At 59.8% G+C, this 103617-nt stretch carries 94 protein-coding genes, 1 tRNA gene and 1 other RNA gene (1 of these 96 only partly in view); 64 read left to right on the top strand and 32 right to left on the bottom strand.

The genetic code is table 11. The features are described 5' to 3' along the window. Positions 1–94 precede the first annotated feature (94 nt). Both HGT1_RS03690 and HGT1_RS03685 read left to right on the top strand, forming a co-directional pair. Positions 95–571 carry a CreA family protein gene (locus HGT1_RS03690; protein WP_176248648.1) on the top strand — a complete coding sequence of 159 codons (477 nt, stop codon included), beginning with the start codon at positions 95–97 and terminating at the stop codon, positions 569–571. A 112-nt stretch (positions 572–683) separates the two neighbouring features. Then, entirely contained in the window at positions 684–1841 is a 1158-nt protein-coding gene (locus HGT1_RS03685; protein ID WP_176248621.1) for a lytic murein transglycosylase, read from the top strand. On the opposite strand, the gene HGT1_RS03680 is transcribed toward HGT1_RS03685, so the two are convergent. From HGT1_RS03680 to HGT1_RS03665, 4 genes are all read right to left on the bottom strand, one after another. Next, entirely contained in the window at positions 1836–3188 is a 1353-nt protein-coding gene (locus tag HGT1_RS03680; protein WP_176248620.1) for a HAMP domain-containing sensor histidine kinase, read from the bottom strand. The two genes, HGT1_RS03685 and HGT1_RS03680, sit on opposite strands and share 6 nt — an antisense overlap. Next, positions 3185–3844: a response regulator transcription factor gene (locus HGT1_RS03675; RefSeq protein WP_176248619.1), complete on the bottom strand. Its 660-nt coding sequence runs from the start codon at positions 3842–3844 to the stop codon at positions 3185–3187. Before HGT1_RS03675 ends, HGT1_RS03680 begins: the two co-directional genes overlap by 4 nt. 87 nt (positions 3845–3931) lie before the next feature. Continuing rightward, positions 3932–5977 (bottom strand): NADH:flavin oxidoreductase, encoded by a 2046-nt coding sequence (locus HGT1_RS03670; RefSeq protein ID WP_176248618.1) that lies wholly within the window; start codon positions 5975–5977, stop codon positions 3932–3934. Between the two features lie 89 nt (positions 5978–6066). Continuing rightward, on the bottom strand, positions 6067–7083 hold the full coding sequence (locus tag HGT1_RS03665; protein WP_176248617.1) for a glycosyltransferase family 2 protein: 1017 nt from the start codon (positions 7081–7083) through the stop codon (positions 6067–6069). A gap of 196 nt (positions 7084–7279) precedes the next feature. Here HGT1_RS03665 and HGT1_RS03660 point away from each other — a divergent pair, with 196 nt between their 5' ends. Continuing rightward, entirely contained in the window at positions 7280–8086 is an 807-nt protein-coding gene (locus HGT1_RS03660) for a hypothetical protein (RefSeq protein ID WP_176248616.1), read from the top strand. 75 nt (positions 8087–8161) lie between these two features. After that, positions 8162–9916, top strand: a complete 1755-nt coding sequence (locus HGT1_RS03655) for a glycosyltransferase family 2 protein (protein WP_176248615.1) — start codon at positions 8162–8164, stop codon at positions 9914–9916. Here HGT1_RS03655 and HGT1_RS03650 read toward each other — a convergent pair. Beyond that, the gene (locus HGT1_RS03650) at positions 9907–10914 is read right to left on the bottom strand and encodes a glycosyltransferase family 2 protein (RefSeq protein WP_176248614.1); all 1008 of its coding nucleotides are present in this window, start codon (positions 10912–10914) and stop codon (positions 9907–9909) included. The two genes, HGT1_RS03655 and HGT1_RS03650, sit on opposite strands and share 10 nt — an antisense overlap. A 154-nt stretch (positions 10915–11068) precedes the next feature. On the opposite strand from HGT1_RS03650, the gene HGT1_RS03645 reads away from it, so the two are divergent. The 8 genes from HGT1_RS03645 (at position 11069) to HGT1_RS03610 (ending at position 21171) form a co-directional block, all read left to right on the top strand. Further along, complete coding sequence (locus HGT1_RS03645; protein WP_176248613.1) at positions 11069–12325, top strand: glycosyl transferase family 90; 1257 nt, start codon at positions 11069–11071, stop codon at positions 12323–12325. 78 nt (positions 12326–12403) lie between these two features. Continuing rightward, positions 12404–13291, top strand: a complete 888-nt coding sequence (locus HGT1_RS03640) for a hypothetical protein (RefSeq protein ID WP_176248612.1) — start codon at positions 12404–12406, stop codon at positions 13289–13291. Further along, entirely contained in the window at positions 13284–14147 is an 864-nt protein-coding gene (locus HGT1_RS03635) for a hypothetical protein (RefSeq protein WP_176248611.1), read from the top strand. Before HGT1_RS03640 ends, HGT1_RS03635 begins: the two co-directional genes overlap by 8 nt. 77 nt (positions 14148–14224) lie before the next feature. Beyond that, complete coding sequence (locus tag HGT1_RS03630) at positions 14225–15667, top strand: hypothetical protein (protein WP_176248610.1); 1443 nt, start codon at positions 14225–14227, stop codon at positions 15665–15667. Further along, positions 15667–16473, top strand: coding sequence for a hypothetical protein (locus HGT1_RS03625; RefSeq protein ID WP_176248609.1), 807 nt, complete (start codon positions 15667–15669; stop codon positions 16471–16473). The genes HGT1_RS03630 and HGT1_RS03625 overlap by 1 nt, the downstream gene beginning before the upstream one ends. After that, positions 16470–18767, top strand: coding sequence for a sulfatase-like hydrolase/transferase (locus HGT1_RS03620; protein ID WP_176248608.1), 2298 nt, complete (start codon positions 16470–16472; stop codon positions 18765–18767). The genes HGT1_RS03625 and HGT1_RS03620 overlap by 4 nt, the downstream gene beginning before the upstream one ends. 31 nt (positions 18768–18798) lie before the next feature. Next, positions 18799–19911, top strand: coding sequence for a DUF563 domain-containing protein (locus HGT1_RS03615; RefSeq protein WP_176248607.1), 1113 nt, complete (start codon positions 18799–18801; stop codon positions 19909–19911). 84 nt (positions 19912–19995) lie between these two features. Next, the gene (locus tag HGT1_RS03610) at positions 19996–21171 is read left to right on the top strand and encodes a cytochrome P450 (protein WP_176248606.1); all 1176 of its coding nucleotides are present in this window, start codon (positions 19996–19998) and stop codon (positions 21169–21171) included. Positions 21172–21192: 21 nt separating this feature from the next. Here the strand turns inward: HGT1_RS03610 and HGT1_RS03605 are convergent, their stop codons facing one another. From HGT1_RS03605 to pcaC, 4 genes are read right to left on the bottom strand one after another with little or no spacing between them, the layout of a single operon-like run. Further along, entirely contained in the window at positions 21193–22029 is an 837-nt protein-coding gene (locus HGT1_RS03605) for a 3-keto-5-aminohexanoate cleavage protein (protein ID WP_176248605.1), read from the bottom strand. Next, a complete protein-coding gene (pcaG, locus tag HGT1_RS03600) occupies positions 22022–22627 on the bottom strand; it encodes a protocatechuate 3,4-dioxygenase subunit alpha (RefSeq protein WP_176248604.1) in 606 nt (201 codons plus the stop codon). The genes HGT1_RS03605 and pcaG overlap by 8 nt, the downstream gene beginning before the upstream one ends. Further along, the gene (pcaH, locus tag HGT1_RS03595; RefSeq protein WP_176248603.1) at positions 22627–23358 is read right to left on the bottom strand and encodes a protocatechuate 3,4-dioxygenase subunit beta; all 732 of its coding nucleotides are present in this window, start codon (positions 23356–23358) and stop codon (positions 22627–22629) included. The genes pcaG and pcaH overlap by 1 nt, the downstream gene beginning before the upstream one ends. Next, positions 23355–23735 (bottom strand): 4-carboxymuconolactone decarboxylase, encoded by a 381-nt coding sequence (gene pcaC / locus HGT1_RS03590; RefSeq protein WP_176248602.1) that lies wholly within the window; start codon positions 23733–23735, stop codon positions 23355–23357. The genes pcaH and pcaC overlap by 4 nt, the downstream gene beginning before the upstream one ends. A gap of 90 nt (positions 23736–23825) precedes the next feature. Between pcaC and HGT1_RS03585 the strand changes: the two genes are divergently transcribed. From HGT1_RS03585 to HGT1_RS03520, 14 genes are all read left to right on the top strand, one after another. Then, entirely contained in the window at positions 23826–24725 is a 900-nt protein-coding gene (locus tag HGT1_RS03585) for a LysR substrate-binding domain-containing protein (RefSeq protein WP_176248601.1), read from the top strand. 78 nt (positions 24726–24803) lie between these two features. Then, positions 24804–26477, top strand: a complete 1674-nt coding sequence (locus tag HGT1_RS03580) for an amidohydrolase (RefSeq protein WP_176248600.1) — start codon at positions 24804–24806, stop codon at positions 26475–26477. Between the two features lie 147 nt (positions 26478–26624). Beyond that, positions 26625–27737, top strand: a complete 1113-nt coding sequence (locus HGT1_RS03575; RefSeq protein ID WP_176248647.1) for an S-(hydroxymethyl)glutathione dehydrogenase/class III alcohol dehydrogenase — start codon at positions 26625–26627, stop codon at positions 27735–27737. Between the two features lie 174 nt (positions 27738–27911). After that, positions 27912–28370 carry a (2Fe-2S)-binding protein gene (locus HGT1_RS03570; RefSeq protein ID WP_217902970.1) on the top strand — a complete coding sequence of 153 codons (459 nt, stop codon included), beginning with the start codon at positions 27912–27914 and terminating at the stop codon, positions 28368–28370. Between the two features lies 1 nt (position 28371). Further along, on the top strand, positions 28372–30612 hold the full coding sequence (locus HGT1_RS03565; RefSeq protein ID WP_176248599.1) for a xanthine dehydrogenase family protein molybdopterin-binding subunit: 2241 nt from the start codon (positions 28372–28374) through the stop codon (positions 30610–30612). Beyond that, on the top strand, positions 30609–31181 hold the full coding sequence (locus HGT1_RS03560; protein ID WP_176248598.1) for a hypothetical protein: 573 nt from the start codon (positions 30609–30611) through the stop codon (positions 31179–31181). The genes HGT1_RS03565 and HGT1_RS03560 overlap by 4 nt, the downstream gene beginning before the upstream one ends. Positions 31182–31239: 58 nt before the next feature. Beyond that, entirely contained in the window at positions 31240–32280 is a 1041-nt protein-coding gene (locus HGT1_RS03555; protein ID WP_176248597.1) for a pyridoxal-phosphate dependent enzyme, read from the top strand. Beyond that, the gene (locus HGT1_RS03550) at positions 32280–33425 is read left to right on the top strand and encodes a Xaa-Pro peptidase family protein (protein ID WP_176248596.1); all 1146 of its coding nucleotides are present in this window, start codon (positions 32280–32282) and stop codon (positions 33423–33425) included. The genes HGT1_RS03555 and HGT1_RS03550 overlap by 1 nt, the downstream gene beginning before the upstream one ends. Beyond that, positions 33422–34168: an aspartate/glutamate racemase family protein gene (locus tag HGT1_RS03545; RefSeq protein WP_176248595.1), complete on the top strand. Its 747-nt coding sequence runs from the start codon at positions 33422–33424 to the stop codon at positions 34166–34168. Before HGT1_RS03550 ends, HGT1_RS03545 begins: the two co-directional genes overlap by 4 nt. A 113-nt stretch (positions 34169–34281) precedes the next feature. Continuing rightward, positions 34282–34356, top strand: a tRNA-Gly gene (locus tag HGT1_RS03540). A gap of 116 nt (positions 34357–34472) precedes the next feature. Continuing rightward, a complete protein-coding gene (locus tag HGT1_RS03535; protein ID WP_176248594.1) occupies positions 34473–36269 on the top strand; it encodes an ABC transporter transmembrane domain-containing protein in 1797 nt (598 codons plus the stop codon). A 65-nt stretch (positions 36270–36334) separates the two neighbouring features. Beyond that, a complete protein-coding gene (gene lysM / locus HGT1_RS03530) occupies positions 36335–36766 on the top strand; it encodes a peptidoglycan-binding protein LysM (RefSeq protein WP_176248593.1) in 432 nt (143 codons plus the stop codon). 213 nt (positions 36767–36979) lie between these two features. After that, the gene (locus HGT1_RS03525; protein WP_176248592.1) at positions 36980–38857 is read left to right on the top strand and encodes an acyl-CoA synthetase; all 1878 of its coding nucleotides are present in this window, start codon (positions 36980–36982) and stop codon (positions 38855–38857) included. Then, positions 38854–39795 (top strand): alpha/beta hydrolase, encoded by a 942-nt coding sequence (locus tag HGT1_RS03520; protein WP_176248591.1) that lies wholly within the window; start codon positions 38854–38856, stop codon positions 39793–39795. The genes HGT1_RS03525 and HGT1_RS03520 overlap by 4 nt, the downstream gene beginning before the upstream one ends. Here HGT1_RS03520 and HGT1_RS03515 read toward each other — a convergent pair. From HGT1_RS03515 to HGT1_RS03490, 6 genes are all read right to left on the bottom strand, one after another. Then, a complete protein-coding gene (locus tag HGT1_RS03515) occupies positions 39792–40628 on the bottom strand; it encodes an alkaline phosphatase family protein (protein WP_176248590.1) in 837 nt (278 codons plus the stop codon). The genes HGT1_RS03520 and HGT1_RS03515 overlap by 4 nt on opposite strands. A gap of 77 nt (positions 40629–40705) precedes the next feature. Next, positions 40706–42343, bottom strand: coding sequence for an ABC transporter ATP-binding protein (locus tag HGT1_RS03510; protein WP_176248589.1), 1638 nt, complete (start codon positions 42341–42343; stop codon positions 40706–40708). Further along, a complete protein-coding gene (locus tag HGT1_RS03505; RefSeq protein WP_176248588.1) occupies positions 42340–43155 on the bottom strand; it encodes an ABC transporter permease in 816 nt (271 codons plus the stop codon). Before HGT1_RS03505 ends, HGT1_RS03510 begins: the two co-directional genes overlap by 4 nt. Positions 43156–43288: 133 nt before the next feature. Beyond that, positions 43289–44245 (bottom strand): ABC transporter permease, encoded by a 957-nt coding sequence (locus HGT1_RS03500; protein WP_176248587.1) that lies wholly within the window; start codon positions 44243–44245, stop codon positions 43289–43291. A gap of 12 nt (positions 44246–44257) precedes the next feature. Continuing rightward, positions 44258–45862 carry an ABC transporter substrate-binding protein gene (locus HGT1_RS03495; protein WP_176248586.1) on the bottom strand — a complete coding sequence of 535 codons (1605 nt, stop codon included), beginning with the start codon at positions 45860–45862 and terminating at the stop codon, positions 44258–44260. A gap of 131 nt (positions 45863–45993) precedes the next feature. Beyond that, positions 45994–47988: a CocE/NonD family hydrolase gene (locus HGT1_RS03490; protein ID WP_176248585.1), complete on the bottom strand. Its 1995-nt coding sequence runs from the start codon at positions 47986–47988 to the stop codon at positions 45994–45996. Positions 47989–48356: 368 nt separating this feature from the next. Here HGT1_RS03490 and HGT1_RS03485 point away from each other — a divergent pair, with 368 nt between their 5' ends. The 4 genes from HGT1_RS03485 to HGT1_RS03470 all read left to right on the top strand — a co-directional run bounded on the left by HGT1_RS03485 (position 48357) and on the right by HGT1_RS03470 (position 56636). Beyond that, positions 48357–51824 (top strand): Ig-like domain-containing protein, encoded by a 3468-nt coding sequence (locus tag HGT1_RS03485; RefSeq protein WP_176248584.1) that lies wholly within the window; start codon positions 48357–48359, stop codon positions 51822–51824. A 113-nt stretch (positions 51825–51937) separates the two neighbouring features. Further along, positions 51938–53230: a TolC family protein gene (locus tag HGT1_RS03480; RefSeq protein WP_176248645.1), complete on the top strand. Its 1293-nt coding sequence runs from the start codon at positions 51938–51940 to the stop codon at positions 53228–53230. Beyond that, complete coding sequence (locus HGT1_RS03475) at positions 53227–55449, top strand: ATP-binding cassette domain-containing protein (protein ID WP_176248583.1); 2223 nt, start codon at positions 53227–53229, stop codon at positions 55447–55449. Before HGT1_RS03480 ends, HGT1_RS03475 begins: the two co-directional genes overlap by 4 nt. Continuing rightward, positions 55446–56636, top strand: a complete 1191-nt coding sequence (locus HGT1_RS03470) for an HlyD family efflux transporter periplasmic adaptor subunit (RefSeq protein WP_176248582.1) — start codon at positions 55446–55448, stop codon at positions 56634–56636. The genes HGT1_RS03475 and HGT1_RS03470 overlap by 4 nt, the downstream gene beginning before the upstream one ends. A 108-nt stretch (positions 56637–56744) precedes the next feature. On the opposite strand, the gene dtd is transcribed toward HGT1_RS03470, so the two are convergent. From dtd to HGT1_RS03425, 9 genes are all read right to left on the bottom strand, one after another. Then, positions 56745–57191: a D-aminoacyl-tRNA deacylase gene (gene dtd / locus HGT1_RS03465; RefSeq protein ID WP_176248581.1), complete on the bottom strand. Its 447-nt coding sequence runs from the start codon at positions 57189–57191 to the stop codon at positions 56745–56747. A 1-nt stretch (position 57192) separates the two neighbouring features. Next, a complete protein-coding gene (locus HGT1_RS03460) occupies positions 57193–57867 on the bottom strand; it encodes a nitroreductase (RefSeq protein ID WP_176248580.1) in 675 nt (224 codons plus the stop codon). Then, on the bottom strand, positions 57864–58991 hold the full coding sequence (locus tag HGT1_RS03455; protein WP_176248579.1) for a TFIIB-type zinc finger domain-containing protein: 1128 nt from the start codon (positions 58989–58991) through the stop codon (positions 57864–57866). Before HGT1_RS03455 ends, HGT1_RS03460 begins: the two co-directional genes overlap by 4 nt. Positions 58992–59214: 223 nt before the next feature. Then, positions 59215–60324, bottom strand: coding sequence for an SPFH domain-containing protein (locus HGT1_RS03450; RefSeq protein ID WP_176248578.1), 1110 nt, complete (start codon positions 60322–60324; stop codon positions 59215–59217). 32 nt (positions 60325–60356) lie between these two features. Continuing rightward, a complete protein-coding gene (locus tag HGT1_RS03445) occupies positions 60357–61238 on the bottom strand; it encodes a DUF2927 domain-containing protein (protein WP_176248644.1) in 882 nt (293 codons plus the stop codon). Between the two features lie 97 nt (positions 61239–61335). Beyond that, positions 61336–62502 carry a toxic anion resistance protein gene (locus HGT1_RS03440; RefSeq protein WP_176248577.1) on the bottom strand — a complete coding sequence of 389 codons (1167 nt, stop codon included), beginning with the start codon at positions 62500–62502 and terminating at the stop codon, positions 61336–61338. A 34-nt stretch (positions 62503–62536) separates the two neighbouring features. Then, positions 62537–63409 carry a 5-bromo-4-chloroindolyl phosphate hydrolysis family protein gene (locus HGT1_RS03435; protein ID WP_176248576.1) on the bottom strand — a complete coding sequence of 291 codons (873 nt, stop codon included), beginning with the start codon at positions 63407–63409 and terminating at the stop codon, positions 62537–62539. Further along, positions 63409–63639 carry a hypothetical protein gene (locus HGT1_RS03430; protein ID WP_176248575.1) on the bottom strand — a complete coding sequence of 77 codons (231 nt, stop codon included), beginning with the start codon at positions 63637–63639 and terminating at the stop codon, positions 63409–63411. Before HGT1_RS03430 ends, HGT1_RS03435 begins: the two co-directional genes overlap by 1 nt. A 96-nt stretch (positions 63640–63735) precedes the next feature. Continuing rightward, the gene (locus tag HGT1_RS03425; protein ID WP_176248574.1) at positions 63736–64746 is read right to left on the bottom strand and encodes a pseudouridine synthase; all 1011 of its coding nucleotides are present in this window, start codon (positions 64744–64746) and stop codon (positions 63736–63738) included. Between the two features lie 63 nt (positions 64747–64809). Between HGT1_RS03425 and HGT1_RS03420 the strand changes: the two genes are divergently transcribed. Genes HGT1_RS03420 through HGT1_RS03410 form a run of 3 tightly spaced genes read left to right on the top strand, consistent with a single transcriptional unit; the run spans position 64810 to position 66302 of the window. Continuing rightward, complete coding sequence (locus tag HGT1_RS03420) at positions 64810–65265, top strand: nucleoside deaminase (RefSeq protein ID WP_176248573.1); 456 nt, start codon at positions 64810–64812, stop codon at positions 65263–65265. A gap of 3 nt (positions 65266–65268) precedes the next feature. Beyond that, positions 65269–65889: a DUF5671 domain-containing protein gene (locus HGT1_RS03415; RefSeq protein ID WP_176248572.1), complete on the top strand. Its 621-nt coding sequence runs from the start codon at positions 65269–65271 to the stop codon at positions 65887–65889. Next, complete coding sequence (locus tag HGT1_RS03410) at positions 65886–66302, top strand: hypothetical protein (protein WP_176248571.1); 417 nt, start codon at positions 65886–65888, stop codon at positions 66300–66302. Before HGT1_RS03415 ends, HGT1_RS03410 begins: the two co-directional genes overlap by 4 nt. Positions 66303–66321: 19 nt before the next feature. Here HGT1_RS03410 and HGT1_RS03405 read toward each other — a convergent pair whose 3' ends face one another. Continuing rightward, complete coding sequence (locus HGT1_RS03405) at positions 66322–67014, bottom strand: metal-dependent hydrolase (protein ID WP_176248570.1); 693 nt, start codon at positions 67012–67014, stop codon at positions 66322–66324. A 183-nt stretch (positions 67015–67197) separates the two neighbouring features. Here HGT1_RS03405 and gatC point away from each other — a divergent pair, with 183 nt between their 5' ends. From gatC to HGT1_RS03370, 7 genes are all read left to right on the top strand, one after another. Continuing rightward, the gene (gene gatC, locus HGT1_RS03400; protein WP_176248569.1) at positions 67198–67485 is read left to right on the top strand and encodes an Asp-tRNA(Asn)/Glu-tRNA(Gln) amidotransferase subunit GatC; all 288 of its coding nucleotides are present in this window, start codon (positions 67198–67200) and stop codon (positions 67483–67485) included. Further along, the gene (gene gatA, locus HGT1_RS03395) at positions 67485–68972 is read left to right on the top strand and encodes an Asp-tRNA(Asn)/Glu-tRNA(Gln) amidotransferase subunit GatA (protein WP_176248568.1); all 1488 of its coding nucleotides are present in this window, start codon (positions 67485–67487) and stop codon (positions 68970–68972) included. The genes gatC and gatA overlap by 1 nt, the downstream gene beginning before the upstream one ends. Positions 68973–69010: 38 nt before the next feature. After that, positions 69011–69754 (top strand): hypothetical protein, encoded by a 744-nt coding sequence (locus HGT1_RS03390; protein WP_176248567.1) that lies wholly within the window; start codon positions 69011–69013, stop codon positions 69752–69754. A gap of 9 nt (positions 69755–69763) precedes the next feature. Continuing rightward, positions 69764–70495: an N-acetylmuramoyl-L-alanine amidase gene (locus HGT1_RS03385; RefSeq protein WP_255200083.1), complete on the top strand. Its 732-nt coding sequence runs from the start codon at positions 69764–69766 to the stop codon at positions 70493–70495. Between the two features lie 11 nt (positions 70496–70506). Beyond that, positions 70507–70919: RNase P RNA component class A (rnpB, locus tag HGT1_RS03380), an RNA gene on the top strand. A gap of 185 nt (positions 70920–71104) precedes the next feature. Then, positions 71105–71272 (top strand): 50S ribosomal protein L33, encoded by a 168-nt coding sequence (rpmG, locus tag HGT1_RS03375; RefSeq protein ID WP_005852281.1) that lies wholly within the window; start codon positions 71105–71107, stop codon positions 71270–71272. Between the two features lie 116 nt (positions 71273–71388). Next, complete coding sequence (locus tag HGT1_RS03370; RefSeq protein ID WP_176248566.1) at positions 71389–72078, top strand: VIT family protein; 690 nt, start codon at positions 71389–71391, stop codon at positions 72076–72078. A gap of 60 nt (positions 72079–72138) precedes the next feature. On the opposite strand, the gene HGT1_RS03365 is transcribed toward HGT1_RS03370, so the two are convergent. Continuing rightward, positions 72139–72447 (bottom strand): DUF1272 domain-containing protein, encoded by a 309-nt coding sequence (locus HGT1_RS03365; protein WP_176248565.1) that lies wholly within the window; start codon positions 72445–72447, stop codon positions 72139–72141. A 159-nt stretch (positions 72448–72606) separates the two neighbouring features. After that, entirely contained in the window at positions 72607–73383 is a 777-nt protein-coding gene (locus HGT1_RS03360) for a Bax inhibitor-1/YccA family protein (RefSeq protein WP_176248564.1), read from the bottom strand. 380 nt (positions 73384–73763) lie between these two features. Here HGT1_RS03360 and HGT1_RS03355 point away from each other — a divergent pair, with 380 nt between their 5' ends. The 5 genes from HGT1_RS03355 (at position 73764) to HGT1_RS03335 (ending at position 78079) form a co-directional block, all read left to right on the top strand. Beyond that, positions 73764–74609, top strand: coding sequence for a LysR family transcriptional regulator (locus HGT1_RS03355; RefSeq protein ID WP_176248563.1), 846 nt, complete (start codon positions 73764–73766; stop codon positions 74607–74609). Between the two features lie 473 nt (positions 74610–75082). Further along, on the top strand, positions 75083–75457 hold the full coding sequence (locus HGT1_RS03350) for a helix-turn-helix domain-containing protein (protein WP_176248562.1): 375 nt from the start codon (positions 75083–75085) through the stop codon (positions 75455–75457). Positions 75458–75513: 56 nt separating this feature from the next. Next, positions 75514–76320: an inositol monophosphatase family protein gene (locus tag HGT1_RS03345; protein WP_176248561.1), complete on the top strand. Its 807-nt coding sequence runs from the start codon at positions 75514–75516 to the stop codon at positions 76318–76320. Then, positions 76317–77657, top strand: coding sequence for an 8-oxoguanine deaminase (locus tag HGT1_RS03340; protein ID WP_176248560.1), 1341 nt, complete (start codon positions 76317–76319; stop codon positions 77655–77657). The genes HGT1_RS03345 and HGT1_RS03340 overlap by 4 nt, the downstream gene beginning before the upstream one ends. Next, on the top strand, positions 77654–78079 hold the full coding sequence (locus HGT1_RS03335; protein WP_255200082.1) for a CAP domain-containing protein: 426 nt from the start codon (positions 77654–77656) through the stop codon (positions 78077–78079). The genes HGT1_RS03340 and HGT1_RS03335 overlap by 4 nt, the downstream gene beginning before the upstream one ends. 135 nt (positions 78080–78214) lie before the next feature. Here HGT1_RS03335 and guaD read toward each other — a convergent pair whose 3' ends face one another. Then, on the bottom strand, positions 78215–79507 hold the full coding sequence (gene guaD, locus HGT1_RS03330; RefSeq protein ID WP_176248559.1) for a guanine deaminase: 1293 nt from the start codon (positions 79505–79507) through the stop codon (positions 78215–78217). A 117-nt stretch (positions 79508–79624) separates the two neighbouring features. On the opposite strand from guaD, the gene mgtE reads away from it, so the two are divergent. The 6 genes from mgtE (at position 79625) to HGT1_RS03300 (ending at position 86413) form a co-directional block, all read left to right on the top strand. Continuing rightward, positions 79625–81028 (top strand): magnesium transporter, encoded by a 1404-nt coding sequence (gene mgtE / locus HGT1_RS03325; protein WP_176248558.1) that lies wholly within the window; start codon positions 79625–79627, stop codon positions 81026–81028. Beyond that, positions 81025–81588 carry a 5-formyltetrahydrofolate cyclo-ligase gene (locus HGT1_RS03320; protein WP_176248557.1) on the top strand — a complete coding sequence of 188 codons (564 nt, stop codon included), beginning with the start codon at positions 81025–81027 and terminating at the stop codon, positions 81586–81588. The genes mgtE and HGT1_RS03320 overlap by 4 nt, the downstream gene beginning before the upstream one ends. Further along, complete coding sequence (locus HGT1_RS03315; RefSeq protein WP_176248556.1) at positions 81585–82772, top strand: hypothetical protein; 1188 nt, start codon at positions 81585–81587, stop codon at positions 82770–82772. The genes HGT1_RS03320 and HGT1_RS03315 overlap by 4 nt, the downstream gene beginning before the upstream one ends. Positions 82773–82867: 95 nt before the next feature. Continuing rightward, positions 82868–83680 carry a TIGR00282 family metallophosphoesterase gene (locus HGT1_RS03310; RefSeq protein ID WP_176248555.1) on the top strand — a complete coding sequence of 271 codons (813 nt, stop codon included), beginning with the start codon at positions 82868–82870 and terminating at the stop codon, positions 83678–83680. After that, positions 83677–84606 carry a DMT family transporter gene (locus tag HGT1_RS03305; protein ID WP_176248554.1) on the top strand — a complete coding sequence of 310 codons (930 nt, stop codon included), beginning with the start codon at positions 83677–83679 and terminating at the stop codon, positions 84604–84606. Before HGT1_RS03310 ends, HGT1_RS03305 begins: the two co-directional genes overlap by 4 nt. A 34-nt stretch (positions 84607–84640) precedes the next feature. Continuing rightward, the gene (locus tag HGT1_RS03300) at positions 84641–86413 is read left to right on the top strand and encodes an SLC13 family permease (protein ID WP_176248553.1); all 1773 of its coding nucleotides are present in this window, start codon (positions 84641–84643) and stop codon (positions 86411–86413) included. A gap of 116 nt (positions 86414–86529) precedes the next feature. On the opposite strand, the gene HGT1_RS03295 is transcribed toward HGT1_RS03300, so the two are convergent. Next, positions 86530–88302 (bottom strand): SLC13 family permease, encoded by a 1773-nt coding sequence (locus tag HGT1_RS03295; protein WP_176248552.1) that lies wholly within the window; start codon positions 88300–88302, stop codon positions 86530–86532. 188 nt (positions 88303–88490) lie between these two features. Here HGT1_RS03295 and HGT1_RS03290 point away from each other — a divergent pair, with 188 nt between their 5' ends. Then, positions 88491–89231: a YebC/PmpR family DNA-binding transcriptional regulator gene (locus HGT1_RS03290; RefSeq protein ID WP_176248551.1), complete on the top strand. Its 741-nt coding sequence runs from the start codon at positions 88491–88493 to the stop codon at positions 89229–89231. 93 nt (positions 89232–89324) lie between these two features. Here the strand turns inward: HGT1_RS03290 and HGT1_RS03285 are convergent, their stop codons facing one another. Beyond that, positions 89325–89567 carry a hypothetical protein gene (locus HGT1_RS03285; RefSeq protein ID WP_176248550.1) on the bottom strand — a complete coding sequence of 81 codons (243 nt, stop codon included), beginning with the start codon at positions 89565–89567 and terminating at the stop codon, positions 89325–89327. Positions 89568–89768: 201 nt separating this feature from the next. Here HGT1_RS03285 and HGT1_RS03280 point away from each other — a divergent pair, with 201 nt between their 5' ends. The 7 genes from HGT1_RS03280 (at position 89769) to HGT1_RS03250 (ending at position 97717) form a co-directional block, all read left to right on the top strand. Continuing rightward, positions 89769–90365, top strand: a complete 597-nt coding sequence (locus HGT1_RS03280) for a LysE/ArgO family amino acid transporter (protein ID WP_176248549.1) — start codon at positions 89769–89771, stop codon at positions 90363–90365. A 37-nt stretch (positions 90366–90402) separates the two neighbouring features. Then, positions 90403–91305 (top strand): DMT family transporter, encoded by a 903-nt coding sequence (locus HGT1_RS03275; RefSeq protein WP_176248548.1) that lies wholly within the window; start codon positions 90403–90405, stop codon positions 91303–91305. Positions 91306–91438: 133 nt separating this feature from the next. Then, entirely contained in the window at positions 91439–92014 is a 576-nt protein-coding gene (betI, locus tag HGT1_RS03270; protein WP_176248547.1) for a choline-responsive transcriptional repressor BetI, read from the top strand. Beyond that, positions 92011–93519: a choline-sulfatase gene (gene betC, locus HGT1_RS03265; protein WP_176248546.1), complete on the top strand. Its 1509-nt coding sequence runs from the start codon at positions 92011–92013 to the stop codon at positions 93517–93519. Before betI ends, betC begins: the two co-directional genes overlap by 4 nt. A 48-nt stretch (positions 93520–93567) precedes the next feature. Beyond that, a complete protein-coding gene (betB, locus tag HGT1_RS03260; RefSeq protein WP_176248545.1) occupies positions 93568–95019 on the top strand; it encodes a betaine-aldehyde dehydrogenase in 1452 nt (483 codons plus the stop codon). A 259-nt stretch (positions 95020–95278) separates the two neighbouring features. After that, the gene (gene betA / locus HGT1_RS03255; RefSeq protein WP_176248544.1) at positions 95279–96937 is read left to right on the top strand and encodes a choline dehydrogenase; all 1659 of its coding nucleotides are present in this window, start codon (positions 95279–95281) and stop codon (positions 96935–96937) included. An 81-nt stretch (positions 96938–97018) separates the two neighbouring features. Further along, entirely contained in the window at positions 97019–97717 is a 699-nt protein-coding gene (locus HGT1_RS03250; protein WP_176248543.1) for a thermonuclease family protein, read from the top strand. On the opposite strand, the gene HGT1_RS03245 is transcribed toward HGT1_RS03250, so the two are convergent. Both HGT1_RS03245 and HGT1_RS03240 read right to left on the bottom strand, forming a co-directional pair. Further along, positions 97718–99118 carry a short-chain fatty acyl-CoA regulator family protein gene (locus HGT1_RS03245; protein ID WP_176248542.1) on the bottom strand — a complete coding sequence of 467 codons (1401 nt, stop codon included), beginning with the start codon at positions 99116–99118 and terminating at the stop codon, positions 97718–97720. Positions 99119–99193: 75 nt separating this feature from the next. After that, positions 99194–100411, bottom strand: a complete 1218-nt coding sequence (locus HGT1_RS03240) for a multidrug effflux MFS transporter (protein WP_176248541.1) — start codon at positions 100409–100411, stop codon at positions 99194–99196. A 168-nt stretch (positions 100412–100579) separates the two neighbouring features. Here HGT1_RS03240 and HGT1_RS03235 point away from each other — a divergent pair, with 168 nt between their 5' ends. The 5 genes from HGT1_RS03235 to HGT1_RS03215 form a co-directional block, all read left to right on the top strand. Next, complete coding sequence (locus HGT1_RS03235) at positions 100580–102112, top strand: acyl-CoA carboxylase subunit beta (RefSeq protein ID WP_176248540.1); 1533 nt, start codon at positions 100580–100582, stop codon at positions 102110–102112. A gap of 125 nt (positions 102113–102237) precedes the next feature. Beyond that, positions 102238–102615 (top strand): DUF6497 family protein, encoded by a 378-nt coding sequence (locus HGT1_RS03230; RefSeq protein ID WP_176248539.1) that lies wholly within the window; start codon positions 102238–102240, stop codon positions 102613–102615. 214 nt (positions 102616–102829) lie between these two features. Then, the gene (locus tag HGT1_RS03225; RefSeq protein WP_008226068.1) at positions 102830–102973 is read left to right on the top strand and encodes a hypothetical protein; all 144 of its coding nucleotides are present in this window, start codon (positions 102830–102832) and stop codon (positions 102971–102973) included. An 87-nt stretch (positions 102974–103060) separates the two neighbouring features. After that, positions 103061–103408 carry a hypothetical protein gene (locus HGT1_RS03220; protein WP_176248538.1) on the top strand — a complete coding sequence of 116 codons (348 nt, stop codon included), beginning with the start codon at positions 103061–103063 and terminating at the stop codon, positions 103406–103408. Between the two features lie 175 nt (positions 103409–103583). Further along, a protein-coding gene (locus HGT1_RS03215; protein ID WP_176248537.1) for a hypothetical protein crosses the window boundary here: on the top strand, positions 103584–103617 show its beginning. It continues 173 nt past the right edge of the window; the window shows 34 of its 207 coding nt (coding positions 1–34); it begins with the start codon at positions 103584–103586; the stop codon falls past the right edge of the window.

The following is a 103617-nucleotide window of genomic DNA, read 5'->3' as shown; positions in this document are numbered from 1 at the left end:
ACGGGCGTTTTGCGTTGGAAGCATGAAAATGATCATTGAGCATTGGTGGAAGATTTTTCTTGGGAACCTTCTGCGGATCTGCGCGTATATCAACATGAACACATATAAATCCCCCTCCCGCTTGGTCTGCGCATCGCTTGCATTCGCATTATTTCCGCTTTCGGCCAGTGCTGAAACCGTCGGCAATGTCGATGTGGACTGGCTTGGAAATGATATCGTGATCGAGGCGGTGTCAGACCCAAAGGTGAAGGGTGTCACCTGCCATCTTGCCTATTTCGAACGCGGGATCATCGACCGTTTGCAAAAGGGAAACTGGTTCGAAGACCCGTCCAATTCGGCAATTTCCTGTCGCCAGACCGGCCCTATCGAGATCGGCGACATCGATCGGGGGGACGAAGGCGAGACGGTTTTTTCCGAGCGCCGTTCAGTGATCTTTAAGACGTTGAAAGTGAAACGTATCTATGACGATGCAAACAATACCCTGATTTACATCAGCCACGCGCGGGATGTGCAAAACGGGTCGGCAAAGATGTCGATGTCGACTGTGCCGCTCTATATCCCCGGCAACTAGGGTGTCCCTGGTGACTAGGCAAAGGATTGCCAAAACATAACTGCCCCTTTGCGGCTATCCCGCCTTGGGTTAACCTGTGCGCAAAGCCACAACAAAATAGGGCGCGGGCAGTATGAGTATTTCACGTAGGAAATTTACAATCGGGCTGGCGGCCTTGTCGCTCGCCGCATGTGAGAGAAGCGGAAATGCCGCTTCCTTTGTGCCGCGTTCAGACGGGGCGTTGCCCGATGATCTGATGCCGCAAGCCAATGCCGGCTATGATGCATGGGTCGCGGGGTTCAAACTGCGCGCGGCGGGGCAGGGCATTTCGCCGGCGACATTGCGCAGTGGGTTCTCCGGTGCCGGCTATCTGCCCGGTGTCGTCAGGCGGGACCGGAACCAAACAGAATTCAGCCGCTCGCTTGAGGATTACCTTGCGATTGCTGTCTCTGACGAGCGTGTGACCAAGGGGCGCGCGGCCTTTGCCCGTCACCGCAATGTCTTGCAACAGATCGAGGCCAGATACGGCGTGCCAGCCGAGGTTGTGACCGCTGTTTGGGGGCTTGAAAGCTTTTATGGTGAACGTCGCGGCAATGTTCCTGTCGTATCGGCCACATCGACACTGGCCTATGATGGCCGCCGCGGCGCGTTTTTTGAAAAGCAGTTGATTGCCGCGCTCAAGATCCTTGAACGCGGGGATGTCGGCGCGCGCGGGCTGACCGGAAGCTGGGCGGGTGCCATGGGGCACACACAGTTTATCCCAACGTCCTATCAAGCCTTTGCCGTCGATTTCAACGGGGATGGCCGCCGTGACATCTGGTCTGATGACCCGACTGATTCACTGGCGTCCACGGCGGCATATCTTGCGAAATCCGGTTGGAAATCCGGCGAGAAGTGGGGCGCTGAAATGGGCACAGCTGCGGCTGGCTCGGCCACGCCGGTCTCTATCCTCCAGCCCGATGCGGGCGGGCCCCGCTTTGCGGTGTTCAGGAACTTCCGTGCGATCAAGCGCTATAACAACTCTGACAATTATGCGATCGGGGTTGGCCATCTGTCAGATCGGATTGCCGGTGGTGGGCCGATCATCGCCAGCTTTGGCCCCGATAAATACGGGATGACCATCGACGACCGTAAGGCGCTGCAAACCAGGCTGACCGCCAGAGGGTTTGATACCGACGGCACGGATGGTGTGATCGGGCCGAACAGCCGCAAAGCCATCGCGGCCTATCAGCAAAGTGTGGGCTTGCCAGCGACGGGGGATCCGTCCCTTGATCTGCTGAACCGTCTATGAGCGATTGGCGGGCGGCACGGCAAAGCCCGCCATAAAACCGCCCGCCTGCCCATCGGCGGGGGAGCGTAGCTCGAGCGCGCTGCCTGCCTGCCGGACAATGCGGTCCGCGATATACAGGCCCAGCCCGAACCCGCCCTGCGCCGCGCTGCCCTGGTGCAGGCGTTCGATCAATCTGTCTAGATTTTCGGGGGAAATGACGGCGCTGTCATTGCTGACAGACAGGTAACCGTCCTGCGACAGGCGCACATGTACCTCACCGTTCGGGGTGCCGTGTTGAAAGGCGTTGTCCACCAGATTGCCGACCACGATTGCAAAGGCATCGGCATCCATCACCGAAAATACCGGCTGATCGGGCATAGCAATCTTCAGGCAGTCTTTTCTGGCAGGGTCTCTCTTCACTTCATCGACCGAAAATTGCAGAAGCTTTGCAACGTCAACCCGCGCACCCGACACGCCGATCCCGGCCTCTGCCCGCGCCATTTGCAGCAGACGGGCAACCAGCCGGACCATCCGTTTCAAAGCATCCTCGACTTTGACAATCGCCACCCGGCCTGCCGGATCCGGGGTGTCGGCCCGCAGGCGCTGGACCTGTGCCAATGCCACCGCCAAAGGGGTGCGCAATTCATGGGCGGCAGAACTGGCAAAGGCGCGTTCACCTTCCAAGGATTGGGACAAGCGCGTCATTAACCCGTTCAAAGACGCCGTGATCGCGGCCAGTTCTGTGGGCTGGCCTGCGGCATCAATCGGGGCAAGCTGGCCATCCCCGCGCGCGCTGATGTCATCGCGCAATTGATCCAGCGGTTTCAGGGCGGTGCGGGCGACCCATCTGACAAGGAAATAGGCGAGCGGCAGCAAGGCAAACATCGGGATAAGGAAGGCGACAAAGCTGTCAAGGAACGCTTCGCGGCGTTCGATTAACGGGTCACCGACCCGCACGGCCAGCCCGCTTGCGTTGAATTCCGACGTGTAAAACATATGGGTCGCAGTCCGGTTGAATCCGGAAATGATCGCACCGCTTGGCGGTTCGGCTTGGCCAAAATCGCGCGAGTTGATCAACACCGTGCCATCGCTCTTGAGCACTTGGTAAATCAGCACCTCGTCCGTATCGCCCGGACCGCGCGCCTTTAGGGCCGCATCAAGCGCGTCAATATCCAGCACGCCATTGGTCAAGGCCTGGGTCACGATAGGGCGAAACAGCCCCGCAATCTCGACCAGCTCATTGTCGAACAGTTCTGCTTGTTCGCCGCGCAGCGCAAAGCCCGTCACCGCCATCGACAAGCCCCAGATCATGGCAAAGCCCAGACTGATCAGCAGCGCCAGACGGCGTGACAAGCTCATCGGGGTCATGGTCGGCGCATCCGGTAGCCAAACCCGCGCAGGGTTTCGATTGCATCGCGGCCCAGCTTGCTGCGCAATCTGCTGATATGCGCTTCGATTGTGTTGCTCTCGACCTCTTCGCCAAAGCTGTAGATGGCGTCTTCAAGATCGGCTTTGGCAACGATGATATCCGGTCTGCGGCTTAGCCTTTCGAGGATGGCCCATTGCTTGCGGGTCAGCGGCACGGCGGTGCCATCGCGCAAAACGGTCTGGCTGGCGGGAAGGATCAGCAAGGGGCCGAATTTGCGTTCAGGATCACGGTCTTGGTCCGCGCGCCGCAAGATCGCCTGAATACGCGCCAGCATTTCATCCAGATCATAGGGTTTCACCAGATAGTCATCGGCACCCGCATCCAGTCCGGCAATCCGTTCGGTGATCCTGTCACGGGCTGTGACGATCAGAACCGGAACGTTCTTGTGGTTTCCGCGCAGCCATCGAAGAACATCCAGACCGTCGCCATCGGGCAGGCCAAGATCCAGAAGAACCAGATCATATTCCGTCGTGGCGATTGCGGCCAGCGCGTGGTCCACACCCGTGGCAAGGTCCACGGCATGGCCTGCCGCGCGCAGATGGTCGCAGACGGCTTGTGCCAAATCGGCTTCATCTTCGACGACCAACAATCGCATATATTTCCCCCGGCTGACGCGATCTAACATCAACTGCAAGGTGTCAGCAATCCGCAAGGCGGGGCGGCAGGGCGGCGGCGGGCCAGGCTACAGGTCTTTGACCAAGCGCAAGGCATCGTAAATCGCCGCATGGGTGTTGCGGGAAGACACGGCATCGCCAATCCGGTACAGCCAGAATGGCGCGTCGTTATTCCAATCCAGGGTTTGCTTTTCACCCATAATCAGGGCGTCGTAATCAACCGCGCCTTCGTTCTTGCTAAGCGGTTTGAGCGCGAAATAAAGATCATCCAGCGGCAAGGTGCCATAGTTCACAACGACCTGATCATATTCCTGCTGCTTGGTGAAATCACTGTAATCGGTGCCGATCGTTGCGATCAGTTTGTTGCCCGCCCGTGCGACGCCCAGCAAGCGACGCGTCACGGTAAAGGTCACATCCTTATCCTGCAAAGACCGCATATAGGGCACAAGGTTCATCGCCATGATCTCGGGGGCAAAGCTGCGGTCGGGGGTCATCACCTCGACTTTGGCCCCCGCATTTGCCGCGACCTCGGCGGCTTGCAGCCCCGGATGGTCACCGCTTTCGTCATAGATCAACACATTCTCGGCAGGTTTCACATCGCCCGAGATGATATCCCACGAGGTCACCACATTGTCAGCCTCGATACCGGTTTCGAACAATTCGGTATTGGGCAGCCCGCCCGTGGCGATGATCACCACATCGGGGTCCAGCTGTAAAACGGTGTCCTGATCTGCCCAAGTGTTGAAATGAAACACCACATCGCGGGCGGCACATTGGGCCATGCGCCAGTCGATGATCGACATCATCTCGCGGCGGCGCGCGCTTTGTGCGGTCAGCCTGATCTGCCCTCCCGGATCGGGCTGGGCCTCGAACACCGTGACGTGGTGACCGCGTTCGGCGGCAACGCGCGCGGCTTCCAGCCCCGCCGGACCTGCGCCGACAATGACAATCTTGCGTTTGACGACAGCCGGTTCAATGCTGTGCGGCATGGTCAGTTCGCGCCCGGTGGCGGGGTTGTGGATACACAACGCCTCGCCGCCCTGATAGATGCGGTCGAGACAATAGGTGGCACCCACACAAGGGCGGATGTCGTCCTCCCGGCCCTCGATGATTTTCTGCACGATATGCGGGTCGGCCATATGGGCGCGGGTCATGCCCACCATATCCAACAGCCCCGCTGCCACGGCGTGGCGGGCGGTTGCCACATCCTGAATGCGGGCCGCGTGGAATGTGGGCATCCCCGTCGCCTTTTTGACAGAGCCCGCGAAATCCAGATGCGGCGCGCTTTGCATGCCTTGCACGGGGATCACGTCGGTCATGGCCGGGTCGGTATGGATGCGCCCCTTGATCACGTTCAGAAAATCCAGCTGGCCTGATGCGGCCAGTTTCTTGGATATCTCAAGCCCTTCCTCGGGGGTGATGCCGCCCTTTTGCGCCTCGTCGGCGGTGTATCTGAAGCCGACGATGAATTCGTCGCCGACCCGTTTGCGTACGGCGGCCAGCACATCCATCGGAAACCGCATCCGGTTTTCCAAGGTATCGGCACCGTAGGGGCCCACCAGATCATTGGTCAGGGGCGACCAGAATTGATCCAGCAGGTGGCCGTAAACCTGCAATTCGATCCCGTCCATGCCGCCGTCTTTCATGCGTTCGGCGGCATCGGCGAAATCGCTGATGATCCGGTCGATGTCCCAATCCTCGATCAGTTTGGGAAAGGCGCGGTGCGCGGGTTCGCGGTGTTTCGACGATGACACCGACGGCAGCCAGTCGCCCTTGTTCCATGTCGTGCGCCGGCCCAGATGGGTCAGCTGGATCATCACCGCGCAGCCATGTTCGTGGCAGGCGTCGGTCAGGTTGGTGATCCACGGCACGACCTCGTCCTTATAAGCCAGCACGTTGTTGAACACCGGCGGGCTGTCCTTGGATACGGCCGCCGATCCGGCTGTCATCGCCAATGCCACACCGGCCTTTGCGCGTTCGGCGTGATAGGCCCGGTAGCGGGTTTTGGGCATGCCGTCTTCGGGATAGGCGGGTTCATGACTGGTGGTCATGATCCGGTTTCGCAAGGTCAGATGCTTGAGCTGGAAGGGTTGCAACAGCGGATCGGCAGACATGGCGCACCTCTTTGGCAAAGACAGGGTTACCTGACGGTGCATCCGAAATGGCGGGCAATCAACTCTATTCGCGGCGCTTTGGCCGTTCTCTACGTCTGGCTATGCCGGCGTAAATGCGCCTGCGTTTGCTCAGGCTTGGGGGGTGTGCTGCCGCCCAAAAGGATCAGATGCCAGTAAAACTGGACTTCGGCGGGGTCTTTCATCAGCGCGGCAAAAGCATCGCGGTGCCATTGAACAGCCCCCTGATGCACGGCCCGGATTTCGGGAGTGCCAAGCAGCGTTGCCATCTGCGCCTGCGTGGCGGCCAGCATCGGGTCGATCCGGTGGTCCTCGACGGTGTTGAAATTCCGTTCTGCCCAATAATGCAGATCAAGGGTTTTGGTCGCCCTATTGGGCAGGCCGCGCCCGCGTTTTACCATAAATTCAGCGGCAGATCGCAAGGAGTAATGGTTCAGCCGCGCCCGCGCCGGGGCTTGCATCAGACCGAACAGATTGATCCGGCTGTCATTTCCGGCAAAGTCGGCCGTGGCGGTTTGCCCGCCGCCAAGCGACCAGACCCCCGGCACCTTGCCCTTGTTCTTGGGGCGGTGCACGCCAAGTTTCTGGAATTTCTTTGGCCGCAACAGGGTTTTGAAAAAGCTGCCCGCCGGCAGGAAAAACGGATCGGGCGCGCACTTGGTAAAACGCGCCGGCGTCAGGTGATCGGTGAAATCTTCCTGACCCGCGGCACCAAACAACCGCCAGGGCAGGGCGATGGCATCAGTATCATCGGGCAGGGATGCAATCAGATCACCGAAGGTCTCCATCGGTGCCTCAAGGCACAGGAATTCATCGCAATCGAAAAAGATCACCCAATCGGCGGATTTCATCAGCGGATGCGCATCGGCCAACCGCATGGCCTGCCATTGCACCGATTTTTCGGCGTCAGGCTGGAACGGCACATGGGTAACACCGGGCAACAGGTCCAGCAGGGCAGGGGTGCCATCGTCGCAATCATGGGTGAAAATCAGAAAATCGGTCACGCCCGCCGCGCGGTGGTGGGCGATCCATTCAAGGCAATAGGGCCCTTCGTTTCGCATACAGGTTACGGCAAGAATGCGTGTCACGGGGGGCGTCGCCTTGGATTGGGTCAATTGCGTTGCTCAAATGACTCTCACGGGTGCCGCCTCAAGTCAATCTTGGGCGGATATTCGGGCGAAACCCCAAGGATTCTTTACAAGTATAGCGGCACTAAGCTAATCTGGACCCTGAGCAGATACATCCGACACAGCAAAAAACCGTGTCATCAGAGAGGCCTGAATTATGAATACCCGTCGCCCCGTCGCGTCGCTTTGGATCGGTGAAAAACTTCACTATCTGAACCAGCTTTGCCTGAAATCCCATGTTGTCGCGGGTCACAAGACGATCCTGTATTGCGCCGACAAGGTTGATAACGCCCCCGAAGGCGTCGAAGTGCGTCCGGCCTCAGAGATCATGGAAATCGACCGCGCCCTGGTCGAAGCCACCAGCGCGTCGTTTCTGTCGAATGTGTTCCGCTACAAGATGATCCAGAAAACCGGCGCGATCTGGATTGATTGCGATGCCTTTTGCCACCAGCCCTTCCCCGAGGACGAAGAATATATCTTTGGCCGCCACGGCATGTCGGGCGCGTTGAACTGTGGCGTTGTGGGCCTGCCGCAAGAATGCGAGCTGATGGACCAGCTGCTGGATTACTATGACAACCTGCCGGATTATCCCGCATGGTGGAACAAGAACCAGCGCAAGAAATACGACCGCCAGGACCCGAAACTGACCCACGCGCACCGCATCTATAACGCAGAGCGCACGGCGTTCGGTCCGCAGGCCTTCACCTATTTTGCCAAGCAGACCGGACAGTATGACAAAGCCAGCGAACGCGAGGTTCTGTACCCCGTGCCGTTCCAGCTGAACGACATTTTTTATGACCCCTATGGCCGCGTCGAAGGGCATTTCACCGACAAGACCCTGTCGGTGCATCTGTACACAAACGGCACAAAGCCATGGTGGGAAAAGAACGAACCGCTGCCCGGATCATACGCCGCGCGGATGTGCGAAAAGATCGGCATCGACCCGTCCAAGGCGCTGCGCTAAGCGACCTGACAAGGGGCCGAAGCCATCAATCTGAAACCGCATATAAGCCCCCACGGCAAGCTTCTGGCCATCTCGATGATGAAGGATGAGGCACCATTCCTGCTGGAATGGTACGCCCATCATCTGGCCGTGGGGTTCACCAAGATCCTTGTCTATACCAACGATTGCAGCGACGGCACCGACGACATGCTGATCCGCCTCGAAGAATTGGGCCTGGGCTATCACCGCCGCAACGACATTCCCGAAGGCGTCAAACCGCAGCCATCGGCGATGAAATATGCGCAATCCGAACCCAAGGTGGCCGAGGCCGATTGGATATTGATGTTCGATGCGGATGAATTTCTGTGCATCAATTATGGCGATGGCACGCTTGATCCGATGCTTGATGCGGCGGGGGACGCGAACGGGATTATCATCACCTGGCGGATTTTCGGGTCGGGCAATGTGGTCGACTGGTCGCGCGATCCGGTGTCCGAACAATACCTCTATGCCGCACCGCCGACATGGAACAAGGGCTGGGGCGTCAAGACGCTGTTCAAGTTCGACCCCGACAAATGGAAGATCGGCATCCACCGTCCGTCGATCAAGAACAAGCATCTGGAAACCGGCTTTCCCGACACGGTCAAATGGCTGAACGGCTCCGGTCTCCCGATGGAGGATTATTTCAAGTTTCGCGGCTGGCGGTCGATCCGGCGCACGGTGGGCTATCAATGGGCGCAGATGAACCACTATGCGGTGAAATCCATCGACAGCTACGCGATCCGCAAATTCCGCGGCAACGTGAACAACAAAAAAGACAAATATAACGCCGATTACTGGTCGCTTCAGGACCGTAACGAAGTCTATGACGACAAGATTTTGCGCTATACCGAACGGCGCCGCGCGATCATGGACGAATTGCTGACCGATCCGGTGTTGTCCCGCCTGCATTGGGCCGCCATTGACCGGGTGGAGGCGCGGCTGGACGAATACCGCCAGACCGAGGCTTATGAAGAACTGAAGGAGTCGCTGATCGAGGCCTCCAAAGTGCCGATCACCCAGATCGTCGCCAAGCCGCCCAAGGCCCGCGATCCGGCTGAAATCGCCGCGCTGATGTCGCAGGTCGAGAAGAACAACGCCGACCGCCCCGCCGAGGAACGCCGCAAGAAACCGGAACCCGACTTTGCCGATGTGGGCGAGGGCGGGGATGGTTTCGTGCCCGGCGAGATTGACGTGACCGCCGAGACGGCCGTTGAATGGGTGCCCAACCACGACATTGCCTTGCCCGCTGACGTGCGCATTTTCGCGCAAAATACCCTCGATTTCGTGATGCGCGGCAAATACCAGCGTCGCATGGCCCGCAAGATCGGCCGCATGGTCGAGGATGGCCAAAAGGTGCTGGATTTGGGGGCAGGGGTTGGTTTCCTGTCGATTTTCACCGCCAAGGAAGTACCGCAAGCCACAGTGATCGCGCAGGAAGACAACGCATCCCGGATGCAGATCATGCGCAACATTCTGGCGCATAATGAACTGTCCTTTGGGGATCAGTTGCAAATGACGACGGAGCAGGTCGTCTTCCCCGATGATGACGCCAAGACGGCAGCGCGGATCAACCGGATGATCGCGGATGAAAAGCCCGATGTGCTGCGCGCCAGCTATGAACAGATCGGGGCGAAAATGCTGAACCGGATCAATCTGGGCAGCGTCAAACGGATCGTTCTGATCGGCCCCGCGATTGCGAGCTTTATGAAAGAACAGAAAAAGGTGGATGATCCCGCCTTGGCCCCGTCAGAAGACCTGAGCGTGCCGGAGTTCGTGATCATTACCCCGAACGTATCGGATCAGTCGTAATAGCCGATGCGCCGCGCCAGATCCTGCCCGCCTTCGGTTTTCAAAATCTCGGTCAGGCGGTTTTGGCGCAGTTCAAGAGATTGCGCATGCAAATCGGCAAGAACCGGATCAGCCCGCAGAAAATCATAGATTTCCTGTGCTGCTGGCGACAATCCGACATTGCTGGTGTCCGTGCCCCCGGTGCGGTTGGCGTGGTTCCAATAGTGTTCGGACGCGCCAAGACGGTCGGCCTGCACCGCATCACCACGATCGACCTTGAGCAGGAATTCAGCCGCCGATTTGATGGAATAATGGTTCACCTGACCGAAGGCGCGGGTTGGGACCGCATTGATGCCCTTGTAATCGCTATCCGTAAACGACGCGGGCATTTGCGCGCCTGATCCGTCGATCCACTTGAAACCTGTGGTCGAAAATGTCTTGGTTACGGGGCGGTGGGGCCGGCGCGGCCCCTTGATTGCGTTGCGGTACAGGGTTTTGACGGCCGTGATGATTTCGTCGCCGCTTTGATCCGCGCCGTCCAGATCGGCAGTGGTTTGGGTATAGCGGGTGGTGACCAGATCGTCGGTCTCGTGTTTGTGGCCATTGCTGTTAAAGGCAACCGAGGTGAAGGACACCGCATCGGCAGGCCCTGCATCCTCGAAAAATCCGTCCAGCGTTCCGGCGTCATTGCGCAGGTTCAAAAATTCGTCGGCATCAGTGACATAAAGCCAGTCCGCCGCCTGATACCGCCCGAAATGCCCCGCATAGCGCAGCGCCATAATGTGCCACATGCCTTGCTTTGGGAACATCACCTTGGGGTTCGGCTGGTGCTTGACCCGGTGCGGCCAAAGCACCTCGATCCGGTCCAAAATCTTGTCGGTGTTATCCGTGCAAAAATTGGTGAAAATCAGCAGGTCATCAATGCCAAGCGCAAAGTGATGGGCGATCCACTCCAGGATATACGGCCCCTCGTTGCGCATCACCGTCAGCATCAATGTTTTTTCGTTGCCGATGGCCATGGAAATCTCGCTTGATCGTTGCTGTTGCGCGCAGGGGGATGGCCGCCCCGTCATAAGGGTTGCCTCAATCGCCTGACGCAGGGTATAGTTTGATCAATAATAGACAAGCAACAAAACATATAATCGCCTGTCTTCCTGAGCATTGAGCGACCTTATGATTACGTCAAAAGATTTTGTCGAAAGATCAATCGCGCATCAATTGGGCGCGCATTCAGATTTTGACCTGTCATCAGATCCGGACGTGGTCGCATTCGTCGCGCGGGCCTCCAGCGGGATGACCTTGTCGTGGGATCATGGCAATCAAGCCCCAAAGGACCTGAACGATTGGAAGCCGTCCACGGATGCGGATCGCCCCTGGCACGTTGATCACAAACGCCATTCCAACACCAACAAGACCACAGGTGCCTTGCAAAGCGTGCTGAACGCGGGCGCTGACTTTGATTTCCTGCTGGATATGCAGGACCATCGCAACCGCACCGTGGTTGACGATCAGGGCCGCGCCGCCGCTTTGATCAATTTCAACCGTTTGCGCGACCGCCCCGAGGGGCATGTGTTGTGGCCGTTGCCCGATTATCATGACATCGACAGCCCTGAATTTCTGGGCAATCTTGACCCCGCCCGCGTGGATTGGGCCGATAAATTCGACCGCGTTGTCTGGCGCGGCGGGCCGGGAAACCGGGGCCGCTTGGGGGAAAGAAACCGCGGTGAAATGATCCGCATGCACCCGCTTTTGCGCAAATACAAAAGCGGTGAATTCAGCCGCGAGGAAACGCTCCATGTGCTGAAATCCATGCAGCGGTTCAATTTTCTGCACCGCTATATCGACAATCCGCGCTTTGATCTGGGGTACACAAACTCTGACGGGTTCGTGCTTGAGCAAGAACCGTTTCTGGCCGATTTCGAGCGCCCCCGCATCCCGCGCGAGGATTTCCAGACCTATAAATATATCGCCGTGTTGCCGGGCAATGATGTGGGCTCAAGCCTGTATTGGTCGCTGAATTCCGGCAGCGTCGCCTTGGTCGTCGATTGCCCGTTCGAAACCTTTGCGACCCATCATTTCAAGCCTTGGGAACATTACATTCCCATTCGCAAAAACCACGGCGATGTCGAAAAACGTCTGGCATGGTGTGATGCACATCAAGACGACTGTCAGGACATGACCCGGCGCGCCGCCGACGTTTGCAAGTTTCTGGCGGACTCCGAGTTGCGCCAGAAAATTGCGGTCGGCGTCATCGACGGGATGCGCAGCCGCTTGGGCCTTGAAAATCCAGCAAAAAAGACCGCCAAGCCGAAATCCTCCAAGACGGCCAGCGGCGCAAAGGCCAAGCGCCCTGCGCGCAAAGCAGCCCCTTCCAAAACCGCGTCGAAACCGCGCAAGACATCCGCAAAATCCAAGATCGCGCATGGCTGATCTACGGGGCCGATCTGCTGCCCGTGCCGCGCACCCATGTACAGTGATGCCAAACCCATCCCCGAAAAGGCACCCAGAATGAGCACCCCGAACCTTTCGATCTTCTTTGTCGTTGATCCGCCGAAATATCAGGATATGGGCTGCTATCTGGCGGCCTCCATCCGGACCCATTTCGAAGAAGATGTTGACCTGATCGGCTATTGCCCCGCCGAAACCATCGGTGACATGGACCCTTACGCTTTGGCGATCTACAAAAAGCTGAACGTGGATGTGCGCCCTATTGAAACCGCGGGGGTGTTTGACCCGCCTTATCCGCATGGCAATAAAATGGTCGCCGCGATGCAGCCGCGCCGCACGCCTTATTCGGCCTTCATGGACAGCGACATGCTGTTCATCGCGCCCAACACATCCGACAAGATGATCAAACAGGGCCATGTGTCGGTGGCCCCTGCGACGTCGATGATGTGGTCCGGTCAGGACATCTGGCAGCAGATCTATGACGCCTGCGACATGCCACTGCCCGAAGAACGCATCTGGCTGTCACGCCAGCGCCGTAAAAAGCTGATGCCCTATTTCAACGCGGGTCTGATCGTTTTCCCCGAAGGTCCGGTGACGGACAAGGGCGAAACGTTCGTAGATGTCTGGATGCGGCTGGCGCAGATCATTGATCAGGTCGATCTGATCAAGAAACGCCCCTATCTGGATCAGATGAGCCTGCCCTTGGCGATCCGTGCGGCCGGTCTGGATTGGAACATCCTGCCCGAAGAACAACATTACATTCTGGGCGGCCAGTTGCGCGGCAAACCCTTGCCCGAGGATATGGACATCAAGATGATCCACTACCGCAATATGAAGGTGCTCAAGGAAGTCGACATGCTGCGCAAAGCCAAAAACATGCTGGAACAACATGTCGGCGAACGTCGCTTCGACAAGATCGATCCGGAGAAGCTTTTGGCGGATGACTGAGACCGGGGCACAAGCACCGGCAGTGCCGGACGGTTGGAACAGCCGCGTGGTCATCTATGACGGTGCGCGTTTGCGGTTGGAATATACCGGCCCTGCCGATCCTGCGCGCATATTGGTCGCCTTTCCGCCCTTTGATTATCCGTTCCTCTCCGGCGAAGGGGGCTGGGGCACCAAGTCCTTTACCAAACGCGGCATGGCCCATGTCTGTGTCTTTCACCGCGACGAAGACTGGCACCAGCACGACGAATTCTTTGACGCTATGCGGGCATGTCGGGCCTATTTCGGTGCGACGCCACAGCTGACCGCCTACGGCTTCAGCATGGGGGGATATGGCGCATTGCTGGGGGCGCAGGCCCTGAATGCAAGCCGCGCTATCGCCGTCTCCCCGCAAAGCTCGATCGATCCCGATGTGGTCAGGTTCGAGCGGCGCTATGGTGAACAATGGGCCAAGATGGACGGCTGGCGGCATGATCTGGCTGCGCATATGGATGACAAGCGGGCCTATACCGTGATGGTCGACCCGATGCACGGGCAAGACAAAAAACACGAAGGGCGGTTGCCGAAACCGGCGCAATATTCCCGCGTGTTGCTGCATGGCGCTGGGCATGCGGGCATTCAGTCTATCGTCGGGATGGGCCAGTCGGCGGCCCTGTTCAATTTCCTGCGCGGCGACAGTACCCCCCGCGATATGCGCAACGCCTACCGCGCCGGTCGCCGTGACGGGTTCAGATATATCCGCAAGATGGGCGTTGCGTTGCATGACAAAAAGCGCCCTGCAGCGCGTATGTTTTATGACATCGCCCGCGAGAAAGGCTTTCACCGCCTGCTCAAGAAATGGGACCCGCTGTATGAATAGCGCATCAACACTTTAGAACGCCAAGGGTTCATGCCATACCTGAAACCAATGATGATCCGTCGAGGAACGTAAACGAGATGCAAGACCACGGGGCCAAGAAACGCGGCGTCCTTTTGAAGGCGAAAAACGGCGATGTCATCGGCTTTGACGAAACCGGCCTGCGCATGAACCTGTCCGATAGCGTGATCCGGGATATCGCGAAACGACTGCCCGCAGGCGGGGCCGAGGCCGCAGTTGACCCCGCGGTTCTGGGGGATGTCGATGCGTGGAACCTGCGCCAGCGCGGCGGCTGGTATATCTTCAGCGCCAATTTGCCCGGTGCCCAAGGCCCGCGCCAGTTCCGCCGCCGTGTTCAGGTGTCTGACGATGCCAGCGCGCCGGATATCATCGCGGACACGGCAGGGGCGGTTTACGGGCTGCTGTCCTTTGGCGGCACGCGGCGGGCGGTCACCGCGAACGCGCCGCTGTCTTTTCCCTATCATGTGGTCACCACGGGTGATGATCTGGGGCCGGCGGGGGCATCTGGCACCCAGGAAAACGACGCCACGGATGTCATCCAAAAGCTGACCGAACAGACACGCGACACCTTGATCGCCGACGAGATCCTGCGTCGGCGTCAAGCCGGTCACCGCGCCTTGCCGTTGATCTATGCGCGCTCGGAAACCGACAGCTCTGCCAGCATCGCCGCCTTGTCGCAGGGCGCGGCGTTCAACAACTTGCGCCAGACGGTGCAGAACCTGTGTGCGGCGGCGCTGTCACTGGGCAAACCCGCCAAGGTTCTGTCGGTCGGGCTTGATTACACCCTCGAAGACGTGCTGAGCAGCGGGCCGGACTGGACGCGCGGCATGCATGCGATCATGCACCAGATCACCGATCTGTTTGCAGATCACGGCCTGCGCAAACCCCTGTTCACCGCGATCTTTGATGCGGGTACGGCGGATATGTCAGACAGCCCCGTCTTGCGCGCGCAATGGGATCTGGCGTGGAACAAGGGCGATCACGACCATGTCTTTGCCGCCCCCGGCTATATGTTTGCCCTCGATCCCTTTGGCCGCGCAACGCCCGACGCCCGCGTTCAGATGGCCGAGATGGAAAGCTGCGCCATCGAGGCCCGCAACAGCGATGCGCCTTGGGCCTGTCCGGTGCTGCTGCTGGCGGAACGCGAAAACGACAACAAGGTGATCCGTTGCCGGGGCGAGGCGGACGGCCCGTTTATCCTTGATAAAGACGATCCGCTGAACGCAGGTGATGCTTGCGGGTTCCGCTTTGAGGGGGATGAAAAAGGGGCCAGGATCGTGGATGTGCGCGTAGACCCAAAAGACCGAAACGACCTGCTGATCACCTGCGACAGACCGCCAAAGGGCAAGGATCTGACCCTGTGCTATGCGTTGGGGCATCCGGCCTCTGATGATGGTATGCCTGCCAATCGCGGGGCCTTGCGCGACAGTTTCAAACTGCAAAGTGCGACCGGCCAGACCCTGTATCGTTGGGCGTTGCCCGCAGCCTTGCCGGTGCATTGATGGATAAATTTGCCCCCCTGTTCGTGGATATCGATCTGCCCGATGCGGTGATCTTGTGCGACGCCCCCGCGCCCGATGTGCCAAAAGCCGCCGCGATGCTGCACCCCAATGACGCCGACGCGATCTGGTATCGCGGCCATGCCAGCGCCATGACCTTGGGTTCCGGTGGCGCAATTGCGCATTGGGCCCCTGAAAACGGCCTTGGCATTGCCGCGCGCACGGCCGAACCGAATGACGGCCACGCCCGTCTGGCCCCGTCCGGTGGTGTCGCCTATATCCGCGAGGTGAATGGCGGCTTTGTGGTGGATGCGGCCTTGGTCGAGGCGGAGCAGTTCTGCTGCGCCATCCGCCTGAAATCCCCCGAAGGTCAGGCCCGCACGATCATTACGCTGAACCCGTCGGGCGGTGGCAATTACCTGTTCCTGTCGGAAAAAGACGGGATGCTGGAATGGCGCGATGATGCCGGATCGGTCGAGGTGACAATGCCCGCGCCCGGACCTGATATATGGGTTCTGGCGGGCTATGATCACGGCAAGCTGAGTTTGACGGCGGCGAAAACCGGCACGAAATTTCCTGCGCCGCAGTCCAGCCCCGATGCCAGCGCGGTCCTTGCCACTGCGCTTGCGGGCCCCAGTGATCTGTTCATCGGGTGCAGATCGCACCGCAAGGGCATCTTGAAAACGCTCGGCAGTTCGGTGATCCATGACGTGCTGTTCTGGCTTGATACGGCTGGCACCACGCCCGATGCGCTGGATAAGATCACCCAAGCCTGCCGCTTTGCCGAAGCCCAAGGGGACGCGTCATGAGCTTTACCAAACAGACTGCCGGGGGCGACAACATCTGCGTCATCTGGATCGATGACATGATCGACATTTTCACATGGCGCAACGCGTTTGGGCTGACGATCAGCACCCCCAATATCGACCGTTTCATGGCCGAGGGCACGCGCTTTGCCAATGCCTATGCCACCGTGCCGCTTTGTGCGCCGTGCCGTGCCGAACTGGCCACCGGCCTGTCGCCATTCCGCACCGGTCTGGTCGATCTCAACCGGTTCTGGCGCGATATCCTGCCGCCCACGACGGGCTGGCAATTCGATCTGCGCCGCGCAGGGTTTCGCACCTTCACGACCGGCAAGGTCGACAGCAACTACAAACCCATGCCCGAGGAATACGCCCGCATCCTGTTTCATGAACAGCCCGAGGCAAAGGACGCTGGCAAGCGCAGCAACGTCAAAAAATACCTTGATAAGGGGCCGGGGATCGCGGGGATCAACCACCCCAACGACGACGGCAGTCAGGACGGCAAGTTCTATGACAATATGGTCGCGCAAAATGCCATCGACTATCTGGGCCGCGCCGACCCCAAGCGGCGTCACCTGATCCAGCTTGGCTTCAAACATCCGCATTACAACCTGCAATGCCCCGACCGTTTTTATCAGCAATATGACGTCGATAAGATCAGCTGGCCCACCACCGCCGCGCCCGAGGATTATTTCGGCCCCCAAGAGGGCATGGCCGTCTACGAGGCCGCCTATATCGCCAACGGTCCTTGGACGCCGGAAAAGGCGGGCGATCAGGCGTGGCGTCAGGTGGTCCGCGCCTATTTCGCGGCGATCAGCCATGTGGATGCCGAAATCGGCCGGTTCATGGAGGCATTGCGCGCGTCCGAACTGGGCCAGAACACCACTGTGGTTTTGCTGTCGGACAATGGTTTCAACCTTGGCACCCATGACAGTTTCCACAAGATGAGCCAGTGGGACAGTGCGGCCCACGTCCCGCTTGGCATCTGGAACGCGCGGATGGAACAGGGGCGCGTGGTCGACCTGCCCGTGTCGTTGCACAACGTGCCCAAAACGATCATGGATCTGGCGGGGTTGCCCTATCGGCCCAACTGGACCTCGGGGCAAAGCCTGCTGCCCCTGGTCGATGACAGCTTTGGCCAGTACAACGCCGGCAAATCGCCTGTCACATCGGTTTTTGGCACATTGTCGGTCCGGTCTTCCGAACCCGAGCTTAGCCGCTACCGCTATTTCCGCTACCCTAATGGCGAAGAACATATCTATGACCTGATCGCCGATCCCGGCGAGACGACGAATATCGTGGCCGAGGCACCCTTGGATGAATTGCGCGTCACGATGGTGGACAATGCGCTGGAACTGGGGCTTGACCTGCGCGGGTTTGAAAACCCTCAGCGCGGGGTCAATGCGATGATGGCGCTGGACGGGTCCGTGGTGCTGGCAGGCGGCAATGCCGATAATGATTACTGGGCCTACGGGGCCAATGCCGAAAAAATCACCGAAGACGAAGACGGCGGCAATGACACGCTGTGGTACATGGCGGGGCCGGATGATTACGTGCTGCACATGCCCGCCTATATCGAGAATATCCGCATCGCCACGGTCGTATCCCGCAAGGAGCAAAACGCCAGCGAAGGCAAGGAAATCGCCATTGTGGCCCACCCCGACACGCCGATGAATTTCGAGACCTCGGAACGGGTTGCCGTCAACGTGCAGGGCAGCCGCGGGGCCGATGTGATGATCGGCGCGAAATACGCAGGGGCCACGTTTTACGGCGGCGCGGGCAACGACATGCTGATCGCCAAATCGGGGCGCGGCAAGGACGTGCATATCTTTTATGGTGGGGCTGGCAATGACACGCTCTATGGCGGCAACGGTCGCGATATCCTCGACGGCGGCGCGGGCGACGATGTCATTCGCGGCGGCGAGGGGAGCAGCAAGATTTACGGCGGTCCGGGCAATGACGACATCAGCGACGGGATTGGCGGGTCGGAAATCCACACCGGACCGGGGCGCAATATCGTGCGTTCGGCGGGGGGCGATGATCACATCTATGTCGGCAGCGGTCAGAACACGATTGAACCGGGCGAAGGCGCTGCGGTCTTTCATGTGGCCTATGGCGGCGTGACCATGATCAGCGGCTGGAACGACGACTACAAACTGGACCTCTCCGCCTGGCCATCAGAGCCGGAGGTAACGGTCACGGGCAACGACCGCGCTGATATCCGGCTCGGTGTGTCCTTTATCCGCATTGACGGGCCGGTGTCCGTCAAGAAACTGAAATCCCAGATCAGCCAAGGCTGAACAGGCCCCCACGACCCAGTTGGAGACAGACATGGCGCTTAAGTTCGACCCAGAGACCCCCTTGGCGGGCGAAATCCGAGTGGTCGAGAATGCGCTGATCGTACCGTGGGGCGAGGGCAAGCGCCGCAAGATGGCCCGCCCTGCCGGGGTCTTCGACGCGGATGGAAAGTTTTGTGTCGATGCAATGACCTGGCGGTCAAGCCGCAGACCCACGACCGTAGAACCCGATTTGCCACCCGAGACCGAGGTCGACCGCGAGGTGGCGGGCACCATGCTTTATGCGGGGCTGTCTTACGGCCATTTTGGCCACGCCTTGTGTGAATCTCTGGCGCGGCTCTGGGCGGTGGATGAATTCAAAGACCCCATCGATGCGGTGGCATTCATCCCCAAGAATGCGATCACATGGCCCGAACGCAGCCTTGGCATGGTCCAGTTGATCAGCGATCAGTTGGGCGACATGCCCCGCCTGACCGCCTTCAACAAACCCACCCGCGTTGAGCGTCTGGTCATCGCACCGCAGGCGTTTGGCGTGAATGATCTGATGTCGGGCAGCCCAGAATTTCGCGCCTTTACCGACCGCCGCTTGCGCCAAAGGATCAAACCGGCGGGACCGGATAAAATCTATATCTCGCGCAGCGAACTGTTTCGCAAACGCGGGCGGTTCCTGTTTGAGGACTATATCGAGGCCAAGATGGAGGCCGAGGGCTATACGATCTTTCACCCCCAGCAGCATGATCTGGCAACCCAACTGTCCTATTACAAAGGCGCGTCGATGATCGTTTCCACCGATAATTCGGCGCTGCATCTGGCGGCTTTTGTTGTGGGGCCGACCTGCAAGATCGGCATTCTGTTGCGCCGCCCCGGCACGATCTTTGAAGACTTCCAGCTTCAGCTGAAATGGTTCGCTGGCGTGACCCCTGATGTGGTGGATGCATGCACCCGCTTTTGGTTCCGCAAAAACGAGAAGATCCAGTATAACGAAGTCTATTCCCTGATCGACTTTGAGAAAACGGCACAGGCGTTGAAAGACGGGGGCCTGATTTCAAAAGCGGATTGGGTGAACCCCACAGCCGCCGAAGTGGACGCGGCGGTGCAGGCGCTCGAGACGGATTTCGAAATGGAATTCGACGAGATTTTTCTGTAGGAAACTGCGTTGCTTTAAATTTTTCTGCCTCTTATTGTTCGGGTATAGAACACTTATCTGTTCATGACCTTGGGAGGGGGACAAATGCCATTAGCACCGCTGGACGAGGCAATCACGATTGCCGAGCTGACACGTGACCCGTATCCGATATATGCGCGCTTGCGGTCGCAAAGCCCTGTTTTGCGGGTGAAATCCTTGGGGCGGACGTTGCTGACCAAGGCCGCAGATACCCGCGCTGTCAAAGGCAACCCCGCGCTGTTCAGCACCAATGATCCCAACACCCCGATGGAAAAGGCGTTCGAGGCGCATACCTTAATGCGCAAGGATGGCGAGGCGCATTTGCGTGAACGCATGGCGATGGTGCCGACGTTTTCGGCCCGCAACATCAAGTCGATCTGGGTGCCTTCGTACGAACGCCACGCCAGCGATTATCTGGACCGTCTGCCGCGCGACGAGGTGATTGATCTGTTCCCGATGCTGGCCGGCCCCTTGGCCGCCCGTATTCTGGCCGAAATTCTGGGGATGCCCGACGCATCCGACGCAGACATGCAGCATTGGTCGCAGGCGTTGATTGACGGGGCGGGCAACTTTGGCTGGGCGGACGAGCCGTTTGAACGGGTCGCCGCCGCCAATATCGAGATGAACGCCGAAATCGCGCGCATGGTGGATCGCCTCAGGGCCGACCCTGACCAATCGGCGCTGTCGGTGATGGTGAATGCAGACGATCCCATCGAGATGAGCCAGATCATATCGAACATCAAAATCGCGATCGGCGGCGGGATCAACGAGCCCCGCGATGCGCTGCTCACTATCCTTTACGGGTTGCTGACCAACCCCGACCAGTTGGAAGAGGTGAAAGCCAAAGAGCTTTGGAGCGATGCATTCGAAGAGGGTGTTCGCTGGGTGGCCCCCATTCAGGTCAGCTCTCGGGTCGCACTTGAAGATACGGAAATCAGGGGTTTCACCATTCCCAAAGGTGATGTGGTGATGACATCGCAGGCCTCGGCCAACCACGACGAAGAGGTCTTCGAGGACGGGCACCTGTATAACGCGTTCAGGAATGCATCGGCGCATCAGTCCTTTGGCAACGGGCCGCATCACTGCATGGGCATACACATCTCGCGGCACACGGTGGGCAAGGTGCTGCTGCCAATGCTGTTTGAACGTTTCCCGAATATGGAACTGGTGGACCCGGCAAGCGTGGTCTGGTCCGGTTTCGGCTTTCGGGGGCCGTTGAACCTGCCCGTGCGTCTGAACTGACGCAGCGGGCAGGCCGGTTTATTAGACGGTGACGCTGCGCAGGCCCAAGATTTCGCGGGCCTGTTGCCATGTGGCGACGGGGCGTTCGTATTTCTCGCACAGGTCGGCGGCACGTTTGATCAGAGCGGCATTCGACGGGGCCAAGGTGTCGCGGTCAAGGCGCACGTTATCTTCCAACCCTGCGCGGGTATGGCCGCCCGCCGCAATCGCCCATTCGTTCACAACGATCTGGTTGGGGCCGATCCCTGCCGCACACCATGCCGCATCAGGCGCACGCGCCTTGAGCTGTTCAACATAGAAATCGAACACGACCTTGTCGGCTGGCATCGCGTTTTTTACGCCCATGACGAATTGCACATAAAGCCGCCCGTAAAGCTTGCCGGCTTTGTGAAGCTGGATGGCTTGCAGGATGTGGCTGAGGTCAAAGGCTTCGACTTCGGGCACGACTTCGTAGGTGCGCATTTCGGAGGCAAGCCAGTCAACCAGATCCGGCGGGTTCTCGTAGACGCGGGTCGGAAAGTTGTTCGACCCCACCGACAGCGACGCCATATCAGGGCGCAGCGACAGCATACCGCCACGGGTCTTGCCCGCACCGGAACGGCCACCGGTCGAGAACTGGATGATCATGCCGGGGCAATGCTTTTCCAGACCTTCCTTGAGGCGGGCAAATTTTTCAGGGTCCGACGAGGGCGTTTCATCATCGTTGCGCACATGGGCATGGCAAATGCTGGCCCCGGCCTCGAACGCCTCGTGGGTGCTTTCGACCTGTTCAGCGATCGAAATCGGCACGTTCGGGTTGGCGGCTTTGGTGGGAACGCTGCCGGTGATGGCAACGCAAAGGATACAAGGATCAGACATCTAGGAACACCGTTTCTTTCTCGCCCTGAAGATGGATATCAAACCGATAGACGCCATTGGCCTCTTTCTCCGCGATCAGGGTCGGGACGCGGTTTTGATGTTCGATGCGCAACAGCAGCGGGTCGGCGCTGTTGTCGGCATCGGGGAAATACATGCGGGTTTGCAGGCCAATATTGATGCCACGTGCCACGATCCAGAAGGTGATATGCGGGGCCATCATGCGCCCGTCCGGAAACGGTGCCGCACCGGGGCGGATCGTGTCGAAGGCCCATTCGCCGGTGTCGTAATCGCCCGCCTTGCGGCCCCAGCCGGTAAAGTTCGGGTCAGCCGGCCCGCGGGGGTCGTTGTTGGGGTAAATGCCGTCCGCATCGGCCTGCCAGATCTCGACCAATGCATCCTTGAGCGGGGTACCGGTGCCGTCAAACACGGTGCCCTTGACGGTGATCCGCTCACCACGTGTATCGGCGTTGACCATCGTGTCGCCCAGATCATTGGGATAGACGCCCTTGATGTCGCAGAAATTCGGCACGCAGCCGATGTGCACATAGGGACCTGCCGTTTGCGACGGGCTTTCCTTGAGGTGTTTCAGCTCTTGCATCAATTGCCCTCCTTGCGGTTTTCGAACAGGGTCGACCGGCGACCACGCAGGACCATATCAAATTTATAGGCCCGTGCATCCATGGGAACAGTGTTTTCCATATCCAGCGGCGCAATCAACTGCTCGATTGCTTCGCGCGACGGGATCGTCTCGATGATCGGGCATTTCCAGATCAGGGGGTCGCCCTCGAAATACATCTGGGTGATCAGACGTTGGGCAAAGCCGCTGCCGAACAGGGAAAAGTGGATATGCGCCGGACGCCAGTCATTCGTGCGGTTGGGCCAGGGATAGGCACCGGGCTTGATCGTGCGGAAACTGTAACCGCCGTTTTCATCAGTCACCGTGCGCCCGCAACCGCCAAAGTTGGGGTCCAGCGGGGCCAGATAGCCCTCTTTCTTGTGGCGATAGCGCCCGCCTGCATTGGCCTGCCAGAATTCCAGCAACACACCGGGGATGCCGCGACCGTTCTGGTCCAGCACGCGGCCATGCACGATGATCCGCTCACCAATCGCCATCTCGCCTTCGGCGGCGTAATTCAGGATCAGGTCATTATCCAACGCGCCCAGCATATTGTGACCGAACACAGGCCCGGTCTGTTCGCTGAGCGTCGTGTTCATCGAAATCAGCGCCTTTTGCGGCGACCGCACGACGGATGTCTTGTAGGTCGGCGTAAAGGCCGGCGGCTGCCAGTTGCGGTCGCGGTGAAAGAACGCACCATTCTGATCGGTCATAGGTCCACTCCCATTTCCTTGTAGGTTTCTTTGGCCAGCTTAAGCGCATGGTTTGCCTTTGGCACCCCCGCATAGATGGCCACATGTTGAAAGGCTTCCATCACATCGGTTTTGCTGGCACCGGTGTTGGCGGTGGCGCGGATATGCATGGGGATTTCCTCGAAATTGCCGGTTGCTGCCAGCAGGGCCAGCGTCAGCATCGACCGTTCGCGATGGGTGATATTGTCGCTGGACCACACCGTACCCCAAGCGCCTTCTGTGATAAGCGTTTGGAAAGGTTGGTCGAATCCGGTCTTCGCGGCTTCGGCCCTGTCGACATGCGCGTCGCCCAACACCTTGCGGCGGGTCTTCATTCCGGTCTCGTATCTATCTGACATCCTGCGCTCCCTTTGGAATAATTGCAGTTTTGACATAACGTTTCGTCGAAAGATATTGAGAAACATGCCAAAATATATAACCCTAAGGTTATGAATTTGGACCCCCGCCTGCGCTTGCGCCACATCTCCACGTTTCTCGACATCGCCCAGGCGGGGTCCATTGTGGCGGCGGCGGATCAGTTGGGCGTCAGCCAGCCTGCCGTTTCCAAAACCCTGCGCGAGCTTGAGGATATCATCGGCCAGCAGCTGTTTGACCGCGTCGCGCGGCAACTGAGGCTGAACAAGGCAGGGCAGGAGTTTCAGAAACTTGCCGGATCGGCCATGACGACGCTGCTGCGCGCTACACGGCAGGGGATCGGGCAGGGGCAGACACGGCTGGCGATTGGCGCATTGCCCACGGCGGCCACCCAACTTGTGCCCCGCGCCGCGATCCGGTTTCGCGCCACGCAGCCGCAATGTCTGGTGCGGGTGTCCACCGGCCCGAACTGGCTGCTGCTGTCGCAACTGCGCGAGGGGCGTCTGGATCTGGTCGTGGGCCGCATGGCCGAGGCGGCCAAGATGGAGGGTCTGAGTTTTCGCCAGCTTTACACCGAAGACGTGGTGGCCGTTGTCCGCGCCAGCCACCCTTGTGCGGATCACTTCGATGCAGGTGCCCTAGGCCGTTTTCCCCTGATCCTGCCGCCCCCCGGTGCCGTGATCGGCCCGCTGGTCAGGGCCTATTTGCGCAGCATCGGTCAGGATGAACTGGCCCCCGCGTTCGAAACCGTCTCCCTTGCCTTTGGCCGCGAGGTCTTGCTCCGGACGGATGCGATCTGGTTCATCTCGCGGGGGGTGGTCGCCCATGAGCTGGCGAACGGCAGCCTGCGCGCTGTCCCCTTGAATGCGCCGATGATGGCGGGACCGGTGGGCATCAGCCTGCGCGATAACCTGCCCGAAAGCGCTGAAATTGCGGCGATGATCGACGCTTTGCAACATGCGACAGCCCCTTAGCCACGCCGTATCTTGCGGTTTGTGCCGGCTTGCGACTAGCTTGGCTGAACGTCCCGCCTTGATGAAAGACCGCGCCCCATGGATTTGCCCGCCGACATTATTATCGTAAACGGTTCCCTGATCACGTTTGACCCCGCGACCGAAGGGGCGAGCGCCCTTGCGATCCGCGGCGAAAAAATCGCAGCCATCGGATCGGACGCGCAAATGCGTGTGCTGGCGGGGCCTGACACGCGCATCATCGACGCAGGCCTGGCCACCGTCATGCCGGGCTTTATCGACAGCCATGTGCATCTGTTCTGCGGATCGGTCGAACTGGGCTATCTGGATTTGCACGGGGTCACGGGGCTTGCCGCGCTCAAGGCGGCTGTCGCGCCTTATTCTGACGAAACCCCAGAGGATGCGATCCTGTTTGCGGTGCAGGCGGATTATGCGATCTTACATGCCGACAAAACCCCGACCCGCCAGGAATTGGACAGCGTCTGCCCCGACCGGCCCTTTGCCATGTTCGCACCTGATCACCACACGGTCTGGGCGAATACGGCAGCGCTGGAACGGGCGGGCATCCTGCACGGGGGCGAAACGGCAGCGGGCTGCGACATCGTCATGGGCGACGATGGTCTGGCGACGGGCGAATTGCGCGAACCCGGTGCCTACGCGGCGGTGCTTGCCCTGACGCGCCATGGCGGGCGCGATCTGGCGGGGCTCATCTCGGGCAAGGACCCGGTGCCAACGCCGAACGCCACCGACCGTGCCAGGGACAAAGCTGCACTTGCCCGCGGCATGCACCATTGCGCGGCCCAGGGCATCACAGGCCTGCAATGCATGGACGGGAACTTCTACCAACTCGAACTGCTCTCCGAGATGGAGACCGAAGGCACATTGCTCTGCCGTATCTCTGTGCCGTTCCATCTTCGGCCCGAAGACCCGCTGGACCGCCTTTCCGAGGCCGCGACCATGGCCAGAACCTACACCGGCGACATGGTCTATTCCGGCACGGTCAAGATGTTCGTCGATGGCGTCATCGAAGGGCGCACCGCGCTGATGTTGCAGCCCTATCCCGATACCACAGACACCTACGGCGATCCGGTCTTTAGCGCCGACCATTTTAACGCGGCCTGTACCGCCATTGATGCCATGGGGCTGCAAATCGCCGTGCATGCCATTGGCGACGCCGGCGTGCGGCGGACCCTTGATGCCTATCAGACGGCGCGGGAAACCAATGGCGCGCGCGACAGTCGCCACCGGATCGAACATCTGGAAACGATGCACCCCGATGATATCCCCCGCCTTGCCAGCCTTGGTGCCGTGGCCTCGATCCAGCCGGGCCATGCGCCTTTCGGCGGGATTTTCCCCGCCGGTGGTGTGGGCAAATATCTTCACCCCCATCAGATCCCCCATGCCTACCCCTGGACCCAACTGCGCGACAGCGGCGCAGCGGTAATCTTCAGCACCGACTGGCCGGTCATCGGGGTCGATGTCATGACCAACATCAAAGCGGCCATTGCCCCGCTGGATCTGGGCCCCGACTGGGTGGACCAAACCCAAAGCCTGATGCAAACCCTTGCCAGCTACACCCGCGACAACGCATGGGTCGAATTCCGCGACCATCAAAAAGGGCGGCTCGCCCCCGGCATGCTGGCAGATGTCGTCCTGTTGTCCCACGATCTGACGCGTCTGGCTCCGGCCCAAATCACCGAGGCATCTGCACAACTGACCATCTGCAACGGCCGCATTACATATCAGGCACAATAGGTTTGTCTTTATTCCAAATGGTCCTAAATCCCGGGGGAGGGGCCGCATCGCGGCCACGGGGGCTGGCCCCCGACCCCCCGCTCGTTACTTGACAAGAACGCCCAAATTCGGCCTCTTGCGACAAATAGAAAAAGGATGGACCCGATGATGAGAACCCGCGCCGCCGTCGCCGTTGCCGCAGGCAAACCGCTTGAAATCATGGAGGTCAACCTCGAAGGCCCCCGCAAGGGCGAAGTCCTGATCGAGATCAAGGCCACCGGCCTGTGCCACACCGATGAATTCACCCGCTCGGGCGACGATCCCGAAGGAATCTTTCCCGCCATCCTCGGCCACGAGGGCGCGGGCGTTGTGCTCGAAATCGGCGAAGGTGTGACCACGCTCGAAGTCGGCGACCACGTGATCCCGCTCTACACACCCGAATGCCGTGAATGCGAATATTGCCTGTCGGGCAAAACCAACCTGTGTCAGGCAATCCGCGTCACCCAGGGCCAGGGCCTGCTGCCCGATGGCACAACGCGGTTTTCGATGCTGGATGGCACGCCGATCCACCACTACATGGGCTGCTCGACCTTCGCCAACCACACGGTCATTCCTGAAATCGCGCTGGCCAAGGTCCGCAAGGACGCGCCGTTTGATAAAATCTGCTACATCGGGTGCGGCGTCACCACCGGCATTGGCGCGGTGATCAACACGGCCAAGGTCGAAATCGGGGCGCGCTGCGTTGTCTTCGGTCTGGGCGGCATCGGGTTGAACGTGATTCAGGGCCTGCGCCTTGCCGGTGCAGACCAGATCGTTGGCGTCGATCTGAATGACGACAAGGAAGAAACCGGTCGTTATTTCGGCATGACCGATTTTGTGAACCCGTCCAAGGTCGAAGGCGACCTGGTGGCCCATCTGGTCGAACTGACCAAAGGCGGTGCCGATTACACATTCGACGCCACCGGCAACACCAAGGTCATGCGTCAGGCGCTCGAGGCCGCGCATAAAGGCTGGGGCGAAAGCATCATCATCGGTGTGGCCCCTGCGGGTGCCGAAATCTCGACCCGCCCGTTTCAACTGGTCACAGGCCGCGTCTGGCGCGGCACTGCATTTGGCGGGGCCAAGGGGCGCACCGACGTGCCAAAGATCGTTGACTGGTACATGAACGGCAAAATCGAGATCGACCCGATGATCACGCACAAACTGACCCTGGACGAGATCAACTATGGTTTCGAACTGATGCATCAGGGCAAATCGATCCGCGCGGTCGTCGAGTTCTGAACAGGCTTGCCTTCGACGTTCCAAAAGCACCGCTTCCGGTTGGGGGCGGTGCTTTTTATTATTTGCACGGGGTGGCAAAGTTGACGCGAGGATATCTTTTGCTTCTACTGGCCTTAACTCTACCTGTCGGGATCAGGTGAAAGTTTGCGCCTCTAAGCTCGCGGGAGACCCCTGATGAAACTGACCGTAAATGGCGAAACCCACGATGTTGATGTCGAAGACGACATGCCGCTTTTGTGGGTCTTGCGGGACGAACTGGGGATCACCGGCCCGAAATACGGGTGCGGCATTGCCCAATGCGGGGCCTGTACGGTGCATGTGGACGGGGTCGCGGTGCGGTCGTGCCAGTTGGCGGCGGGGGACGTGATCGGCGATGTCACCACCATCGAAGGGCTGGGCACACCCTCGGCCCTGCATGCTGTCCAAGAGGCATGGATCGACTTGCAGGTCGCGCAATGTGGCTATTGTCAGGCGGGCCAGATCATGCAGGCCGCATCCTTTCTGGACATGAATTCGGAACCCACCGACGCTCAGATCGACGCGGCGATGAGTGGTAATCTATGTCGCTGCGGCAGCTATCCGCGGATTCGCGACGCGGTGAAACTTGCGGCAATCAAGCTCAGAAGGGTCTGACATGGGACGCGTAAAAACCATTGCCCGCCGCAGTTTCCTGATCGGGTCGGCCGCCATCGCGGGTGGCGTTGCCTTTGGCACGTATCTTTATAAACGCGAGGGCGAAAACCCCTTGCTGGCCGATCTCAAGCCAGGTGAAACCGCGATCACCCCCTACGTCAGGATTGACGCCCAAGGGATCACCCTGATCACGCCGCGTGCGGATGTGGGGCAGGGCGCATGGTCGATGCAGGCGCATCTGATTACCGAAGAACTGGACATCGACCCCGCAACAGCGACCGTGTCGCCGGGGCCTGCCAGTGCGATTTACTACAATGGTGTGGTCGGGGCCGAGGCGATGCCGATTGCCGCCACATCCGATACTTTGCTGGCGCGCACGGGGCGCGGCGCTGCGGATGTGATGGGCAAACTGATGGGGCTGCACATTACCGGCGGGTCCTCGACGGTGCCCGATATGTACGACCGTCTGCGCATGGCGGGGGCTGTTGCACGCGAAACGCTGATCCGCGCCGCGATGAAACAAACCGGCCTGCCGCGCGACCAGCTGAGCACGGAAAACGGCCATGTTGTGCTGCCGGACGGATCAAAGATCGACTATCTTGATCTGGCAGTAGCTGCCGCAGACATCGACCCCGTGCAGGATGTTGCCTTGCGCGATCCGTCGCAGTGGCGCTATTTGACCAAGCCGCAAAAGCGCACGGATATGGTCGCCAAATCAACCGGCACCCTGACCTATGGTATCGATATGGTGATGGACGGCATGGTCTATGCCACCACCCGCACCAACCCCGCCATGGGCGGCGGCATCATCGGCTTTGACGCAGCAGCGGCCCAGGCGATGCGCGGCGTGCGCAGCGTCTTGCCGATCACCGGCGGAATTGCCGTTGTGGCCGATAACACGTGGCGGGCGTTTCAGGCGGCCCAGGCTGTCGACTGCGACTGGGGGCCTTCACCCTATATCGGGAACACCGCCGACCAGTTTGACGCCGTCGCGGCATCCATGACCGACGATCATCAAGACAGCCGCTTCAAGGACGAAGGCGATGTAACCGCCGCGCTTGACGGTGCCGATGTGATCGAGGCGGAATACCGTATTCCCTATCTGGCCCACGCCCCGTTGGAACCCATGAGCGTCGTGGTCAAAATGACCCGGACCCGTCTGGATATCTGGACGGGCACGCAGATTCCGCGTTTCGTGCAGGCCAACATGGCCAAGCTGACGGGGTTGGATGCGGATAACATCCATGTGCATGTCTTGATGTCGGGCGGCAGCTTCGGTCGCCGGCTCGAGGATGATTACGTTGCCCAGGCCGTCGAAATCGCCCTGCAACTGCGTGATACCCCGATCAAGATGATCTGGCAGCGCGAAGAAGACTTTACCCATGATTTTTCCCGCCCGCTGGCCATTGCACGTGGCAGGGGGGCCGTGAAATCCGGCGCGCTGGATGCGTTTGATCTGTCGATTGCAGCGCCATCCGTCGCTGAATCGTCGCTTGCCCGGTTGGGCCAGCCTGCCATCGGCCCCGATGTGGCGATTGTGGCGGGTGCGTGGGACCAGCCCTTCGCGATCCCCAACTATCGGGTGACGGGATACCGCACACCGGCGATGGTGCCGATCAGTTCGTGGCGGTCCGTGGGGGCATCGGGCAACGGGTTCCTGCACGAAAGTTTCATGGACGAGATGTGCCATGCCGCTGGCGTCGACCCGCTGGAAGAACGGCTCCGGCTGTGCTGGCACGCGCCCTCGCGCAAGGTGCTCGAGGCCGTGGGCGAAATGTCGGATTGGGGCAGCGACCTTGGGCCCAACCGCGGGCGGGGGCTGGCCTTCACGCTGGCCTTTGGCGTGCCTGTGGCCCAGGTGGTCGAGGTCACGAACACGGATCGTGGCATTCGCATCGACAAGGTATTCGTCGCCGCTGATGTGGGCCGTGTGCTGGACCCTGTGAACTTTGAGGCGCAGGTGCAAGGCGGGGTGATCTTTGGTCTGGGCCATGCGATGAACTGCGAGATGACCTATGTCGATGGCGCAGCCCAACAGGACAATTACCACGCTTACGAGGGGATGCGCCTGTACCAGACGCCTGAAATCATGGTGCGCGGCCTTGAGAATGGCGACAAGATCAGGGGCATCGGCGAACCGGGTGTTCCGCCCGCTGCACCTGCACTGGCGAATGCGATTTTTGCCGCCACCGGCCAACGCATCCGTGAATTGCCCCTGTCCAAATCGGTGGATTTTGTATGAGAACCTTTGCAGTAGCTCTGTTGTTGGCGACACCTGTTGCCGCCCAAGATGCCCCGACCAAGGCACAAGGTCTGGCCGCGTGGGATGATATCTATGCGGTCACCTCGCATCCGCGCTGCACCAATTGCCATGTGGGCGCAGATGGTATCCCGATGTGGGACGGCCTGACCTATGGCGCGGACGCGGTTCACGGTATGCATGTTCTGGCCGGCGAAAGCCGTGTGGGGGCCGAAACGATGCCCTGCCGGACCTGCCATATCGGCGCGCAGTCCGGCAATGCGACACCGCACGCCCCGCCGATGATCGACGACGCCTGGCGCTTGCCCCCGGCTGAGCTGGCGTGGCTGGGAAAATCTAGCGACGCGCTTTGTGCGCAATTGCGTGACCCTGAAACCAATGACGGTTTCGCAATGGATGGTCTTGCGACCCATCTGGAAACCTCGGCGTTTGTGGCCTGGGGGTTTGACCCCGGTGCCGGGCGCAGCGTGCCGCCGGGAACCCTGGACGAGATGGTCGTCGCGTTGAACCTGTGGGCCGCCGCCGGTACGCCCTGTGCAAGTGATCCGTAAAAGCCAGCCTTAGGACAATTCTCCTTGACCTATTTCCGCGCGGCTTGTTCGGTAGGCCATGGATATTTTGCACATCACCCGCCCCGCCGCCGTTACCGGCCTTGATGATATTCCCATGCCGTCGGTGGATGCGCAGGCTGCGCAATCGCTGGTCGCACGCTGCCCTGTTGCGGGGGAAACCCCGCTTGTTCAGGCCGAAGCTTTGGCCGTCGAGGCAGGGGTGGCCGAATTGTGGGTCAAGGACGAACGCGGCCGCATGGGGCTGGGCAGCTTCAAGGCGCTGGGTGCGGCCTATGTCATTGCCTGCGACAAGGAACGCGGCGACCATCGCGGGCGCACCTATGTCACGGCCAGCGCTGGCAATCACGGCATGTCCGTGGCTGCGGGTGCCCATGCCTTTGGCGCGGCCTCTGTCGTCTTTATCTCGGAAACTGTCCCCGAAAGCTTTGCCGCGCGGCTGGCCGAACAGGGTGCGCAAGTGGTGCGCCAAGGGGCGACCTATGAGGATAGCATGGCCGCCGCACAGGCTGCGGCAGATGCGAACGGCTGGGCGCTTTTGTCGGACAGTTCGTGGCCCGGATACACCGAACGCCCGCATCGCCTGATGGAGGGCTATCTGGTCTTGATGGCCGAGGCGATTGCCCAGATGCCCGCCGCGCCCACGCATATTTTCTTGCAAGCGGGTGTTGGCGGTCTGGCCGGATCATGCGCTGCCTTGGCGCGGCAGGCATGGGGCGATGGCCCGTGCATCATCGTGGTCGAACCCGATGCCGCCGCGGCATTGCACGGGTCGATCAAGGCAGGTGCCCCCACAGAAAGCGCCGGACCGGTCAGCGACATGGGCCGGCTGGATTGCAAAATGCCATCGCTGATCGCGCTGAAGGGGCTGGCGCGCGATGCCGATGCCTTTGCCCTGATCTCGGAGGCCGAAGGGCAGGCAGGGGCCGGCACCGCGATGGTTGCAGGCTTGGCGTCCAGCCCGTCGGGGGCCGCAGGGATCGCGGGGGTGTTGGCGCTGTCGGATGCGCAAAAGGCCGACCTTGGGATCACCGCAGCATCCATCATCCTCACAGTACTAAGCGAAGGGCCTGCAAGCTGATGCGTGGATTTGCGCAAGCCGAATATGAGGCGCGCCTTGCGCAGGCGCAAAAGCTGATGGCCGCCCATGACTTGTCTGCGATGCTGCTGACGACCGAGGCTGAAATCCGTTATTTCACCGGGTTTCTGACGCGGTTTTGGGAAAGCCCGTCGCGGGCGTGGTATCTGGTGATCCCGGCCTCGGGCAAACCGATTGCGGTGATACCGTCCATTGGTGCGGCGCTGATGGCGCAGACCTGGGTGGATGACATCCGCACATGGCGCGCCCCCGATCCTGCCGATGACGGGATCAGCCTGTTGTCGGACACGTTGAACGAAATCGCAGGGATAGGGCGCATCGGCATTCCGTCTGGCCCTGAAACCCATCTGCGGACCCCTCAATCCGACTGGGGCTGGATCAAGTCGGGGACATTCGGGCAGTTCGTGCCCGACAACGGCATTACGGCCCGTTTGCGTGCGGTCAAATCCGGTGCGGAAATCGCCAAGATTGAAACCGCCTGCACCATCGCGGGGCGTGCCTTTGGACGCGTGCCCGAAATCGCTGGCCAAGGCCGCGCGCTGTCTGCTGTCTTTCGCGACTTTCAACGGTTGTTGCTGGAAGAGGGGGCCGATTGGGTGCCCTATCTGGCTGGCGGCGCGGATCGCGACGGCTATGGCGATGTGATTTCCCCCGCCGCAGACAGGCCCTTGGAGCAGGGCGATGTGTTGATGCTGGATACGGGCGCGGTGTTTGACGGGTATTTCTGCGATTACGACCGGAATTTCGCCATCGGGCCTGCGTCGCCAATCGCGCGCGATGCCCATGCGCGGTTGATTGATGCGGTGAATGCGGCGGCGGATATTGCCCGCCCGGGCACAACGGCCGCAGACCTGTTTCATGCGATGGACAAAGTCGTGACCGGCGGGGCAGGCGGATCGGATGCCGGGCGATTGGGGCACGGGCTGGGGATGCAACTGACCGAAGGCATGTCGCTGATCGCGGCCGACCAGACTGTGCTGGCCGAAGGAATGGTCCTGACGCTTGAGCCGGGGATTGATACTGTTGACGGCCGGATCATGGTGCACGAGGAAAACATCGTGATCACCCAAGACGGCTGCCGTTTCATCAGCCCGCGTGCGGGGCCGGAAATGACGGTGATCGGATGAGCTATCCCTACAGGTCCGTGGCGACGCTTGATCCGGCTCTGGGGCTGATCGTCTTGCAGGCCGATGAAACCCTTGAAGGGGACATGCGGGCGATGATGCCGCTGGAAACCGCGTTTTATGTCAGCCGCGTGCCCAGCGACGATGCCGTCACCTCCGAGACGCTGGCCGAAATGGCTGGGCATCTGACCCGCTCGGCGGGGTTGCTGCCCCATGCCGCGCGCTTTTCCAGCATCGGATACGGGTGCACCTCCGGGGCCGCTGAAATCGGCTCTGACCGGGTGGCCGGGCTGATCCGTGCCGGCAAAAGCAGCCCCCATGTGACCAACCCGCTAAGCGCGCTGATCGCCGCATGCGAGCATCTGGGCGTGACGCGGTTGGCGCTGCTGTCGCCCTATGTCGCACAGGTATCGGCCAAACTGCGCGATGCGCTGGCGCGCCAAGGCATTGAAACGCCTGTTTTTGGCAGCTTTGACGAGGCGGAGGAGGCCAAGGTCGTGCGCATCGATGGCCCGTCCATTGTTTCGGCGGCCGTCGATCTGGCATCGCGCGGCGGGGCCGAGGCGGTTTTCCTGAGCTGCACCAACCTGCGCACCCTTGGTGTCATCGACCAGATCGAGCGGGAAACGGGGCAGCCGTGCCTGTCGAGCAATCAGGTTCTGGCGTGGCACATGGCGCAGGCCGCAGGGATCACCGCGCGGATACCGGGGCGGCTGGGGCAGGGGATGGTAACGTCGTTAAAGTGAACCCGTAACGCCCGCACTGCCGCAGATTGACGGGTTTGAGCAAATTCCGGGCCATTCGGGGTATTGATCCACTTGACGATCGGTTCGTGTTGGCATACCTCAGGCTTCGCTGAGCGGGCGTTGTGTAATGGTTAAGACCTCAGTTTTCCAAACTGAAGATGAGGGTTCGATTCCCTCCGCCCGCTCCAGTATCCCGTTGTGAAAATACGTCGTGCTGTGGTTTGCCGCAGATATGATGCCTTTGTCGGGCCTTGACCCCATGCGCCGTGCAGGCGATGACACGGGAGCATGAAAAGGAATTCCCATGGCTCGCAAACCCACGCCCGCACCCGCCCAAGAAGAACGCGAAAAATCCCGCGAACTGGGTGCCTTGCGTGCGCTTGCCCCGTTTCTGGCCCCCTATCGCGGCCTGATGATCGCAGCGATTCTGGCCCTGATCAGCACGGCGATGATTTCGCTGATGCTGCCATTGGCCGTGCGTCGGGTGATTGATAACTTTAGCAGCGGCGAGCAGTTGCTGGACCATTATTTTGTCGCGGCCCTCGCGATTGCGGCGCTTTTGGCGGTGGGAACCGGGCTGCGCTATGCCTTGGTCACGCGCTTTGGCGAACGGGTTGTTGCCGACATTCGCAAGGCCGTGTTCGACCGTGTGATCGGGATGAGCCCGTCGTTTTATGAACGCATCATGACCGGAGAAGTTCTGAGCCGGATCACCACCGACACAACCCTGATCCTGTCCGTGATCGGGTCGTCGGTATCCATTGCGCTGCGTAATGTACTGATCTTTAGCGGCGGGTTGATCCTGATGCTGATCACCTCGGCCAAGCTGACGGGGATGGTGTTGTTGCTGGTTCCGGCTGTGGTTGTGCCTATCCTGGTGCTGGGGCGCAAGCTGCGGGTGATGAGCCGCGAAAACCAGGATTGGATCGCAGCAAGTTCGGGCAACGCCTCCGAAAGCCTGAGTGCGGTGCAGACCGTTCAGGCCTTTACCCACGAGGCCGCCAGCCGCGCGCAATTCGCACAGATGACCGAAGCGTCCTTTGACGCCGCACGCCGCAGGATCAAGACGCGGGCTCTGATGACCGTCATCGTTATTTTCCTGGTCTTTGCCGGCGTTGTCGGGGTGTTGTGGATGGGCGCACGCGATGTGCGCGCGGGCGATATGACCCCCGGTGCCTTGGTGCAATTCGTGATCTATACCGTGATGGTGGCAGGCGGCGTTGCCGCATTGTCGGAAATCTGGGGCGAATTGCAGCGCGCGGCGGGGGCCACCGAACGTCTGGTCGAATTGCTGCAAACCAATGACGACGTGCGCGACCCTGCCACATCGACGGCATTGCCCGCCCCTGTCGCGGGCCGTATCGCGTTTGAAGACGTGCATTTTGCCTATCCCGCCCGCCCCGGCGTGCAGGCACTGGATGGCGTGAACCTGACGATCAATCCGGGCGAAACCGTTGCCTTTGTCGGCCCGTCGGGGGCAGGCAAGACAACGATCATCCAGATGATCCTGCGGTTCTATGATCCCCAGTCGGGCCGGATCACCCTTGATGGCGTCGATCTGCGCGATGTGACGCGGGATACTTTCCGCCGCTCGGTCGCGCTTGTCCCCCAAGATCCGGTGATCTTTGCGGCCTCCGCGCGGGAAAATATCCGCTTTGGCCGCCCCGACGCGACCGATGCCGAAATCATCGCAGCCGCCGAAGCTGCGGCCGCACACCAGTTTATCAGCGCCTTGCCCGAAGGCTATGACAGCTACCTTGGCGAACGCGGCGTGATGCTGTCGGGGGGGCAAAAACAACGCATCGCGATTGCCCGCGCCATTTTGCGCGACGCGCCCGTGTTGCTGTTGGACGAGGCCACCAGCGCGCTGGATGCCGAAAGCGAACGCGCGGTGCAGGCGGCCGTCGACAAGCTGAGCGAGGACCGCACGACCCTGATCGTCGCGCACCGCCTGGCGACTGTGAAAAAGGCCGACCGCATTGTCGTGCTGGAAGCAGGCAAGATTGTCGACACAGGCACTCATGATGAACTGGTCGGCAAGGGCGGGCTTTATGCGCGTCTGGCCCGATTGCAGTTCACCGACGGTATCGCTGCTGAATAAAACACTTGTTAATCTTCCGTTAAAGTGGAAACAATCACGCGAATTGAAGCCAAAAGGAGATCAACATGGGTTTGTGGAGTTTCGTAAAAGATGCCGGCAAAAAAGTATTTGGCGGCGGCGATAGCAAAGAAGTAACAGGCGCTGCCTTGCAGGATGAGCTGAAGGAACTGGGCCTCGATGCCGAAGGTCTGGATATTCAGGTTGATGGGGACAAAGTTACCGTCAAGGGCAATGCTGTCAGCCAAGAGATGAAAGAAAAAGTCATTCTGGCAGTTGGCAATGTCGAAGGTGTTGCAGCCGTCGAAGAAGACATGACCGGTGGTGACGGTGACGGCACATTCCACACCGTTGAAAAGGGTGACACGCTTTGGGCGATCGCGGCCAAGACCCTTGGCAATGGCGCACGCTACGAAGAGATTTTCGAGGCCAACAAGCCGATGCTGAAGCACCCAGACAAGATCTATCCGGGTCAAATGCTGCGTATTCCAGCAAAGTAATCCGGCAGCCTTCCCGACCGGGAATGCCAAATCGGACACATCAAAAGAGCGGCAGATATTTTCTGCCGCTCTTTTTTGCATTTTGCGCGCCAGAAACGCCGCTGACGCAACGTTCCAACACCGTCTGGCGCTTGCGAAATCCAAATTTAGCCATCATCCTTGGCGGCAGGGAATAACTGGATGCGGGCAAACCGCACCAAAGGGAGGATTACTATGTCATTTGCCGGGGTCGAAGACCGTAATGCAATCGAGGCAGAAATGCCGTGGGCTGACCGCGACGTCGCCAAAACCATGTGGAGTTTGCTCAGCAATACGGCTGGCAAATTTCCAAATCATAACGCCATCAGCTATCAGTTGTTTTCCGGTCCCAAGGACCACGCGGAAACGCTGACATGGTCGCAACTGCGCGGTCAGGTCGGGCGGGCGGCAAACCTGTTCCGTTCGCTGGGCGTTGGTCCGACGGATGTCGTGGCCTATGTGCTGCCGAACTGTAACGAAACGGTCATTACGTTGCTGGGTGGGTCTGTTGCTGGGATCGCGAACCCCATCAACCCGCTGCTTGAGGCCGAGCAGATCGGATCGATCCTGCGCGAAACCAATGCCAAGGTCGTGGTGACCTTGCGGCCCTTCCCGAAAACAGATGTGGCGCAGAAAACCGCTGCGGCTGTCGCCCTGGCCCCGAACGTAAAGCACGTGCTTGAGGTTGATCTGTGCCGCTATCTGACCGCGCCAAAGTCATGGATCGTCCCGATGATCCGCCCCAAGCAGACGGTCAGCAACCATGCGAAGTATCACAACTTCAACACCGCGCTTTCCAAGCAACCTGTCGAGCTGACCTTTGATGATCCGCAAGAAGACCGCGTGGCATTCTATTTCCACACCGGTGGCACCACGGGCATGCCCAAGGTCGCACAGCATAAATATTCCGGCATGGTCTATAACGGCTGGCTGGGTCACACGTTGCTGTACACCGAAAACGACAACATCATGTGTCCGCTGCCGCTGTTCCACGTTTTCGCCTGCCACGTGATCTTGATGGCGGCGGTAACATCCGGTGCACATGTCGTGTTCCCGACGCCGCAGGGCTATCGTGGCGAAGGCGTGTTTGACAACTTCTGGAAGCTGGTTGAACGCTGGAAGATCACCTTTATCATCACCGTGCCCACAGCCATTTCGGCCAAGATGCAGCGCCCGATTGATGCGGATATCTCCACCGTGAAAACCGCGTTTTCGGGGTCCGCGCCGCTGCCGCTGGAACTGTTCCGCCGCTTTGAAAAGGCAACCGGCATCACCCTGATCGAAGGCTACGGTCTGACCGAGGCAACCTGTCTGGTGTCGTCGAACCCGACCGATGGCGTGCGCAAGGTCGGCAGCATCGGGATCACCTTCCCCTACACGGATGTAAAGATCATCAAAGGCACCAATGATGGCCCGGTCGAAGCAGGCGTGGACGAGATCGGCGAGATTTGCATCTCGAACCCCGGTGTCTATGCGGGCAACACCTATACCGAAGCCGACAAGAACAAAGACCTGTATTATTTCGACAAATACCTGCGCACAGGCGATCTGGGCCGTATCGATGCAGATAAATACCTGTGGATCACGGGCCGCGCCAAAGACCTGATCATTCGCGGTGGTCACAACATCGACCCCGCCGAGATCGAAGAAGCATTGCTGGGCCACGAGGCCGTAGCCTTTGCCGGTGCGATCGGCCAACCCGATGCCCATGCAGGCGAAGTGCCTTGCGCCTTTGTCGAACTGGTCGGCGGTGCCTCCGTGACCGAGCAGGAGCTGCTCGATTTCTGCAAGGAAAGGGTTCAGGAACGCGCGGCACAGCCCAAGCACATGACGATCATGCCCGAACTGCCCAAGACGGCTGTGGGCAAGATCTTCAAGCCTGACCTGCGTAAAATGGCGATCACCCGCATCTTTAACGAGACGCTGGAAAGCGCCGGTTCTGCCGCACGTGTGGCTTCGGTGACCGATGACAAAAAACGCGGTCTGGTGGCACAAATCACCATGAATGGCGCATCCGAGGCCGATGTCGGCAAAATTCTGGATGTGTTCACCTTCGGCTGGGAAGCCGCATGAGCCAACCCGACTATCGCGTTCTGCTGGACGATGAAATCTGGGCCTATATGAACCGGTCCGATGAATTCTATCCACCAGACGCGGTCGGGCTGACAATCGAAGACCAGCGCGCGGTCTATAACAGGATGTGCGCTGCTTTTCACCAAACCCACCCTGACGGGGTAAAAACATGGGACGCAGCTTGTGCTGGCGTCCCATGTCGCTTTTACGAGGTCGGGGCATCCGACATCACGGTCGTTTATTACCACGGCGGCGGGTTCGTTGTGGGCGGACTGGACAGCCATGATGATGTCTGCGCCGAAATCTGTGCACGGTCCGGATACCGCGTGATCTCGGTCGATTACGGTTTGGCCCCCGAAGTGATTTTCCCCGGCTGTTTCAACGATGCCTATGGCGCGTTCGAGGCCATCGCCGCCGCTTACCCCGGTGACATTGTGCTGGCCGGTGACAGCGCGGGTGGTAATCTAGCTGCCGCTGTCGCCCATCATGCCCGTGGCCGCGTTGACGGGCGCATCAGGGGGCAGGTACTGATCTATCCGGGGCTTGGCGGGGACCGGACGCAAGGCAGCTATATCCGCCACGCCAATGCGCCCCAGCTGACGGTCGCGGATATGGAATTCTATCAAAAGGTCCGCTCCGGTGGGGAGCCGCCAAAGGATGATCCACGCTACGCACCGCTGCACGATACGGATTTCACCGGATTGCCGCCCAGCGTCATGATCACGGCCGAATGCGATCCGCTGTCCAGCGACGGCGAAGCCTACCGCGATGCCATTCTGGCCGCTGGCGGCCAGGCGATCTGGATCGAGGAGGCAGGGCTGGTCCATGGCTGCCTGCGCGCCCGCGTGATGTCACGCAAGGCGGCTGCATTCTTTGATCGGATCGTGGACGCGATCAGCCGACTGGGGGCAGGGGAATGGCCTGCAACGCGCCCCTAGCTTAGAAACGATTTCGCTTTCATGGTGTCGGCGACAGGGGCCCCGAGCCGGCCCAGAATGGTCGGTGCAAGCTGCAACTGGTCGATCACCGTATCCGCTGACGGGCCTGTCGCATCGCCAAAGTAATACAGCGCGGTTTCCTGCTGCAAGGCGCTGCGCCCGCCATGGTGGCCGCGTTCATCCTGCCCGTGATCGGCCGTCACGATGACCTCGTAGCCCATCGCACGCCACCGGGGGATAAAGGGGGCCAGCATCTCGTCCATCACCGCGCAGGCGTGATCCATTTCCTGACAATCGTGGAAAAACCGGTGGCCCATGCTGTCGAGCGTGCAGGTATGCAACATGCCGTAGTTCAGGTCGAACCGCTGTGCCAGATTGGTCAGCGTGCCGAACAGATCGACGTCAGACGGCGTCATCTGGTTGATCAGCCCATAGCCGGTCATGGTGTGGAAACGCCCGTGGTTGATCGTGTCGCTGTCGGGTTCATCATATTCGATGTCGCGGACAAAATCGAAAGGATGGCGGTTGAAGAACTCGGACCAGAAGGAATGCGCGACAGCCCCCGTGACACCACCAGCGGTACGGGTTTGCGAAAACACATCCTTGTGCTTCAGGCGGAATACATTGCCATTGCCGGTGCAGCCATGCTCGGCCGGGGCCACGCCCGTGTGGATCGACGCATAGCACGAGGCCGAGATCGACGGCAGCACGGCGCGCTGTTTCCAGACACGGGCATCGCCACTATCGACCCAACCTTCGAGGTTGCCGAACAGACGGCGGAAGTTGCGGTAAGGGACGCCGTCAAGGATGATCAGCAGCAGTTTCTTGTCCATGGTCTGGTCCTACATTTGCGAGGTTGGTCGGAAAATTCGAATTTTCCGGTCCGGATTTTTTAAAAAATCCGGCGTCCCTAATTCCCGGCGCTTTCCATACGGCGGCTTTCGATGGTTTCTTCCAGCCAGCCGATTTTCATCTCCGGAACCGAGCTGAGCAGCAGGTCGGTGTAATCATCAAAGGGCGGTGCGAGCACCTGACTTTTCGGCCCGTAGCGCACAACCTTGCCCTGATACATCACCGCGATGCTGTCAGCGATGGCACGCACCGTCGCCAGATCGTGGGTGATGAACAGATAGGCGACGTCTTCGATCTTTTGCAGGTTCAGCAACAGCTTGAGAATGCCATCCGCGACCAGCGGATCAAGGGCCGATGTGACCTCGTCGCAGATGATCAGCTTGGGTTTGGCCGCAAGCGCGCGCGCAATGCACACCCGTTGCTTTTGACCGCCCGACAGTTCCGCAGGATAGCGGTCCTGAAAACCGTCGCCCAATTCGATCTCGTCCAGCAATTCCTGAATGCGCTTTTGCTTGGCTTTGCCTTTCAGGCCGAAATAGAATTCCAGCGGCCGACCGATGATGGTGCCCACGGTCTGGCGCGGGTTCATGGCGGTGTCGGCCATCTGATAGATCATCTGCATTTCACGCAGGTCTTCGATGGGGCGGGTCGCCAGTTCGGGGTTCAATACCCGTCCGTCAAAGGTGATCTGCCCGTCGCTGGGCGGCAGCAAGCCGGTGATCACGCGGGCCAGTGTCGATTTGCCGGAGCCTGATTCACCGACAACGGCCAAGGTCTGGCCGGGGTGGATATCGACGTTGATATTCTTGAGAACGTCGAAATTGGTGCCCTGATAACGCGCCGTCACATTCTCCACCCGCAGCACAGGCGTGTCAGTCGGGGTCTTTTCCTGATGGTCGATCGACCGGACAGAAACCAGCGCCTTGGTGTAGTCTTCTTGCGGGTGGTTGATGATTTGATCGACCGTGCCGTATTCGACCATATCCCCCTGTTGCAGCACCATGATGTGATCGCTGACCTGTGCCACAACGGCCAGATCGTGGGTGATATAAAGGGCGGCCACTCCGGTTGCGACAATCGCTTCCTTGATCGCGGCCAGCACGTCGATTTGCGTGGTGACATCCAGCGCTGTCGTCGGTTCGTCGAACACCACCAGATCGGGTTCGGGGCATAGCGCCAGCGCCGTCATGCAGCGTTGCAACTGCCCGCCGGACACCTGATGCGGATAACGGTTGCCGATGGTTTCAGGGTCGGGCAGGCCCAGCTTGGCAAACAGCTCGATCGCGCGGGCCTCGGCCTCGGACTTGGTGAATTTATTCTGGAAGATGGCCGCTTCGGTCACCTGTTCCATGATCTTTTTGGCGGGGTTGAACGAGGCCGCTGCCGATTGCGAGACATAGGTCACTTCGGCCCCGCGCAGACGCCGCAGGTTGCGCAGGTTTTCCTTGAGGATATTACGCCCGTTGACCCAGACTTCGCCGCCGGTGATTTCAACACCGCCACGGCCATAGGCCATTGCCGCCAGACCGATGGTGGATTTTCCGGCACCGGATTCACCGATCAGGCCCAGCACCTTGCCGGCCTCAAGGTCGAAATCCACACCATGCACGATTTTGATCGCAACGGGTTTTTCCCCGGGAGGATAGGCCGTCGCGCCGATTTTCAGGCCGCGGACTTTCAGCAGCGGTTCGGTCATCCCCGGCCCCCTTTCAGCGATGTGGTTCGGTTCAAAATCCAATCCGCAACAAGGTTGATCGAGATGCACAGCGTCGCAATCGCATAGGCGGGATACAGCGCCGCTTGGATGCCATAGTTGATGCCTTCCTTGTTCTCTTTCACGATGCCGCCCCAATCAGCCTGCGGCGGTTGAACGCCCAGACCAAGGAACGACAAGGTCGAGACGAACAGAACCGCAAAGATAAAGCGCAGGCCCATTTCAGCGACCAGCGGGGACAAAGCATTGGGCAGGGTCTCGCGGAAGATGATCCAGCCGATTTTCTCGCCACGCAGGCGGGCGGCTTCGACATAATCCATCACGGTGATGTCCACGGCCACGGCGCGCGCCAGACGGAACACGCGGGTGCTGTCGAGCAGGCCCATCAGCAAGATCAGGATCGGCACTGTGGTGGGCATGACCGACAAGACGACCAGCGCAAAGATCAGCGACGGGATCGACATGATCAGATCAACAAAGCGCGACAGCGTCTGATCCACCCAGCCGCCTGAAACCGCAGCAAAGAAACCCATGACAGATCCCAGTGTGAAGCTGAGGATGGTGGCCGCGGTGGCGATAAAGATCGTGGTTTGCCCGCCATAGATCATCCGGCTCAGCAGGTCGCGGCCGATGCTGTCGGTGCCCAGGAGGAACTCACTTGAGGAAGGCTCCCACACATCGCCGACGACTTCGGCCATGCCATAGGGGGCGATCCACGGGGCAAAGACTGCCATCAGGAAATAGATGCCGGTAAAGAACAGGCCGATCATTGCGGATATGGGGATGTTCTTCATGGGCGAAACCCTTTCGATGACAGGGTTCTAAAGTTCAGTGACGTTGCGGAGACTGGGTGTTTCGCTGCGCTTTTGCCTCGCAAGAACGATTGGTCGCGCACAGCGTATTTTTTCGGGGAAAAATGCACTGAACTCATTTTGGATGCCTCAACCTTGGATTGGCAAGGATCGACACGATGTCGGCAATCAGGTTCAGACCGATATAGACGGCAGCAAAGATCAGGCCGCAAGCCTGCACAACCGGCACGTCACGTTTGCTGACGTGGTCCACAAGGTACTGACCCATGCCGGGATAGGCGAACACAACTTCGACCACGACAACGCCGACCACCAGATAGGCCAGGTTCAGCATGACCACGTTGACGATGGGGGCGATGGCATTCGGGAAAGCGTGCTTGCGGATGATCTTGAGCATCCCCAGACCTTTGAGTTCAGCCGTCTCGATATAGGCCGATTGCATCACGTTCAGGATCGCGGCGCGGGTCATGCGCATCATATGCGCCAACACCACCAGCGTCAGCACCATCACAGGGATCGCAATCGCGTTCAGCTTGGCCCCAAGGGTCATGCTGTCGTTGATGATCGCCACTGACGGAAACATCCGCCATTTGATCGCCACCCAATAGATCAGCACATAGCCAATCATGAATTCGGGGATCGAAATGGTCGTCAGCGTCACCGCCGAGATCAGCTTGTCGGGCCAGCGGTCTTTGTAGCGCACCGCCAGTAGCCCAAGGAAGATTGCCAGCGGGACCGAAATAGCGGCCGCCCAGAAGGCAAGGAAAAGGGTGTTTTTCAAACGTCCGCCAAGGCTTTCCGCGATGTCGCGGCCATTGGTCAGGGCCGTGCCCAGATCGCCCTGCAACACACCGCCCAGCCATGAGAAATAGCGGGTGACGGCGGGGTCGTTCAGCCCAAGTTCGCGGCGCAGGTTCGCCAATGCTTCGGGGGTGGCAGATTGGCCTAATATGGATTGTGCCACGTCACCGGGCAAAATCGAGGTGCCTGCGAAAATCAGGACCGACGCGGCAAGGAGGAGCAGAAGGCCCAACGCTAAGCGTTGGGCGATCAGTTTCAATATCGGGTGCATCTAATGGTACCCTTAAGCGTCTTTGACCCAGCATTTGATCGGCGCTTTGTTGTTCATCAGCTCCGCGTTCGGGTCTTCGATCCAGCCGCCAACATTATTGGCAACACCGTCAACAAAGTCGTTGAACATTGGCAGGATCAGGCCGCCTTCGTCACGCAACATGCTGCCCATTTGGGAATAGATCGCCTTGCGCTTGGCTTCGTCCAGTTCGGCACGTGCCTCAAGCAGCATCGCGTCGAATTCAGGGCGCTTCCAACGGGTGTCGTTCCAGTCTGCGGTCGACAGGTACGCTGTCGAATACATCTGGTCCTGAACCGGACGGCCACCCCAGTAGGATGCACAGAACGGCTGCTTGTTCCACACTTCGGACCAGTAACCATCGTTAGGCTCGCGCTTGATTTCCAGCGGGATACCGGCTGCTTTGGCGGATTCGAGGAACAGCGACGCGGCATCCACGGCACCGGGGAAGGCACCATCGGCAACGCGCAGGATGATCGGGCTGCCATCGTGACCGGACTTGGCGTAGAATTCTTTCGCCTTTTCGATGGAATGTTCGCGCTGTGGAATGGATGCGTCAAACAACGGATAGGATGCGTTGATCGGCATGTCGTTCCCGATGGAACCATAGCCGCGCAGGATCTTGTCGACCATTTCTTCACGGTTGATCGCGTATTTCAGCGCCATACGCAGGTCGTTGTTGTCAAACGGTGCCGTGTCGATATGGGCGATGAACACGTAGTGACCGCGACCGGACACGGATTTAACGCTCAGGTTCGGCGCACGGTCCAGCAGGGCCGCAACCTTTGGGTCAACGCGGTTGATCATGTTGACCTGACCGGATTGCAACGCCGCAGTACGCGCAGTCGCGTCGTTCAGCACCAGCACTTCGTTATAGTCGGTAAAGCCGCGGTTGTCGGCATCCCAGTAGTTTTCGTTGCGTCTAAAGCCGTGGCGCACACCGGGTTCGTCAACTTCGAGCGTGTAAGGGCCTGTACCGATACCGGCACCGGGGTTGTCCATGCCGCCATCGGGCTGGATCATCAGGTGATAGTCGGCCATCAGATAGGGAAGGTCAGCGTTGCCTACTTCGAGTTCGACGATAAAGTTGTCGCCATCGACCTTCATGCCGGAAATGCCGCGCATGATGCCCAAAGCACCCGACTGGCTGTCTTCGTTCGAATGGCGCTGCATGGTTTTCAGCACGTCCTCGGGGGTCATGTCCTTGCCGTTGTGGAACTGGATGCCCTTACGGATCTTGAACGCCCATGTTTTCGCATCGGCGGAGGCTTCATAGCTTTCGGCCATGCGGGGTTCTACAGAGCCGCTCGGGTCGACTTCGACGAGGGTTTCGTACAGGTGGCGCAGGTTGTCCAAAGGTACTTCGGATGCGGTCAGTGCCGGGTCAAGCGTGTTGGTGGATTCACCACCCGACGAGCCGATCTTGAGCGAGCCACCCCGGACCGGAGCCTCGTGCGCGGCGGCTTGGGCATTGCCCGCCAGCATCGAGTTCGCGACAGCAGCCGTCACACCCAAAGCAGCAGCGCGGCCCACGAATTCGCGGCGGGTCATCGTGCCTTTGGCCACTTGGCCGGTCATGTATTTCAGTTGATCATTCATGATCATATCTCCCTGTTTTGGTGATTTTATTATCTGCACCTACGTTGAGGCATCTTTGTTTTTCTGCCTTACGTTTGCGCATTTTCTTTTTTGTCGCAAGGGTTAATACCTTGTAGTTTATGACGACTTTATTACATGAAGTGTCGCTTAACGCCATCCTCCAAGTCACGTTCATAGATCAGCTCGTCGTCTTGATACGCTTCGAGCCGCGCGGTCAGAAAAAAGGTCGTGGCGTCAGACCACATTCTCGAATGGGTTTCGGTGCGCAATCTGATGCCGTCCCGCTCAAGCTCTTCGGTCCAGTGACATGTGCCGGCCGCACTCAGCGGATCTGCGGGGTTGATGGTCCAGCGTTCGCGCGCGACAGACCCTGCGATCAAGCCGTGATCGGCGTCCTTTACCTTGCCGAAATCGTCCTCGATCACGAGCGATACATCGCCCGTGACCATATCGGTTTCCTGCCGCCGGATGTGGTTTTCGGGGCGCAAGGTTTCGGTTTCCCACGGGGCCGCAGCGGTGGGGGGCGGGAATGTATATTCGTCACCTCCGGTCGTGGGGCGTTGGGGCAGGGCAATGTCACCTGCCGTCAGCGTCAGCGTCGCGGCATCGGGGCTGGGCCAGATCAGCGGCCAGTAAGCGGTTGAAATAGACACGCGTAAACTGTGCCCTGCCGGTACGCGGTAGGCGATGTGATCCAGAGCAAAGCTGATGTCTTCGGCCTTGCCCGGCTGCATTGCGGCGGGGTTTTCGGCGCTGTTTCGGTGGCTGAGATTCAGCACCCCATAGGTGATGCGCGCGCTGGCCCCGTCGGGGTGGATGTGGTTCAGCCGGACCGCGATCTGCCCTTGGGGTTTGTCGCAAGACAACCGCAAGGTGATGCGCGGCGCGCCGACGATGTCCATGTCTTTGGCCAGCGGTCCGGTGTCAAAGGTGGTGGAAAGCGCATCGTCTTGTCGCTGGTCGCCGGGCATTTCGGGGCCCAGCCAGATCGCGCAGTATTCACCGGCGCTGGCACCGCAATGGGCGGGTGACGCGACCGTCGCGTTCAGCGAGGCCGGTTCGGCGGCAAGCCCTGCGTCTGTCAGGTGCAGCGACTGGACCGGCAAATGCGATGTGGCACCGGTGTCTTCGGCAATCCAGCGGCCGGGGCGTTCCAGCACCCATGTCGCGGGGCGCATTCCGTCCATCAGATAGGCGCGATAATCGGGGTCGTCCTCGACGCCGGTGTCGATGTCTTTCAGCCAGCGGTCCCACCAGCGCAGCGCTTCTTGCAAGAAACCGATGCGCGGTTCGGGGATCGCGAAATGGGGGTATTTATGCACCCAAGGGCCCACGATACCCTTGGCACCGGGCAGGGCTTCTACCAATTGGGGAACCGCGTTTTTATAGGCATCGCCCCAACCGCCCACGGCCAGAACCTTGGCCTTGATCGCGGCATAATCCTTGATCACCGACCCCTGTTTCCAATAGGCATCGCGCGACTGGTGGCGCAGCCACAAGGATGGAAGAAACGGTTCGGCCTTTAGCCTTTCCAGCCACATTTCGCGCCAGTCGGCACGCAAGGCAGGGTCGGGCGCGCGGCTGGAATAGGCCCACATCGTCGCCCCCCAGCCCAGGTTTTCATTCAAAAGGCAGCCGCCCTTGTAATGAATGTCATCGGCGAAACGGTCCACGGTCGAACACAGGGTGATAACCGCCTTGAGAGCTTCGGGATTATGGGCCGCCACTTGCAGGCCGTTAAACCCGCCCCAGCTGATCCCCATCATGCCGACATTGCCGTTGCACCAGCCTTGGGCGGCGAGCCAGTTGATCACCTCGATGCAGTCGGATTGTTCAAGCGGGGTGTATTCGTCTTCCATGACCCCTTGGCTGTCCCCATTGCCGCGCATATCGACGCGCACGCAGGCATAGCCGCGTTCGGCAAACCACGGATGGGTCAGCGCGTCTCGTGCCGTGGTGCCGTCGCGTTTGCGATAGGGCAGATATTCCAGAATGACGGGTACAGGCGCGCTGTCTGAATTTTCGGGTCTCCAGATGCGGGCGGAAAGGCGGCAGCCATCAGAGAGCGTGATGCCCAGATCCGGGTCTTCGATCAGGGCGAGCGGGGCGTTTGAGCTGGTTTTCATGCCGTCAGCGTTGCGGCGACTTGTTACGCTTGTCAACAAATTGCTGAAGGGAAACCCCAAGGCTTTCGACAATGATGAACGACCCGCCAATCCGGTCGGCAACAGGGCGCGGCTTGGGCTGTTCGGCGACTTTCCCGCATGGGTGGAAACTGTGGCCCCTGTGCACATAAAAATAAGTCGGTAATAAGGCAAAATGAATTTAAAGTTGGCATTTGGGAGCTAATAAATATAGAATGAAAAACAATAACATATTCGCGCTTAACGCGAGTACGATCAGGCGTCTGCACGGTTGGATTAAACGAACCGGCAGTCAATAAAATAACCAGGTGATCCGCAAAGAACGGGCATCGAGGTAGAGCGGTGATATTATGAAGACGATAGATTTCGTCGTTCGCGATCAAGCGGGCGCATTGCAACGTGGCACGGTAGCCGATGGCTCCAAGTTCCATGTGATCCAGGCGCAAGCCGGACAGGAAATTTCCCTTAACCTGCGTCAAACCGATTTCTTGTCCCAGCAGCGGGCAGGAAATGATCTGGTCATGACCATGGCCGACGGGTCAGTCATTACAATTGAAAACTATTTTAACGAGACGGGCGCGGCAAACCGTCTGTTTGTCTCGTCCGATGGCTATTTGAACGAAGTCGCCTTTATCGAGGGCGAGGGCGGCAGCCTGCACGCGCAATACGGTCCGACCGAACAATGGGGCAAGTGGAGCCCTTCGGATGATCTGATCTATCTTGGCCGTACGGATATGGTGACGGCCCCCGGTGGCATGGTCGGCGGCGGCGACGACGAAGTGTCGATGCTTGCAGCGCCTCTGCTGGGCGCTGGTTTGATTGGCGGCGGCGGTGCTGCGGCTGCGACTGCGGCGGCGGTTGTCGGTGGTGCGGCTGTGATTGGCGGCGGCGGCGGTGGTGGTGGCGGCGGGTCTGTCGCGGCCCCATTCGTGAACGAACCTGAATCGGCTTCTACAGTCGGTGGTGACGGCGCTGACAAAACGGTGACAGTCACAGGCGGTGGTGAACCGGGCGCTGACGTCGTTGTGACCATTGGCGACAAGCAAGTCGAAACCACGATCGGTACCGATGGCACATTCGAAGCCGTCTTTACCGGCGACAACTTCCCGGCGGATGGCAATTACGAAGCCGTTGTCGAAGTAACCACAGGCGGGGCGACCACCACGCTGGATGGCCCGACATTCGTGATCGACACAACGGCCCCGACGATAACCGTATCTGAAGGCACGCAAAGCGTGTCCGACTACTTTAACGGTGAAAGCTTTGCCCAGGGTGTGACGATCAATGGCACCGGCGAAGCGGGGTCCACCATCGACGTTACCGTTGGTGGTGTGACGCGTTCCACCACTGTCGGCGAAAACGGCGCATGGTCTGTGACCTATGAAAACGGCGCGTTGCAGGGCGGCGAATACCAATCCGAAGTCACGATCAAATCGACCGACCAATTCGGAAACTCTGCCATCACAACCGAAACGCTGGTTGTTGACACGGTGGCCCCGACGGTCGTTGTGACATCTGGCACGCAAGGGGCCGGCGACAGCTTTAACGCGGCTTCTTTTAGCAATGGCGTGACCATCAGCGGCACGGGCGAGCCGGGTTCCACGGTTGAACTGACAGTCGGCGGTGTGACCCGCACGGCAACAGTCGGCGGCAATGGCGCGTGGTCGGCAACATGGCAGTCGGGCACTTTGCAGGGCGGCGAATACGTCAGCGATGTCACGATCGTCACAACCGATACATTCGGCAACGCAACCACCACCACCGAAAAGCTGGTTGTTGATACAGTGTCCGAAGTTTCCGTTGCGGATGACAGCGCGGCGGGCGACGGCACCATCAACGCGGCAGAGCGCGGCGATGGCGTGACCCTGACAGGCACGGCACAACCCGGATCGACGGTACAGGTCACCTTTGGCTTTGCCACCCATCCTGCAACGGTTGCGGCTGATGGCAGCTGGACTGCGCAATTTGCGACCAACGAAATCCCTGCGGGCGAGACAACGGCAACAGTCACCGCCGTTGCGACCGATGCGGCGGGCAACAGCTCGATCGCGACGGGGCAGATCGAAATCGACACCTTTGTTAACAGCCTTTCCTTTACCAATCAGGCAGGCGGGTCCGACGCGACCATCAACGCTGCCGAGGCGGGTCAAGGTCTGGTCATGACCGGCCGCGTCGAGGCGGGTTCGACCGTTTCGGTCCAGATGGGCAATGCAACGCATATGGCCACCGTCGACCAAAGCGGCAACTGGTCGGTGACCTTTGCGCCGGGCGACATTCCATCCGGCACCTATGCCAGTTCCATCGTGGCAACCGCGACGGACAAGGCAGGCAACAGCCGCAGCATCACGCAATCGGTTTCTGTCGATACCGAAGCAGGCCTGCTGACGATCAGCCCGACCCCGGTCGAGGGCGACGATGTGGTCAACGCGGCAGAAGCCAGCGATGGCGTGGCGATCTCCGGCACCGCGGATGCGGGCGCATTCGTGACCGTGACATTGGCGGGTGTTTCCCACACCGTCCGTGCTGACGCAAACGGCCAGTGGACATCCTATTATGCCGCAGGCGAGGTGGCCCAAGGGGTTTATACCGCCAACATCACGGCAGTCACGACCGATGCAGCCGGCAACAGCCGCTCTGCCACCGACAGCGTTCAGGTTGACACTCGCGTCGATAACCTGTCGCTGAACACGGTCGAGGGCGACAATATCGTCAGTGGCGCAGAGCGTCTGGCCAATGGTGGCGTTCTGGTGACCGGGACATCCGAAATCGGGTCGTCCGTGGTCATCACGCTTGGCAACGCATCTGCCAACGGCACGGTTGACGCCAATGGCAACTGGGCGGTGACCTTTGCACCCGGTCAGGTACCGCAGGGCACGATCAACACCACCGTTTCGGTCAAGGCAATTGACCGGGCCGGCAACTCTGCCACAGCGAGCCATGCCGTGTTGATCGACACGGTTGTTGATCCGCTTGATATGAACCAGGCGGGCGGCACCGACGGTGTTGTCAGCGCCCGCGAAGCCGCGATCGGCATTGATCTGAACGGTCAGGTCGAAGTGGGGTCGACCGTTGTGGTCAATTTTGACGGCACCAACTATACCGCCAATGTCGATGCTTCGGGCAACTGGAGCGTGACAATCCCGCCTGCGAACATCCGTCCCGGTACCTATGATGCAGATATCTCGGTCACGGCGACCGACCATGTGGGCAACATTGATTCAATCAGCGATACGCTGGCGATTGATACCTATGCGCCAGACGGTCCGGTAATTGAATCCTACACCCGCGATGGCGACGGTATCCGCGCCATTTCGACCGAGCAAAGCGATGACAGCCTCGCGGTGCACCAGATCCACGCGGATAAATCCATCACCGAGGTTCAGGCCGATACGCTGGACAACGACTTCCTGAACGAGACGAATTTCTACTTCAACTCGGATGTTCCGGACGGGTCCGACCTGATCGTCACGGCGACAGATGCAGCTGGAAACTTCTCTGGTACCTATCTTGCGCTGGATGATGAAAGCGCAAATACGCAGCTTGGTTTGACCAACCCGAACCTTGCCAATTTCAACATCGAAACGGTGGACCTTCAGTTTGCAGAAGAAGCGCAGCTGACCATTACCGAGGCGGCGTTGGTCAATCTTTCCAGCAATACCAACACTCTGGTTGTGAACGGTCACAACGATGACACGGTCACAATCACCGGGGCAACACGCACCGGATCCGAGGTCAAGGACGGCCAGACCTACGATATCTATTCGCTGGGCACCGAAGGCACGTTGATGATCGACGACGACATCAATGTCGTAATCTAAGGCCGGCACAAGGCTAGGGCGCGGGGGGCAATGACCCTCCCGCGCCGACAAAACAAAAAAACCGGCACGTTAAGGGCAGGCGAATGGGGCAGAAACTGAATAGGGCAGGGGGCATGTGCGCAATGGCGCTGGCCCTGTCTGGCTGCATGTCAGACATCGGGGGCGGATTTGCCCCGGCCGATATGGTTGCGCGGTTCAAGACCCCCAATGCGTCGCAAAACATCAAACCGACCTATGCAGAAAAAGTGACCGCAGACAGCCAGATCATCCAAGGGCTGGCCCTGCGGTTTTCGGTTTTGCCAAAGGGCAGCGTATCGGACACGGTCGCCGCATCCGTATTGGCTGCCAACAGCCGCACGGCCGAAGCGGAATTGCGCGCAGCGACCTTGCGGTCCGAGGCGGCAAGCAAGAACTGGCTGCCCAAGATCGGTCCCCAGATCAGCCTGACATCGCTGGGCTCGCTCGCGGCCAATCTGGTTGTTGATCAGGTGTTGTTCGACAATGGCCGCCGCAAGGGCGAACGCGAATTTGCGGTCGCCGATGTCGAAGTGGCCGCTGTCTCACTGGCCCAAGATACCAACAAACGCGTGGCAACGGCGCTCAAGCTTTATACCGCCGCTGCCGAAGCACGCGAAAACGCGACGCTTGGCAAGGCGACGCTCAAGGATATGACCCATTTCGAATGGGTCATGCAGGAACGGGTCAAGGGCGGCGTGTCCGATATGTCCGACCTCACCATCCTGCGCCAGAAACTCTCGGAAATACGCGCCAGCTATGAGGCCGCGGTCGAGCGGGAAGCCACTTCGCTGTCGGAGCTGAACGCCATGTCGATCCAGCCGCTGACAGACCTGCGCGGCGTGCCTGAAATTCCCGTCGATGCCTTTGCGGGCGCGCCTTTGATCGTGGTGCGCGCCGAGGCCGAAAAAACCCGCTCCATTGCGGCCGCCAAGGTGGAACGCGCCGGAAAGCTGCCCGGTTTGTCCGCAGGCGGCACCATTGGCGAAGGCAGCAATCTGGGGCTGACCGTCAGTTCCGACCAATTGCTGGGCTTTGGCACCAAAGCATCGCTCGAGGCGACTGCATTGGCCGAGGAAACCTCGACCCGGAAGGTGCGTCAGGCGGTCGAGGATTCAAACCGCAACCTGCGCCGTCTGGAAAAGCAGATCAGCGCCAAAACCCGTCAGGCCGACGAAGCGGCGACCCTTGCAGCGCAGGCCAAGCGGAACCTGGATATCTTTCAAGAACAATATGATGCGGGCCAGCGTCAGGTGATGGATGTTGTCGGGGTCTATGAAACCTATGCCCGCCAGCAACAATCGCAGGTCGTGCTGAAATATGACGTGGTGCGCCTGCGCATCGAGATGGCCCAGATTCAGGGCGTGCTGGCCGACGGGAGCGCGATTTGACCCAGAAGCCGACCTTTACGCTGACAATCACCAACGGCAATCAGGGTCGCCTTAGGGCGGCAAACGCCCCGCTACCCAAGGCGGAAAACGTCAACCGTCTGGAAGACCGGCTGATGGCGCGCGCATCACTGGCCGCGACCTATGCGGGGCTGTTGGGGGTCGAAACCACCGCCCGCGATGTGTTCGAGACGATTGCCGCCAATACGGTCGAGGGCGCGCAGGCGGATCAGGAAGCCGACGCAATTGCCAAAGGCATGCAAAACGTTGGGTTGCTGACGCAGGTCAGCCGCGTTGGCGGGGTGTCAAAGGATCTTTGGCCCGCTTTGGCCTATATGACATCGGGGCAGGTGCTGCTGGTCATGGGGCAGTCGCGGGGCGATCTGATCTTGTATGACACGACCTGCACGGACAACCGCGCGATGGTGCCGATCACTGATTTCAAGCCCTTCTTTGCCGGTCTGGTTGTCCGCGCCGAAGCGTCTCTCAAGACTGTCGCCAAAACCCACAAAACCGACAGCATCAAGGAACATTGGTTCTGGGGGCAGTTTCCGCGTTTCCGCCGCCAGTTGATCGAAGTCGCAATGGGATCGTTTGTGGCCAACCTGCTGGCGGTGGCCGTGGCGCTGTTTTCCCTTCAGGTCTATGACCGCGTCATCCCCCACCAGTCCGAGGCGACGCTTTGGGTGTTGGCTGCGGGTGCCGGTCTGGCGCTGCTGATGGAATCTTTCCTCAAGATGGCGCGGGCGCGGTTGATGGACGGGGCAGGTCGCCAGATTGAGCTGTCGGTCCAGGATATCCTGATGCGCCGCCTGCTGGGGATGCGGTCGGACCACGGCGGTCAGGCCCCGAACCAGTTGTTTTCCGCAATGCGCGAATTCGGGTCGGTGCGTGAATTCTTTACCGCCTCGACCATCGGCACAATCGCCGACATTCCGTTTATCTTTGTGTTTCTGTTCCTTGTGGCCAGCATTGCGGGCAACGTGGTCTGGGTGCTGGTTCTGGGTGGTATCCTGATGCTGATCCCCGGTTTCTTTTTGCAAAAGAAGGCGATCCAGCTGACGCAGGAAACCCAAGGCGCATCGGCCAAATCCTCGCGGTTGCTGCACGAGGCGATCTTTGAGCTCGACACGGTCAAAACCCAACGCGCCGAAGACCGCATCATGCGCCTGTGGACCGAGCTGAACACATTGGCATCGGTCAAATCCTCCGAGCAACGCAAGCTGTCGTCTTTCCTGACGTTCTGGAGCCAGGGCATCCAGCAGGCCACCTATGTGGCGGCTGTGATCGTGGGCACCTATCTGGTGTTTGCCGGGCAGTTCACTGTCGGGTCCATCATCGCCGTCGGCATCCTGACGGGCCGCACCTTGGGGCCGCTGACCCAGCTTTCGGGCACGATGGCCCGCTGGGGCAATGTCAAAGGGGCGCTGGACGGGCTGGACGCCATTGTCGCTGCCCCCCAGGACGCCGCCGAAGACCGCACATACCTGCGCCGCGAAAAGCTCAAAGGCCAATATGAACTGCGCGACGTGATCTTTCGCTACGAAGATGACGGCGCGCCCACGCTCGAGATCAAAGCGATGATGATCCAGCCGGGCCAGCATGTGGCCGTGCTGGGGGCCAACGGGTCGGGCAAGTCGTCGCTGCTGAAATTGCTCAGCGGGCTTTATGCCCCGACCGAGGGCCGTGTTCTGATCGACGGCACCGAAATGACCCAGATCGAACCGCGCGACCTGCGCCGTCTGATCGGGTATCTGGGCCAGGACGTGCGGCTGTTTTCGGGCAGTCTGCGGGACAACCTGAACCTGACCATGCTGGAACGCGACGACGACCGCCTGTTGGCGGCGCTTGATTTTGCGGGGCTTGGTCCCTTCGTCAAGAACCATCACAAGGGGCTCGACCTTGAGATCAAGGATGCGGGCGCGGGCCTGTCCATCGGCCAGCGTCAGTCGATCGGCTGGGCGCGGTTGTGGTTGCAAGACCCTGCCATCTGCCTGCTGGATGAACCGACCGCAGCACTGGATCAAAAGCTTGAAGCGACACTGGTATCGCGCCTGCACACATGGATGGAAGGGCGGACGGCCATCATCGCCACGCACCGCGCCCCCATTCTGGCGCTGACCACCCGCACGCTGGTTTTGCAAGACGGTCGCATGACAGTGGATGGCCCGAAAGACAAAGTACTGGCGCATCTGGCCGGCAAAACAGGAACTCTCGCATGAGCAATGCCAGCACCACCACTCTGGGCGCGCAGATGAACGACACTATGCGGGGGCCATCCATGGTGATCTGGCTGTGTGGGGCCACGGTGTTGCTGTTCATTCTATGGGCCGCATTCGCTTGGGTGGACGAGATCGTGCGCGCCGAAGGGTCGATGATCTCAAGCTCGCGCCCGCAGATCATCCAGAACCTCGAAGGCGGCATTCTGGCTGAACTTGCCGTGGGCGAGGGCGATATCGTTGAAAAAGGCGATGTTCTGGCGCGGCTGCATGGCACCCAGTTCCAATCCTCGGTGGATGATCTGCAAGACCAGATCAGCGCTTTTGAGATCCGCCGTATGCGTCTTGAGGCGGAACTGGCCGGGCAGTTCGACTTTGACGTGCCGGACGAGTTTGCGCAGCGCACCCCCAGCATTGTTGCCTCAGAGCGGGCGTTGCTGAAAGCGCGGCAATCCGATTTCGTGTCCCGCTCTGACGGGGCCAAGCGCGTGTTGACCGAAGCCGCCAAAGAACGCGAGCTGTTGGAAAATATGCTGAAGAAAAAGATCGTGTCGCTGATCGAGGTCACCCGCGCGCGCAAGGTCCATGCCGATGCGCGGATCAAGCTGGACGAGATCACCACCGGCACCGAACTGGACCGCGCGCAGGAATATTCGGACGTGTTGAAAGAACTTGCCACGCTCAAGCAGAACCTGAAATCCAGCACCGACCAGTTGAACCGCACCATTCTGACCAGCCCCTTGCGCGGGATTGTCAATAACCTGAGCGTCACAACCATCGGCGGCGTCGTGCGCCCCGGCGAGGAAATCTTGCAGATCATCCCGCTGGACGAAGAACTGTTCGTAGAGGCCCGCGTGAAGCCCGAAAACATCGCCGGTGTACGTCCGGGCCAAGAGGCGACGGTCAAGCTGTCGGCCTATGATTACACGATCTATGGCACGCTCAAGGGCACGGTAAAGCTGATTTCGGCAGATACGTTCAAGGACGAGCGGTCGCGCAATCCTGATGGCGATCCGCATTACAAGGTCACCTTGCAGGTCGATACGCAGCACCTGACACCGCGTCAGGCGTCGCTGCAAATCCGGCCGGGCATGCAGGCAAGTGTTGAACTGCACACCGGATCGAAGACGGTTTTGCAGTATCTGTTGAAGCCGCTGTATAAATCCAAAGAGGCGTTTCGCGAGCCTTGAGGCCGCGCATGGGGGCTGGCTGCACCGTCATCCATCGGACTTGGCCAATGGTGCAACAATCAACTGTCCCACAAGGATATTTTTGAGCCAGAGAAGAGGGGACCGCAGTTACGGATTCTCTGTGTCGAGCCAGATCGTGACGGGGCCATCGTTGGTGAGCGCGACCGACATGTCTGCGCCGAATTCACCGGTTCGGGTGGGAATGCCGAGGGCGGTCATGCTGGTGATAAAGTCAAGATAGAGCGCTTTTGCGGCGTCCGGTTTCGCGGCATAGGAAAAGCCGGGGCGCGTGCCGCGCGATGTATCGGCGGCAAGGGTGAACTGGCTGACGATCAGGGCGCTGCCGCCGGTTTGCGCAAGGCTCAGGTTCATTTTGCCATCGTCGTCTTTGAACAGGCGCAATTTGGCGATTTTCGCGGCAAGGGCGGCACCCGTGGTTTGCGTGTCGCCCGGCATGGCGCAGACAAAGATCAGCAGGCCTGCGTCGATCTGGCCAATGATTTTGCCGTCTACGGTAACGGAGGCTTGGTCGGCCCGTTGGAGCAAAGCACGCATATCAGGATTTCCAGTCGATGATGTCGGCGGGGTCTGCCCGCTCGGTACGGAACTGGTTGATCGGCGCATCCGTATCGGCATAGCCGAAGGAGATGGCGCAAAGCACCAGCCGGTCATCCGCGATATCAAGCTGTTCGCGGACCAGCGGTGCATAGGCTGCAATGGCGGCTTGGGCGATGGTCGCCACGCCAAGCGCTGTCGCGGCCAGGGTAAAGGCGGTCACAAACCCGCCGCTGTCCATCGCACCGTAGGGGCCAAGCTCGGCCGGGGCGGTGATGATGGCCACGTGAGGCGCGTCAAACAGGGCGTAGTTGCGCAGCATTTGTGCGCTACGGCCTGCGCGGTCCGATTTGTCGATCCCCACCGCATCATAAAGCTGAAAGCCACAGCTGCGCCGACGGCTGCCGTAGACCCCTGAATATCCCTTGGGCCAGTCCAGATCGGGGGTGGGCGGCACCCCTTTGCTGGCGGCCTGCATCAGGGCCGTGCGAAACCGGTCTGTCGCATCGCCTTTGGTGATCGTGACCTGCCAGGGCTGCGCGTTGCACCAGCTTGGAACATGGCGGGCTGTGCCGATGATCCGGGTGATCACGTCATCGGGGACCGGATCGGCCAGAAAAGCGCGGCAGGAATAGCGCGCCTGCAAGATGTCGGTAAGCGTGTCGATCTGGGTCATTGTTGCTGCGCCATGAAATAGCCGATCACACCTGCGGCCAGAAGGCCAAGGATCACGGCAAAGGTTATCTTGATTGCGGAATAGGGGCGTTCGCCCTGCACATTACCGGTGCGGCCATTGACCACAAAGCGATACGTCTTGCCGCGGTATTTATACGCCGCAAGCCAGACCGGCAGCAGGATATGTTTGAAGGTGATATCGCTGATCTGGGTCTGGACGTTATGGATGCGCTGGCGGTCGCCGCCGATGTCGAACCGGACATCCCGTTCGATCATCGCATCCATGATTTGCCGCGCTTCGACAAAGCCGTCATCAAGGGTGATCGAATAGGCCTCGGCGCGGAAACCCGCCAGATATTCGGGTGCATAGGGTTCAAGGGCGGCCAGATCCCACGGTTCAAGCGCATCGGTAAATGTCTTGGGCAGGGATTTTGAGGCCAGCACCAGCACATCGTCAAAGAACCGTGCCACCCGACCGGAGGCGGGTCGCCAGCGGACCTTTGGCACCTGTCGCTGTTCGGGTTTGCCATCGCGCATCACGGTGACGGTTACGTAATATACCGTGCCGCGTTCGCCGGTATAGCTGGATTTCGTATCGGCGTCATAGGTCCAGTAGGGGACATAGATCCCCTCCATCCGGCGGCCCTTGCGGGCATATTCCTGCAACCCGTTCGGGGCGAACCAAAGGCGGCCCAGCCAGTTGGTCATGGCGTCTTTGGCCACGGTTTCGGTCAGCGCAAAGGGCAGAACGCCACGCGGCTTGATGTGACGGTTCAGCCCGGTATCAATCACCACAGGGGTGGCGCAGAACGGGCATTCGGTGGCGTGTTTGTCTTCGTCGAATTCGACTTGGGCCGCGCAGTTGGGGCAGGTCGTGACGCGGGTTTCTTCCATCTCGGTCTGGGGCAACTGGCTGGCGATGGCGGCGCGGAAATCAAGTTCGGCGATCGGTTGATGGGTCCGCCGCCCCGAGATGGCTTCGGTGTTGCCGCAGTGATCACAGACCAGCAGATATTTGGCAGGATCGAACCGCAGATCGGACCCGCAGGTGTCACATGGAAAGCGGTGTTCCTCCACCGGGGCTGGCGGAGGGGGAGGTGGGGCAAAGGAGGGATTGTCAGGCATCACGGCGTCCTTTGGGCGTGCTGGGCCTAGACATAGCCTGACACGGGCTGCCTCACCAGACCCGAGTTATAAAAACCGGCGCGGCGGGCTTGCGGGGGATCGGCAGCGGTCGGCGCATCGGTTGGAAAAAAGAAAATCCCCCGGCGCGGAGGGCGGGGGATCATCCTGTTGCTTTGCAGCGCGTGGCCAATTCGGGCGGTTTGGCCACGCGCCGCAACATGGGTTAACCGGCGGGGGGCGGTGGCGGCGGCATGACGGTAAAGAGTTGCGCCAGTTCATCCACATCATTGGCTTTTTTCCAGCCGTCCTGACCAGGGGTCCAGACCAGTGTTTCGCGGGTCAATGCACCGTCATGGGTCATCCGGCCAAGGGTCGCCTTGGAGAACGGGCCTGTGGTCTGGCCGTTTTCGGCCAGATGCCAGACCTTTTCGGCAGCAGGCGGTGGCGGTGGTGTTTGCACGGCGGCAGGGCGTGGGCCCCACGGGCCTGCCTGAGCCGCAGCGGCCTGACCGATCTGCATGCCCAATCCGGCACCCAGACCCGCCTGCATCGCGGCACCCGCGCCACCATCACGGCCCAGGGCCTCGGCGGCCTGAAACCGGGTGTACTGGTTCAGATCACCGATCAACCCCATCGAAGACCGCTTGTCCAACACCTGTTCCACGGCTGGGGGCAACGAGATGTTTTCGACGTAAAGTTCAGGGATCGTCAAACCGTATTCCCCAATCGTTGCCGAGATTTCAGCGCTGACCAGCTTGCCCAGCTCGCGGGTATTGGCGGCCATATCAAGGATCGGGATATTCGACATGGCGATGCTGCGCGAAAATTCCTGAACGATGATGTTGCGGATCTGATAGCTGATTTCATCCATGGTGAATTCGCCGTCGGTGCCGACGATTTCGGTCAGGAAATGCGCAGGGTCGGACACTTTGACAGAATAGGTGCCAAAGGCGCGCAAACGCACGGGGCCAAATTCGGGGTCACGCACGATGATCGGGTTCTTGGTGCCCCATTTCAGATCGTTGAACCGCGTGGTGTTGACGAAATAAATCTCGGATTTGAAGGGGCTTTTGAAACCGTGATCCCAATGCTGCAACGATGTCATGATCGGCATGTTGTTGGTCTCGAGCATATACAGACCGGGGGTGAACACATCGGCCAGCTGGCCTTCGTGGACAAGCACCGCCGCCTGACCTTCGCGCACGGTCAGCTTGGCCCCGTATTTGATTTCGTGGCCTTCACGCTCGAACCGCCAGACCATTGTGTCGCGGGTGTCGTCGGTCCAGTGAATGACGTCGATAAATTGGCCAGAGAGGAAATCGAGAATGCCCATAGGTGTGGTCCTTTCGGGAAGGTGGTAGCAATCTAAAGGGGGCCGCCCGTGAGTTCTCGGGCGATTGTGCGGACGATCGGGGTTGCCTCTTCGGCGCTTATGCCCGCTTCGAGACGTGGGTCGTACAGAATTCGTAGCAGATTTTCATCATGACGTGTCAGCAATGCAAACTCATCGTCATCGTTAAAGATCGACGGGCGCGCGGTGGGGCTGTCATTGGCCAGCCCCAACCCCTGGGCCAGTTCTTCGTGGATGCACGACAGCCGCATCAGCGACGGGTTTTCCGCACGGATCACCGCCACAGCGGCGGTATAGGTGCTGGGGTCGGTGCCCCCCGCATAGGCGGCAACGATGCAATAGGTATCGCGGCGCAGGTTCTGCAACGCGGTCAGACTGGCGGGGGTCACACCGGGGATGCGCCGTGCCGCTTCGGCCAGGGCGGCTTCACGGTCATCTTCGCCCGCGATAATCACCATGAAATTGGGGGCACCCCCCACGGATATCGGATGACCCGTGATGCCCGCCAACCGCCCGGCATAGGCGTTGACCGCCCCCATGTCGGTCTCGCGGGTTGAGGGGGGGACGCCATCGCCAAAAACCACGGCCATGCGCACCGGTTTTTCCCAGCGGCGCATCAACGTCTTTTCACCCCGCCCCGAAAATGTGGCGTTATATTCGTTGTAAAACGCGATCTGTTCAAAGTTCCGCACCAGCATGTCGGCGGTATAGGGCGTATCGGGGCCACCCCCATCGCGGCGCAACAACCCCTGGCTAAGCTGCGCTTGCTGGACCTGATTGAAATAGCTGCGCAGCTTGGCGCTTTCCTGCGAGGTCGGCTGCGCCACGACGGGCGCGGGCAGGGCCGCCTGAACGGTGGGGCGCGCAATGGGTTTGCGGACCGGTTCAACAGGCATTTGCCAGGCACAGGCCGTCAGCAGCAAACCTGCCGCCCCTGTCCCTAACCAACGTTTGAATTGACCGATCCGCACCACCGTTAACCGCGCCTCACCCTTATGCGGCGGGTTTCGAAGCCGATGCTGCTGCGAGCGTATCGCGCAGTTTGGCTTCCATTTCCTCAAGATCATGTTCGGCGGCAGCGCGTCTGGCTTTGCCTTCATCCGCGATCTGGAGCGATTCCTCGATCGTGCCGATCAGATCCGCATTGGCCTGTTTGACCGCTTCGATGTCAAAGACGCCCCGCTCCATCTCGGTGCGGATGATCTTGTTGCTTTCGCGCAGGTTTTTCGCGTTCGAGGTCAGCAGCTCGTTGGTCAGGTCATTGGCTTCGCGCACGGCGACGGCCGCCTCGCGGGACCGCTGGATTGTCACGGCCTGCGCCAGCTGCGTTTCCCAAAGCGGCACAGTGTTGACGAGGGTCGAATTGATCTTGGTGACCAGGGATTTGTCGTTTTCCTGAACCAGACGGATGGAGGGCAAGGATTGCATCGTCACCTGACGGGTCAGTTTCAGGTCATGCACGCGGCGTTCCAGATCATCGCGCGCGGCACGCATGTCGCGCAGTTCCTGGGCCTGGATGACCTGATCGTTTTCAGGCGCGGCTTTAACGGCGGCTTGCTTGGCAGGGATGTCGGTGGCATCAAGCTCGGCCAGCTTGGCCTCTCCTGCTGCGATATAAAGCGCCAGTTCATCATAGAACTGCAACGTCTTTTCATAGAGCATATCCAGCGATTTGATGTCTTTGAGCAAGGTGTGTTCATGGCTGAGCAATTCGTCGGTGACGCGGTCGATCTGGCCTTGGACCTTTTCAAACCTTGCGGTGAATTTGGCAAAGGGGGCGGCACGGCCCAGCAGGCGTTCCCACCAGCTGCGGTCGCGGCGGACGTCCAGTTCGGATACCGAAAAGCCACGGATGGTGGTGACGATGTTGCGCAGGCTGTCACCGGCGGGGCCGACATCCTTGTTGCGCACGTCTTGCAACATGGCCTGACTGATTTCTTGCAATTCGGCCTGTGCGGCGGACCCGAACGAAATGATCGACTGGGTTGCAGCCATATCGATTTCGGCCATGCGGCTCTTGATCTCCTGGCTCAGCGGGCCGTCGGCTTTTTCAAGCGGCACGATGGCATTGGCCGGTGCGGGATCGGCCAGCACAATAGCGTTAACTTCTTCGACCAGTGCAACAGTCTGGGTGGCTTTTTCGCGAACGATGTCGGACATTGTGGTTCTCTTTCTAATCGTTGGTGGACGCGCTTTATTTCAGGCGCACGCCTTCTCGGGACAGCCGCTCGCGCAGCACTTCAATCTCAATGTTCAGGTCGGTCTTGTCTTCCAATAGCGATTTTTGCGTTCTTGCGGCAAAGTTTTTGTCCAGATCATCCAGCAACGCAAGATAGTCGGCACGGGCCTGCGCGTCGCGTGTGTTGGCATAGATATCCGCGAATTTGATTGTCGCGTCGCGGGCCCCCAACAGATAAACCGACAGATACTTGCGCGCACCGGTCAGGTCGCGGGGGTCTTCCTCGACGGTGCGGATCAGGGTGCGGGCGGTGGTCTGGAAATCGGCCAGCCGCTCTGACGCCTGACGGTCTCCGGCGCGAGCAATTGCAGCGGTCATGGCGCTCAGGTGTTTTTCCGCCTCTTCGACCACACGGGCCACGCGGTCCTTTTGAAAGCTGTCGACCCCTTCCATGCCCTTGGAGGAAAGCGGATCAATGCCAAATGCAGATACATGCAGGCCAAGGGCGGCCAGCCCATAGATCACGGCGGCGGCAAGGCTTGGGTCATTCTTGTAGGCGGCCAGTGCAACGCCAATTCCGGTCAGCGCACTTGCAATCATCTTGCGGGGCAGGGCGGGGCGTTCGGCGACCTTGCGGGCCACATAGGCGGCTTGCGCCTTGAGCCCCTCGCGCAGCATCAGCGCCGCAGCGGTCAGAAAACCGGCCGCGACCAAGCCCAATGCCAGCCCCTGCGCACCGTCATTCAAGGACGTAAAGACCAACACGACAGCAGGGATAAACAGCACATTCGCGCGGCCCCCCACGGGGTCGACTTCGACACGTTTTGCAAGGGGTTTGGGGGCGGTGTCACCATTCTGGCTGTATTTGCCACCGTAACGCTGGACCATCAGAGCCCCCCCAGCCAGCCGGTCGCGACGCCGAACAACAGCACAATCAACGCAGCATAAGTGATCTTTTGAAACGGTGTTGGTACCATCAGGCCCTCTTTGGTTTGTCCGTGTTGGGGTCTCAACATGTTTTGTCCCGCGTCCAACGTCCGGGTCACAATTGTCAACAATACGTAAACAATCGCAAGAACCAGCGCCAATAAAATGGCAAATAGAAGCAATCGAGCCATCTAAATTCCCCTCTGAGCCGTATATAGGCGTTCTTTGGGCGGCTCGCTAGGGATTCCGGGGCAATGGCAGGGGCAGGCTGCCCTACGTCAACGCGGTTACGAGTTTCGCGTGCTTTTGACCCGCGTGCCGAATTTGCGCGGGGCAGGGCCATCTGACGCGGGGCGCGCAGGCTTGGACTTGCCGTAACCGGGCTTGGGCTTGCCGGGGATGGTTTTGCCGGTCGCGGTCTTTTCGCCCGGTTCTTTGGGCAGACCGGGGCGGCCGGGGCCGGGCATGCCGGGCTTGCGCGGCTTGCGCTTGACGATGTGGCTCGGCTTTTTCTTGATCGCGGTGCCGGTGTTGTCCTCGATCTCAAGGCCCAACTGGTCGCGCACGACCTTGCGCTTCAGCTCTTCGACTTCGCCGGGTTTCAACTCACCCAGCTGGAACGGGCCATAGCTGGTGCGGATCAGACGGTTGACCGACAGATGCACAGCCTCCATCGCGCGGCGGATTTCGCGGTTCTTGCCTTCGCGCAGGCCCACCGTCAGCCAGGCGTTCGCGCCTTGCTGACGGTCCAGCGTCACGGTCATGGGCTGGAACTGTTCGCCATCCACGGTGATGCCCTGGCGCAGGGGCTCAAGCGCTTCGTCGGACGGGCGACCGTTCACGCGAACACGGTAGCGGCGCAACCAGCCGTTCGAGGGCAGTTCAAGCTTGCGCTTTACCTCGCCGTCATTGGTCAGCAGCAGCAACCCTTCGGAGTTCAAATCAAGCCGTCCCACGCTCATCACGCGCGGCATGTCTTCGGGCAGATCGTCAAAAATCGTGCCGCGCCCTTTTTCATCGCGGTTGGTCGTCACAAGGCCGGTCGGCTTGTGATACAGCCACATGCGCGGCGGTTCTGGGTCGCCCACAGGTTTGCCATCGACGCTGATCTGGTCGGACGCCGTCACGTTCAACGCGGGCGAATCGATCTGGACGCCGTTGACGCGGACGCGCCCGGCTTCGATCATGCGTTCGGCTTCCCGGCGGCTGGCAAGGCCAGCGCGGGCCAGAACTTTGGCGATACGGTCACCGGCGGGTGTGCCGGCTTGAGGGGGCTGTGTGGGTTTATCTTGGCTCATAATTCAGCGCTTACCTTGTTTCGCGCCCTTGCGAAAGACCTGCATTTGCGGCCAAGTGAGCGGATGGCCTTTACTTCATATATGTCAGCCGCATTGGACGAAGCCCGCGCCGCCGCCTTGCGTGGCGAAGTGCCTGTGGGCGCTGTGGTCGTTGGACCGCAAGGCCAGATCGTGGCGGCAGCGGGCAACAGAACCCGCGAATTGAATGACCCCACCGCCCATGCCGAAATGCTGGCGATCCGGGCGGCCTGCGAGGCCACCGGATCGGAACGGTTGGGCGATCACACGCTTTATGTCACGCTGGAACCCTGCGCGATGTGTGCCGGTGCGATATCGGCAGCACGGATTGCGCGGCTGTATTACGGGGCCAGTGATCCCAAATCAGGGGGCGTGGCACAGGGCGCACGGGTGTTCAGCCACGCGCAATGCCACCATGTGCCCGAAGTATACGACGGGATCGCCGCCCAAGAGGCCGAAACCGTGCTAAAGGTATTTTTCACTGCAAAAAGAAAAGGATAGACGATGGCAAATCGAGACGAGTTAAGCCTTTTCGTGCGCGATGCGCTGGTCGCGGGCAAAAGCCGGCCCGATATTACCGGCGCGTTGATCGAGGCCGGCTGGAGCGAGAGCGAAATCAGGGAGGCCTTGGGGGCCTGGGCTGAAACGCCATTCACCCCGCCCGTGCCACGGCCTGTGCAAACGGTGTCTGCGCGCGACTTCTTTATCTATGCGCTGACATTCGGGGTGCTGTTGATCGGTGCCATCAATCTGGTGATCGTGCTGCAAGTGCTTGTCGATATGCTGTTCGAGGATGACAGCTATGTCGCCATTGAACGGATCAGGTTTGGCGTCTCCGTGCTGATCGTCACGGCCCCGCTGTATTTGTGGCTGACCTTGCGCGAGCGGCGGAAACTGGCCCATGATCCGGCTCTTTACCGGTCTGCCATTCGAAAATGGCTGACCTATATTGCGCTGCTGCTGGCCGCGGCCACGTTGCTGGGGGATCTGATCGCGACGATCTATGCCCTGCTGACGGGGGATTTTACCCTGCAATTCATGGCCAAGGCCGTGATTGTCAGCCTTGTCGCGGGCGGGATATTCCTGTTTTACGCTAATGCGATGCGGCAGGGGGAGCCTGAATGAACCGACTGTTGTTCATCGGGTTTTGTCTGGTGGTCGCCTTTGCGATCGGGGTCGGGCTTTGGGTGGTTGGCGGGCCGGAATATGCCCGCATGGTCGACCAGGATCGCCAGCGCGTGTTCGATCTGGATGTGCTGGCAGATCAAATCGCCTGCGTGGGCCAGCCCAAACGCGTCTTGCCGGACAATCTGGAAGAACTGGAACCCTGCTTTGGACGGCCGGACGCGAACCGGAATGATCCGGTCACGAACATGCCTTTTCGCTATACCGTTCTGGGGCCTGACGCATTCGAGCTTTGCGCCGAGCTTGCCATTGATCCCAAAGCCGCGCGCAGGACGTTGCCGTATAAAAACGACCTGATCCTGCGCAGCGGCAATACGGTTTGTCTGGTGCGCCGCAAAGCTGTTGCGGATTAGTCTTGGTGCGGATTGACGGTCAGAGTGTGATGGGCTGCATCACTTGCGGTTCGATCACATCCACGCCGGTAAGGCCTGCGATCAGGGTCTCGGCCGATTGTTCCAGCGCGCCGAAGGTCCGGTAATGGCAGGGGATTACGGTCTTGAAATCAAAGTATTTCTTGGCCGCATAGGCTGCCTGCGCCATGTCCATCGTGTAAAAACCGCCCGCGCTTAGGATGCCGATATCGGGTTTGTGATAGTCGCCCATCCATTCCATGTCGGCCATGATCCCCGTGTCGCCCGAGACATAGATCGTGTGGCCTTCGCCCGAGATCATGAACCCGGTTTCGGCACCCGTGTAGACCGGGCCGTTGTCACCCTGAACCGAAGATGAATGGGACGCAGGCACCATCGTCACGGACACTTTGCCACATTTGATCGTGCCGCCCTTGTTGAAACCGGTCGTGTTCTCGACGCCATGCGCGCCGAAATAGCCCATCAACTCGACCATCCCCGCAACCGGCGCACCGGTTTTTTCGGCAACCATCTTGAGGTCTTGAGTGTGGTCGAAATGGCCATGCGTCACCAGAATTTGCGTCACACCCGCCAGCGCGCCCGCGTGGTGCTCATCGCCCAGCATCGGGTTTCCGGTCAGCCAGGGATCAATCAAAATCACCTGATCTTCGAGTTCGATGCGAAAGCTGCCGTGGCCTAGCCAAATGATATTCATGTGTCATTCCTTTGTTTCATTACCGAGAGTTTAGCGTGTGTTGCCGCTTTGGGGAGCCTCCGGCGGGAGTTTATTTGGCAAAATGAAGCTGAGAGGGCCGGATTGGGCCAATGACGGCCTGCCCCGGACTTGCAGGGGGCAGCGGGGGGCGGTAAACGGCAGATAAAGAGATTAGGAGCGCCCATGTCCATTGACGAGACCACCGCCGCACGGGTGGCCAAGCTGGCCCGTATCAAGGTTGAACCAGACGCATTGCCTGCGCTGGCACAGGAATTCAACAACATCCTTGGCTTTATCGAGCAGCTGAACGAGGTGAATGTTGATGGCGTCGAGCCGATGACCTCGGTCACGCCTCAGGTTTTGAAGCGGCGCGATGATGTGGTGCGTGACGGCGATCAGCAGGCCAAGATTCTGGCCAATGCGCCCGACGCGCGCGAAGGATTTTTTGCGGTTCCGAAGGTGGTTGAATAATGGCTGATTTGAACAAACTGGGTCTTGCCGAAGCTCGCGATGCGTTGCGCAAGGGGGATGTATCGTCGGTCGAGCTGACCAACGCCTGTTTGACGGCAATTGAGGGGGCAGGCGCGTTGAACGCCTTTGTCCACCACACGGCCGAACTGGCTGGCGATCAGGCAAAGGCTGCCGATGCGCGGATCAAGGCGGGCGATGCGCCTGCCATGTGCGGCCTGCCGATCGGCATCAAGGATCTGTTCTGCACCAAGGGTGTGCCGTCGCAAGCCGGTTCGCGGATTTTGCAAGGGTTCCTGCCAGAGTATGAAAGCACCGTTTCGCAGAACCTGTTTGACGCGGGCGCTGTGATGCTGGGCAAGCTGAACATGGACGAATTCGCCATGGGGTCGTCGAACGAGACATCCGTCTATGGCAATGCGGTCAACCCCTGGCGGCGTGCGGGCGATGATGCGCAGCTGACACCGGGCGGATCGTCGGGCGGGTCTGCCGCGGCGGTTGCAGCGGATCTATGTCTGGCGGCAACGGGCACAGATACGGGCGGGTCCATCCGCCAGCCTGCGGCCTTTACCGGTACAGTCGGGATCAAGCCGACCTACGGCCGGTGTTCACGCTGGGGCGTCGTGGCCTTTGCGTCCTCGCTGGATCAGGCGGGCCCGATGACCAAAACCGTGCGCGATGCGGCGATCATGCTGGGTGCGATGGCAGGGTATGACGCCAAGGACAGCACATCAGCCGACCTGGCCGTGCCTGATTTCGAAGCGGCGCTGACCGGCGACATTCGTGGTAAAAAGATCGGCATCCCACGCGAATACCGCATGGATGGCATGCCCGAAGAGATTGAAAAGCTCTGGCAGGACGGCATTGCGATGATGCGCGATGCCGGGGCCGAGATTGTCGATATTTCGCTGCCGCACACCAAATACGCGCTTCCCGCCTATTACGTGATTGCTCCGGCCGAGGCATCCTCCAACCTCGCGCGCTATGATGGTGTACGCTATGGTCACCGCGCCAAGCTGGACCACGGCGACGGCATCACCGAGATGTACGAAAAAACCCGAGCCGAAGGGTTCGGCCCCGAAGTGCAGCGCCGCGTGATGATCGGCACCTATGTGCTAAGTGCCGGGTTCTACGACGCTTATTACAACCGTGCCCGCAAGGTACGCACGCTGATCAAGAAAGATTTTGAGGATGCCTTTGCGGCAGGTATCGACAGTATCCTGACGCCAGCGACCCCGTCGGCCGCCTTTGGTCTGGGTGAAATGACGGATGCGGATCCGGTGGCGATGTATCTGAACGACGTCTTTACCGTCACGGTCAACCTTGCCGGTCTGCCAGGTATTGCGCTGCCGACAGGCACCAGTTCGCAAGGTCTGCCCTTGGGGCTGCAACTGATCGGACGCCCCTGGGAAGAGGCCGATCTGCTATCAACCGCCTATGCGCTTGAGAAAGCGGCCGGCTTTGTAGCCAAGCCTGCGAAATGGTGGTAAAACAGCGCCAATTAAGCAGTCAATAAAAAGCAGAGCCAATGATTAAACCTATTTCGCTTGTCGCAGCCTTGGGCATGGCCTTATCGGCGTGCCAACCCGCAATACCCGATAGCGGTCGCGGGGCTGGGTTTGATTCATTCCAAGCGCAGCAATTCAAACGTGACGCGGCCTTGGCCACAGGCGTTCAGACGGCATTGCCTGCACCGTCGGCGGTCAACGCGACACCGTTGAATGCTGTCGATGACGGCTCTGCCGCCTCCACGGCTGCCGAAACGGCGCGCGTGCTTGATGCGACGCGCCCGGGCGGCTTGGGCAACGATGCTGCGACCAACTCTGGCGTTGAACCCATTAATGCCAGCCCCGCGAATGCAGCACCGCCGGTTCTGAATGCCGAAGGGATTTCGCAGGAAAACAACTTTGACGCTGTCTCGGGCGAGCGCAGCATCGAAGGCGATGCGGCAATGATCGCGGCCAACCGGGCGCAATACCGCGTTGTCCAGCCCGAAGCATTGCCAGACCGTACCGAAGCAGGCCCCAATATCGTGGCCTACGCATTGCAGAACAAACATAGCGTGGGAACGTCGGTCTACACCCGCCGCGGATTTAACAAAGAACGTAAATTCGCCCGCGCCTGTGCAGAATACAGCCACCCGGATCAGGCGCAGATTGCGTTCCTGAGCGCAGGTGGCCCGGAACGTGACCGCGCCGGAATGGACCCGGATGGCGACGGCTATGCCTGCAACTGGGATCCGTCGCCTTATCGGCGCGCCATTCAAGGGTAAACCCTTGGCGTGACGGAAATCATCAAACATCTCTCGCCAAATCAAGGGCCGCGCCGGGACGGGCTGCGGCCCTCGCTCGTTGTGATCCACTATACCGCCATGCAATCCACCGCAGATGCGCTGGAACGGCTCTGTGACCCCGCAGCCGAGGTGTCAGCGCACTATCTGATCTCGGGGCAGGGCGACATCATCCAGATGGTCGAAGAAGACCAACGCGCTTGGCACGCAGGGCAGGGCGAATGGGCAGGGCAGGACGACATCAACTCCCGCTCGATCGGGATAGAGCTGGACAACAAGGGCACCCATCCGTTCTCCGAGCCGCAGATACGCGCCCTTGAATGCCTGCTGCGCGGCATAATGGACCGCTGGGGCATACCACCAGAAGGGATCATCGGCCATTCTGACATGGCACCGGGGCGCAAGTCGGATCCCGGCCGCCATTTCGATTGGGCGCGCCTTGCACGGCAAGGTCTGGCAGAGCGGGCAAACGCTTCGGCATTGACCGCAACCCCAACCGAAGAGGCCTTTAAAGCGCAGGCGAAAAACGCAGGCTTCACAGCCGACGTGCCGATCGCAACGCTCCTGTCTGCAACGCGTCTGCGTTTCTCACCCTGGCTTTCCGGCCCGCTTTGCGCAGAAGACATGTGTTTTCCCGCGCCTCTGCTTCCAAATGGAAATAAATCCCCGCCGGAGGCATCCCCGGATCAAAACAGATTGACCCCGCAGGGCTCAAGGCGCTAGGCGTGCAGCGCGCGGAGGGCTGGATGGCCGCGGTCCTGGCAACAGGGTCGAGGAAAGTCCGGACTCCAAGAAAAAACGGTGCCGGGTAACGCCCGGGCGGGGCAACCCGACGGATAGCGCCACAGAAAACAAACCGCCAACCCCGGCGGGTCGGGCAACCGATACCACCGGGGCGGTAAGGGTGAAACGGTGCGGTAAGAGCGCACCGCGGGGATGGTAACATCGCTGGCACGGCAAGCCCCACCGGGAGCAATGCCAAATAGGGACCGCGTGCTGCGTCTGGCAACAGGCACAGCGGGGCTTTTTCTGCCCCAGCAGGTCCGGGTTGGCAGCTATAGCCCTGCAGGTAACTGCAGGGTCAGAGGAATGGTCATCCCCTGTCTTCGGGCAGGGACAAAATCCGGCTTATAGGCCCTCCGCGCATCTTTTCAGACCCCGATCGGAATTTTTTGAAAATTCCGCTACGGAAAATTCGAATTTTCCGGCTCCTTTCCGCATTGGTGGGGAAATAGCGGTTGACTCGGGGGCTGGCGTGACTAGAACCCAAATCTCAGGATTTCACGAGGCTTGGCCGAAAAGCGGCCTTCTCGTACTTGCAGGAGAACGACTATGGCGAAGCCAACCACGATCAAGATCCGTCTGAACTCGTCCGCGGGCACAGGCCATTTCTACGTAACAAAGAAAAACGCGCGTACCATGACCGAAAAGATGGTCATCAAAAAGTACGACCCCGTTATTCGGAAGCACGTCGAATACAAAGAAGGCAAGATCAAGTAAGATCTGCCCTTCTAACGGATTGCAGGACCGCACCCTTGTGTGCGGTCTTTTGCGTTTATTACCAGTGAACCTGCAGCACCTGCATCCAAAGGTGATCGGCATCCAAAGGTGATCCCATGCCCAAAGACGGCCATTTTATCAACCGAAGCAATTGGCTGCGTGCGGCAGTGCTTGGGGCCAATGACGGCATCGTGTCGATATCGAGCCTGCTTGTCGGGGTGACCTCGGCGGGGATGGTGTCTGAAAACATCGCACTGACGGGGATTGCGGGTCTCTCGGCGGGCGCATTGTCGATGGCTGCGGGGGAATATGTATCCGTCTCGGCGCAGGCCGACGTGGAATCAGCCGATCTTGAGCGCGAACGCATCGCCCTTGAGGACGACCCCGACTACGAGTTGGAAGAGCTGGCCGAAGGGCTGGCGACCCGCGGCGTGGAGCCGAAACTGGCGCTGAAAGTGGCGGCGCAATTGACCGACCACGACGCCCTTGGGGCCCATGCCCGCGAGGAGTTGGGCATGTTCGGCCTTGCAGGTCAGGCGAACCCGCTACAGGCGGCAGGTGCTTCGGCTGGGGCGTTTTTCGTGGGGGGTGCCTTTCCCTTGGCGGCGGCCCTGCTTGTCTCAACGATCTATAATATTCCGGCCATTGCGGCTGTCGCGGTATTGGCGCTGGCCCTTTTGGGGGCGGGTGGCGCGCGGCTGGGCGGCGCACCGATGCGACCCGCCCTGATCCGCGCCGTGGTCTGGGGTGTCGTGGCGATGGTGTTCACCGCAGGCGTTGGCCAGTTCTTCGACGTCGCCGTCTGACGCGCCCCTTTTGCACTTAGGCATAATGATCAGTCGCGTTTACACAGGCCCTGAAGGGCCCTAGCGGTCTTGCGGCGGGATGGCTTTGGTTGCCGCTGTGTTTGCCGCGATATCCTCAATGCTGTATTTCAGGCTGCGGCGTTTGTCAGACGCCGGTTGGTGCAGCAGACTGACGCCCCTGCGCCGGGCGGTTTTCGGGCGGATCGGACGCGGCACAAAGCCGCCCGCGCAGTTGGGGCAAACGTCGTGCAATACGTCCTCAACACAGGTGGCACAAAAGGTGCATTCGTAACTGCATATCCGCGCCTCAGCGGCGTCTGGCGGAAGGTCTTTGTCACACATTTCGCAATTGGGGCGGAGTTCCAGCATGGGGCGGTCCTTTCTGTGCGCGGGCTTATGCCTAACACACGCGATGACCTGGGGGCATGCAAGGGGCAATGGGGACCAGAGGGGGAACTGGCAGGCCATGAAAAAGGCCCGCCGGATTGCTCTGACGGGCCTCAATAGTCTCAAGCGTAGAAGAAACGCTTATTCGCGGTTGCCGAACAGTTGCAGCAACATCATGAACATGTTGATAAAGTTCAGGTACAGGCTGAGTGCGCCCATGATACCGGACTTTGCCAGCCACTCTTGGTCGCCGTGATGGGCGTGGGCAAGATAGGTGGCTTTGATGTTCTGTGTGTCATACGCGGTCAGACCGGCAAAGATCAGCACGCCGATGGCAGAGATTGCGAAAACCAGCGCAGGCGACCCCAGGAAGATGTTGACGACAGATGCAACGATCAGGCCGATCACACCCATGATCAGGAAGCTTCCCCAGCCAGAGATGTCTTTCTTGGTGGTGTAACCCCAGAGCGACAGACCGGCAAAGGCGATCGAGGTGATCAGGAAGATCTGAACGATCGAATATCCGGTAAACACCAGGAAGATCGAGCTGATGGACACACCCATGACAGCGGCAAACGCATAAAACAGTGTTTGCGCAGTCGCAGCCGAGATTCTGTTCATGGCGGCACCAAGGCCGAAGACAAAGGCAAGCGGCGCGAACATGACGACCCATTTAAGCGGCGACATGTACAGGGCCGAGCCCAAGGACGTCAGGTATTTGTCAGTACCGATCTGCGCAACGGCAGCTGCGGGGTCGGTTGTCACCGCAAGACCGGAAATTGCCCAAGCAGCAGCAAAGGTGATCAACATGCCAATCGACATGGTGCCGTACACCTTGTTCATGTGGGTGCGCAGCCCCTCGTCGATAGCGGCGGCGCGGGATCCGGCTGCGGACCGGATTGTATTCACGTCGGCCATGAAAGTCCTCCAAATAGGTCAAAAATTTACGGGATTGGTTTTCCTATCCCGGTATTGGTTTGAATATCGGGTGACTTGCATTGGTTTTCAAGGCTTTTCGCACGATTATCCTTGGGTGGTTAAAATACTGCTACCGCATTCCGGCATCGACTGTTTCCGCGGGTTTTGGCACCCAATTCCCGCCGGTTGGCCGCCCGATTGAAAATTTGTCCGCCCGACCGGAATTTATCCCTTTGATTGAAATTTACGCAGCAATCTGACCCGGAAAACCTAATTTTCAGTGAATCTCAGTCCTGAGCGGCGGATTGCACGCGCAGAGCCTTGCCATAACCATCACATTTGTGAATGGTTCGCATGAATTCAATCGCATGGACAGATGAATGAGAAACCTTGATATCACCACGCTTCGATCCTTTGTCGCGGTCGCCGATTCAGGGGGCGTGACCCGTGCAGCAGGGTTCCTGCATCTTACACAATCGGCTGTTTCCATGCAGCTTAAACGGCTCGAAGACCTGCTGGGCCTTGAGCTTCTGGACCGCTCAGGCCGTACGATTGCCTTGACGGCCAGCGGCGAACAGGTGCTGACTTACGCCCGCCGGATGATCGCCTTGAATGACGAAATGATCGGCAGGCTGACCGATCAGGCGCATGAGGGGGTGATCACCCTTGGAGTGCCGCATGACATTGTCTATCCGACCATTCCCCAGGTGCTAAAGCAGTTCAAGTCGGCTTTTCCCCGTGTGCGGGTGCAATTGGAATCCTCCTATACCCGAACCCTGAAGGACGCGTTTGCCAAAGGCACATGCGATTTGATCATGACCACCGAAACCGCGCTGGATACCGGGGGCGAAACGCTGTGCACCAAGCCGTTGGTCTGGATTGGCGCGCAGGGTGGGGCCGCGTGGCGCCAGCGGCCGCTTAAACTGGCCTTTGGCAGATTTTGCACCTTTCGGCCCAATGTCGTCGAAGCATTGGACCGCCACGGCGTAAAATGGGACGTCATCGTTGAAACAGAAAGCGACCGCACCATCGAGGCGACGGTCAGTGCCGACCTTGCCGTGCATGCGATGATCGAAGGCACCGAACCACCCCACCTAGAGCGCGTGAGCCATCACGGCGCGCTGCCGAATCTGCCGGGCCAGAATATTAACCTTTACGGTGCCTTATCGACGCGCAACACGGTCCATGATTCGCTTGCGACAATGATCCGTGACATGTTCGCGTAAACGGGCTTCCAGCGGGGTTTATCTCTGTTCAACGGCGGTCTCTGACAAATAACCAAGAGCGTTCGCCAAACCTTGCGCTGGTTTGTCCCTGTTTAACGATTTCGGATGGTGGTTCTAAACGGCTGAAAGTAAGCTGTTTTCCAAATGGCAAAAATTGAATTCCCCCGACGAGGGTGATTTTTGCCGAAAATTAAGCCAGATTACACAAAGTCATTTTGCACACATAGGTTTTAGTGTTAGAATGTTTACACGTCATGGATGTATTTCCTTTTTCTTGGAACTGCCGCCAATAACGCCACTGGAAAATTGTTGGCGTACAAGCTATTTATAATCAGCCGCACAGGAGGTTTATTGTGGCTGGTTAATGATTTGAAATGTTCACAAGTAGGCGGGGACGGTCATGTTGACCCGCTTCCGTTAAATGTAAAAGTACAGCACCCCAGCGGGTGCTTACAACTGGAAAGAGTATTTTTATGCCACACAAAGTAGATGTTCACGTAGGGCAACGTATTCGACAGCGCCGCTGGTTGGCCGGAATGACGCAACAAAAACTTGCTGAACTGGTGGGGATTAAATTCCAACAAATTCAAAAATACGAAACCGGGGCGAACCGCGTAAGCGCATCGCGTCTGTGGGATATTGCGGATGCATTGGGAATTGAAGTCGCACATTTCTTTGAGGGGCTTGAAGTCGAAAAGCATAAATCCGCTTCCGTACCGGACAACATCCCCGCCGATCTGGTTGGCGATAAGGAAGCGATGGATCTGGTGCGTTCTTACTATGCAATTCCTGAAAACCAACGCCGCCGCCTGTTCGAACTGGCGCGCGTGTTGAGTGATGTGGCCTGACGCGGCATCCCCGCAGGGTTCTTGCAACGATTGCAATATAGTGGCAGTTCAATGCCATGAGCACACCAGACACCCTTGACCCCGATATCATGCGCGTTGGCCATTTGCTGGCCGATGCAGCGCGGCACGAGACCCTTGCCCATTTCAGAACGGCGGCGCTGTCTGCCGATAACAAACTGGCGCAAGGCTTTGATCCTGTCACCATAGCTGACCGCGCAGCAGAGCGGGCGATGCTGGACATTCTGGCCCGCGAACGCCCCGATGACGCGGTGTTGGGCGAAGAATATGGTGCCGTTGCCGGTACCTCTGGTCTGACATGGGTGTTGGACCCGATTGATGGCACACGCGGGTTCATGTCTGGCACGCCCACATGGGGGGTGTTGATCGCGCTGAGCGACAGTACGGGGCCGTTTTTCGGGATCATTGACCAACCTTACATCCGCGAACGGTTCATTGGCGGGCCGGGGCTTGCAACGGTGACGGGGCCAAGCGGCACCCATACCCTGAAAACCCGCGCCCCGCGTGATCTTTCCGAAGCGATCGTTTTTACCACATTTCCCGAAGTCGGCACCGGCATCGAAGGCGCGGCCTTTGCCCAAGTGGCACAGCGCGCGCAGCTGACCCGCTATGGCATGGATTGCTATGCCTATGCATTGGTCGCGGCCGGGCAGGTCGATCTGGTGATCGAAGCAGGCTTGCAAGCCTATGACGTTCAGGCCCCCATCGCGGTGATCCAGGCCGCCGGTGGCATCGTGACCGACTGGCAAGGTGGTCCCGCCCATCAGGGGGGCCGGATTATCGCCGCTGCAAACGCCGAAATCCACGCGCAGGCCTTGGCCATTCTGGGGGCTTGTCCGGAATGACATCTGTTCTGATCCGCAACGCCGACAGCATCCTGACGATGGATGATACCCGCCGCGAATTGTCCGGTGCAGATATCGTGATCCGCGACGGTGCCATTGCCGAAATAGGGCAGGGGCTGACGTGCGAGGGCGAGGTCATTGACGCGGCAGGATGTGTCGTCACACCGGGCCTTGTGAACACGCATCACCATTTGTACCAGACGTTGACCCGTGCGGTTCCGGGCGGACAGGACGCGCTGTTGTTCGGGTGGCTGCGCACGCTCTATCCGATTTGGGCGCGGTTCACTCCGGACCATATGTTCACCTCGGCCCAGATCGGCCTTGCGGAGCTGGCGCTGTCGGGCTGTACGCTAAGTGCGGACCATCTGTACCTCTATCCCAACGGCACGCGGCTGGAAGACACCATTCATGCCGCCGCTGAAATCGGCATCCGGTTTCAACCGACCCGTGGCGCGATGAGCATTGGCGAAAGCGATGGCGGCCTGCCGCCCGATGCCTTGGTCGAAGACGAAGCTGCGATCCTGAAAGACTGCATTCGCGTGATTGACGCCTTTCACGACTCCAGCCCCGCGTCGATGTGCCGTGTCGCGGTTGCCCCCTGTTCGCCTTTCTCTGTCAGCCGCGATCTGATGCGCGATGCCGCAGCGCTGGCACGCGACAAAGGGGTGATGATGCACACCCATCTGGCTGAAAACGATCAGGATATCGCCTATTCGCTTGAAAAATTCGGCTGTCGTCCGGGGCAATATGCACAGGATCTGGGCTGGGTTGGCCCGGATGTCTGGCATGCCCATTGTGTCAAACTGGACCAAAGCGAGATTGACCTGTTTGCGCAGACCAGAACCGGTGTTGCCCATTGCCCCTGTTCCAACTGCCGTCTTGGGTCGGGCATCGCGCCTGTGCGTGCCATGCGTGACGCAGGTGTGCCTGTGGGGTTGGGCGTGGACGGATCGGCCAGCAATGATGCAGGCAATCTGATCGCCGAGGCGCGTCAGGCGATGTTGCTGCAACGTGTGGCCCTTGGCGCTGACGCAATGAGCGCCCGCGAGGCGCTGGAAATCGCAACCCGTGGCGGTGCCGATATTCTGGGGCGGCCTGAATGCGGGCGGATTGCCGTCGGCGCGCGTGCCGATATTGCCATTTGGGACGTCAGCGGCATTGAAAGCGCTGGCAGCTGGGATCCGGCGGCCTTGCTGATGGCGGGCCCGCGTGTGGTGCGTGATCTGTTGGTCGAGGGCCGCAGGATCGTTCAGGATGGGCAGGTCCAAACCATAGATTTGCAGGCCCAAGTAGCGCGGCAAAAGACTTTGGTGCGGGGGTTGCAGGTCCAGCTATGAGACGGTTTGCGATGATATGTGCTGTGTGGGCGTCGCTATCGGCACCCGTGCTTGCCAATCCGGCGGCGACCCAAGCCTTGAACGACCTGCGTGCGTCAAGGGGGGTGGCACCGGTCACCTATTCAGCCCAGCTAGAGGCGGCGGCAAAGGCCCATGCGCTGGATATGGCCAAGCACCGCTATTTTGCCCACGAGGGTCGCAACGGGTCATCGGTCGGCGACCGCGTGAAAAAGCAGCGTTACAAGTGGTGTTTCGTTGCGGAAAACCTGGCCAAGGGCCAGCGCGACCTTGGTCAGGTCATGCAAGGCTGGGCGACGTCTCCGGGGCATTATGCAAATATGGTCAACCGCAAGGTAGTATCGTTTGGCCTGTTTGAGGGGCCGGACCGCATTTGGGCCATGGTCCTCGCGGCACCTTGTTGAGCCAAGCCAGCGGCGTGGCTGCGCCACATTGTTTTTATGGGTGCCAGGGGGCGGGGTGAGCCCATAGTTTCAGACCGCCTGCGCGCAGCTATGTCGGATGCTCCGCAGGGAGTTTATTTGGCAAAATGAAAGGGGCTAGGCCCGTTTTTTGCCGCCGACCCAGACGTCGCGGATGGCGCGGTCATCGCCCATCATGATGGTGGCAAAGAGTTTGTCCCAGATGGTTTCCGCGTTTTTTGCCCGCTGTGCGATGGCGGGGGTGGAGGACAGGCCGAGCACGGTGATGTCTGCCTCGTGTCCTGGGGTAAGGCTGCCGATTTTGTCGTGCAGGTGCAGGCTGCGTGCCGATCCGGCTGTGGCGAGCCACATCAGCTGTGCGGCGTGCAACGGGGTGCCGCGCAATTGACCGATCTCGTAGGCTGCGGCCATGGTGCGCAGCATTGAAAAGGACGAGCCACCGCCGGTGTCGGTCGCAAGGCCAATTGGGATGTTGCGGGCAGCAAGCCCGGCCATGTCAAACAGTCCCGATCCGATAAAGGTGTTCGAGGTCGGGCAATGGATGATTGCCGCCCCGCTTTCGGCAATCTGGGCGATCTCGCGGGGGTCTAGGTGGATCGCATGGCCGAAGACGGCGCGGTCGCCCAGCAACCCGTGTTCCTGATAGGTGTCAAGATAGTCGCGCGCATGGGGGACAAGTTCGCGCACCCATGCGATTTCGTCGACCTGTTCGCTGAGATGGGTTTGCATCAGGCAGTCGGGCCGTTCCGCCCAAAGCGCCCCCAAGGCGGCCAGTTGTTCCGGCGTTGAGGTCGGTGTGAAGCGGGGCGTGATCGCATAGCTGGCGCGCCCCTTGCCATGCCAGCGGTCGATCAGGGTCTTGCTGTCGTCATAGGCCGTTTGTGCGGTGTCGCGCAGCCCGTCTGGCGCGTTGCGATCCATGCAGGTTTTGCCCGCCACGATCCGCTGTCCGCGTGCTGCGGCGGCGGTAAAGATGGCGTCGACGCTGTGCGGGGCGATTGTCGCATAGCTGCACATTGTGGTGGTGCCATGGGAAAGGGTCAGATCGAGATAGCGACTGGCGATCTGGCTGGCATATTCCGGATCGGACAGGCGCATTTCTTCGGGGAAGGTATATTGGTTCAGCCAGTCGATCAGCCGTTTTCCCCAACTGGCGATGATGGCCGTTTGGGGATAGTGCACATGGGCATCGACAAATCCCGGACAGATCAACGCATCGCCATAGTCGGTCACCACCGCTTGGGGATAGGCCTTGCGCAGGTCGGCGGCGGGTCCCACCGCGACGATGTGGCCCTCCTTGATCACAACGCCGCCCGCCGTGTCGATTGACACCGCGTCCTCCCAATTTTGGGTCAGCGGGTTTGCAGAGAAAACCAGAGTATGGCCGATGAGCAGGGTGTGCTGTGTCATGGTGCTACCTTAGGGCCTTGGAGGGGGAGGAACAATTGGTCCAGTGCCCCTTTTCGCACCATTGTATCCCTGCTTGGCGATGCTTATTGTCCGCGAAAATCACCAAGGGGTCGCGCAATGTCTGATGAAACGCAAGAACTTGAATTCAGCCCCGAAGTTGAAGACGAATCCGAGGCTTACAAGCTGAACAAAAAAGCCGTTGCCTCGATCCTTTATGCGGTCGAGATTGATGATGCCGAGCGCCTGACCGAGCTGATGGAGCCGCTGCACGCGGCGGACATCGCCGACCTTTTGGAGCAGATCAGCAGTTTCGAGCGGACCAAGCTGATCCGGCTTTATGATCGCGAGTTTGACGGGGAAATCCTGTCGGAGCTTGATGAATCCATCCGCGAGGAAGTCATCGGGATTTTGACGCCGCAGGTCTTGTCTGACGCTGTGCGTGACATGGACAGCGATGATGTTGTTGACCTGATCGAGGATCTGGAAGACGCGCAGGCCGAAGCAATTTTGGGCGCGTTGGAAGATGTCGACCGCGCCGCCGTCGAACAGGCGCTGGCCTATCCGGAATATTCCGCAGGCCGCCTGATGCAGCGCGAGGTCGTGATGGCCCCCGAACATTGGACAGTGGGCGAAGCGATTGATCATCTGCGCAAAACCCCCGAAGAGGATTTGCCAGACCAGTTCTATCACATCGTGATGGTTGACCCGCGTCTGCACCCTGTGGGCAATGTGACCTTGGGCAAGCTGATGCGGTCAAAGCGCGCGACCTTGCTGAAGGATATTCTGGAAGACACATTTCAGGTGATCCCCGCCATGCAGGCGGAGGGCGACGTCGCCTATGCGTTCAACCAGTATCACCTGATTTCTGCGCCCGTGGTCGATGACGAGGGGCGGTTGATCGGGGTGATCACCATTGATGACGCCATGTCGGTTCTGGATGAGGAACACGAGGAAGACATCCTGCGTCTGGCGGGTGTGGGCGAGGGGTCCTTGTCGGACCGTGTGATAGAGACGACCAAGCAGCGTTTGCCGTGGCTTGCGGTCAACCTGCTGACCGCGATTGCCGCGTCCATGGTGATTTCGCAGTTCGAAGTCGCCCTTGCGCAGATTGTGGCACTGGCGGTGCTAATGCCGATCGTGGCGTCGATGGGCGGGAATGCAGGCACCCAAAGCCTGACCGTGGCGGTGCGCGCGATTGCAACACGCGATTTGACCGGATCGAACGTCTGGCGGGTGATCCGGCGTGAATGTCTGGTGGGGTTGATCAACGGGGTCATCTTTGCGGTGATCATGGGGATTGTGGGCGTGATCTGGTTCGGGTCGCCCGCGCTGGGCTATGTGATTGCCACGGCGATGGTGATCAACATGGTCGTGGCCGGATTGGCCGGGACGGGTATCCCGATTATACTGGAACGGATCGGCGTTGATCCGGCCCTTGCATCGGGGGCCTTCGTGACCACCGTGACCGATGTGGTCGGCTTTTTCGCCTTTCTGGGCCTTGCGGCGGCGGTGTTGCTGTGACCGATCTGGCGGCCATCAAGGATGCGGCGCGCAAGGCGGGTTTCGCCCGGCGCAAACCGTTGTTTGATGCTGCCAATGGCGCGCAGGCGGGATATTTAAGCGAGGTGTTGGCTGGCTATCGTGGCGTACCTTTGTCCGGTTTCATGCCCATCCGCACCGAGATCGACCCGCGCCCTGCAATGGCCGAGGCCTCTGCCCATGGGGTGGTTGGCGTGCCGGTTATCATGGGCGCAGACCAGCCGTTGCGGTTTTCGCGCTGGACGCCGGATGCTGAGATGACCGCCGGACCGTTCGGGGCACTGATCCCCTTGGTCGAAGATTTCTTTGAACCCGAAATCCTGATCGTGCCCTTGCTGGCCTTTACCCGTCGCGGGGACAGGCTGGGCTATGGCGGTGGTTTCTATGACCGCAGCCTGGCGCAACTGCGCGCGCGGCGCGCGACGCTGGCGATCGGTTTTGCCTTTGCGGGCCAAGAGGTCGACGAGCTGCCCTTGGAACCCACAGATGAACCGCTGGATATGATCGTCACCGAAGCAGGCGTGATTGACATAAAACGGTGATTTTGACGGGCTCCATACTTGGGGCGATTGCCCTTGCGGCGCTGCTGCTGTGGTCGGGGCCCCTGCGCCGCTCCACCGTCTGGGAGGCAATGACGACACCGCTGGCTTCCATCATCGGCAGCGGCTTTCTGGTTCTGGGGCCGATCCTGATGGCGCAGTTCGGCTGGCTTGCCCCGCCGGTCATGGCGGTCCTTTGCGTGGTGGCCTATCTGTTCGGGGGCGCGATCCGGTATAATATGCGCAGGATCGAAGCCGGCGAAGTGTTAGCACCGGGGCTTGAGGCGACATCCTCCTGGGCGCTGAGCTTTGCCTATATCGTGTCCGTCGCCTATTATCTGAACCTTTTCGGGGCCTTCGGGGTCAGTCTGACCGCGTTTGACAGCGATGTCGGGGCACGGGTGCTGACCAGTGCGGTCTATCTTGTGATCCTCTCTGTGGGCTGGACACGGGGGTTCGCCTCGCTCGAGCGGATGGAATATATCAGCGTCACGATCAAACTGGCGATCATCGCGGGGCTGCTGGTGGCGCTTTCGGCGTTCTTTTGGGGCAAGGCGCAGGCGGGAACGCTGGTGGTGATCCCGACGGAATTGTCGGGCTGGGCGGCGCTTACCTTGGGGTTTGGCTTGATCGTCACTGTGCAGGGTTTCGAGACCTCGCGCTATCTGGGCGACAGCTATGATACCGACACCCGTGTGAAGTCGATGAAATGGGCGCAATGGCTGTCTGCGGCAATTTACATGATCTACATCGTGCTGCTGGCCTATGTGTTCGAACGCGATGACCTGTCTTTCAGCGAAACCGCCATTGTTGACATGATGGGCATCGTCGCCCCGATCTTGCCCGTTCTGCTGGTCGTTGCTGCCCTGGCCGCGCAGTTCAGTGCGGCGGTGGCCGATACCAGCGGGTCCGGCGGGCTGATGTACGAGATGTCGGGCAGGCGGATCAGCCCCCGCATGGGGTATGTTCTGCTGACGCTGATCGGCTTGGTGCTGACCTGGGGGGCCGATGTGTTCCAGATCATCAGCTATGCATCGCGGGCCTTTGCGGTTTACTATGCGCTGCAAGCGGCCATCGCGGCGCTGAGCGCGGGCAGACAGGGCGCAGGCCCACGCTGCATCGGCTTCGCCTTGCTGGCCGCATTGGGCTTTGCCATCGCGGTGTTCGGCCATGCCGTCGAAGGCTGATACCGCTGCGTCTTGGGCTGCGTTTTGGCAAAGCGGGCAAATTTCCATCGCACAGCCCCTTGCCCTTGGCCGCGCCTCGGCCTAACGCTGGGGGCATGAAAATACTCTTTCTTGGCGATGTCATGGGCCGTGCCGGCCGCCGTGCAATCAGTGAAAACCTGCCCCGTCTGCGCAAGGACTGGAAGCTCGATTTCATCGTGGTGAACGGCGAAAATGCAACTTCGGGCATGGGGCTGTCCGGCCTGCATGCCAAAACCCTGCTTGATGCGGGCGCAGATTGTCTGACGCTGGGCGATCATGCCTTTGACCAAAAAGACATGCTCAGCTTTATCGAACAGGAACAGCGCATTATCCGGCCGTTGAATTTTTCGAAAAATGCACCGGGCCGCGGCGCGCGCCTGTTCACGGCACAAAACGGGCGCAAGGTTCTGGTGGCGCAAGCCCTTGGTCAGGTGTTCATGAAACGGCCCTTTGACGACCCGTTTTCCGCGCTTGAGCCTGTGTTGAAATCCCATCCGCTTGGCGGTCTGGCATCGGCGATCATTGTCGACATGCATTGCGAGGCGACATCGGAAAAGATGGCGATGGGCCATTGGTGCGACGGGCGCGCCAGCCTTGTCGTGGGCACCCACACCCATGTGCCCACATCCGACGCGATGATCCTGCCCGGCGGCACCGCCTATCTGACTGATGCAGGCATGTGCGGCGATTACCATTCCGTTATCGGGATGGAAAAAACCGAACCCTTGCGCCGCTTTATCACCGGCATGCCCAAAGACCGCTTTACCCCCGCCAACGAAGAGGCAACCCTGTCCGGCGTCTATATCGAAACCGATGACCGCACCGGCAAGGCGACCCGCATCGTCCCCGTGCGCCAAGGCGGCAAGCTGCAACAAAGCGCCCCGTGACACGCGGCCAGATAGCCTTTTACACCGCGTTTCTGGCGGTGCTGGGGGCGGGCTGGGGCTTTACCCAACCATTGACCAAGATTTCGGTCAGCACTGGCTATCAGCATTTCGGGCTGGTGTTCTGGCAGATGGTGATCGGTGCCGTGTTCATGACGGCGATCAACGCGGCACGGCGCAAACCCCTGCCGTTCGGCCCGCGCTATCTGCGGCTCTACCTGATCCTCGCGGTGATCGGCACGGTGCTGCCGAATTCAGCCTCGTATCAAGCGGCGGTCTGGCTGCCATCCGGTGTCCTGTCGCTGCTGCTAAGCCTGGTGCCGATGTTCGCCTTTCCGGTCGCGCTGGCCATGGGGCTCGACCATTTCAGCTTTCGCCGCCTTGGCGGGCTGGCCTGCGGGCTGGCGGGGGTGTTGCTGCTGGTGGCACCGGGCACGGCGATGTCCATGAACCTGCCGGTCATCTGGATCCTCATCGGGCTGATCGCGGGCCTTTGCTATGCGTTCGAGGGCAATATCATCGCCAAATGGGGCACCCTTGATCTGGACGCGTTTCAGGTGCTGCAAGGCGCATCGCTGATCGGGGCGGTTTTGCTGCTGCCCGTGACGCTGATGACCGGCCAGTTCATCGATCCGACCCCGCCGTGGGATCTGCCGCAATGTGCGCTGGTGGTGTCCTCTCTGGTGCATGTGGTCGTTTATGCCGGATACATGTGGCTTGTGGGGCGGGCGGGGTCTGTCTTTGCCGTTCAGGTCAGTTATCTGGTGACCGGCTTCGGGCTGATTTGGGCCAAGATCATCCTGTCCGAAACCTATGCGCCGACACTTTGGATCGCGCTTGCTATGATGTTTGCCGGCCTGTATCTGGTGCAGCCAAGGCCCAAAGCGGCGCTTGCCCAAGCGGCTGCAATCGGCGACACTGACCTCTGATTTATACCCCTCGGATAGGCTGGATACACCCCGAATGGATTTTCTCAATCTGTCGCAAAGCACCTCTGCGATCCTTGCGCTGACGATTGTTGTGGTCATGTTCATCATGTTCCTGCGCGAGTCCCTCCCGACCGAGGTGGTTGCACTGACAGGGGCCGCCGTGATGCTGGTCCTTGGCATCCTGCCCTATGACGACGCACAGGCGGTGCTGCAAAACTCGGCCCCCTGGACGATTGCGGCGATGTTCATCGTGATGGGCGCGCTGGTGCGCACAGGCGCGCTGGACGTGCTGACGCGGCTGGCTGAACGCTATGCGAAAACCCATCCGAAAACGGCTGTGGTGGGGGTGATTATCGCGGTCATGGCGGCCTCGGCGATTATGAACAACACACCTGTGGTGGTGGTGATGATCCCGGTTGTCGTGCAGCTTAGCCAGACCTTGGGCACCAAGGCATCCAAACTGCTGATCCCGCTCAGCTATGCCGCGATCATGGGCGGCTCGCTGACCCTGATCGGGACCTCGACCAACCTGCTGGTGGATGGTGTGGCGCGCTCCCAGGGCCTTGAGCCCTTTGGCATTTTCGAAATCCTGCCCATTGGCCTTGTGGTCTGTGCCTGGGGCCTGATCTACATGGCGGTCTTCGCGCCCAAACTTCTGCCCGCCCGTGACAGCATGGCGTCTATGCTGACCGACCGCTCGAAGATGAAGTTCTTTACCGAAGCCGTGATCCCACCTGAATCCAACCTGATCGGCCGTGATGTTCTGGACGTGCAACTGTTCAAACGCGAAGGCGTGCGGCTGATCGACGTGGTGCGCGGCGACCAGTCGCTGCGCCGCGATCTTGGCGCGGTTCAGCTCCAGGTCGGCGACCGCGTGGTCTTGCGCACGCAGATGACAGAACTGCTCAGCCTGCAAGCCAACAAGGAACTCAAACGCGTTGACCAGGTGTCGGCGGTTGAAACCTCGACGGTCGAAGTGCTGATCACACCGGGCTGCAAAATGGTCGGCCGCTCGCTGGGCGCGCTGCGCCTGCGCCGCCGCTACGGGGTCTATCCGCTGGCGGTCCACCGCCGGAACCAGAACATCGGGCGGCAACTGGATGAACTGATCGTAAAAGTCGGCGATACATTGCTGCTCGAAGGGGCGATGGCCGATATTCAACGGCTTGCCTCCGATATGGATATGGTTGACGTGTCGCACCCCTCTGCACGCGCGTTCCGCCGCGGACATGCACCGATCGCTATTGCGGCCCTTTCGGGCATTGTTATTCTTGCCGCCCTGAACGTGGCCCCCATTCTGCTGCTGGCGGTGATTGCCGTGGCGCTTGTGCTGGCCACGGGCTGCATCGATGCAGACGAGGCCTTCACCTTCATCGACGGGCGGCTGCTGGCACTGATTTTTTCGATGCTCGCCATTGGGGCCGGGCTGCAAAACTCGGGCGCAATCAGCCTGATCGTCGACACGATCGCGCCGTTTCTGGGGACGCTCTCGCCGTTCTATGTGATCTTTGCGGTGTTCCTGCTGACCACAACCCTGACCGAGATCGTCTCGAACAATGCGGTGGCCGTGATCATGACGCCCATTGCCATCAGCCTCGGAGCGGCCCTTGGGATGGACCCGCGCCCGCTGGTGGTTGCGGTGATGATCGCAGCCTCCTGTGCCTTCGCGACACCCATCGGCTACCAAACCAACACGCTGGTCTACGGCCCCGGCGGCTACAGATTTACCGATTTCATGCGCATCGGCATCCCGCTGAACCTGACAATGTCCGTGATCGTCTCGGCGATCATCCCCCTCATCTGGTAGAACGCCTCGCCCCCCGTTCTCTGGCTCGGAAATATCCCGGGGGTGTGGGGGCTGGCCCCCACGTGGTGCTGTGTGTGGGGGCTGGCCCTCAATTTATGCTATGCGTGGGGGCCAGATCACAACGGCCAGAACACCAAAATCGCCGGAATGGACACCGCGACGACGATGATCTCAAGCGGCAACCCCATGCGCCAGTAATCCCCAAAGGAATACCCCCCGGGTCCAAGGATCAACGTGTTGTTCTTATGCCCGATCGGGGTGAGAAACGCACTGGAGGCCGCCACAGCGACGGCCATCAGAAAAGGATCGGGCGAGACATTCAAGCTCTGGGCCATCTGGATGCCGACGGGGGCGGCCACGATGGTCGTTGCCGTGTTATTGAGCACATCCGACAAGGTCATCGTCACGACCATCAAAACCGTCAAAACGATCCATGCGGGCATGCCTTCGGTTAGCCCGACCAGGGCACCGGCGATCAGCTGGGTGCCGCCTGATGTCTCCAGCGCGGCACCCAGCGGGATCATCGACCCCAGCAGCACGACGACGGGCCATTCGATATGGGTGTATAGCTCTGACAAGGGCACGATCCTGGCCAGCACATAGGCCACGACGACCAATCCCAGGGCCACGGGCAGATAGACCAGCCCAAAGCTGGCCGCCGTCACGGCCCCGCCAAACAACCCGATGGCCAGCCAGACCTTGCTGTTCTCGGTCACTGCCAGGCCGCGATCCGCCAGAGGCAATACGCCGAGCCATTCCACCACATGGGCCGCCGTGTCGCGGGGCACCAGCAGCAGCAGGATATCACCGGCGCGCAATTCGGTTTTGCGCAGCTGGGCGGTGATCTTTTTGCCTTGTCGGGAAATGCCCAGCAGTACCGACCGCTGCCGCCATGCCAGGCCGACCGTTTGGGCCGAGCGCCCGTTCAGGCGGGACTCGGCGGGCACGACCACCTCGATGATCTCGACGCCTTCGCCATCCGCATGCAGCAGGTCGTGGCGTGTGGTGTCGGCGACAAGCAAATTCAGGGTGCTGCGGAATTCGTCAAGCGCGTCTGGCGTGGCCTCCAGCACCAGCGCGTCACCGGCTTGCAAGGCCACGTTGCGGGCCTGACCGTAAACGCGCTGGCCCTCGCGGATCAGGCCAAGGATCACCACGTCGGATTTGTCGGCGACATCTTGCAGTTCGGCCAGACGTTTGCCGATTTGCTTGCTGCCTTCGGGCACCGTCAGCTCGGCAATATATTGGGACAGGTCTTCGGGTTTGAGCGCGCTATCGTCGCGGCCGGGGATCAAGCGCCAGCCGATCAGGGCAACAAAAGCCAGCCCCGCAATCGCCGCGATCCCGCCCACGGGGGCAAAGTCGAACATGCCAAATGGCGCGCCCAGCGATTCCTGCCGGATTGAGGCGATAATGATATTGGGCGGTGTGCCGATCAGCGTGACCATCCCGCCCAGAATTGTCGCAAAGCTGAGCGGCATCAGGCTGAGCCCCGGATTGCGCCCCGCCTTGCGTGCGGTTTGAATGTCCACCGGCATCAGCAAGGCCAGGGCCGCGACGTTGTTCATGAACGCGGATAAGACGCCGCCGATCAGCCCCATCAACGCAATATGCGCACCCAGGCGGCGGGACGCGTCTACCATGGTGCGGGTGATCAACAGCACCGCCCCCGAGCGGACCAACCCCGCGGATACGATCAGGACAAGGGCGACGATCAGGGTTGCGGGGTGGCCGAAGCCGTCGAATGCGTCTTTGCTGTCCACCACGCCCAGCACGACCGCGATCATCAAGGCGGAAAACGCCACCAGATCATAGCGGAAGCGGCCCCATAGCAGCATGCCAAAGACGGCTGCAAAAAGCGTAAAAAGGATGATCTGGTCTTGGGTCATTGGGGGGCGTGCCTGAAATTGGGAAGCGGGCTTTAGACCTAGCAGTCGCGATGGGGGCTGTCTGCCCCCAAACCCCCGAGGATATTTGTGAGCCAGAGAAGTTGGCGGGAGTCATGCGGCGTGGCTTGTTCGCGGGCAAACGCTGGCCTATAAGGCCACAGTTCAGGAATTACGCACACGAGGTTACCATGGCAGGCCACTCAAAATGGGCAAACATCCAGCACCGTAAAGGTCGTCAGGACAAGTTGCGCGCGAAGGTGTTTTCGAAGATGTCGAAAGAGATCACCGTTGCGGCCAAAATGGGCGACCCCGATCCGGACAAAAATCCGCGTTTGCGTCTGGCGATCAAGGAAGCCAAATCGGTTTCGGTGCCCAAGGACGTGATCGACCGCGCGATCAAGAAATCTTCGGCGGGCGAGGGCGAGGATTACGAAGAAATCCGCTATGAGGGCTATGGCCCCAATGGTGTGGCCGTCATCGTCGAAGCCATGACCGATAACCGCAACCGGACGGCATCGGTGGTGCGCTCAACTTTCACCAAGAACGGTGGCAATCTGGGCGAGACCGGCAGCGTCGGTTTCATGTTCGACCGCAAGGGCGAGATCACCTATCCCGCCGAGGTTGGTGACGCCGACACCGTCATGATGGCCGCGATCGAGGCCGGTGCCGAAGATGTGGAAAGCACCGAAGACGGGCATGTCATCTGGTGTCTTGATACGGATCTGAACGATGTTGCCACGGCTTTGGAAGCCGAGTTGGGTGAATCAGATAGCACCAAGCTGGTGTGGCGTCCGACCACCACCACCGAAATGGATCTGGAAGGCATGGAAAAGCTGATGAAGCTGATTGATGCGCTGGAAGATGACGATGACGTGCAGCGGGTCACCACAAACTTTGAAGCCTCTGACGAGGTGATGGCGCAGCTTTGAGCCGCGCGGCATAATCCGACCTTTCCACAAGGCGCAAAAAAGCCGCCCCCGGTGACCGGGGGCGGCTTTTTCGTGACCTATCTGGTTTTGGCTTTAGCCGAACATCCGCGACATGCTGAAAAATACGCCTGTCTTGCGGTTTTTTTCCACCTTTGCGGCGGGCTTTTGCTGGGTGATCGTTGTCAAGGCGCGTTTGACGTCGTTCAGGCGGGCCAATGCCTTTGAACCGCCGGCGCTTGCCTGAACGCCCAGAATTTTAGCCTGAGTGTGAAGTGCCGCTTCGATAAGCGTCAATTCTTCCTGGCTGATTTCCAGCTTCTGTTTTTCGTCTGACATGACATCGTTCCTTAATTGCATTGGGGGGCAGATAGGTCTTGTTGTTCGGTTTCGCTAGTAGTTACGCACCAGATCACGCATTTGTTTCATGCGCGGTTGAAAAAAATCGCTGTTAACCCGTGAAATCCGGCTAAACCACCGTTTTCGTTTGCGGATTTAATGTTTCATGTTAGGCAGACGGTCTGTTTCAAAGAGGTCGAGATGAACGCCTTTCTGCCCGGATTCGCATTAAGCCTGACATTGATTTTGGCGATTGGTGCGCAGAACGCTTTTGTTTTGCGGCAGGGTTTGCGCAAAAGCCATGTGTTCTGGGTCTGTCTGACCTGTGCTGTGTCCGACGCGATGCTGATTGCTGCGGGTGTCGCGGGGTTTGGCGCTTTGGGGCAGGCGCTGCCGTGGTTCGAACCGGTGATGCGCTATGGCGGGGCGGCGTTTCTGATCTGGTACGGCGCGCGCAACGCGATGTCTGCATGGCGCGGGGGGGCCGCACTTGAGGCCGAAGGGATCAACACCCAGACCTTGCGCGGCACGATCCTGACGCTGTTGGCGCTGACCTGGCTGAACCCGCATGTGTATCTTGATACGGTGGTGTTGCTGGGGTCGATATCGGCGCAATATGATAACCGGCTGGCCTTCGGGGCAGGGGCGGTAAGCGCCAGTTTCGTGTTCTTCTTTGGTCTGGGCTACGGCGCGCGTCTGCTGAGCCCGCTGTTTGCCAGACCGCGCAGTTGGCAGATCCTTGACGGCTTGATTGCGGTGACCATGTGGGCGATCGCGGCCAAACTGTTGTTGATGTGACCTTGTGATCGCCCCCCGCTTCAGGAATGTATAGCCCATGAGCACCGCATACCCCCACCGACCTGTCGCCGGCATCTTTTGGATGGTTGTCACAGGGCTTTTGTTCATCTGCGTCACGGCATTGGTGAAATATATGGGGCCCAGGCTGCCCTCGGCCGAGGCGGCATTCATCAGATACGGCTTTGGGCTGGTGTTTCTGCTGCCCGCCATCGGGGCCTTGCGGGCGGCACATCTGACACGGCGGCAATGGGCCTTGTTCAGTGTGCGCGGCGGCTTGCACGGCATTGGCGTGATCTTGTGGTTCTATGCGATGACCCGCATTTCCATCGCCGAAGTCACCGCGATGAATTATCTTGCGCCGATATATGTGACCATCGGTGCAGCGCTGTTTCTGGGTGAGACGCTGGCAATGCGGCGGATGGTTGCGGTTGCGCTTGGCTTGATGGGGGCGCTGATCATCCTGCGGCCGGGGTTTCGCGAACTGGCTGGCGGGCATTATGCGATGCTGATCGCTGCGGTGGTGTTTGGCGGGGCCTATCTGCTGGCCAAGGTGCTTGCGGACGAGGTCAAGCCATCGGTGGTGGTCGCGATGATGTCGCTGTTTGTGACGCTCATGCTGGCCCCCTTTGCGCTGCCCGTCTGGATCGCCCCGACGATGCAGGAGCTGGGCATCCTTGCCACTGTCGCCTGCTTTGCCACGGCGGGGCATTACACCATGACGCTGGCTTTTGCTGCGGCACCGCTGACGGTCACCCAGCCGGTCACGTTTTTGCAACTGGTCTGGGCCACGGCCCTTGGCGCGGTCGTCTTTGCAGAGCCGATCGATATTTGGGTTATCTTTGGCGGCTTTGTCATTCTGGCTTCGGTGACCTTTATCACCTGGCGCGAGGCGATGTTGAACCGCCAGATCACCCCGGCCAGCCCTGCGACAAAACTTTAACCGTCTTTATCGTTGCGCAACGCGTTGGGGCGCATAGTGCCAGCCACCTGCGGGTTATTGACTCGCGGGTCAATAACCCTAAGTCTGTCTTAACAGCCGGAATCGTGGATGCCGGGAACGTTGAGGACCGACAATGCCCAAACTTGGAATGGAACCGATCCGGCGTGATGCGCTGGTCAAGGCGACGATAGCCGAAATCGGGGCCGCGCAGTCACTGGATGTTACCGTTGACCAGATCGCGCGCCGTGCAGGCATGTCAAAGGCCCTGGCCCATCACTATTTCGGCGGCAAGGATCAGATATTTCTTGCCGCGATGCGCTATATTCTGTCGGAATATTCCGCCGAAGTACGGCGCGAATTGCGCAAGGCCAATACCCCCATCGCCCGCGCCGAGGCGATCATCAGGGCCAGCTTTGACGAAAGCTGCTTTGATCCGGCGACGGTCAGCGCCTGGATGACGCTATACGCGTCGTCGCGCACCAATGTCGAAACCTATCGCTTGCTGATCGTCTATCAGGCGCGCCTGCGGTCAAACCTGACCCACGCGCTGCGGCCGATTTCGGCCCGGCCTGAACAGGACGCCGAAACTCTCGCCGCGCTGATCGACGGACTGTATCTGCGTGCCGCCCTGTCCGACAAAGGCAGTGCGCCTGCCGCCTGTGCGCAAGCGCTGTCCCTTTTGAACACCCTGATCGAAAGCAAACCATGACCAAACCCAATATCCTGATCCTGATGGTCGACCAGTTGAATGGCACGCTGTTCCCCGATGGGCCGGCAGACTGGCTGCACGCGCCAAACCTCAAGAAACTGGCGGCACGGTCCACCCGTTTCAAGAACGCTTATACCGCCAGCCCGCTCTGCGCGCCGGGGCGTGCGGCGTTCATGTCGGGCCAATTGCCAAGCGCCACGGGTGTCTATGATAACGCGGCGGAATTTCCGTCAAGCGTGCCGACCTATGCGCACCACCTGCGCCGTGCGGGCTATCACACCTGCCTGTCGGGCAAGATGCATTTCGTCGGTCCCGATCAGCTGCACGGGTTCGAGGAACGTCTGACAACCGACATTTACCCCGCCGATTTCGGATGGACGCCCGATTACCGCAAACCCGGGGAACGGATCGACTGGTGGTATCACAACATGGGGTCGGTCACAGGTGCGGGCGTGGCCGAAATCACCAACCAGATGGAATATGACGATGCCGTCGCCTTTGAGGCAACGCGCAAGATTTACGATCTGTCACGCGGTCTTGACGACCGCCCGTGGTGCATGACGGTCAGCTTTACCCACCCGCATGACCCTTACGTGGCACGCAAGAAATATTGGGATCTGTACAACGACTGCGATCATCTGCTGCCCGAGGTCTCTGATCTGGGCTATGACGCGCAGGACGCCCATTCCAAACGCATCTTTGATGCCAATGACTGGCGTAGCTTTGACATTACCGAGGATCACATCAAACGGTCGCGGCAAGCGTATTTCGCCAACATCAGCTATCTTGACGACAAGATCGGCGAGATTTTGCAAACCCTCGAGGACACCCGCCAAGAGGCGATCATCGTCTTTGTGTCGGACCACGGCGATATGTTGGGCGAACGTGGCCTTTGGTTCAAGATGAGCTTTTTCGAAGGCTCGTCCCGCGTGCCGATGATGATCGCGGCCCCGCAGATGGAGCCCGGTTTGCACGAGACCCCCGTCAGCAATATCGACGTCTGCCCGACCCTGTGCGATCTGGCGGGCGTGTCGATGGACGAGGTGATGGAATGGACAACGGGCCAGTCGCTGGTGCCCATGGGGCAGGGGGTTGAACGTACCGAACCCGTCGCGATGGAATATGCCGCCGAAGGCACGCAAGCCCCGATGGTATCGCTGCGCTATGGCAAGTGGAAATACAACCGCTGCACGCTGGACCCCGATCAGCTGTTCGATCTGGACGCCGATCCGCATGAACTGACCAATCTGGCCGAAGAACCCGCCCATCAGGGCACGCGCCAGACCCTGCGCGCCAAAGCTGATGCCCGCTGGGATCTGGATGCCTTTGACGCCGATGTGCGCAAAAGCCAGGCCCGCCGCTGGGTGGTCTACGAGGCGTTGCGCAAGGGGGGTTATTATCCGTGGGATTACCAACCCCTGCGCAAGGCGTCAGAGCAATACATGCGCAACCACATGGACTTGAATGTTCTGGAAGAAAACAAGCGCTTCCCCCGCGGGGAGTAGACGCTTTCCGGCCCCGCGCGGGGCGCAGAACCGAATTGAGAGAGAACTATGCAAACCCAACCTACCGCCAGCCACTTTATCAACGGCTCTTATGTCGAAGACACCAATGGCACGCCCATCGAGGTGATCTATCCTGCGACCGGCGAAAAGATCGCAACGGTTTATGCCGCGACGCCTGCCATCATCGAACAGGCGCTGACGGCTGCACGTTCAGCCCAGGCCGCATGGGCCGCCATGACCGGCACCGAACGGGGCCGCATCCTGCGCCGTGCCGCCGATATCATGCGTGAACGCAATCACGACCTGTCGATCCTTGAGACCTATGACACCGGCAAACCCTATCAGGAAACATCCGTGGCGGATGCGACCAGCGGAGCGGATGCGCTGGAATATTTCGGCGGCTTGGCCGCGACGCTGACCGGCGAACATATCCAACTGGGCGAAGACTGGGTCTATACCCGCCGCGAACCCTTGGGCGTGTGTGTTGGCATCGGTGCGTGGAATTACCCCACGCAGATCGCCTGCTGGAAGGGCGCACCCGCGCTGGCCTGCGGCAATTCGATCATCTTTAAACCCTCCGAGACAACACCCCTTTCCGCGTTGAAAGTCGCCGAGATCCTGTTCGAGGCGGGTCTGCCTGCGGGGCTTTATAATGTTGTGCAAGGCATGGGCGACGTGGGGGCCGCATTGGTCACTGACCCGCGCGTCGACAAGGTATCGCTGACCGGATCGGTGCCCACAGGCCGCAAGGTCTATGCCGCCGCCGCAGAAGGGATGAAGCACGTCACGATGGAACTGGGCGGTAAATCCCCGATCATCGTCTTCGAAGACGCCGATATCGAAAACGCTGTCAGCGGCGCGATTCTGGGCAACTTCTACAGCTCGGGTCAGGTCTGTTCGAACGGCACGCGGGTCTTCGTGCATGCCGACATCAAGGAAGTGTTCCTCGGGCGTCTGGCCGAACGGCTGGAGGGCGCGGTGATCGGCGACCCGATGGACCCTGCCACCAGCTTTGGCCCGATGGTGTCGAAACGTCAGCTGGACATCACCCTTGGCTATATCGAAAAGGGCAAGGCCGAGGGCGCGCGTCTGGTCTATGGCGGAGAGGCGATCGACGGCAAGGGCTTCTACATGCAGCCGACCGTCTTTGCAGATGTGACCGACGACATGACCATCGCGCGCGAAGAAATCTTTGGCCCCGTCATGTCGGTGCTGGATTTCACTGACGAAGACGACGTGATGGCCCGCGCCAATGACACGGAATTTGGCCTTGCCGCCGGCGTGTTCACCCGCGATCTGACCCGCGCCCACCGCGTTGCGGCGAATTTTCAGGCGGGCACCTGCTATATCAACACCTATAACGACGCCCCCGTCGAAGCCCCCTTTGGCGGCATGAAGAATTCGGGCGTCGGGCGTGAGAATTCGAAGGCGGCGATCGAACATTATAGCCAGTTGAAATCCGTCTATGTGCGCATGGGCGATATGGAGGCCCCGTTCTAAAGCGGGTGTGATCCAAAGGAGCGCTGACGCGCATTCGATATTTGGCGCGTGATGCACCCTGAGCCCAGATTTTTGATCGGAGTGGGTGCAGGGGGCGGGCCGTCTGTTTGCTGAGAGGTGCTTGAGGGATCAGTCTGATCCTCAAGTCACCTGATCAATTTTAAGGTGCGAGTCCCATGCGCCTCAAGGACAAGCCGCGCAGATGCGCGGTGCCTGACGGCATCCTTGACCCGCCTGAGACTCACGAGAAGGAGCTGGGATGCAAGCCGAGTTTATTATTGTTGGCGCGGGAAGCGCCGGTTGTGCGATGGCCTATCGTCTGGCCAAGGCCGGGCGCAAGGTTTTGGTGATCGAGCATGGCGGCACCGACGCGGGGCCTTTCATCCAGATGCCGGCGGCCTTGTCCTATCCGATGAACATGAAGACCTATGACTGGGGTTTTTCATCGGAACCCGAACCGCATCTGGGCAACCGCCGTCTGGCAACCCCGCGCGGTAAGGTCATTGGCGGGTCATCGTCGATCAATGGCATGGTCTATGTGCGCGGCCACGCCGAGGATTTTAACCATTGGGCCGAACAGGGTGCCGATGGGTGGGGCTATGCCGATGTGCTGCCCTATTTCAAACGCATGGAACACTGGCATGGCGGCAACCACGGGGGCGATGCCGAATGGCGCGGCAAGGACGGCCCGCTGCATGTGTCACGTGGCCCGCGCAAGAACCCGTTGTTCAAGGCTTTTGTCGAGGCTGGCAAACAGGCCGGCTACGAGGCGACCGACGATTACAACGGCGAAAAGCAAGAGGGTTTTGGCCCGATGGAGCAAACCGTCTTTGGCGGGCGGCGCTGGTCTGCGGCCAATGCCTATCTGCGGCCTGCGCAAAAGACCGGCAATGTCGAAATCATTCGCGCCCTCGCGCAGCGCGTGGTGATCGAGGACGGCCGCGCCGTGGGTGTCGAAGTGTTGCGTGGCGGCAAGACCCAAGTGTTGCGCGCCAGTGGAGAGGTCATCCTTGCCGCGTCGTCGATCAATTCGCCCAAGCTGTTGTTGCTGTCGGGCATCGGGCCTGCCGCGCATCTGGCGGAACATGGCATTGAGGTGGTCGCGGATCGTGCTGGCGTGGGCCAGAACCTGCAAGATCATCTGGAGCTTTATATCCAGATGGCCGCAAGCCAGCCGATTACGCTCTATAAGCACTGGAACCTTGTGTCCAAAGCCATGATCGGCGCGCAATGGCTGTTCACCAAGACCGGTCTGGGCGCGTCCAACCAGTTTGAATCGGCGGCGTTCATCCGGTCCAAAGCTGGGATCAAATACCCGGATATCCAGTATCATTTTCTGCCCATTGCCGTGCGCTATGACGGCAAGGCCGCGGCAGAGGGGCACGGGTTTCAGGCCCATGTCGGCCCGATGCGGTCAACATCTCGCGGGGCGGTCTCGCTTCGGTCGGGTGATCCTGCCGATGCGCCGAAAATCGTGTTCAACTATATGTCGCAGGACCGCGATTGGGAGGAGTTCCGCAATTGCATACGCCTGACCCGCGAGATTTTTGCGCAAGACGCCTTCAAGCCCTTTGTGAAGGGGGAAATCCAGCCCGGTGCCGATGTGCAAACCGATGACGAGCTGGACGCCTTTATCCGCGACCACGCCGAAAGCGCCTACCACCCGTGTGGTACCTGCCGGATGGGACGTGCGGATGATCCGGATGCGGTTGTGGACCCCCAAGGCCGGGTGATCGGTGTTGAAGGCTTGCGCGTTGCGGATAGTTCGATTTTCCCGCGCATCACCAATGGCAACCTGAACGGGCCGTCGATCATGGTGGGTGAAAAGATGTCCGATCATATTCTGGGGCATGATCCCTTGGCCGCGTCGAATGACGAACCCTGGATCCATCCCGATTGGCAGACGTCCCAACGCTAGGCGGGCTGCGGTTCGAGAGAAAATTAACTAAAGTTAACAAATGTCATTGATTGGGGCGCTCAAACGCTCCAGTCATGGTGGATGTTAAAATTCTGTTTACACCTGACCCTTGCCTTGGTCATTTTTGTCCTCGGCCCCGCTGCACATGCTGCCGAAAAGCGTATTACGGGCACCATCCATGTCATTGACGGCGATACGTTTGACGTGGGCGGGACGCGCGTGCGGCTTTTCGGCATTGATGCCCCCGAAGGGGACCAGACCTGCACCGATGCGGGCGGGACCGAACTGCGCTGTGGGTCCTTCGTGACCAAGCAGGTGCGCGATGCCTATCGGGGCAAGCAGGCAGTGTGCAAACAAGTCGATACAGATCGTTATGGTCGCAGTGTGGCGCGCTGTATTGTGGGCAATGTGGATGTGGGGCAAAGCCTTGTCGCCAGCGGCTTGGCCTTTGCCTTTGCAGAATATTCCCGCGATTACGTTGCCGTGGAAAAGGCCGCGATCCGGGCGGGCCGTGGCATCCATGCCTATCGCCTGATCCGTCCTTCGGAATTTCGCGCGGGCAAACGCGACGCACAGACGGCGGCTGCCAAAACACCGGCGCAGGTGGGGCAGAACGGTTGCACGATCAAGGGCAACATCAGCGCCAAAGGCGCGCGGATTTTCCATGTGGTCGGGCAGCGGGATTATCAACGCACCTCGATCCGTACAGATAAAGGCGAACGCTGGTTTTGTTCCGCAAGCGAGGCCCGCGCCGCCGGGTGGCGCGCCGCGCGGCGCTGATCACTTCACCTGATAGGGCAGCACATCGCGCAGATCGGGATCGACGACCAACTGCCGTTCAAGCGGCGGCACAGACCGCTGGTGGCAGCCTTTGCGGTCGCAGATGCGGCAGGAAATCCCGATAGGTTCAAAGGCCGATGCGCGGCTGGTGTCCATCCCGTCGGCATAGACCATGGCCGCGGCATGGCGCACCTCGCAGCCCAGCGAAATAGCATACCGTCGCACCGGTGCGCCAAAGCGACCCGCCGGCTTCGAGATGTCCCGCGCCAGAGAGATATAGCGCACCCCGTCCGGCGTTTCGGCAAGCTGGCGCAGGAAACGGCCCGGTGTTTCAAACGCGCTGTGCACATTCCACAACGGGCAGGCCCCGCCGAACCGCGCAAATTGCAGCCGTGTGGCAGAATGGCGTTTGGTGATTGTACCGGCCTGATCGACACGCACGAAAAAGAACGGAATTCCCTTTGATCCGGGGCGTTGCAGCGTCGACAGGCGGTGCGCGACCTGTTCGATTGACGCGCCAAATTGCCCCGCCAGAATTTCCAGATCATGGCGGCATTCCTGCGCCTTGGCCAGAAAGGTCTGGTAGGGCATCAGCGCGGCACCGGCGAAATAATTGGCCAGCCCGATCTTGGCGATGTCACGCGCGGCACCGCTGTGAAAACGGGCCAGATCAAGGGTCGCTTCAAGCAGGTCGTTCTGCCGGATCATCGCCGTCTGGAACAGCAGTTGAAACAGCTGGGTTTCTTGCGGGGCACGCGACGAAATGTGCAAAATCCCGGCGGCGGGTTCAAAGCGGCGCAAGGCAGGCACATCATCAAAGCTGACCGTGATGCCAACGGCTGTCAGGGCCGCAATCGCTGCCGACTTGAGGGTTTTTCCATCGCTATGGGCACGGGCGAAATGTTCGGCGGCGCGGTCAACTGCGTCGATGTAATTGTCGCAATAGTGAAAGAAATCGCGCACTTCTTCCCAGGGGCTGGGGGAGGCACGGGCATCTTCGCGGCCCAATGCCTCGTCCAGATAGGCAAGGCGTTCATGGGTCTGCCGATGGCTTTGGTGCAGCTTGATAAAGGCGCGGGCCAGCCCCGGTGCATTGGATGCGGCCAGTTGCAGATCGGCCAGGGGCAGGGTGTCGCCTTCGAACAAGGGGTCGGACAGGATTTCGCGCATGTCACTGACCAGGCGCTGGCTGTCTCCGCTGGACAGTTCGGTCACGTCCATCCCGAATTCAGAGGCAAGCGCCAGAACCACTGTCGTGCTGACGGGACGGTTGTTGTTCTCCATCTGGTTCAAATAGGGCAGGGACACGCCCAGCTTGGCGGCAAAGTTCTTTTGCGTGCTACCAATCTTGGTGCGCAATTCGCGCAGTTTCGCGCCAGCGTACAGCTTTTGGGTTGCCATGCAGATCAGGGCCTTTGCAAATTTGCGATGTCCCCCGACCCTAGCTTTGCAAACTTGGCGCTGCAAGCGCCGTGGTCAGCTGATCCCCAACGCTTTTTCGCGGCGGATCACGACCAGGATCGATACAACCCCTGCCGCTGCGGTCAACAGCATGATCAAAAGCAGCGGATAGGCCCCTGTTTCCTTGCTGAGCAAAGACCCCGCCAGAATGCTAAGGCCGGCCCCGCCGCCGATCATGACAGCGCCGCCCAATCCCGATGCGGTGCCCGCCAGATGCGGGCGTACCGACAACAGGCCCGCCGTCGCATTGGGGATACACAACCCATTGCCCAGACCGACCAGCGTCATCATGCCAAAGAACGTCACCGGGCTGCCGTAGCCTGCCAAAAAGATCAGCAGCGATACGGACCCCCCGAGCGCATTGGCAAGGCACCCGCACAGCACCAGCGTGTTGACGCCCCATGTGGTGGCCATCCGCGCGGTGATAAAGTTGCCAACGAAATAGCCAACCGCAGGCGCACCGAAATAAAGGCCAAGCTCGGCAGGTTCCATGCCGAAGACTTCGCTGCCCACAAAAGGCGCGCCGCCCAGATAGGCGAAAAAGGCACCCGAACAACAGGCCGCCGCCATCGAGTATCCCCAGAAGCGCGGCGATTTGAGCAGTTCGGGGTATTCGCGGAACTGCTGGCGCATGGTCTTGCCCGACCGCACCGATGTTTCGCCCAGATCAAACCACACCTGTGCAAAGACGATCCCGCCAACAGCAAACATCGCCCAGAACGTCGCCTGCCAGCCGAATGCCTGATCCAGCAAGCCGCCAACGGCAGGGGAAATCATCGGCACCAGCGCCATGCCCATGGTCACATACCCGATCATCGACGCCGCTTTGTCTTGGGTGAACATGTCGCGCACGATGGCGCGGCTGAGCACCATGGTCACCGCGACAATGGCCTGCGCACAACGGAACATCAGGAAAACGCCGGTCGTGGGCGCATAGATACACCCCAGCGTCGCGACCATATAGATCACCAACCCCCACAGCAGCACATTGCGCCGCCCCAGATTGTCGGACACAGGCCCGATGATCAGCTGCAACCCCGCGCTGAAAAGCAGATAAAGCGGCACAGACAATTGCATCACCGCATATTCCGTCCCGAAATACTCGGCCATGGCCGGCAGGCTGGGCAGGAACATGTTCATTGCCAGCGCACCAATCCCGGACAACAGGATCAGCGTCGACAGATGCGGGGGGCTGGTTTTGTCCAGAAATTGGACGGTGTTATCGTCTTTCATGCAAATGCACTTATGCCTGTGGTTGTATGTTGTCTATGATCTTCCTCACACTTTCCAAATTTGCAGTTTGCACATATTGCTCTGTATATAATTTGCAAATTTGCTAAAAGGCGCTTTGGTTGTGCAGCCACTCTGGATAGTATGCGGGAAATCTAACAGAGGTGCGTCATGAAAGATATCCTAGAACAGCTCGAAGACCGTCGCGAAGAAGCCCGCCTTGGCGGGGGGCAAAAGCGCATCGATGCGCAGCACGCCCGTGGCAAGCTCACTGCCCGTGAACGGATCGATCTGCTGCTGGACGAAGGGTCTTTCGAAGAGTTCGACATGTTCGTAACCCACCGCTGCACCGATTTCGGCATGCAGAACCAAAAGCCCGCAGGCGATGGTGTGGTCACAGGCTGGGGCACGATCAACGGCCGCCTCGTCTATGTGTTCAGTCAGGATTTCACCGTGTTCGGCGGCTCGCTCTCCGAAGCGCATGCGCAAAAGATTTGCAAGATTCAGGATATGGCAATCCAGAACGGTGCACCTGTGATCGGCATCAACGATTCCGGCGGCGCGCGTATTCAGGAAGGCGTGGCATCGCTGGCGGGCTACGCCGAAGTCTTCCAGCGCAATATCGAAGCCTCGGGCGTGATCCCCCAGATCAGCGTGATCATGGGGCCCTGTGCGGGCGGCGCGGTCTATTCGCCTGCGATGACCGACTTTATCTTCATGGTCAAAGACACATCCTATATGTTCGTGACCGGCCCTGACGTGGTGAAAACCGTGACCAACGAACAGGTCACTGCCGAAGAACTGGGCGGGGCCTCGACCCATACACGCAAATCCTCGGTGGCGGATGCGGCCTTTGAAAACGACGTCGAAGCGCTGGCCGAAGTGCGCCGCCTGGTCGACTTCCTGCCTGCCAACAACCGTGAAAAGCCACCCGTCCGCCCGTTCTTTGACGACCCGAACCGGATCGAGGCATCGCTTGACACGCTGGTGCCCGCAAACGCCAACACCCCCTACGACATGAAAGAGCTGATCCACAAACTGGCGGACGAAGGCGATTTCTACGAGATTCAGGAAAACTTTGCCAAGAACATCCTGACCGGCTTTATCCGCATCGAAGGCCGCACCGTCGGCGTTGTTGCCAACCAGCCGATGGTGCTGGCAGGCTGTCTCGACATCGACAGCTCGCGCAAGGCCGCGCGGTTCGTACGCTTCTGCGATGCTTTTGAAATCCCGATCCTGACCTTGGTCGACGTGCCCGGCTTCCTGCCCGGCACCAGCCAGGAATATGGCGGCGTGATCAAACATGGTGCCAAACTGCTCTTCGCCTATGGCGAGGCAACAGTGCCGATGGTGACCGTGATCACCCGCAAGGCCTATGGCGGTGCCTATGACGTTATGGCGTCCAAACACCTGCGCTCGGACTTCAACTATGCCTGGCCCACAGCCGAAATCGCGGTGATGGGGGCCAAGGGTGCCACCGAAATCATCCACCGTGCCGATCTCAAAGACCCCGAAAAAATCGCCCGCCACACGGCGGATTATGAAACGCGCTTTGCCAACCCCTTTGTTGCGGCAGAACGTGGTTTCATCGACGAGGTCATCCAGCCCCGCATGACCCGCAAACGCATCGCCCGCGCCTTCGCATCATTGCGCAACAAGCAAAAAACAATGCCGTGGAAAAAGCACGACAACATCCCGCTCTAACTTCTCTGGCTCTTAAATATCCTCGCCGAAGGCATAGAATCTCTGGCGCGACAGGAGAAACGCGTGAAACCGTTCGTTGATCACACACAAAGACCAATGCCTGCACGGGCAGGGTTGGGGGCCAGATGAAACTGGCCGCCGCCCTGATCCTGGCTGCGACATCGGCCTTGGCGGTTGATGTGCCGTCTGGCCAGCCCGTCGATCTGCAAGAGGTTCTTGTGGATCAGATGGGCGATGAAACCTGGCTGCGGTTCAGGTTTATCGCCCCGCAGATCGCCCGAAACGGGGGCACCATCGGCTATGACGCGGCGGGGCCGGATATGAAGGTGCTCTGTGATACGCTGGCTATCCCCTACATGGCGCAGTATGCGCTGACGGGCGACGTGATTGTGATTTCGCTGGCAGACCGGGCGGTTGAATTCGGTGCGGCCGACGCCGGCGCGACACAGTTTTTCGAAGCATATCGCCTGAAAAATGGCACCTGTATCTGGGAGGCTTTGTAATGCAACCACAACATCTTGCGCGGCGGCCTGTGACCGGTCGCACAACTGCGGCTTTGGAGTCACAATTTCGCCGATTGAAACGCGACCCGTATCCAATGGGCCGCAACTGCGGTATTATTTGCCCAAGGAATACCCAAGTATCCCTTACCGTAAAAACGGGGTCGAATTGGCATGAGGCAGTGTCAGGCCCTTCAAACAGCGACAGGAGACTTAAATGTCCAAGAGCATTACATTGTTGGCCGCATTCGGCCTTATCGCAGCCGTTTCGGCATGCGCACCAAAGCAGCAAGAAGAATATGTTGTGGTTGCACCCGAGCCAATCTCGGTTGAGCCAGTATACACAGGCAAGTACAAGTAAGACTTGCCGGGGGCAGGCGGTTGCGCCTGTCCTCACCCATCCTGCCCAAACAACGCCGTGCATGATCCCTGTAGTCTGGGGGCCATCATGCTGAAACATCGCGGTTTTCCGGGGCGTATGCCCGGTTCGGACTTTCAATTTACAATCCGTCGCGCCAACCCCAAAGGGGTGACACCGCTGACCCGCCGCGAGCGCCGCTCGGATCGCAAGTCGGTTGACCGGCGTGCGGATACGGCCTTCATGGCTGCGCTTTGGGAATGTTTCGGCGACGAACCTTTCGAGCGCGGCAATCTGGACGCGGGCCGTTTGTCATGGCTCTTTGGTCGCGAGGTCGTCCCGGCCCAGGACCCCTTTGACCCCGAAGATTACGAAGCCCTGCTGGTCATCAAAGAAGGCCTTGCACGGGCGTCTTTCCCTGACGCGTTCGAGGATTGAAGATGATGTCTGCATGGGTCACATCGGCGGACAACCGCCCCGCAGCAAGCAGGATTTCGCCTCTGTTTCCGAACAGGCTTGGCAATTCGGTCGCTGAAGGGGAACATTTGCTCTACATGCGCGTTAAGTCACGTAATCTAAACGCAATGATGAGCAGATCAAAAGGACGCCCCCCATGTCATTCAAGAACATCACTCTTGCCCTCGCAG

The organism is Sulfitobacter sp. HGT1 (genome assembly GCF_013282155.1).
Classification (GTDB): domain Bacteria; phylum Pseudomonadota; class Alphaproteobacteria; order Rhodobacterales; family Rhodobacteraceae; genus Sulfitobacter.
Note: the sequence above shows the minus strand (reverse complement) of the source record. Positions and strands in the feature narration are given on the sequence as shown.

What these genes read in the sequence shown, in the direction of transcription:
- HGT1_RS03485 (WP_176248584.1), top strand. Translation starts at nt 48,357, where the DNA reads ATGAAGACGATAGATTTCGTCGTTCGCGATCAAGCGGGCGCATTGCAA.
- HGT1_RS03690 (WP_176248648.1), top strand. Translation starts at nt 95, where the DNA reads ATGAACACATATAAATCCCCCTCCCGCTTGGTCTGCGCATCGCTTGCA.
- HGT1_RS03460 (WP_176248580.1), bottom strand. Translation starts at nt 57,867, where the DNA reads ATGACCCAGATCGACACGCTTACCGACATCTTGCAGGCGCGCTATTCC.
- HGT1_RS03620 (WP_176248608.1), top strand. Translation starts at nt 16,470, where the DNA reads ATGAGCTTTACCAAACAGACTGCCGGGGGCGACAACATCTGCGTCATC.
- HGT1_RS03405 (WP_176248570.1), bottom strand. Translation starts at nt 67,014, where the DNA reads ATGAATATCATTTGGCTAGGCCACGGCAGCTTTCGCATCGAACTCGAA.
- HGT1_RS03625 (WP_176248609.1), top strand. Translation starts at nt 15,667, where the DNA reads ATGGATAAATTTGCCCCCCTGTTCGTGGATATCGATCTGCCCGATGCG.
- HGT1_RS03295 (WP_176248552.1), bottom strand. Translation starts at nt 88,302, where the DNA reads ATGACCCAAGACCAGATCATCCTTTTTACGCTTTTTGCAGCCGTCTTT.
- HGT1_RS03505 (WP_176248588.1), bottom strand. Translation starts at nt 43,155, where the DNA reads ATGAAGAACATCCCCATATCCGCAATGATCGGCCTGTTCTTTACCGGC.
- HGT1_RS03300 (WP_176248553.1), top strand. Translation starts at nt 84,641, where the DNA reads ATGGATTTTCTCAATCTGTCGCAAAGCACCTCTGCGATCCTTGCGCTG.
- HGT1_RS03615 (WP_176248607.1), top strand. Translation starts at nt 18,799, where the DNA reads ATGGCGCTTAAGTTCGACCCAGAGACCCCCTTGGCGGGCGAAATCCGA.
- guaD (WP_176248559.1), bottom strand. Translation starts at nt 79,507, where the DNA reads ATGACACAGCACACCCTGCTCATCGGCCATACTCTGGTTTTCTCTGCA.
- gatA (WP_176248568.1), top strand. Translation starts at nt 67,485, where the DNA reads ATGGCTGATTTGAACAAACTGGGTCTTGCCGAAGCTCGCGATGCGTTG.
- HGT1_RS03585 (WP_176248601.1), top strand. Translation starts at nt 23,826, where the DNA reads ATGAATTTGGACCCCCGCCTGCGCTTGCGCCACATCTCCACGTTTCTC.
- HGT1_RS03570 (WP_217902970.1), top strand. Translation starts at nt 27,912, where the DNA reads ATGAAACTGACCGTAAATGGCGAAACCCACGATGTTGATGTCGAAGAC.
- dtd (WP_176248581.1), bottom strand. Translation starts at nt 57,191, where the DNA reads ATGCGTGCTTTGCTCCAACGGGCCGACCAAGCCTCCGTTACCGTAGAC.
- HGT1_RS03490 (WP_176248585.1), bottom strand. Translation starts at nt 47,988, where the DNA reads ATGAAAACCAGCTCAAACGCCCCGCTCGCCCTGATCGAAGACCCGGAT.
- HGT1_RS03410 (WP_176248571.1), top strand. Translation starts at nt 65,886, where the DNA reads ATGAACCGACTGTTGTTCATCGGGTTTTGTCTGGTGGTCGCCTTTGCG.
- HGT1_RS03565 (WP_176248599.1), top strand. Translation starts at nt 28,372, where the DNA reads ATGGGACGCGTAAAAACCATTGCCCGCCGCAGTTTCCTGATCGGGTCG.
- HGT1_RS03515 (WP_176248590.1), bottom strand. Translation starts at nt 40,628, where the DNA reads ATGGACAAGAAACTGCTGCTGATCATCCTTGACGGCGTCCCTTACCGC.
- HGT1_RS03535 (WP_176248594.1), top strand. Translation starts at nt 34,473, where the DNA reads ATGGCTCGCAAACCCACGCCCGCACCCGCCCAAGAAGAACGCGAAAAA.
- HGT1_RS03280 (WP_176248549.1), top strand. Translation starts at nt 89,769, where the DNA reads ATGAACGCCTTTCTGCCCGGATTCGCATTAAGCCTGACATTGATTTTG.
- HGT1_RS03440 (WP_176248577.1), bottom strand. Translation starts at nt 62,502, where the DNA reads ATGTCCGACATCGTTCGCGAAAAAGCCACCCAGACTGTTGCACTGGTC.
- pcaC (WP_176248602.1), bottom strand. Translation starts at nt 23,735, where the DNA reads ATGTCAGATAGATACGAGACCGGAATGAAGACCCGCCGCAAGGTGTTG.
- HGT1_RS03545 (WP_176248595.1), top strand. Translation starts at nt 33,422, where the DNA reads ATGAGCTATCCCTACAGGTCCGTGGCGACGCTTGATCCGGCTCTGGGG.
- HGT1_RS03455 (WP_176248579.1), bottom strand. Translation starts at nt 58,991, where the DNA reads ATGCCTGACAATCCCTCCTTTGCCCCACCTCCCCCTCCGCCAGCCCCG.
- HGT1_RS03450 (WP_176248578.1), bottom strand. Translation starts at nt 60,324, where the DNA reads ATGGGCATTCTCGATTTCCTCTCTGGCCAATTTATCGACGTCATTCAC.
- HGT1_RS03230 (WP_176248539.1), top strand. Translation starts at nt 102,238, where the DNA reads ATGAAACTGGCCGCCGCCCTGATCCTGGCTGCGACATCGGCCTTGGCG.
- HGT1_RS03290 (WP_176248551.1), top strand. Translation starts at nt 88,491, where the DNA reads ATGGCAGGCCACTCAAAATGGGCAAACATCCAGCACCGTAAAGGTCGT.
- HGT1_RS03655 (WP_176248615.1), top strand. Translation starts at nt 8,162, where the DNA reads ATGATGAAGGATGAGGCACCATTCCTGCTGGAATGGTACGCCCATCAT.
- HGT1_RS03560 (WP_176248598.1), top strand. Translation starts at nt 30,609, where the DNA reads ATGAGAACCTTTGCAGTAGCTCTGTTGTTGGCGACACCTGTTGCCGCC.
- HGT1_RS03350 (WP_176248562.1), top strand. Translation starts at nt 75,083, where the DNA reads ATGCCACACAAAGTAGATGTTCACGTAGGGCAACGTATTCGACAGCGC.
- HGT1_RS03610 (WP_176248606.1), top strand. Translation starts at nt 19,996, where the DNA reads ATGCCATTAGCACCGCTGGACGAGGCAATCACGATTGCCGAGCTGACA.
- HGT1_RS03470 (WP_176248582.1), top strand. Translation starts at nt 55,446, where the DNA reads ATGAGCAATGCCAGCACCACCACTCTGGGCGCGCAGATGAACGACACT.
- HGT1_RS03525 (WP_176248592.1), top strand. Translation starts at nt 36,980, where the DNA reads ATGTCATTTGCCGGGGTCGAAGACCGTAATGCAATCGAGGCAGAAATG.
- HGT1_RS03425 (WP_176248574.1), bottom strand. Translation starts at nt 64,746, where the DNA reads ATGAGCCAAGATAAACCCACACAGCCCCCTCAAGCCGGCACACCCGCC.
- HGT1_RS03640 (WP_176248612.1), top strand. Translation starts at nt 12,404, where the DNA reads ATGAGCACCCCGAACCTTTCGATCTTCTTTGTCGTTGATCCGCCGAAA.
- HGT1_RS03355 (WP_176248563.1), top strand. Translation starts at nt 73,764, where the DNA reads ATGAGAAACCTTGATATCACCACGCTTCGATCCTTTGTCGCGGTCGCC.
- pcaG (WP_176248604.1), bottom strand. Translation starts at nt 22,627, where the DNA reads ATGCAAGAGCTGAAACACCTCAAGGAAAGCCCGTCGCAAACGGCAGGT.
- HGT1_RS03555 (WP_176248597.1), top strand. Translation starts at nt 31,240, where the DNA reads ATGGATATTTTGCACATCACCCGCCCCGCCGCCGTTACCGGCCTTGAT.
- HGT1_RS03415 (WP_176248572.1), top strand. Translation starts at nt 65,269, where the DNA reads ATGGCAAATCGAGACGAGTTAAGCCTTTTCGTGCGCGATGCGCTGGTC.
- HGT1_RS03645 (WP_176248613.1), top strand. Translation starts at nt 11,069, where the DNA reads ATGATTACGTCAAAAGATTTTGTCGAAAGATCAATCGCGCATCAATTG.
- HGT1_RS03245 (WP_176248542.1), bottom strand. Translation starts at nt 99,118, where the DNA reads ATGGCAACCCAAAAGCTGTACGCTGGCGCGAAACTGCGCGAATTGCGC.
- HGT1_RS03240 (WP_176248541.1), bottom strand. Translation starts at nt 100,411, where the DNA reads ATGAAAGACGATAACACCGTCCAATTTCTGGACAAAACCAGCCCCCCG.
- HGT1_RS03635 (WP_176248611.1), top strand. Translation starts at nt 13,284, where the DNA reads ATGACTGAGACCGGGGCACAAGCACCGGCAGTGCCGGACGGTTGGAAC.
- HGT1_RS03435 (WP_176248576.1), bottom strand. Translation starts at nt 63,409, where the DNA reads ATGGTCCAGCGTTACGGTGGCAAATACAGCCAGAATGGTGACACCGCC.
- HGT1_RS03480 (WP_176248645.1), top strand. Translation starts at nt 51,938, where the DNA reads ATGTGCGCAATGGCGCTGGCCCTGTCTGGCTGCATGTCAGACATCGGG.
- HGT1_RS03650 (WP_176248614.1), bottom strand. Translation starts at nt 10,914, where the DNA reads ATGGCCATCGGCAACGAAAAAACATTGATGCTGACGGTGATGCGCAAC.
- HGT1_RS03520 (WP_176248591.1), top strand. Translation starts at nt 38,854, where the DNA reads ATGAGCCAACCCGACTATCGCGTTCTGCTGGACGATGAAATCTGGGCC.
- mgtE (WP_176248558.1), top strand. Translation starts at nt 79,625, where the DNA reads ATGTCTGATGAAACGCAAGAACTTGAATTCAGCCCCGAAGTTGAAGAC.
- HGT1_RS03310 (WP_176248555.1), top strand. Translation starts at nt 82,868, where the DNA reads ATGAAAATACTCTTTCTTGGCGATGTCATGGGCCGTGCCGGCCGCCGT.
- HGT1_RS03630 (WP_176248610.1), top strand. Translation starts at nt 14,225, where the DNA reads ATGCAAGACCACGGGGCCAAGAAACGCGGCGTCCTTTTGAAGGCGAAA.
- HGT1_RS03550 (WP_176248596.1), top strand. Translation starts at nt 32,280, where the DNA reads ATGCGTGGATTTGCGCAAGCCGAATATGAGGCGCGCCTTGCGCAGGCG.
- HGT1_RS03670 (WP_176248618.1), bottom strand. Translation starts at nt 5,977, where the DNA reads ATGTCTGCCGATCCGCTGTTGCAACCCTTCCAGCTCAAGCATCTGACC.
- HGT1_RS03495 (WP_176248586.1), bottom strand. Translation starts at nt 45,862, where the DNA reads ATGAATGATCAACTGAAATACATGACCGGCCAAGTGGCCAAAGGCACG.
- HGT1_RS03235 (WP_176248540.1), top strand. Translation starts at nt 100,580, where the DNA reads ATGAAAGATATCCTAGAACAGCTCGAAGACCGTCGCGAAGAAGCCCGC.
- HGT1_RS03340 (WP_176248560.1), top strand. Translation starts at nt 76,317, where the DNA reads ATGACATCTGTTCTGATCCGCAACGCCGACAGCATCCTGACGATGGAT.
- HGT1_RS03500 (WP_176248587.1), bottom strand. Translation starts at nt 44,245, where the DNA reads ATGCACCCGATATTGAAACTGATCGCCCAACGCTTAGCGTTGGGCCTT.
- HGT1_RS03675 (WP_176248619.1), bottom strand. Translation starts at nt 3,844, where the DNA reads ATGCGATTGTTGGTCGTCGAAGATGAAGCCGATTTGGCACAAGCCGTC.
- HGT1_RS03250 (WP_176248543.1), top strand. Translation starts at nt 97,019, where the DNA reads ATGTTAAAATTCTGTTTACACCTGACCCTTGCCTTGGTCATTTTTGTC.
- HGT1_RS03660 (WP_176248616.1), top strand. Translation starts at nt 7,280, where the DNA reads ATGAATACCCGTCGCCCCGTCGCGTCGCTTTGGATCGGTGAAAAACTT.
- HGT1_RS03225 (WP_008226068.1), top strand. Translation starts at nt 102,830, where the DNA reads ATGTCCAAGAGCATTACATTGTTGGCCGCATTCGGCCTTATCGCAGCC.
- betB (WP_176248545.1), top strand. Translation starts at nt 93,568, where the DNA reads ATGCAAACCCAACCTACCGCCAGCCACTTTATCAACGGCTCTTATGTC.
- lysM (WP_176248593.1), top strand. Translation starts at nt 36,335, where the DNA reads ATGGGTTTGTGGAGTTTCGTAAAAGATGCCGGCAAAAAAGTATTTGGC.
- HGT1_RS03510 (WP_176248589.1), bottom strand. Translation starts at nt 42,343, where the DNA reads ATGACCGAACCGCTGCTGAAAGTCCGCGGCCTGAAAATCGGCGCGACG.
- HGT1_RS03575 (WP_176248647.1), top strand. Translation starts at nt 26,625, where the DNA reads ATGAGAACCCGCGCCGCCGTCGCCGTTGCCGCAGGCAAACCGCTTGAA.
- HGT1_RS03335 (WP_255200082.1), top strand. Translation starts at nt 77,654, where the DNA reads ATGAGACGGTTTGCGATGATATGTGCTGTGTGGGCGTCGCTATCGGCA.
- HGT1_RS03285 (WP_176248550.1), bottom strand. Translation starts at nt 89,567, where the DNA reads ATGTCAGACGAAAAACAGAAGCTGGAAATCAGCCAGGAAGAATTGACG.
- HGT1_RS03370 (WP_176248566.1), top strand. Translation starts at nt 71,389, where the DNA reads ATGCCCAAAGACGGCCATTTTATCAACCGAAGCAATTGGCTGCGTGCG.
- HGT1_RS03420 (WP_176248573.1), top strand. Translation starts at nt 64,810, where the DNA reads ATGGCCTTTACTTCATATATGTCAGCCGCATTGGACGAAGCCCGCGCC.
- HGT1_RS03430 (WP_176248575.1), bottom strand. Translation starts at nt 63,639, where the DNA reads ATGGCTCGATTGCTTCTATTTGCCATTTTATTGGCGCTGGTTCTTGCG.
- HGT1_RS03275 (WP_176248548.1), top strand. Translation starts at nt 90,403, where the DNA reads ATGAGCACCGCATACCCCCACCGACCTGTCGCCGGCATCTTTTGGATG.
- HGT1_RS03220 (WP_176248538.1), top strand. Translation starts at nt 103,061, where the DNA reads ATGCTGAAACATCGCGGTTTTCCGGGGCGTATGCCCGGTTCGGACTTT.
- HGT1_RS03345 (WP_176248561.1), top strand. Translation starts at nt 75,514, where the DNA reads ATGAGCACACCAGACACCCTTGACCCCGATATCATGCGCGTTGGCCAT.
- HGT1_RS03360 (WP_176248564.1), bottom strand. Translation starts at nt 73,383, where the DNA reads ATGGCCGACGTGAATACAATCCGGTCCGCAGCCGGATCCCGCGCCGCC.
- HGT1_RS03685 (WP_176248621.1), top strand. Translation starts at nt 684, where the DNA reads ATGAGTATTTCACGTAGGAAATTTACAATCGGGCTGGCGGCCTTGTCG.
- HGT1_RS03680 (WP_176248620.1), bottom strand. Translation starts at nt 3,188, where the DNA reads ATGACCCCGATGAGCTTGTCACGCCGTCTGGCGCTGCTGATCAGTCTG.
- HGT1_RS03605 (WP_176248605.1), bottom strand. Translation starts at nt 22,029, where the DNA reads ATGTCTGATCCTTGTATCCTTTGCGTTGCCATCACCGGCAGCGTTCCC.
- betA (WP_176248544.1), top strand. Translation starts at nt 95,279, where the DNA reads ATGCAAGCCGAGTTTATTATTGTTGGCGCGGGAAGCGCCGGTTGTGCG.
- betC (WP_176248546.1), top strand. Translation starts at nt 92,011, where the DNA reads ATGACCAAACCCAATATCCTGATCCTGATGGTCGACCAGTTGAATGGC.
- HGT1_RS03580 (WP_176248600.1), top strand. Translation starts at nt 24,804, where the DNA reads ATGGATTTGCCCGCCGACATTATTATCGTAAACGGTTCCCTGATCACG.
- betI (WP_176248547.1), top strand. Translation starts at nt 91,439, where the DNA reads ATGCCCAAACTTGGAATGGAACCGATCCGGCGTGATGCGCTGGTCAAG.
- HGT1_RS03365 (WP_176248565.1), bottom strand. Translation starts at nt 72,447, where the DNA reads ATGCTGGAACTCCGCCCCAATTGCGAAATGTGTGACAAAGACCTTCCG.
- gatC (WP_176248569.1), top strand. Translation starts at nt 67,198, where the DNA reads ATGTCCATTGACGAGACCACCGCCGCACGGGTGGCCAAGCTGGCCCGT.
- HGT1_RS03390 (WP_176248567.1), top strand. Translation starts at nt 69,011, where the DNA reads ATGATTAAACCTATTTCGCTTGTCGCAGCCTTGGGCATGGCCTTATCG.
- rpmG (WP_005852281.1), top strand. Translation starts at nt 71,105, where the DNA reads ATGGCGAAGCCAACCACGATCAAGATCCGTCTGAACTCGTCCGCGGGC.
- HGT1_RS03445 (WP_176248644.1), bottom strand. Translation starts at nt 61,238, where the DNA reads ATGCCTGTTGAACCGGTCCGCAAACCCATTGCGCGCCCCACCGTTCAG.
- pcaH (WP_176248603.1), bottom strand. Translation starts at nt 23,358, where the DNA reads ATGACCGATCAGAATGGTGCGTTCTTTCACCGCGACCGCAACTGGCAG.